Annotated in this window: 80 protein-coding genes and 1 pseudogene (2 of these 81 running past the window's edge); 34 read left to right on the forward strand and 47 right to left on the reverse strand. The window is 35.6% G+C overall.

Annotation, left to right across the window (positions count from 1 at the left end):
* The 3 genes from BC781_RS00445 to BC781_RS00455 form a co-directional block, all read left to right on the forward strand.
* Positions 1–109, forward strand: the final stretch of a protein-coding gene (locus tag BC781_RS00445) for an asparagine synthetase B (RefSeq protein WP_109615281.1). 1,151 nt of this gene lie to the left of the window's left edge; the window shows 109 of its 1,260 coding nt (coding positions 1,152–1,260); its start codon lies beyond the left edge, outside the window; its stop codon occupies positions 107–109.
* Between the two features lie 48 nt (positions 110–157).
* On the forward strand, positions 158–1,309 hold the full coding sequence (locus BC781_RS00450) for a flavin monoamine oxidase family protein (protein ID WP_109615282.1): 1,152 nt from the start codon (positions 158–160) through the stop codon (positions 1,307–1,309).
* A gap of 132 nt (positions 1,310–1,441) precedes the next feature.
* On the forward strand, positions 1,442–1,966 hold the full coding sequence (locus BC781_RS00455; RefSeq protein ID WP_109615283.1) for a GNAT family N-acetyltransferase: 525 nt from the start codon (positions 1,442–1,444) through the stop codon (positions 1,964–1,966).
* Here BC781_RS00455 and BC781_RS00460 read toward each other — a convergent pair.
* Positions 1,961–2,926, reverse strand: coding sequence for a helix-turn-helix domain-containing protein (locus BC781_RS00460; RefSeq protein WP_109615284.1), 966 nt, complete (start codon positions 2,924–2,926; stop codon positions 1,961–1,963). The genes BC781_RS00455 and BC781_RS00460 overlap by 6 nt on opposite strands.
* Before the next feature lie 173 nt (positions 2,927–3,099).
* Between BC781_RS00460 and BC781_RS00465 the strand changes: the two genes are divergently transcribed.
* Positions 3,100–4,524, forward strand: a complete 1,425-nt coding sequence (locus BC781_RS00465; protein WP_109615285.1) for a DUF1254 domain-containing protein — start codon at positions 3,100–3,102, stop codon at positions 4,522–4,524.
* Between the two features lie 128 nt (positions 4,525–4,652).
* Here the strand turns inward: BC781_RS00465 and BC781_RS00470 are convergent, their stop codons facing one another.
* Positions 4,653–7,592: a M1 family aminopeptidase gene (locus BC781_RS00470; RefSeq protein ID WP_109615286.1), complete on the reverse strand. Its 2,940-nt coding sequence runs from the start codon at positions 7,590–7,592 to the stop codon at positions 4,653–4,655.
* A 32-nt stretch (positions 7,593–7,624) separates the two neighbouring features.
* Positions 7,625–8,506, reverse strand: coding sequence for an AraC family transcriptional regulator (locus BC781_RS00475; RefSeq protein ID WP_109615287.1), 882 nt, complete (start codon positions 8,504–8,506; stop codon positions 7,625–7,627).
* 352 nt (positions 8,507–8,858) lie between these two features.
* Here BC781_RS00475 and BC781_RS00480 point away from each other — a divergent pair, with 352 nt between their 5' ends.
* From BC781_RS00480 to BC781_RS00505, 6 genes are all read left to right on the forward strand, one after another.
* Entirely contained in the window at positions 8,859–9,791 is a 933-nt protein-coding gene (locus BC781_RS00480; protein WP_109615288.1) for a dihydrodipicolinate synthase family protein, read from the forward strand.
* A complete protein-coding gene (locus BC781_RS00485; protein WP_109615289.1) occupies positions 9,792–11,309 on the forward strand; it encodes an aldehyde dehydrogenase (NADP(+)) in 1,518 nt (505 codons plus the stop codon). It abuts the gene before it with no gap.
* A gap of 6 nt (positions 11,310–11,315) precedes the next feature.
* Positions 11,316–12,278: an ornithine cyclodeaminase family protein gene (locus BC781_RS00490; protein WP_109615290.1), complete on the forward strand. Its 963-nt coding sequence runs from the start codon at positions 11,316–11,318 to the stop codon at positions 12,276–12,278.
* A gap of 7 nt (positions 12,279–12,285) precedes the next feature.
* Entirely contained in the window at positions 12,286–13,287 is a 1,002-nt protein-coding gene (locus BC781_RS00495; RefSeq protein ID WP_109615291.1) for a 4-hydroxyproline epimerase, read from the forward strand.
* 3 nt (positions 13,288–13,290) lie between these two features.
* On the forward strand, positions 13,291–14,535 hold the full coding sequence (locus BC781_RS00500; protein WP_109615292.1) for an NAD(P)/FAD-dependent oxidoreductase: 1,245 nt from the start codon (positions 13,291–13,293) through the stop codon (positions 14,533–14,535).
* Between the two features lie 218 nt (positions 14,536–14,753).
* Positions 14,754–15,809 carry a proline racemase family protein gene (locus BC781_RS00505; RefSeq protein ID WP_109615293.1) on the forward strand — a complete coding sequence of 352 codons (1,056 nt, stop codon included), beginning with the start codon at positions 14,754–14,756 and terminating at the stop codon, positions 15,807–15,809.
* A 93-nt stretch (positions 15,810–15,902) separates the two neighbouring features.
* Here BC781_RS00505 and BC781_RS00510 read toward each other — a convergent pair whose 3' ends face one another.
* Positions 15,903–16,157, reverse strand: coding sequence for an acyl-CoA-binding protein (locus BC781_RS00510; protein WP_317047219.1), 255 nt, complete (start codon positions 16,155–16,157; stop codon positions 15,903–15,905).
* Positions 16,158–16,326: 169 nt separating this feature from the next.
* On the opposite strand from BC781_RS00510, the gene BC781_RS00515 reads away from it, so the two are divergent.
* Entirely contained in the window at positions 16,327–17,256 is a 930-nt protein-coding gene (locus BC781_RS00515; RefSeq protein WP_158281356.1) for an endonuclease/exonuclease/phosphatase family protein, read from the forward strand.
* 3 nt (positions 17,257–17,259) lie between these two features.
* Here BC781_RS00515 and BC781_RS00520 read toward each other — a convergent pair whose 3' ends face one another.
* Positions 17,260–17,958 carry a LytR/AlgR family response regulator transcription factor gene (locus BC781_RS00520; protein ID WP_109615296.1) on the reverse strand — a complete coding sequence of 233 codons (699 nt, stop codon included), beginning with the start codon at positions 17,956–17,958 and terminating at the stop codon, positions 17,260–17,262.
* 1 nt (position 17,959) lies between these two features.
* A complete protein-coding gene (locus BC781_RS00525) occupies positions 17,960–19,015 on the reverse strand; it encodes a sensor histidine kinase (protein WP_109615297.1) in 1,056 nt (351 codons plus the stop codon).
* A gap of 236 nt (positions 19,016–19,251) precedes the next feature.
* On the opposite strand from BC781_RS00525, the gene BC781_RS00530 reads away from it, so the two are divergent.
* Positions 19,252–19,629, forward strand: a complete 378-nt coding sequence (locus BC781_RS00530; RefSeq protein ID WP_109615298.1) for a MotA/TolQ/ExbB proton channel family protein — start codon at positions 19,252–19,254, stop codon at positions 19,627–19,629.
* Between the two features lie 116 nt (positions 19,630–19,745).
* On the opposite strand, the gene gldA is transcribed toward BC781_RS00530, so the two are convergent.
* From gldA to BC781_RS00550, 4 genes are all read right to left on the reverse strand, one after another.
* Positions 19,746–20,657 carry a gliding motility-associated ABC transporter ATP-binding subunit GldA gene (gene gldA / locus BC781_RS00535; RefSeq protein WP_109615299.1) on the reverse strand — a complete coding sequence of 304 codons (912 nt, stop codon included), beginning with the start codon at positions 20,655–20,657 and terminating at the stop codon, positions 19,746–19,748.
* Positions 20,658–20,747: 90 nt separating this feature from the next.
* Positions 20,748–21,755, reverse strand: a complete 1,008-nt coding sequence (locus BC781_RS00540; RefSeq protein WP_109615300.1) for a 3-oxoacyl-ACP synthase III family protein — start codon at positions 21,753–21,755, stop codon at positions 20,748–20,750.
* A gap of 271 nt (positions 21,756–22,026) precedes the next feature.
* Positions 22,027–25,752: a sensor histidine kinase gene (locus BC781_RS00545; protein ID WP_109615301.1), complete on the reverse strand. Its 3,726-nt coding sequence runs from the start codon at positions 25,750–25,752 to the stop codon at positions 22,027–22,029.
* Between the two features lie 24 nt (positions 25,753–25,776).
* On the reverse strand, positions 25,777–27,156 hold the full coding sequence (locus BC781_RS00550; protein ID WP_109615302.1) for a M64 family metallopeptidase: 1,380 nt from the start codon (positions 27,154–27,156) through the stop codon (positions 25,777–25,779).
* A 385-nt stretch (positions 27,157–27,541) separates the two neighbouring features.
* On the opposite strand from BC781_RS00550, the gene BC781_RS00555 reads away from it, so the two are divergent.
* Together BC781_RS00555 and BC781_RS00560 are read left to right on the forward strand one after the other, a co-directional pair.
* On the forward strand, positions 27,542–29,656 hold the full coding sequence (locus tag BC781_RS00555) for a 7TM diverse intracellular signaling domain-containing protein (protein ID WP_109615303.1): 2,115 nt from the start codon (positions 27,542–27,544) through the stop codon (positions 29,654–29,656).
* A 106-nt stretch (positions 29,657–29,762) separates the two neighbouring features.
* Complete coding sequence (locus tag BC781_RS00560; protein ID WP_146201584.1) at positions 29,763–30,407, forward strand: hypothetical protein; 645 nt, start codon at positions 29,763–29,765, stop codon at positions 30,405–30,407.
* Positions 30,408–30,485: 78 nt separating this feature from the next.
* Here BC781_RS00560 and BC781_RS00565 read toward each other — a convergent pair whose 3' ends face one another.
* From BC781_RS00565 to BC781_RS00585, 5 genes are all read right to left on the reverse strand, one after another.
* Positions 30,486–32,819: a M1 family metallopeptidase gene (locus BC781_RS00565; RefSeq protein WP_211323655.1), complete on the reverse strand. Its 2,334-nt coding sequence runs from the start codon at positions 32,817–32,819 to the stop codon at positions 30,486–30,488.
* A gap of 97 nt (positions 32,820–32,916) precedes the next feature.
* Positions 32,917–35,247, reverse strand: a complete 2,331-nt coding sequence (locus BC781_RS00570) for a M1 family metallopeptidase (protein WP_109615305.1) — start codon at positions 35,245–35,247, stop codon at positions 32,917–32,919.
* Between the two features lie 343 nt (positions 35,248–35,590).
* Positions 35,591–37,387 carry a translational GTPase TypA gene (gene typA, locus BC781_RS00575; RefSeq protein ID WP_109615306.1) on the reverse strand — a complete coding sequence of 599 codons (1,797 nt, stop codon included), beginning with the start codon at positions 37,385–37,387 and terminating at the stop codon, positions 35,591–35,593.
* 377 nt (positions 37,388–37,764) lie between these two features.
* Positions 37,765–38,253, reverse strand: a complete 489-nt coding sequence (locus BC781_RS00580) for a Fur family transcriptional regulator (RefSeq protein ID WP_109615307.1) — start codon at positions 38,251–38,253, stop codon at positions 37,765–37,767.
* Positions 38,254–38,279: 26 nt separating this feature from the next.
* On the reverse strand, positions 38,280–38,714 hold the full coding sequence (locus BC781_RS00585) for a DUF3299 domain-containing protein (protein ID WP_109615308.1): 435 nt from the start codon (positions 38,712–38,714) through the stop codon (positions 38,280–38,282).
* Between the two features lie 233 nt (positions 38,715–38,947).
* Between BC781_RS00585 and BC781_RS00590 the strand changes: the two genes are divergently transcribed.
* The 3 genes from BC781_RS00590 to BC781_RS00600 all read left to right on the forward strand — a co-directional run bounded on the left by BC781_RS00590 (position 38,948) and on the right by BC781_RS00600 (position 41,416).
* Positions 38,948–39,427, forward strand: a complete 480-nt coding sequence (locus BC781_RS00590; RefSeq protein WP_109615309.1) for a low molecular weight protein-tyrosine-phosphatase — start codon at positions 38,948–38,950, stop codon at positions 39,425–39,427.
* A 146-nt stretch (positions 39,428–39,573) separates the two neighbouring features.
* Positions 39,574–40,863 carry a DUF2157 domain-containing protein gene (locus BC781_RS00595; protein WP_109615310.1) on the forward strand — a complete coding sequence of 430 codons (1,290 nt, stop codon included), beginning with the start codon at positions 39,574–39,576 and terminating at the stop codon, positions 40,861–40,863.
* Complete coding sequence (locus BC781_RS00600; protein ID WP_109615311.1) at positions 40,853–41,416, forward strand: GDYXXLXY domain-containing protein; 564 nt, start codon at positions 40,853–40,855, stop codon at positions 41,414–41,416. The genes BC781_RS00595 and BC781_RS00600 overlap by 11 nt, the downstream gene beginning before the upstream one ends.
* A gap of 319 nt (positions 41,417–41,735) precedes the next feature.
* Here the strand turns inward: BC781_RS00600 and BC781_RS00605 are convergent, their stop codons facing one another.
* The 4 genes from BC781_RS00605 to BC781_RS00620 all read right to left on the reverse strand — a co-directional run bounded on the left by BC781_RS00605 (position 41,736) and on the right by BC781_RS00620 (position 46,119).
* Positions 41,736–43,460, reverse strand: coding sequence for a SulP family inorganic anion transporter (locus BC781_RS00605; protein ID WP_109615312.1), 1,725 nt, complete (start codon positions 43,458–43,460; stop codon positions 41,736–41,738).
* Between the two features lie 159 nt (positions 43,461–43,619).
* Positions 43,620–44,042, reverse strand: coding sequence for a DUF6691 family protein (locus BC781_RS00610; RefSeq protein WP_109615313.1), 423 nt, complete (start codon positions 44,040–44,042; stop codon positions 43,620–43,622).
* A 24-nt stretch (positions 44,043–44,066) separates the two neighbouring features.
* A complete protein-coding gene (locus BC781_RS00615) occupies positions 44,067–44,624 on the reverse strand; it encodes a YeeE/YedE family protein (protein WP_109615314.1) in 558 nt (185 codons plus the stop codon).
* A gap of 88 nt (positions 44,625–44,712) precedes the next feature.
* The gene (locus tag BC781_RS00620) at positions 44,713–46,119 is read right to left on the reverse strand and encodes an MBL fold metallo-hydrolase (RefSeq protein WP_109615315.1); all 1,407 of its coding nucleotides are present in this window, start codon (positions 46,117–46,119) and stop codon (positions 44,713–44,715) included.
* Positions 46,120–46,429: 310 nt separating this feature from the next.
* Between BC781_RS00620 and BC781_RS00625 the strand changes: the two genes are divergently transcribed.
* The 3 genes from BC781_RS00625 (at position 46,430) to BC781_RS00635 (ending at position 55,843) form a co-directional block, all read left to right on the forward strand.
* Positions 46,430–51,976, forward strand: a complete 5,547-nt coding sequence (locus BC781_RS00625) for an Ig-like domain-containing alpha-2-macroglobulin family protein (protein ID WP_109615316.1) — start codon at positions 46,430–46,432, stop codon at positions 51,974–51,976.
* Positions 51,977–52,059: 83 nt separating this feature from the next.
* Positions 52,060–54,417, forward strand: a complete 2,358-nt coding sequence (gene pbpC, locus BC781_RS00630; RefSeq protein WP_109615317.1) for a penicillin-binding protein 1C — start codon at positions 52,060–52,062, stop codon at positions 54,415–54,417.
* Between the two features lie 97 nt (positions 54,418–54,514).
* On the forward strand, positions 54,515–55,843 hold the full coding sequence (locus BC781_RS00635) for a sensor histidine kinase (protein ID WP_109615318.1): 1,329 nt from the start codon (positions 54,515–54,517) through the stop codon (positions 55,841–55,843).
* Here BC781_RS00635 and BC781_RS00640 read toward each other — a convergent pair.
* Together BC781_RS00640 and BC781_RS00645 are read right to left on the reverse strand one after the other, a co-directional pair.
* Positions 55,840–56,991, reverse strand: a complete 1,152-nt coding sequence (locus tag BC781_RS00640) for a hypothetical protein (protein WP_109615319.1) — start codon at positions 56,989–56,991, stop codon at positions 55,840–55,842. The two genes, BC781_RS00635 and BC781_RS00640, sit on opposite strands and share 4 nt — an antisense overlap.
* 24 nt (positions 56,992–57,015) lie before the next feature.
* Positions 57,016–58,521 (reverse strand): hypothetical protein, encoded by a 1,506-nt coding sequence (locus BC781_RS00645; protein WP_146201585.1) that lies wholly within the window; start codon positions 58,519–58,521, stop codon positions 57,016–57,018.
* A gap of 269 nt (positions 58,522–58,790) precedes the next feature.
* Between BC781_RS00645 and BC781_RS00650 the strand changes: the two genes are divergently transcribed.
* Both BC781_RS00650 and BC781_RS00655 read left to right on the forward strand, forming a co-directional pair.
* Complete coding sequence (locus BC781_RS00650) at positions 58,791–59,546, forward strand: hypothetical protein (RefSeq protein ID WP_109615321.1); 756 nt, start codon at positions 58,791–58,793, stop codon at positions 59,544–59,546.
* A gap of 86 nt (positions 59,547–59,632) precedes the next feature.
* The gene (locus BC781_RS00655; RefSeq protein WP_109615322.1) at positions 59,633–63,169 is read left to right on the forward strand and encodes a DEAD/DEAH box helicase; all 3,537 of its coding nucleotides are present in this window, start codon (positions 59,633–59,635) and stop codon (positions 63,167–63,169) included.
* Between the two features lie 72 nt (positions 63,170–63,241).
* On the opposite strand, the gene BC781_RS00660 is transcribed toward BC781_RS00655, so the two are convergent.
* Together BC781_RS00660 and BC781_RS00665 are read right to left on the reverse strand one after the other, a co-directional pair.
* Positions 63,242–63,853, reverse strand: a complete 612-nt coding sequence (locus BC781_RS00660) for a porin family protein (RefSeq protein WP_109615323.1) — start codon at positions 63,851–63,853, stop codon at positions 63,242–63,244.
* Positions 63,854–63,881: 28 nt separating this feature from the next.
* On the reverse strand, positions 63,882–64,550 hold the full coding sequence (locus tag BC781_RS00665) for a DUF4136 domain-containing protein (protein ID WP_109615324.1): 669 nt from the start codon (positions 64,548–64,550) through the stop codon (positions 63,882–63,884).
* A gap of 375 nt (positions 64,551–64,925) precedes the next feature.
* Between BC781_RS00665 and mdh the strand changes: the two genes are divergently transcribed.
* Positions 64,926–65,852, forward strand: a complete 927-nt coding sequence (gene mdh / locus BC781_RS00670) for a malate dehydrogenase (protein ID WP_109615325.1) — start codon at positions 64,926–64,928, stop codon at positions 65,850–65,852.
* Positions 65,853–65,928: 76 nt separating this feature from the next.
* Here the strand turns inward: mdh and BC781_RS00675 are convergent, their stop codons facing one another.
* Complete coding sequence (locus tag BC781_RS00675) at positions 65,929–66,150, reverse strand: hypothetical protein (RefSeq protein ID WP_109615326.1); 222 nt, start codon at positions 66,148–66,150, stop codon at positions 65,929–65,931.
* A gap of 323 nt (positions 66,151–66,473) precedes the next feature.
* Between BC781_RS00675 and glgX the strand changes: the two genes are divergently transcribed.
* The 3 genes from glgX to BC781_RS00690 all read left to right on the forward strand — a co-directional run bounded on the left by glgX (position 66,474) and on the right by BC781_RS00690 (position 72,064).
* Positions 66,474–68,561 (forward strand): glycogen debranching protein GlgX, encoded by a 2,088-nt coding sequence (gene glgX / locus BC781_RS00680; RefSeq protein WP_109615327.1) that lies wholly within the window; start codon positions 66,474–66,476, stop codon positions 68,559–68,561.
* 183 nt (positions 68,562–68,744) lie between these two features.
* Positions 68,745–71,234, forward strand: a complete 2,490-nt coding sequence (locus BC781_RS00685; RefSeq protein WP_109615328.1) for an ATP-binding protein — start codon at positions 68,745–68,747, stop codon at positions 71,232–71,234.
* Entirely contained in the window at positions 71,234–72,064 is an 831-nt protein-coding gene (locus BC781_RS00690; RefSeq protein ID WP_109615329.1) for a response regulator, read from the forward strand. Before BC781_RS00685 ends, BC781_RS00690 begins: the two co-directional genes overlap by 1 nt.
* Before the next feature lie 914 nt (positions 72,065–72,978).
* On the opposite strand, the gene glpK is transcribed toward BC781_RS00690, so the two are convergent.
* Positions 72,979–74,493 (reverse strand): glycerol kinase GlpK, encoded by a 1,515-nt coding sequence (gene glpK, locus BC781_RS00695; protein ID WP_109615330.1) that lies wholly within the window; start codon positions 74,491–74,493, stop codon positions 72,979–72,981.
* 407 nt (positions 74,494–74,900) lie between these two features.
* Between glpK and carB the strand changes: the two genes are divergently transcribed.
* The 3 genes and pseudogenes from carB (at position 74,901) to BC781_RS00710 (ending at position 79,408) form a co-directional block, all read left to right on the forward strand.
* A complete protein-coding gene (carB, locus tag BC781_RS00700) occupies positions 74,901–77,711 on the forward strand; it encodes a carbamoyl-phosphate synthase large subunit (RefSeq protein WP_109615331.1) in 2,811 nt (936 codons plus the stop codon).
* 106 nt (positions 77,712–77,817) lie between these two features.
* Positions 77,818–79,002 (forward strand): annotated as a pseudogene (locus BC781_RS00705) (protoporphyrinogen/coproporphyrinogen oxidase); the annotation flags it as partial.
* A 25-nt stretch (positions 79,003–79,027) separates the two neighbouring features.
* Entirely contained in the window at positions 79,028–79,408 is a 381-nt protein-coding gene (locus BC781_RS00710; protein ID WP_109615333.1) for a RidA family protein, read from the forward strand.
* A gap of 39 nt (positions 79,409–79,447) precedes the next feature.
* Here the strand turns inward: BC781_RS00710 and BC781_RS00715 are convergent, their stop codons facing one another.
* The 4 genes from BC781_RS00715 to BC781_RS00730 all read right to left on the reverse strand — a co-directional run bounded on the left by BC781_RS00715 (position 79,448) and on the right by BC781_RS00730 (position 82,372).
* Complete coding sequence (locus BC781_RS00715) at positions 79,448–80,761, reverse strand: sensor histidine kinase (protein ID WP_109615334.1); 1,314 nt, start codon at positions 80,759–80,761, stop codon at positions 79,448–79,450.
* Positions 80,762–80,964: 203 nt separating this feature from the next.
* On the reverse strand, positions 80,965–81,369 hold the full coding sequence (locus tag BC781_RS00720; protein WP_109615335.1) for a DUF983 domain-containing protein: 405 nt from the start codon (positions 81,367–81,369) through the stop codon (positions 80,965–80,967).
* A gap of 25 nt (positions 81,370–81,394) precedes the next feature.
* On the reverse strand, positions 81,395–82,111 hold the full coding sequence (locus BC781_RS00725; RefSeq protein ID WP_109616551.1) for a cell division ATP-binding protein FtsE: 717 nt from the start codon (positions 82,109–82,111) through the stop codon (positions 81,395–81,397).
* 57 nt (positions 82,112–82,168) lie between these two features.
* Positions 82,169–82,372 carry a fructose-6-phosphate aldolase gene (locus BC781_RS00730; RefSeq protein ID WP_109615336.1) on the reverse strand — a complete coding sequence of 68 codons (204 nt, stop codon included), beginning with the start codon at positions 82,370–82,372 and terminating at the stop codon, positions 82,169–82,171.
* 141 nt (positions 82,373–82,513) lie between these two features.
* On the opposite strand from BC781_RS00730, the gene BC781_RS00735 reads away from it, so the two are divergent.
* Positions 82,514–82,843, forward strand: a complete 330-nt coding sequence (locus tag BC781_RS00735) for a hypothetical protein (RefSeq protein ID WP_109615337.1) — start codon at positions 82,514–82,516, stop codon at positions 82,841–82,843.
* Positions 82,844–82,890: 47 nt separating this feature from the next.
* Here the strand turns inward: BC781_RS00735 and BC781_RS00740 are convergent, their stop codons facing one another.
* The 5 genes from BC781_RS00740 to BC781_RS00760 all read right to left on the reverse strand — a co-directional run bounded on the left by BC781_RS00740 (position 82,891) and on the right by BC781_RS00760 (position 90,732).
* Positions 82,891–84,087 carry an AGE family epimerase/isomerase gene (locus tag BC781_RS00740; RefSeq protein WP_109615338.1) on the reverse strand — a complete coding sequence of 399 codons (1,197 nt, stop codon included), beginning with the start codon at positions 84,085–84,087 and terminating at the stop codon, positions 82,891–82,893.
* A 24-nt stretch (positions 84,088–84,111) separates the two neighbouring features.
* Positions 84,112–84,675, reverse strand: a complete 564-nt coding sequence (locus BC781_RS00745; protein WP_109615339.1) for an RNA polymerase sigma factor — start codon at positions 84,673–84,675, stop codon at positions 84,112–84,114.
* A 275-nt stretch (positions 84,676–84,950) separates the two neighbouring features.
* Positions 84,951–86,477 (reverse strand): DUF4127 family protein, encoded by a 1,527-nt coding sequence (locus tag BC781_RS00750; RefSeq protein ID WP_158281357.1) that lies wholly within the window; start codon positions 86,475–86,477, stop codon positions 84,951–84,953.
* A gap of 79 nt (positions 86,478–86,556) precedes the next feature.
* Complete coding sequence (locus BC781_RS00755) at positions 86,557–89,343, reverse strand: alpha-mannosidase (RefSeq protein ID WP_109615341.1); 2,787 nt, start codon at positions 89,341–89,343, stop codon at positions 86,557–86,559.
* Between the two features lie 12 nt (positions 89,344–89,355).
* Positions 89,356–90,732 carry an HAD family hydrolase gene (locus BC781_RS00760; RefSeq protein WP_109615342.1) on the reverse strand — a complete coding sequence of 459 codons (1,377 nt, stop codon included), beginning with the start codon at positions 90,730–90,732 and terminating at the stop codon, positions 89,356–89,358.
* Between the two features lie 501 nt (positions 90,733–91,233).
* Here BC781_RS00760 and BC781_RS00765 point away from each other — a divergent pair.
* The 3 genes from BC781_RS00765 to BC781_RS00775 all read left to right on the forward strand — a co-directional run bounded on the left by BC781_RS00765 (position 91,234) and on the right by BC781_RS00775 (position 93,198).
* Positions 91,234–91,842: a hypothetical protein gene (locus BC781_RS00765; RefSeq protein WP_146201586.1), complete on the forward strand. Its 609-nt coding sequence runs from the start codon at positions 91,234–91,236 to the stop codon at positions 91,840–91,842.
* A 94-nt stretch (positions 91,843–91,936) separates the two neighbouring features.
* Positions 91,937–92,788 carry an AraC family transcriptional regulator gene (locus BC781_RS00770; protein WP_109615344.1) on the forward strand — a complete coding sequence of 284 codons (852 nt, stop codon included), beginning with the start codon at positions 91,937–91,939 and terminating at the stop codon, positions 92,786–92,788.
* Positions 92,789–92,799: 11 nt separating this feature from the next.
* Positions 92,800–93,198, forward strand: a complete 399-nt coding sequence (locus tag BC781_RS00775; protein ID WP_109615345.1) for a hypothetical protein — start codon at positions 92,800–92,802, stop codon at positions 93,196–93,198.
* 33 nt (positions 93,199–93,231) lie between these two features.
* Here the strand turns inward: BC781_RS00775 and BC781_RS00780 are convergent, their stop codons facing one another.
* From BC781_RS00780 to BC781_RS00815, 8 genes are all read right to left on the reverse strand, one after another.
* Positions 93,232–94,683 carry a DUF5009 domain-containing protein gene (locus BC781_RS00780; RefSeq protein ID WP_109615346.1) on the reverse strand — a complete coding sequence of 484 codons (1,452 nt, stop codon included), beginning with the start codon at positions 94,681–94,683 and terminating at the stop codon, positions 93,232–93,234.
* Positions 94,670–95,863 (reverse strand): hypothetical protein, encoded by a 1,194-nt coding sequence (locus BC781_RS00785; RefSeq protein WP_109615347.1) that lies wholly within the window; start codon positions 95,861–95,863, stop codon positions 94,670–94,672. Before BC781_RS00785 ends, BC781_RS00780 begins: the two co-directional genes overlap by 14 nt.
* Before the next feature lie 87 nt (positions 95,864–95,950).
* A complete protein-coding gene (locus tag BC781_RS00790) occupies positions 95,951–97,447 on the reverse strand; it encodes a SusD/RagB family nutrient-binding outer membrane lipoprotein (protein WP_109615348.1) in 1,497 nt (498 codons plus the stop codon).
* A 13-nt stretch (positions 97,448–97,460) separates the two neighbouring features.
* Positions 97,461–100,685, reverse strand: coding sequence for a SusC/RagA family TonB-linked outer membrane protein (locus BC781_RS00795; RefSeq protein ID WP_109615349.1), 3,225 nt, complete (start codon positions 100,683–100,685; stop codon positions 97,461–97,463).
* A 211-nt stretch (positions 100,686–100,896) separates the two neighbouring features.
* A complete protein-coding gene (locus BC781_RS00800) occupies positions 100,897–102,204 on the reverse strand; it encodes an FAD-dependent oxidoreductase (protein WP_109615350.1) in 1,308 nt (435 codons plus the stop codon).
* A 33-nt stretch (positions 102,205–102,237) separates the two neighbouring features.
* Positions 102,238–102,942, reverse strand: a complete 705-nt coding sequence (locus BC781_RS00805; protein ID WP_109615351.1) for an FAD-dependent oxidoreductase — start codon at positions 102,940–102,942, stop codon at positions 102,238–102,240.
* A gap of 5 nt (positions 102,943–102,947) precedes the next feature.
* The gene (locus tag BC781_RS00810; RefSeq protein ID WP_109615352.1) at positions 102,948–105,188 is read right to left on the reverse strand and encodes a hydantoinase/oxoprolinase family protein; all 2,241 of its coding nucleotides are present in this window, start codon (positions 105,186–105,188) and stop codon (positions 102,948–102,950) included.
* Positions 105,189–105,215: 27 nt separating this feature from the next.
* Positions 105,216–106,691, reverse strand: a complete 1,476-nt coding sequence (locus BC781_RS00815) for a citrate transporter (RefSeq protein WP_109615353.1) — start codon at positions 106,689–106,691, stop codon at positions 105,216–105,218.
* Between the two features lie 335 nt (positions 106,692–107,026).
* On the opposite strand from BC781_RS00815, the gene BC781_RS00820 reads away from it, so the two are divergent.
* On the forward strand, positions 107,027–108,217 hold the full coding sequence (locus BC781_RS00820) for an MFS transporter (RefSeq protein ID WP_109615354.1): 1,191 nt from the start codon (positions 107,027–107,029) through the stop codon (positions 108,215–108,217).
* A 30-nt stretch (positions 108,218–108,247) separates the two neighbouring features.
* On the opposite strand, the gene BC781_RS00825 is transcribed toward BC781_RS00820, so the two are convergent.
* From BC781_RS00825 to BC781_RS00845, 5 genes are all read right to left on the reverse strand, one after another.
* Entirely contained in the window at positions 108,248–110,536 is a 2,289-nt protein-coding gene (locus BC781_RS00825; RefSeq protein WP_109615355.1) for a phosphodiester glycosidase family protein, read from the reverse strand.
* Positions 110,537–110,643: 107 nt separating this feature from the next.
* Positions 110,644–111,618, reverse strand: coding sequence for a phosphodiester glycosidase family protein (locus BC781_RS00830; RefSeq protein ID WP_109615356.1), 975 nt, complete (start codon positions 111,616–111,618; stop codon positions 110,644–110,646).
* 90 nt (positions 111,619–111,708) lie between these two features.
* On the reverse strand, positions 111,709–113,727 hold the full coding sequence (locus BC781_RS00835; protein WP_109615357.1) for a family 10 glycosylhydrolase: 2,019 nt from the start codon (positions 113,725–113,727) through the stop codon (positions 111,709–111,711).
* Positions 113,728–113,739: 12 nt separating this feature from the next.
* On the reverse strand, positions 113,740–114,903 hold the full coding sequence (locus BC781_RS00840) for a glycoside hydrolase family 10 protein (protein ID WP_109616552.1): 1,164 nt from the start codon (positions 114,901–114,903) through the stop codon (positions 113,740–113,742).
* A gap of 183 nt (positions 114,904–115,086) precedes the next feature.
* Positions 115,087–115,343, reverse strand: the 3' end of a protein-coding gene (locus BC781_RS00845) for a DUF4623 domain-containing protein (RefSeq protein ID WP_109615358.1). Its footprint extends 1,378 nt past the window's final position; 257 of the gene's 1,635 nt are visible here — the last part of the coding sequence; the start codon falls outside the window, past its right edge; it ends in the stop codon at positions 115,087–115,089.

Below are 115,343 nucleotides of genomic sequence, written 5' to 3' on the forward strand. Positions count from 1 at the left end.
AGGTGAAGAACCTACAGACTTAAACCTTCATCCAAACTCGCCTGGTTATCGTCTAATTCTGAACAACATATTATTCCCTGCGGCCAAGAAAAAGAAACAAAAAACCTGATTTGATGTCATCTAACATCAGTTATCATTTAGAGCCTTTGGAATAAATATGACACGAAAAGAGTTTATTAAAATCTGTGGAATACTTGGTTTAACACTCCCTTTTCAGTCTATATTTTCCAAAGGCTCTTCTCGTATCTCATCCCAAGAAGTAATCATCATAGGTGCTGGAGCTGCTGGCATGACTGCTGCTTATTTACTCAATCAAATGGGTATTTCATTCAAGATCCTTGAAGCAAAGCCAACTTATGGAGGTCGAATGAAAAAGCTTGAAGACTTCACCGATTTCCCACTTTCACTTGGCGCTGAATGGCTTAGCACGAATACAAATATCTTTGAAGAAATTATCAACAATCCTAAGGTTAAAATCGACATTGAAACAACTCGATACAATCCTTTGGAGAGTTCTTTAACATGGAAAAAAAGAAAGCTCAGATCAGGTATTATCGGATTTTTTAATGACAAAAAATTCGTCAATAGCTCTTGGCTCACTTTCTTCGAACAGTACATTCTCCCTTCAATTTCAGCCTATACACACTTCAATACAATTGTAAAGACTATCGATTATACTTCTGAAAAAATAAAAATCACAACAGATACAACTGAATACAATTGTGATAAAGTCATTGTAACAATCCCTGTTAAAATGATGCAGAACAGAAGTCTTGATTTCCTACCTCCTCTTCCAAAAGAACAACAGAAAGCTTTTGATACGGTCATGGTTTGGGATGGTTTGAAAGCCTTTATTGAGTTTTCGGAAAAATTCTACCCTGCCTTTACTGAATTCAAAATTAGACCTAAAAAATCGGGTCAAATAGCTTACTACGATGCTTCATATGGACAAAACACAGACAAACATATTTTAGGATTATTTGCGGTCGGAGAAGCTTCTAGCCCCTACCTAACAAAAAATAAAGAAGAGCTAACTCGCTATATTTTAAATGAATTGGATCAGATGTTTGAGCAGAAAGCTTCTTCTAATTTCATTAAAATAACAGTGCAGAATTGGACAAATGAAGCCTTTATAGAAGGAACTTATGTCTACGATTATGAAGATTACAGAAAAGTAGAAAAGCTAGGAGCTCCACTCGCTAATAAAGTATTCTTTGCTGGAGAAGCTTATACAAATGGTAACAATTGGGGCTTTGTACATACGGCTACACAATCAGCACAAGCCGCTGTTTTAAGAATGTTCACTTAATACTTATCCAAAAATAGAATAGTACTTTTTCGATCTCCTCTTTTTCCAATAAATTTGCACCGCAAAAACTTATAAAACCAAAAGCACGGCTATTACCATTGAAACTTCTATGGATAACAAGAAAACAAACAAATGACAACTCAAACTCATATCATCAGAAATGCCAAAGAAGAAGAATTCGCTACAATCGGAAAACTGATGGTAAATGTATATTCCAATCTTGAAGGATTCCCAAAAGCTGATGAACAGCCACAATATTATGAGATGCTCACTAACATCGGAGAAATTACAAAAAAGCCTTTTACTGAATTAATCGTAGCAGTTTCAAAAAAAGGAAAAGTTGATGGAGCTGTCGTTTATTTTAGTGATATGACAAGTTATGGCTCAGGAGGTTCGGCTACTCAAGAGAGAAATGCATCAGGATTCAGACTTTTAGCGGTATCAGAAAATGTTAGAGGTTTAGGTTTGGGTAAAAAGTTAAGTTTGGCATGTATTGAAAAAGCGAAGAATATCGGTCATCAAAAAGTAGTCATTCACTCTACAGAATACATGAAAAAAGCTTGGAGAATGTATGAAAATTTAGGCTTTGGACGAGCTGAAGATTTAGATTTCAAGCAAGAATCATTGCCTGTATTCGGATTTAGATTATTCCTATGAACGTAACTCATTTGGGCTATACCCAAAAAACTTTTTAAATGTAGTACTAAAGTGAGATAGACTACTAAAACCTAGATTTTCACCAATCTCATAGATGGACTTATCAGAATACTTTATCAATCTATTCGCCTCTTCCATTCGATGTTGATTAAAAAACTTTAGAATCGGCATCTGGTAAACAGCTTTAAATGTTCGGTGAAGTTTGGAAAGACTCATATTGTAATGCTCACTTAACGCTTTCAAATTTGGTTGAGAGCTAAAATCACTCAGAATATCCTCTTTCAACTTCAACATCAAATTCAAATCTTCGGCATGTACATTCGTTGCAAACAATTCATTCTCTTCTTTTTCTACCAAGAGTAAAATTCGTCCAATAATCTCATAAGCTCTCGCAAAAAATATAATTCTCCTTAAGTCTTCATTCATGGAAACCTTATAAGTTTCTCTAACCAAAGCCTCTATTTCTGGCGTCAATCGATAATACAAAAACCACTGGTCATGCTGTTGTAAAACCTCTTTGAGTTTATACGCTGTTTTTTCATTCCATTGGTGAAAATACGCATGAGGAAAACGAATAACCATCCATTGTAATCTTGTATTTATAGGGAAAGTTACTTCATAAGGTTGGGCTGCATTGTACATAAAAATCCCTTCAGAAGTATGTTCTCTATTTTTAAGATTTTTGATTTCACCATTAAAGCCAATCCTTATGGCTACGTACTTCTCACTTTTCGTTGGTTTATTTACAAGTCGTAGTTTCTTTTTCAAAAGTAAAGAAGTCACCCCTACAATCATTCCGTTTGGATAAGAGAATGAAACAACTTGATAGTCCCCATTCTGATCTAAAAATGCCAAAGATTCACCATCCCAATTCCCACCTTTCTCATGACTAATTTGATGAAAAAATGAAGCGGAATTATCATCTGAAACATTTATAAGAAATTCATTTTCATCTTCCATTACTTTCCTTTTATAAAATTCACACACAATCAAGTTGACAGAAATTCAAAACTGCTTGACATTTTTTCAAAACAATATTCTCAAGGAATCTCCCCTCCTTTGTAACAACGAAAAAATCAAAAGAAAACGCTTCTATAGAATTAGAATTTCGGATTCTTATTTAAACACTAACAATGATGAAAAAATCAAAAATAAACTTCACTCTTTACACCTTAATTGCCTTTCTGTTTTTAGGAAATCTATCTATTTCCTACGCTCAAAACAAATCAGTCTCATATTCAGAAAGAGAACAAGCTCAATATAATTACTCATACAGCTTAGGTGTACAAGCCGTAGTGTACGGATGGGCTCCTGTAATGATGGATGTCGCTAAAGTTCTTCAAACTTCTGTTGATCAGCCAATGAATAACGGTCAAGCTCCTATCAATGAATTTGGCCCTATTACTAGACTTTGGGATTATAGAGATCGATCATATACAACTCCTAATAATGATACATTCTACCTTCAAGGTTGGTGTGATTTGGAAGAGCAACCTATTGTCATTTTTGTTCCAGAAATCAAAAATCGTTATTGGATCATGCAAATTGTAGATATGTACACAGAATCGGTTGTCGATCTTTGTAATGCAACAATTGGCGAAGAAGGTGGCTATTTTGTGCTTGCTAAAAAAGGCTATACAGGAGATTTACCAGAGAATGTGCCTGTGTATTATTCTTCAACTAGATACATTTGGTTAGCGGGTCGATTGGGTGTTGAAAACGAAAAAGATTTGAAGATTGCTAGAGATTTACAAAAGCAATTTAGAATGATGCCTTTGAACCAATACCCTAATGGAGGAGTACAGCCTGAACCAAAAAATATTGAAGGTGCTCCAAAAGTAGAATTTCCTGCAGGACTAGATTGGTTTAAGCGACTAGATCAAGTTTTAGCTGAAAATCCAATGCCAGAAGATGTTGAACTTGTAGATAGTTTCAAACATATCGGAATTGGTGAAGGAAGTATTGATGGACTCAATGAAGTTCAAAAAGAGGCACTAAAGGCGGCATTTAATGATGGATTTCAAATAATTCTGGATGCTGCAAAAAATAGTAACACAGCTGTAAATGGTTGGAACTGGGAATTCAACGCAGGAATATACGGTACTGATTATCTTTCAAGAGCTGCAATCAATATGAATTCAATTGGCTTAAACTCTCCTGAAAGAGCAATGTACCCTAAAAGATACGTTGATGACCAAGGAATTCAGCTTAATGGTGAGAATACTTATGAAATCACGCTCCCTGCTCACATTCCTGTCAGAACTGAAGTTGGTGGTTTTTGGTCTGTCACTATGTATGATGCTAAAGATCGTTTCATGGTAGAAAATGAAATCGATAGATATAAAATAGGATCAATGACTGAAGGCTTAAAAAGAAATGATGATGGCTCTGTCACTATTATTATTTCGAATAAAAAGCCTAAAAATAAAAAGATGAGAGCAAACTGGCTACCAGCTCCTGCTGATGATTTCATGCTTCAATTCAGGTTATATGAACCAGAAGAAGTCATCTACAAAGGAGAATATGAACTACCTCAATTATACAAGATTGAAAAATAACTTCAGTGCAAACCAACAATTAATAAATGAAAAAGCCCTTCCATTGATTTGGAAGGGTTCTTTTCGTAAAAAAGGCATGACTTCAAATTCTGAAGCCACACCTAAGCATACATAAACCACGAAAGATTTTAAATTTCTTCTTCTTTTTCTAAACAGAGATCACCTAAAGCCTCCACTTTTACTCCTAACCAGTCTTTAAGTTGGCTATATATTCTAATCTGATCTTCAACTGAGAAATGTCTTATTCGGGTAGCGTGACTACCTTTTTTAAGTACCATTTTTAGTGCATTTGTTTTGTCCGAAGGATTCACAGCACAGGCTCCCCAAGTATCATATTCGCCATAGATATAAAGAATATTATCTCCTTTACTTTCTAAAAAGTCTACGACCTCTTTCATATAATTAGGATTATAGGTTAAATCCACATTTTGAGGTGCAAAAAAGGAATTTGTAGGCTTGTGTACGATCTCCAACAAATCAGCGACAGGAGTTGTATCAAAACCATAATAGCCCAATTCTTTCATATGCTGATAATAAGAAGGAAGTAACCTGTCAATCGTTATATCAGAATAAAAACTAATGCCTACAATCTGATTTAGATAATTAAACAGTTCTTTTGCAGGTGCATCTTTTGTTGGAATGTCTGATACGTTACCTCCCCATTGCCAATATGAAAATGGGAATTCTAAAACAGCATATTCTAACGCGACTTCCAGACCAACACTAAACTTCATTTCTTTCTTAGCTGCATATTGTTCTATTTCTTTTAAAACTTCTGTTCGGTTTTGTAGAACGGTTCGCTGAAATTCGGTGATTCGTTTTCTCGTTGTTTTTTCTCCAACTGTGTTGATGTGCTGATCGGTACGAGGATCTTCGACGCCCAAAATTATTGGAGCGACATAAGGTACAGCAACATCAACATCATTTGGATACTTACTTTTATAGATTAAGGTAGTTTCTCCACCTTTACTAACTCCTGAACTAATCCACTTTCCTGTATAGACATTTTTCAATTTTGAAACGATTCTATGGTAATCCTCTATTGCGAGATCATTGGTTAAATACTTCCAAGGAATACCTCCTTTCGGAACGGATTCTCCATAAAAACGATACTCCACCAATAGCTGATTTCCTTTCGTAATCTTACTGATTTCTCTAGGATAATTGTACAATTGGTAACCTTCGGTTTCAATCAAAATCGGTTTCTCAAAATCAACATGCCCCAAATACATTTTCTGTTCGAATGTTCCATTTTTAGGGTTCGAATGATCTAAAGGTTGTGGCAAATAAATCTCGTAATATTGTGTGAAATGAGCTTTGCGTTTTACTTCCTTCAATTTTGCTTTCGGGAATTGAGCTAAAAATGCTGCTCTTACTTTTTCCTTTTCACTTTGATCTGAAGCTTTATAAATCCAGTTTTCAGGGTCAACCAATACTTCCTTCACTCCTTTTTCTAAAGGAATTTTAACCTCTTCCAGTCCAACTTCAATTCGTTTTTTCTTCCCATCAATCACAACTTCTACGGGCATTGGAAAAGCTAACTTTTTTGGAGTATCCCATTGCAAAGTCAAATTCGACTCCGTCTGATTAATTACTAAATTGGGTAAATCTGGTTGACGTAAATACAACTCAAAATACCAATCTAGCTCCATGCCACTTTCCTCTTCCATGATTCGGATAAAGTCCGTTGAATTTACAAAGTGACATTGACTGCCATCTGTACTTCTTTCGGCTTCTTTGGTTGGATAAGCCAACTTCCTGATACCTTTCAACAAAGCTTCTTCTCCTACCAAATACCTCAAGGTATGCAAAACTAAAGCCCCTTTAGTATAAATATCGCCATCACTTTCTATATAGCATGGCCCAAAGAAATACTTCTCCAGTGTTGATTTTGACTCTAAAGGAGCTAGCGCCTGTTTGTTTCTAACCTTTGGTTTTAAAGTGGAGATATACTTGTGGTATGCAGGCATTCCACCCAATTCTTCAGCATACAATACCTGCATATAGATACAAAATCCTTCATGAATCCAGAAGTCTTTCCAATCACTCGCTGTCACCAAATTGCCCCACCATTCATGTCCTAATTCATGATGATGTAGGAAATCAAACCCGAATTCATTATTTGTGAAGTCTGCACCATAAGCAATTGCAGTTTGGTGTTCCATTCCTAAATGTGGTGTTTCCACAATTCCATATTTCTCCGAACGAAATGGGTAAGGACCTAAGACTTTTTCATAAAACTTCAAATGATCTTTAAACTGTGGAAATTGAGCCTTTGCTTGCTTTTTATGCTCTGGTAAAACCCACCAATTTAAAGGCATTTCTTCACCCAATACATTTGTATAATCGAGTTTCAAATGTTCGTATGGCGCGATGTTAAGAGCAATATTATAATTATTGATCGGAGAATTGACAATCCATTGGAATGTATTTGAATCACCACTTTTACTTACATTTTCCAAAACTCCATTTGAAACGACCTCTAAACCTTTTGGTACAGTAATATTCAAACGCACATGCTCGGCTTCATCTGAAGGATGGTCTTTACACGGAAACCACAAATCTGCACCATCAAACTGGCATGCTGTAGCGATCCAAGGTTTACCCTCTTCTGTTTCTTCCCACATAAAACCTCCGACCCAAGGCGGTCGAGGAGCAACTTTAGGCTTACCACTATAATAAACTCTGATTGCAAACTCTTCTTGAGGTTGAAAAGTGAAATGAGGCGTACAATAAAGTTTTAAGTCTTTGTGCTCAAAATCTATCGGTAAAAGCGCACCTTCTTTCTCCAAAACTACTTTCGAAACTTCAAAAGCAGAGTCTAAGTCCAAGACAATCTGATCAATTGGAGAAAGAACATCTGCTTGTATTCGTACACTCCCTCTGATTGCTTTTTGCTCTATTAAAATAGATAAATCTAAATCGTATTGACGAACATCATATGAAGCTTGAGCATAGGATAGCAGCCCTCCTGAATCTGTTGGCTTTACTCCCAAATAACGTTGTGCATTTATTTGAAAAGAAATTAAACAGAACAAGAGACTAAAAAGTATAGTCGTTTTTGTCATTGTATTAAATAGTTGATCTTAAAAATCGAAAATCAGATTTGAAGTGCGACCTTATGTTTTTGAATGTATTGAGTAGGGGTCAGACCCGTAAATTGCTTAAATTTTCTATTGAAGTTTGAAAGGTTACTAAAGCCTACATGATAGCATACTTCTGTTACAGTTCTATTCTCCTCTAATAATATTTTGCATGCCTGCCCTATTCTTACTTCATTTAGAAATGTGACATACGTTTTTTGAGTACGTTTTTTAAAATATCGACAGAAAGCATTTGGAGTCATATTTGACTTGTCAGCGATTTCTTGAAGACTTATTGGTCTATGATATTCTTCGATTGTAAACTTAAATATCTTATCCATTCGTTTACTTTCGACTTCATTCTCAAAACTCAGATTATTACTTGATGCCAAATACTCTATTTCTGTACACTCTGTCAGTTGATGAAGAATATCTAAAAGTGTAATGGTTTTCATCATACCATTCATCAGATACAACTCCTTGAGCTTTTTAGAGACTGATACTTTAATATCTTCATTCAAAATCCTGATTCCTCTTGAAGATCTGCGCATCAATTCCAAAAGACCATACATTTCTGGAAGCTGAAAAAACTCTTTACCGAAAGAATCTTTGTCAAAATAAACTGAAACAGCTTTGGCTTTCAATTCACTTTCTTCTTCATAATATCGAGAATCATTTCTGAAGACGTGAGGCATATTCTCTCCAATCACAAACAAATCACCCACTTTAAACTCACCTAAATAATCCCCGACAATCACGGTTCCTTCTCCCTCTTCTATAGACATCACTTGCCATTCTTTATGCTGATGCAAAGTATCATAAAGATGCTTACCTGAATCTTCTTGAACACGGAAAGACTCCTTAGTATTTTTCGGGACTTTAAATGGTAGTGGCTTCATAGTTATGGATGTTTTCGGGTAGAACTAAAAAACATTTAGAATCTGAATCAAGTCAGAAAAAATATAATTATCAAAAGATGGGTTAATATAGTATCAGCATTGGTTAAAATCAATATTAAAATACCTTCTAACAACTTCAATACCCAACAAACTCGAAAACAAACCCATTAACTTTCATTCACACCACAACCCTACCAATCAATCCTTTTTTACCCCAATAAAACCTTTAAAACTCATTTGCGGTGAATATAGTATCAAACAAAGCTAAAATGGTCGAAACTATTGATTTTCAAACCCACTACTTTTGCAACAGATCATTTAATAAATCTGATAACTCAAAAACCACACAGATATGAAATTAACCTGGAAAGGTGTATATCCTGCGGTAACAACTAAGTTTACCAATGAGGATACTTTAGATTTGGTAAACTTCTCTAAAAACATTGAAGCTCAAGTAAATGCTGGTGTAGATGGTATCATTCTAGGAGGAACGCTCGGAGAAGCAAGCACATTAGATACAAATGAAAAATCGCTATTAGTAAAGACAACAGTAGATCAGTTAGAAGGAAAGTTACCTGTTATTATAAACATTGCAGAAGCGTCTACCAGAGATGCGATCAAAGCGGCAGAACAAGCACAAAAAGATGGTGCTACTGGTTTAATGATGCTCCCGCCTATGCGCTATAAAGCAACAGACTTTGAAACTGTCACTTACTTTAAAGAAGTAGCTAGAAGCACTGATCTTCCGATTATGATCTACAATAACCCTGTAGATTACAAGATTGAGGTAACACTTGATATGTTTGATGCTTTATCTTCTGAATCAAATATTCAAGCGGTTAAAGAGTCTACTAGGGATATTTCAAATGTCACTCGTATGCAATCAGCTTTTGGTGAGCGTTACAAGGTACTCACAGGGGTTGATACGCTTGCGATGGAAAGTTTGGTTATGGGTGCTGACGGATGGGTTGCAGGACTTGTATGTGCTTTTCCAAGAGAAACCGTTGCCATCTTCAAACTCGTAAAAGCAGGGCTTATCAAAGAGGCGAGAGCAATCTATCAATGGTTCTTACCACTCTTAGAGTTGGATATTAATGCTCAATTGGTACAAAATATCAAACTAGCTGAAGTGGCAACAGGATTAGGTACTGAAAATGTAAGAGCACCTCGTCTTCCGCTACAAGGAGCTGAAAGAGAACGAGTGCTCCAAATCATTCAAGAAGGAATTGCTTCAAGACCAGAACTGCCTGATTACTTAAACCTTGAAAACCTTCAAACTGTATAAATGATGCTACAGGATACCCCGATAACAACAACTGCGCTTAAAGTTTCTCCTTCTTCAGAAGCCGAAATGATTCAAGCCGTAAAAGATGCTCAAGAAGCCTTTGGAATTCTTAAAGAAAAGACAAAAGAAGAGATTGCTGAATTTCTAGATACAATTGCCTATGAAATTTTAGCACTTGGTGATGATCTGATCGCTGTCGCAATGGAGGAATCTAATCTTCCCTCTGCTCGTCTGACAGCAGAAAGAGGTCGTACCATGAACCAACTCAAAATGTTTGCTTCTGTAGTACGAGAAGGAAGTTGGGTAGACGCTGTTATAGACCTACCCGATCCTAACCGAAGTCCTTTACCAAAGCCAGATCTGAGGAAAATGTCACGTCCTATTGGGCCAGTTGTAGTATTCGGAGCAAGTAATTTCCCTTTGGCTTTTTCAACGGCTGGGGGAGATACAGCATCTGCACTTGCATCGGGGAATCCTGTGATCGTGAAAGCACACGAAGGTCATTTGAAAACAGATCAATTGGTTTCAAAAGCGATTGAGCGTGCCATCGAAAAATGTGATTTCCCAAAAGGAACATTCACTTCTTTGGTAGGAAAAGATTTTTCACTTGCTCAATCGCTTATCATGCAAGATGAAGTGAAAGCTGTAGCTTTTACAGGTTCATATTTCGGAGGAAAAGCCATTTATGATATGGTACAGAAAAGAACAGAACCTATTCCTGTTTTTGCAGAAATGGGAAGTACGAACCCTGTTCTTCTTCTTCCAAAAGAACTTGAAATAAATGCTCAATCTTGGGCTGAAAAACTAGCTCAATCCATCAATCTTGGAGCAGGACAATTCTGTACAAATCCTGGTTTGATATTAGCTGTTCAAACTCCAGTTGTTGAACAGTTTCTTGAAAGTTTAGAAGCAGAATTCAAGAAAAACATTCCAAATACAATGCTTAATGAAAAAATCAGCAAGCATTATACCAAAGGGCGGGAAGCTCTTTTGAGCAATGAGGAAGTTGAGCTGATTACAGATTCTGATCAGTCTGCAACTGAACTACAAGGACAACCTTCTCTAGCAAAAGTTGATGGGAAATCTTTTGTAAATAATAAAGCTTTAAAAGAGGAAGTCTTTGGCCCGTTATCACTCATTGTTCTTTGTGAAAACGAAGAAGAACTCAAAGAAGTAATCAATAGCTTGGAAGGTCAATTGACTGCTACAATTATTGGGACTGAAGAAGATATTAAGATAAACACTGATGCTATAATACTACTCGAAAGCAGAGTCGGTCGCCTCATTTTTAATGGTGTTCCTACAGGTGTAGAAGTCGGGTATGCTATGCAACATGGCGGACCATTCCCTTCCACTACTGATTCAAGATTTACCTCTGTAGGAATGGATGCCCTCAAAAGATTTGTACGACCAGTTTGCTACCAAGATAGTCCAGAAGCTTTTCTACCTAAAGCTTTGCAATTGAGTAATCCGCTAAACATTTGGCAAAAGGTAGATGGTAAACTGAAAAAAAACTAACACAACATGCTTCAAGTAGACAAAGGTGACGTATTACATACTTTGAATTTCCCATCCTTGATCGAAAGCCTTGAGAAAGCTTTCGGTCGGGGGGAAATCAGAGTGCCTCAAAGACACCATCATGAATATGTGGGAAATTTGGGAAAGAATACTTCTACTCTTCTACTCATGCCTGCATGGGAAGAGGGAGGATATTTAGGAGTCAAATTAGTAACGGTTTCTCCTGATAATCACGAATTCGATTTACCCTCTATCCAAGGTGTTTATTTGCTAATGGATGCAAAAACAGGAATTCCATTGGCTAGTATAGATGCTCCGAGTCTGACTGCAAGACGAACTGCCGCAGCTTCAGCTCTTGCCTCAAAACTTCTTTCTCGTAAAGATTCATCCTCTTTACTCATGATTGGCACTGGCAGTTTAGCGCCAGAATTGATCAGAGCACATCGTACTGTACGATCGATAGAGAACGTATTTATTTGGGGTAGAAGAATTGAAAAAGCTGAATCTGTCAAGCAAGAACTAGCAGCGGAAGGAATAGAAGTAAATGTAGTTTCAGATTATATCGAATACTTAAACAAAGTAGATATCATTAGCTGTGCTACATTAAGTAAAACACCTTTAGTCTTTGGAAAACATTTGAAAGAAGGTCAGCATATCGATCTAGTTGGAGCTTATAAGCCCGACATGAGAGAAGCTGATGATGCTTTAATAAAAAGTGTCAAACTCTTCGTGGATAGTAAAACGACTGCGGTAAAAGAAACCGGCGATTTATTTATCCCGATGCAAGAAGGAAGTATAACATTTGATCACATAATAGACGACCTCTTTGGCCTGTGCAGTACTGGAAAAACAGGGCGAACAAATGACCAACAAATCACATGTTTCAAGTCGGTTGGTCACGCGCTCGAAGATCTTGTTGCTGCACGATTGGTCAAAGAAAACCTCGAACCTGAAACCACTTTTAAATAACTAACGAATGAGTAAAAAAACATTTTTTTGTATAGACGCACATACCTGTGGTAACCCAGTTCGCGTAGTTGCAGGAGGTGGTCCCTTATTGGAAGGGGCCACTATGAGTGAAAAAAGACAACATTTTCTCAAAGAATTTGATTGGATCAGAAAAGGCTTAATGTTCGAACCACGAGGTCATGATATGATGTCGGGAAGTATTCTTTACCCTCCTTCTGACCCTAAAAATGACATGGGAGTTCTCTTTATTGAAACGAGTGGTTGCTTGCCTATGTGTGGTCATGGAACAATCGGGACTGTTACTGTTGCTATTGAAGAAGGATTAATCATTCCTAAAACAGAAGGAGTCCTAAACCTTGAAACACCCGCAGGATTAGTCAGAGTTGTCTACACACAAGAAGACAATAAGGTCACTTCTGTTCGTCTCACCAATATTCCATCTTACCTTGAAGCAAATGACTTAAGTATTGATTGTGAAGAATTAGGAACACTCAAATTAGATGTTGCTTACGGAGGAAATTTCTATGCAATTGTGGATCCACAAGAGAATTTTAGAGGTATAGAAAACTACACTGCAGATCAGCTTATTGGTTGGAGTCGAGAAATAAGGACAAAACTCAATGAGAAATACGTTTTTGTTCATCCTGAAAATGATACCATCAAAGGACTTAGCCATTTACTCTGGACAGGCTCCACACTTTCTGAAGATGCAACCGCTCGAAATGCCGTTTTCTACGGAGATAAAGCCATTGACCGATCGCCTTGCGGAACAGGAACTTCAGCTCGTATGGCACAATGGTACACCCAAGGTAAACTTTCGCCCAACGAAGAATTTGTCCATGAAAGTATTATTGGTTCAAAGTTCATCGGAAGAATAGAAGAAGAAACCATCTTGGCAGGAAGAAAGGCTATTGTACCAAGCATTGAAGGTTGGGCAAGAGTAACAGGCTATAACAATATTATTTTGGATACAGACGATCCGTATGTAGAAGGATTTCAAGTCATTTAAGAAATGGAAAAAGTAGTAATTATCGGAGGCGGAATTATCGGTCTTTCTTCCGCTTATTATTTGTTGAAAGAAGGCTACGATGTAACCCTTATTGACAAAAAAGATTTTAAAGATGGAGCCTCACAAGTAAATGCGGGATTGATAGTCCCTAGTCATATCGTGCCTCTTTCAGCTCCCGGAATGATCGAAAAAGGAATCAAATGGATGTTTGACTCATCAAGTCCATTTTACCTAAAACCTCGTCTCAATCTTCCACTCATGAAATGGGGATACCGCTTCTACCGATCTGCTACCAAAGAACATGTTTCCAAATGTGTTCCCATTCTTAGAGACTTCAATGTATTCAGTAAAGAACTTTATCAGTCTTTAGCATCCGAATTAGAATTCCAGTTGCATGGCAAAGGGCTTCTAATGCTCTATCGTGATGCTGAGACTGAAAAAGAAGAAATAGAAACGGCTCATCTTGCCAATAAATCAGGCGTAAAAGCAGAAATTTTAAGTGCTCAAGAAGTTCATAACTTGCAAGGAGGTTTAATTGAAGACATCAGAGGTGGCGTGTATTTCCCAGGAGATGCCCACCTAAATCCTTCTCAAGTGATTCAATCACTCTATCAAGCCATTCTAAAACTTGGAGGTAGAGTTGTATCAAAAGAAACTGTTCAAAAAATTGAATGGGATAGCAAAGGAATCAGAAGAGTAGAAGGAAAAAGTGGTGCGTTTTACAAAGCTGATAAATTCCTTTTTGCTACAGGAAATTGGCTTCCTGAGCTTACTAAACAACTTGGATTCTCTCCATTGATGCAAGCAGGAAAAGGCTATAGCATTACTAAAAATCAAATGGAAGACAAACTGCAAATTCCATGTATTCTAGCCGACGAAAGTGTTGCGATGACTCCAATAGGTGATCAGATGAGAGTAGCAGGAACAATGGAAATCAACGGTGCAAATGAACGCATTAGTAAAAAAAGAGTTCAAGGCATCTGTTCTGCAGTAGAAAAATATTTCCCAAACTATAAAATGGAATTACCTTCTAGTGAAAACATTCAATGGGGATTCAGACCATGTACACCAGACGGACTTCCATATTTAGGAAAGTTGAAATCGCATCAGAATGTTTTTATTTCCGCAGGTCATGCTATGATGGGAATGAGCTTAGGCCCTGCCAGTGGAAAACTTTTAGCAGAATTGATTTCGGGAAAAGAATTGAGTTTATCCATAGATGCTTTCAACCCTAATCGATTTGACTAATACTTGAATACTAGGAAAACGGGTAATCCTATCCTTAGAATTTGCGAAGCTATCTAAGGATTTATCTATGAAAGCAAGAGTCTGAAGACTCTAATTTCCATTTCTTAATTCGAAGATGCTGCACTCGCTCACTTCGTTAATTCTTCGAATAGAATACCCATAATCATTTGCCCTAGTACTGAAGCTCTTTCTTCAATCTGACTTTTACCAAACACAAGATGAATAACACCATACAAAACCGCCTTAATACGACTTTAGAAATCCCAGAAAACTTTCTTCAGATCGAGACCATAGATATGCACACTGGCGGAGAACCACTAAGAGTAATTCTGAATGGCTTCCCTGAATTGAAAGGGAATTCGGTACTCGAATACCGAAAAGATGCCATGAACAATTACGATCACCTTCGTAAAGCATTGATGTGGGAACCTAGAGGACATACCGATATGTATGGTTGTATTCTTGTACCCCCAAACTCAGAAGAAGCAGATTTTGGAATTTTATTCATTCACAACGAGGGCTATTCTACCATGTGTGGACATGCCATTATTGCCATTACAAAGTTAGCCATTCAAATGGGTTGGAAAGAGAAAAGCTACCCAACTACCGAATTTCAGATTGATGCTCCTTGTGGCAGAATTCACTCTTTTGCTCAGCTAGATGAAAATGGAAAAGTCATCGATATCTCGTTTCACTGTGTGCCTAGTTATTTGGTCGCTCAAGATCTAGAAATCACCCTACCTGAAATTGGTACGATAAAATATGATTTGGCTTTTGGAGGTGCATACTATGCTTACTTAGATGCTAAACAAGTTGGTTTAGGCCTAATTCCAGAAAACAATAGAAAGCTTATTGAACTTGGTATACAGATCAAAAAGGAAGTGAATCGGACTCAAGATATAAACCATCCTTTTGAAGAAGATTTGAGTTTTTTGTATGGTACTATTTTCATTGATGAGGCCAAAGATAAAAACAATCACAGCAGAAATGTCTGTGTATTTGCCGATGGAGAAGTTGATCGGTCACCAACTGGGAGTGGTGTTTCTGGGAGAATCGCTATTCATGAAGCGAAAAAAGAAATAAGTGATGAGGAAATCATCAAAATAGAAAGTATTACAGGGAGTGTATTTTCAGGAAAAGTACATCAGAAAATAACTTTCGGTGAATATCGTGCTGTTATTCCCGAAGTCAGTGGCTCGGCTTACATTACTGGTAAGCATACCTTTCTTATTGACCCAGAAGATCCATTTAGAGATGGATTCTTTCTAAGATAGTGTTTATTTGGTTTAGTGATAGAATTCACCCTTCATGTAAAAAGTAGCTCCATTTTGGAGCTTTCTTTTTTTCAACACGAAGGGTGATTGTTTTTATTGATTAGCTAATTCATTCACTAAGTCAACGTACTGTTGCATAGCTGCTTCAGAAGAAGTTCCTTCCAACTTTTTCCAAGCATCCCATTTTGCCATAGCTTTAAAGTCAAAACCCATTGGTCTTTCTGTCTGAATATCCCCTTCTGTTGCTTGCTTAAAAAGAGAATATAAACTCAAAAGTTGATCATTGGAAGGCATTTTAGTCAATTCCTTAGACTTCTTTACCGCTAATTCAAATGCTTCTTGAGACATAATATCTATTTTAGTTAGTTAGTAATAGTTAAACATGTGTTTATATACTATACACCTGTACAGTATAGCCTCTAATATAATGAATAGACATTCATTTTCTATGCAAAATTCAATTAAATGTATCACATACGTTTGCTCAAAAAGAAGTTTGAAGGAATTTCAACTTTATATGCTTGCGTTTGCGTTTTTTATATGTTCAAGTTGTGATCTAAATCAGAATGGAGAGTCACAAGATGTCACGGTAATTTCTTGGAATGCAAAAGAGCTTTTTGACATGAAAGGCCTCAAAAAGCGATTACCCAACTTTAGAGAATTAATTGGGGACCAGAAACCTGATATTATTCTACTTCAAGAGTTTACATCCATAGAACAAGTAGAGGCTCTTGCTGAAGCACTTAAGTTAGAAAATTGGTCTTTGAGTTGTTCAGACTTCAATATGAAAGATCACAATCGTTTTAACTCTTTCGAAGTAGCGATACTCAGTAGGTTCCCCCTATCTAATGTAACGGAATACGATCCATACCCTGAGAGAAGAAAGCGTAAAAATTATCCTTTTGAAAAACCACTTGAGGTACAAGATAAATCTTATGAAAAAATACGAACATCAAGAGGCTTTTTAGTTGCTGAAATAGAAGAGTTAAAACTGATGATCGGTATTGTCCACCTAAAATCTTCTATCGGAAAGGAAGGTGAACTAGATTACAGAAATGCGCAAAAAAGAGAATTCGTTACAATCGCTCTCACTGAGACACTAAATACTTTATCCAATAACAAAACAGATGATTGGCATATCTTGATTGGTGGAGATTTTAATGTTGGGCATTCTGATAAAGTAAAAAATGGGAAAGATCTTTTTGATGATGTAAACGATGGCTATGATGATACGCATGCAATACTTACCGAACCTTTAATTGGAGATATTAAATTCACAAATGCCCTAGCTAAATTCAATACAACAACCTATCCGAGTTATAAAGGTTCTCCAATAGATAATCTATATGTAAATGAAGGGACAAAATTCAAGTCTTCTGAAATCATAAAAAACGCTTATGGTTCTGATCATTACCCTGTAAAAGTAGTCCTTGAACTTCAACCTTAGCTATTAATTCTTCTCAAAAACCTGAATCACTGCTTCTCTAAAGCTTTTACTGACAGGAAGCATCTCGTTTTCTATTTCTACAAATTCTCTATTCAGAGCAATAACATGATCCATATTCACGATAAAAGAACGATGTATTCGTAAGAATTGTGAAGGCAAACGTTCTTCCATATTCCCTATAGTTTCTTTGGTTTTTAGGGTATTTCCATCCTTGAGATGAACGATCAAATAATCCGCTTGACTCTCTATATAAGTCACAAATTTGAAGTCCGTTTTATAATGCTTTCGATCTGATCTGATAAAAAGATAATCTTCTTTCAATTGTTGAACTTCTTTCGCTTGAGGATTAAAAGCCTCAAACTTCTGCAATGCCAATTTAAATCGATCAATAGAAACGGGTTTTAAAAGATAATCAACCACGTTCAAATCATAGCCCTCAATCGCATAATCTCTATGTGCAGAAATAATGATAACTTTCGGTGGTTGAGCCAATGAACGAAGAAAATCTAAACCTGAAATTTCTGGCATTTCAATATCTAAGAAAATGAGATCAACTTCATGTTTCATTACCTCAGCAAATCCACTTTTAGCATCTGAAGCCTCTCCTATCACTTCATATCCGTCTACTTGTGAAAGGAAATTCTTTGTGATTCTCCTAGAAATAGGTTCATCATCGATCACTAATACTTTATATACTCCCATATTATAATTCTATTTGAAGTTCTATCTGATACATTTCCTCTGTTTCTCTAATTTCCAACGAATGCCTTTCTGGGTAACACAACGCTAAACGTTTTCTCAAATTGACTAGACCTGTTCCCTTATTCGTATTTTCTTTCACTTCTTGTGGTTTACTATTTACTACCAAAAATGAAAAAGTTGAAATTGAGAAGTCAGTTTTAATCTTTAGAAAAGCTTGTTCACTTGTAGACTTGATCCCGTGTTTAAATGCATTTTCCACCATAGGAAAAAGTAGGAATGGTATGATCTGAATATCTAATTTTTCATCTCCGAAATTCAAGTCCAACTCCAAGCGATCGTCAAAACGAAGCCGTTCCAAATCTATATACTGATTCAAAACTTCTACCTCTTTTGATAATGCTACCTTCCCCTCTTTAGACTGATAAACCAAATAATCTAAGAGACCACTCAATTGTAATAAAATATGTGGTAACTCATCTGATTTCTCAATCGCTAATCCATAAATATTATTGAGTGTATTAAATAAAAAATGCGGATGAATCTGATCTTTTAGTGTATTTAATTCTAACTCTTTTAATTGTAACTCGATCTCCAACTTCTCTTTTTCCAACTGATGAATCTGATCTTTTTTCTTCTGATTTTCCTTTACATAATTTAGGCTAGAGTACATTGTTGCTATAAAGATTTGAACAAACCAAAGTACCGAAACATCATTTATGATTGGATTCATTTTATTATATTCTAAGTCCGCTAACAAAATGAAAAATATGAGAATGATCACGATCTGTACAAAACTACTGACAACAATTGCATAGAATAAGTATAAGCCAAATCGCCAATACCTTCTCTCAATGAGATATTTCTGAATCAATACAACATTTAGATAATAGGTAAATGCAATTGTGAAAGGCAACCATACAATACAAAAGACAAAAGTGTTGAAGTAGTCTTGGTGAAAATGTCCTAAAAATAGACAAATGATAATGAGCATACTCCCCCAAAAACTCAGCTCAAAGAGCATTCTACTAGCTATTGTCTTTTTGATAAATTGATTCATACTTCAAAATTTATAAAAATATACTTCCCAACTACCAAGTATCGATTAAATCCACGTTTTTGTCGAAATAAAGTTGAAAAGAAGCGACTTCAAGTCTTCATATCAAAATAATCATATCTTAGAGAAATGAAAGAGCTATTCTTCGACAGATTTCGTGCATTTATCGATCATCAATAAATATGGAAAACTAGCCTACTAAGTTTGAAGTAATTCATCAACTTAAACCTTTTATAACTATGCAATGGTTTTTAAACTTCTATTCAAACGGCGGTAGCCTATTTATGACATTTGTAACTATTCCTGGAGTGCTGATGCTTGTCTGTGCAGTATTCAAGGCCTTAAAAATGTCTAACAAGTTTGCTCCTATTCAAAAATCAGAAAAGCTGATTAAAGAGTTGTCTTTACTTGCTCTAATGATGGGGATTTTTGGACAACTAATCGGTCTTTATGGAGCATTTGAAGCTATCGAAGCTGCTGGAGGAGTCTCAATGAGTTTGTTGGCAGCAGGATTAAAAATCTCCTCACATACTACTTTGTATGGCTTTTTGTACTTTGTACTGGGCAGAATTGCTTTAGTATATTTTGCCTACACAGACAGTATTGAAGAAAAGTAAAAATGAAAAATCGACAATCACTTCCTTGATTGTCGATTTTCTTTTTGTGCTAAAAAGATTGACAGCATAATAGAAATCAGCAAACTTCATTCAGAACACAACCTTTTATTAGCCCATTATTTTGTGAGTTCGTGGAAAGCTTCTTCCAATGAAATTTTCTCTTTTCTCATTTCAAGAATAATAATCCCTTTCTCTACAGCCTTCTGGAAAATGGCTACACGCACATCTTCACCTTCTTGCTCAGCAAAATCCAAAATGTATTTGTGATCTTCTAGTTTATGGATTTCTTCCAATGATGGTAGTTCATGGAAATATTCTCCTGTAGGAGCTGTAGCAAACTCTAAATGGATTTGAGTATACTGCTTTCCTAAATATTGCAATTCATCAACTCCTTGATCAGCAACCATATTTCCCTTATTCAAGATGATTACGCGCTGACAGAGTGCTTGAACCTCTTGCATGATATGTGTAGAAAGCATTACTGTTTTCTCTTGACTTACCTCCTTAATTATATTGCGGACTTCAGTCAATTGATTAGGATCTAGACCTGTGGTTGGTTCATCTAAAATCAGTACTTCGGGGTCATGAATGAGTGTTTGAGCAAGACCTACACGCTGACGATAACCTTTAGAAAGTGTTCCAATTTTCTTATTCTGCTCACGTTCTAGACCTACTAAAGATACCATTTCAGATACTTTAGCCTTTCTATTTTTCACCTTATACATACTTGCCATATACCTGAGATATTCATGGACATACATATCAAGGTATAAAGGGTTATGTTCTGGAAGATAGCCAATTTTTTGTCTTACCTCTATCGGATTTTTCACAACATCCAATCCACAAACCTCAATTGAACCAGAAGTTGGAGGAATGAAACAGGTAGCTATTTTCATTGTCGTAGATTTACCAGCACCGTTTGGCCCTAGAAAACCCAAGATTTCACCTTTCTTTGCTTCAAATGAAATATCGTTTACAGCTATCTGCTCTCCGTATTTTTTAGTAAGATTTTTGACTCTAATTCCCATTACAATCCTTCAATTAGTGTATAAAGAAAATGGCAGAAGACCATTCAATCTTCTGCCAAATTTATAGTATTTTACTGAATTGTTCGATGTTTACCAACGAATCAATGCACTTGCCCAAGTAAATCCACTACCAAAAGCAGCTAAACACAATAGATCACCTTCTTTTACTCTGCCTTCTTTGTAAGCATTGTAAAGTGCCATTGGAATAGAAGCGGCAGTTGTATTACCATATTTAGTAATAGTATTTACTACTTTCTCATTCGGGAAGCCCATCTTTTTCTGGATGAACTGTGTGATACGCATGTTTGCTTGGTGAGGAACTAATAGGTCAATATCCTCTGGTGAAAGGTTATTTGTTTTCAATGCCTCCCAGATTACTTCTTGGAATCTTACTACAGCATTTTTGAATACAAACTGACCGTCCATTACAGGCCATGCCGAACCACCTGGTTCAAACATTTCAGCGTTATATTTTGGATCTTCACTTGCACTAGGATCAATTACAGCTAATTTCTCAGCAAACTCTCCTTCACTGTGCATATGTGTCGATAAAATTCCTTTTCCTTGTTCTTCTGTAGCAGTCAATACAGCCGCACCTGCTCCATCACCAAATAGAACCGTTACATGACGACCGTGATCAGAGAAATCCAAACCTGTAGAGTGAATCTCTGCTCCCACTACAAGAACATTTTTGTACATTCCTGTTTTGATATATTGGTCAGCAATTGAAAGACCATATACAAAACCAGAACATTGCGCTCTAACATCGATAGCAGCTACATTACGAAAACCTAGTTCTCTTTGCAACAAAACTCCCGAACCAGGAAAAACATAGTCAGGACTCAAAGTTGCATACACAATTAGATCTATATCTTCTGGAGTCATTCCTGCCATGTCCAAAGCCTCTTGTGAAGCTCTAGCCCCCATGATATAGTTTCTCTCTCCTTTTTCATTTATATCAGCATATCTTCTCTGCTTGATACCACTTCTTTCTTGAATCCACTCATCAGAGGTATTCACAAGCTTAGAGAGATCATCGTTAGTTACTACGTTTTCAGGTTCATATATACCTAAGCCAACGATCTTAGAACTTTTCATATCCTATCTATTCAAATATATCAAATGTAAAAAATCCACTAAATATAAGAGGATTATAAGACTATTTAAAGAATTATTAGACTCATCTAGAAGTTCCATTGCTAGAAAACAAGTATTTACTCATTGTTATTCGCGTAAATACTCATGTCATTAACATTGAAAACATTAATCAACAGTTATAGTAAACTACTGATAATAAAAAAAATAAACATTGGATAAAGTTTAAATCCTACACTTCTAAAAAAGTCTGAATTCTGTATTTGTTAAAAGATTATGAAACAATGAGATTTTCATTTAGTAAAGGAAGCTCCACAAAGAAACTTGTACCTACTCCAACCTCTGTTTCAAACCAAATATTACCATTCAGGTGCTCAATTCCACGTTTTGAAATAGCAAGACCAATACCCGAACCATACTCTTTTGTTGTAAAGTTGGGAACAAATATTTTTTGTTGATGCTCTTGCTCAATTCCTCTTCCATTATCTTTTACTTCTACCCTCACTTGATGCGCTTCTGTCACACGCATTTCAACATATATTTTTGGTCGTGTACCTTGTTCTACGGCTTGTATTCCATTGAGAATAATATTCGTGAAAATCCTACCAAGTAATTTCCCATCTCCAATCACCCAAATTTTTTCTTCTGGGATTTCAAAATGAATATCTGCTTCTTCTTTAGAACGATGAAGTGCCATTACTTGCTTAAGGACAACCGTAATATCAATTTTTTCTTCTTTGGGAATTGGCATTTGAGCAAAAGATGAGAATGAAGTAGCAATGTCACTCAAAGTATCTACCTGAGTAAGCAACATGTTATACATTCTATTTACTCTCGGATTTTCTTCCTTTTGAGTTCTTTGAAGTTGCTGTATAGCCAATCGCATTGGGGTCAACGGATTCTTAATCTCATGCGCTACTTGTCTTGCAATTTCACGCCAAGCACTTTCTTTTTGAGATCGAGCTAGAGCTACTTTACTTTGCTCAAGATTTACCAACATGCGGTTATATTCATTGATAAGCAAACCAAATTCATCATTCGTATGATAATCGATAGGCTCATTTTTCTCACTCAAAGAAATCTTTTTAATCTTCTGAGTAATCAGCTCTAGAGGTGACACCAAAGATCTAAACATTAAATATGAGAACGGAATCAATGATAAAAATATAAGTGTTAGGAGTTTACTAATTATCGCTAAAACACTTAAAACCGTCTGATTCAATCTGAATTCTGATCTAAAAAATGGCATACTTACAATCCCTATCACATTTCCTGTAGATGCAGATCGAATAGAAGCAAAAGCAGTATTGTAATTCAGGTTACCAATAGATTCAGATAAAAGTACTTTAGATTGTTTTAACTCTATTATTGAAGAATATGCTTTAGGATTTATGTAATCTGAAAGCATAAATGCATCCAACAGATAAGGGTGACTAGCCTCAATAAATCTTCCTTTAGTATCATATAAATAAATATCAGAGCCAAGAATCCCTGCTAGAAGTTGAAGTTCTGTTCTAAGTTCGGACTCTGTCACTTCCCTATCCACATAACCATCCATCTTATCAGCAATACTTCTACTAATATCTTTTGCCTTGTCTTTATAGACCGCTTTCATTTCTTCATTCATCCGATTGGATAGCACTGTAAGCACCACCCCTCCTATAATGATCATAGGGATGAAAAAAGCCAAATCTAAATAAAGCTGGATTTTTGTGATAAAATTTGTCGTATACTGTTCTCCCTTCGTACTGATATTAAAAGCTAATAGCTTTGAAATAAAAATCACGAGTGAGAATAAAAACAAGAATGAAAAACTAGATAGGAAGTCATCAAAAGAATATACTTGAGATGAAATGATTACCATGTTTCCATTTTGCTCTGGTAAACGATAATGAAGGTAACCATCAAGAGTTACACTCCTTCTCATCCAATCCGAATGCTCTTTAAAAGCAAAGTTCTTTATAAAATCTTTTGTATAAGTGAAATCTCCTTGGCTATAAACGAGGTTATCCGCTTGAAATACGGCATAAGAATATTCATGTCCTGAGTCGAAATATTTTTCTTCAACATTCATGGCTGCGAGTCCTGAATTGTTGTTTCTCCCGACCATATTTAGCTCCATCAATAAATATCCAATCCGATTGCCCGATTCATCATCAACTCTCACATTCATGACATATCTTCGTATCCCATTCGCTAAGTCATTTTTGTAATAGATATTATTAAAATGAGTTACGGCATCTGATTCTATCAAGGGTTTAAGCATCGAACGTAAACTCATATTGGAGTTTAATGGAACACCTTTTTCATCAAAGAAATAATAAAGCACATCATACTGATTAAAGTATTGACGCAGTTTACGGTATCTAGAATTTGATTCTAGCTCGTTACGAACCTTTTCAATGTTCCTAAAATTCTTCTTAATGATCTTGTTTGCCTCTATCTCCTCTTTCAATCCGATAAGGTAATTCATCTCATACGGATTTCTATTCACTAGCGAATAAGCAAAACTTTCCTTCTTCTGAATATTTTCTTTGTCTACATACCAATAATTTGCATTTGCGCCAATTAAGGCACACACCATCGCACACAAACAGATATAGACCAAAGATTTTAAGTGATCTCTGTAAATGTTTTGAGGGAAGTTGAATAATACAGAAGCTAGAACATAAACAGCATTTGCACTGAATAGGATTAAGGTTAATTCCCCATCTCTCCAATGGAAAGTAAAGAACATAAAACTCACAATCAGTATAACAGAGCTAATCAAATAAAAGCCATTTAAAAGCTTATTGAGTAGCTTACTGACTGTATGCGTAATGAAGAAATAAATTCTGGCAAAGATCGCAAAGAGCAACATCAATTGCAGTGTTACATAATCAAAGCTTATCCCATGAAGCAGGTCAAGACTTGAATCTGACAACTGAAATGATATTTTCAGAATTTGAGTAAATGCGTAGGTAAATAGGAATGTAGATAAAACTAGTCCCCCTGATACAATGATTTTAGAAATATAAGAGAGCTGTAGTACACCTCTGATATTTATAAAGTAATTGAAGTTTCTGAATAAAAAGTAAAAATATACAGAACAACAGATGACACTAATGATCAACTCTTGTAATGAACTATAAAATACCTGCCCCCAGAACAAAGAATAGATTGAATCTATTTTCCCACTTCCTAACCTGAAACTAATCCATAGGAAAGCAAACCTCATCAATACTGTAAAGAAAGTAAGAAGGAAAAAAGTAAGAAGTGTTTTACGTTGTTCTAATAACACATTCATGTGTATGGATACACTCACTGTACCATAACAGAATGCAATAATCATAAAAAAGTATACCAGCCATACATTTTCATAATACACATCATAAGAGTCACCTTTTTCAAGAGAAAACATATACTTATGATGAGCATTATAAATTGGTAAACCAGCAGACTGATCTATTGTAAGTGAAATATTTCTAGACTCTGGAAATATATCCGAGTTTAAATATTCTTCAATAAATGATACATCTACCTTGGGGTCAATCTCTAAAGGAATTACAGCTACAAACTGGAAGTCATTGTTGAATAAGGTAAGTGCCGATTTTTTTACAAAATAAATAACCTTCTGATACGAGATACACTTTTCTGTATAATAGCCTTTAATTGCACTATATGGCAATGAATAAGGGTTTACATTATTATTCCAAAAGACTAAATTTTGATTTTTATATATATAAAGCGCAGAATTATTGTCTCTTAAAAGGTCATTAAATCGAATTACTTCATCTTTCTTAATCTGTTCCTTTAAGTGGTTCAGATCATATTCTACCTTAGATGAAGCCTGTTTAAGATTGTCTTCAACTCTATCTGCATAATTTCTTAAGTCAGATGAGTAAAAGAAGAAAAACTGTAAACTTATTGAAATAATGAACGCGACAATAGAAATCAAAAATGAGTGATTTCTCTTTTTGATTCTGTCTTTTATATAAAATGGATAGAAAAGCATCCTCATAGAAGGAACATCTAAATGAAAAAATTATTTTTCACTGTAATAATCTAGTATTTTATTTAAGTGATGCACACAAACTTTACAAAAACCCACATCGTTTTGTGTATGCATGATACAATCTACTTGAGGCCTATATATTTTTTCAGAAAGGTAGCCGCCTCCTTCAAAGGCTCCTACTTTGTCATAATATAAACTTGATTGTAAAAGTAATTGCTTCTTCTCCCCTTTTTCATCCATATAATCAAGTATTTCAAGAGTTGAAAGCACAGATGGCATTGGTGGATAATTCTCTTCAAAAGTATCGAACTCAGCCTTTTTCCATGGTGTCGGAATCGGCGTATCTTCGTCCACTAAAGCAGCCCATTTCAAAGTATCAGAGAGTAATGCTGTTAGATTTGGTTCCCATGGTTCTACTTTAGGTGGCTCAATTTCATACGCAACAGAAGAAGTGTAATACTCATCTCCCAATCCTGCCAAGCTATGTCCAAGTTCATGAACAAACACATAATCTGAAAGCTTATTATCTGAGGTTACCGTTGCCCAAAGATTATATAATCCTGCTCCACCATATTTTTTTTCATTGGCGACAATAATCAAAGCATCATACGGAACATGTGCTATTGCCTCTCGAATCTTTTTGTTGGAATATGTCAGAACATAACGATCTGAACCAAGACTATTGAAATGAAGATCGAAAGCTGAATTTACTTGTTCTTTTGCTCTAGGATTTGAAATACCAGATTCTACACTCTGAATTCCTAAAGCTCGAATATTAATATCTTCTTTTCGAGATTTGAAAGGCTCCTCCTTAAATAAGGCTGAAGACATTCTATTTGCATCTTCAAAAAACTTATACAAATCTTCTTCCTGATAACCTTCCGATAAAATTAGAATATCAAGCTTTTTATCTGCATTACCCGAAATATGGATATCCTTTAAAAGCCCCTTTTCATAAACATTTTCTCTATTCACCCTCCAATGTTTCGGATCAAGGTCAAATGAAGTGAGTGTTTCAAAATTATTCAGTGAATCTCGTTTCTGAATTAAAACCTTTACAGATTCCTTTGGTTCAGGAAATCGAAACGACTCATGAAATGCACGTTGCATAAGGCTAGCTTCTGCTGTGGTTTGCCACTCTCCAAAAATACCATTTATCCCTTGAGAGAAGATAAGGCTAGAATCTTTCTTATGAATCAATTGAATTCTATAAGTTCCTAGATTAAGATCGTTTGTAAGATTAGTTCTCGTTCCTGCCCATTCTTTTTCAATACGGAATTCATCTAAAGCCACCCACTCCGTGTTACGATCTCCTCCGTGCATCACATCCATTCTACAGGTTTGTCCCGTAAAAAGATCGTTGAAAGGTAAAATTATTTGCAGTAAGAACGTTAAAATACTTAAATACATAAGCGTATATTTTTCTCCCTTATACAATTCTCAAATTGTAAGCCATATTCTAAGCTAAAGTGTAAAGTAAGGGATTTATGTTTATCGATATCTAGCAAAAATACAATACTTACCTCTAATATTCTAGCTTATTAACTATTGGCACATCTCATTTTACTATTTATGCTATTTTGATTTTATGTAACATTGTTAATTCATTATAAATGAAAACAATACACAAAGGCCTACATCAAACATGTTACACTCAAAACCAATAATAATTTAATATTAAAAACTATATAACTAAATAAAGTTTATTTAATATTTAAAGTGTAAATTCATGAATATTTTCATCTACTATTGCATAATTAGGACATTCTAATAGAGATTTTTTATACCTCAAATTATGAAATTATTTTTGCTAAAAACTTTTACTATACTACAGATAATCTTCTTTAGTGGACTTTCAACATTTGCACAATCATCACAATACATTCAGTCTAAGGAAGGGAATAATGTTATAGATTTATATTGGAAAGATAGCCAAAAGCCCTTAGGGAAAGATTACAAGCTAAGCTCTGGCTCAACTTATGAGATTAGCTCACAATTAATAAATACAACAGAAAATGAAGAATGGGTTTTACTTTTAGAGTCTCCTAACAAGAAGCTATACAACCCCTCTTATTTAGAGGCAGTTGTAAGAGACTCAAGCAATCAAGTCACTTATTCTACTGGTTACTCAGGTTATTATAGATCACATAAAGATAGAGATATTGCATTATTGGATAAGGGAGTCATAATTAAACTACCTCAAAATGTTATTTCAAATCTTACGATTAGTATCAAGAATGAAAATGGTGCATCTCTTACCCCAAGGTTCACAATTTCACCAAAAGATAAATGGCTCAATGAGTTTAAAGAATATGAGTCTTCGAGAAATATATTTCATGGTTTAGTTCAAGGTCTACTTCTATTTGTAGCACTTTATAACTTTATCTTGGCACTCTTTACAAGAGATAAAACATATCTTTATTACGCGCTTACAGCATTTTTTGCCTCTATATACTTCCTTTATAGATCACATTTACTACACGATTATTTAATTACATCAAACCCTACACTCATTAGGTTTGTATGGCCTACATCAGTACTTGCTCCATTAGCTCACATAATGTTTATCAGATATTTTGTGGAAATGGAAAAAAGAATGCCTCTGTGGGATAAAGTACTTAAAGTTGTATCGGCTATTGGATTAGCTACTTTTATCATTGAAGAAGCGATCATGCTTTTCTTAAAAGATGAAGAGTTAGTTAACCTAATTAATACGAATGCTTTTATAGGGCTTATTTTAGTAGCAATCGTAACGATTTTCTATATACTATTCAGTAAGAATACGCTCGCTTATTTCCTTTCATTCTCGACTTCTTGGTTACTATTTGGATCCTTGATTGCCGCAACTACTCATAATTATGATATGATTATTTATGGCTTCGTGATTGAAATGTTTATTCTTTCACTTGGTTTAGGTTATAGACAACAACAGATTCAATTAGAAAGAAGATTGGCTCAGGAAGAACTCATTAACCAACTTCAGAAAAATGAAGAATTACAAGAGAAGGTAAATAAAGAATTAGCAGACAAAGTACTTGAACGTACAATGGATATTGAGCAACAGAAAGAGGAAATTCTAGCTCAGTCTAAACACTTGGAAGAAGCGAACCTTGAGATTGCACAGCAGCATAGTCTACTGAAACAAGCTAATGTTAAAATTACCGACAGTATAAATTATGCGAAGCGTATTCAATCGGCAATGCTTCCTACTCAAAAGCAGATTCAGAAAATTTTCAATGAAAATGTGCTTTTCTTTAGACCTAAAGATATCGTAAGTGGAGACTTTTATTGGACGCTTGAACAAGACAACAAGAAGTTTGTCGCTGTAGTAGACTGTACAGGGCATGGTGTTCCTGGTGCTTTAATGTCTGTAATCGGATATAACTTACTGAGTCGTATTGTAAAAGATAGAAAGATCACCGATCCTTCAGAAATTTTATACAAAATGGATGAAGGAATTAGAGATGCCCTAAAACAAGAGCAAACCGATGTCAAAGATGGTATGGATATGGCAATCTGTGTGATTGATGAGGATCATAACGAACTACATTTCTGTGGGGCTAGAAATGGTCTTCTTTACTTTAAAAACAATGAAATCCACGAACTTAAAGGAATTAGAAGATCAATCGGTGGATACCTTGGTTATAATGTTCACCATTTTGAGACCTCTACCGTTTCTCTTGAGAAAGATATGACATTCTATATGTTCTCAGATGGTTATCAAGATCAGTTTGGTGGGGATGAGAAGTTCAAATTCACGATGAAACGATTTAAAAAGCTTCTTCACGAAAACTATCAGGCTCCAATGGACAATCAGCAATTCATCCTAAAAAATACACTAGAAGATTGGATGGATAAAGGAAATGAAGATCAGATTGATGATATTTTGGTCTTAGGTTTTAGACTTTAGTCCTTAGATATAGGTTAAAATAACAAGGTGTAAAATCACAAGAAACAGTAGTTCATTAACTAACTTCTCTTGAGATTTACACCTTTTTTTAGATATCTACATTATTATGAAGAAATACATTTGGTATGCGAGCTACGGTTCAAATATGTCTGTGGATAGGTTTAATTGCTATATAAAAGGAGGAATTCCACAGGGAACGAACCGATATTTTGAAGGCTGTAGAGATAAATCTTTCCCCATTGCGCAATCAAGTCTCATCATAAATAGAGAGTTGTTTTTTGCTAAAGAATCTAATACATGGAATAAAGGAGGTGTTTGTTTTCTTTCCAATCAGTTGAGTGATGAGCAAACAACCAAATGTTTTATGTATCTAATTACCGAAGAGCAATTTATAGATGTTGTAAATCAAGAGAATGAAAACCTCATCCTTCAAGATTTCGATTTTGAAGCTTGTATGAATACTGGAAGTACAATCATAGAAAATAACCTTTGGTATGACAAAATACTTCTTCTAGGGTATCAAGATGAGAAACCAATTTTCACATTTACAAATCAGAACAGTTTAACATCGGAGATAAATAAACCTTCGTTGTCCTACTTAAACGTTATTATACACGGATTAGTCACATCTCTAAAAATGGCTCCAAAAGACATTGTTGACTATTTACAACCTAAAAAAGGGATTACAGGAATGATCTCTGAAAGTGAAATAATGGATATGGCTATCACTTTTGAGAATAGTAGCCTATAACAGACTTAATGTTTAGTCATAAAAAAATCCCTTAAACTTAAACGTCTAAGGGATTTTTCATTTTAGGGTTTGAGTATATTATTTACTCTCTTTTTTTTTAGCCTTTTGCATTGGATTTCCTCCTCCGCTTTGACCTCTACCCATTTTATTTTCTTTAAATACTTCAAACTTGCTCTTTTGCTCTTTACGAGGGAAAACATTGTTTTCAGTATCTGCATCTGCTGTTTCCAAGTATGGATCAAGTGAGAATTCAGCTACTGCTTTTGTAGTAGAGAATACTTTCGTTACCACTTCATCACCCATTTTCCAGATTTCCGCTGGAATTCGTCTAACTTCTGAAGAACCATCTTCGTAATTAAACTGAATAATCAAAGGCATTACAAGACCTCCAACATTTTTGAAAGATACTTCATAGAAATACTTCTTAGAGTAAAGAATCTCTTTTTCATCTTTACCTAAACCTTTTTTATATGATTCATAAGAAGCTTTAGCATCAGCTGTCACATCTAATTCGTCATAAGTATTGTAGAAATCTTCAAGATAAGGACGCTTTTTCACACGCGTCACCAAACCAGACTTCTTATTATTCATGTCTGTAATATTTGGAATTGCATCTCTTTTCTCTTTCTTTTTCGCCAATTCTTTCTCAGGATTCTTTGTGTCAACCTCAACCATTTTTACATTCTCAATTGAGATATCTACATAATCAGTAGTATAGAACCAACCTCTCCAGAACCAATCCAAATCTACACCAGAAGCATCTTCCATTGTACGGAAGAAATCAGCTGGCTTAGGGTGTTTGAATGCCCAACGCGTAGCATATTCTTTGAATGCATAATCAAAAAGTTCTCGACCCATTACTGTTTCTCTCAAAACTGTAAGTGCCATCGCAGGTTTCACGTAAGCATTCATTCCAAACTGAGGAATAGACTCAGAGTTTGTCATGATAGGCATCGTTCTACCATTCTCTCCTTTCATATAAGAGATCAACCAAGGCTTGTACATAGATGTATATGAAGGAAAACCTTCTTCCCATTCTTTCAAAGTAACATCTTCCATAAATGAGTTTAGACCTTCATCCATCCATGTCCACTGACGCTCATCTGAGTTTATAATCATTGGGAAGTAGTTGTGACCTACTTCATGAACAATAACTGAGATCATTCCTACTTTAGTACGCTCAGAGTATGTTCCATCTTTTTCTGTACGACCGTAGTTGAAACAAATCATAGGATATTCCATACCATTGTCAGCTTCAACAGAAATCGCTACTGGGTATGGATAAGGAATTGTGTATTTTGAGTAAGTGTTCAATGTATGAGCAATTACTTCAGTCGAGTATTTACTATAAAGAGCGTATGCCTCTTTTGGGTAATAAGACATAGCCATTACAGTTTTACCCATATTTTTCACACCCATTGCATCCCAGATATACTTACGAGAAGAACCAAAAGCAAAGTCTCTAACATTTGTAGCTTTGTATACCCACGTTTTAGTACCTTGAGCCTTTTCTTTTTCATTCTCTTCTGCTTCTTCTTTCGTCACAATCATTACTGGACGCTTAGCAGTTTTTGCTTTTTGGAATCGCTTCAACTGAGTTGGTGTCAGAACAGCTGATGGATTTTGCAACTCACCTGTAGAAGCTACAATATGATCTGATGGTACAGTGATACTTACATTATAGTTACCAAAAGTAAGAGCAAACTCACCACTTCCTAAGAATTGTTTGTGTTGCCACCCGTTCACATCATCATAAACAGCCATACGAGGGAACCACTGTGTGATCGTATACAAGTCATTTCCATCTTCAGGGAAATGCTCATAACCTCCACGACCATCCATCAATTTTCTATCATTGATATTGTAATACCAATCAATTGAGAAAGAAACTCTTTTACCAGACTTCAAAGCATATGGCAAATCGATTCTCATCATTGTTTTACTGATGGTATATGGTAATTTCTTCCCTTTCGCATCATTTACAGAAAGGATTTTATGTCCACCATCATAGTCAGGAAAACCTTCAAGTTTCTTGAATGCATTCACTGACATTTTTTCTCTCATTTTAGTCTGATTGATCTTGTGCGAGTCAGAATCCTTTGCTCTCACATTCTGATCCAACTGAACCCACAAATAAGTTAGTTCATCAGGTGAATTGTTATAATATGTAATTGTTTCAGAACCGCTCAAACGACGAAGAGTTTCATCAACTTCAGCTTTAATTACATAATCAGCACGTTGTTGCCAATAGGCATGACCTGGGGCTCCAGCACCTGTGCGGTACTCATTAGGAGTAGGTAGTTTTTCGTCTAGCTGCTTAAACTTAGAATTGTTGTAGTTTTCTTGCGCCAATGCAAAAAATGGCATCGAGAAAACCAAAGCCATCAAGGCTCCAAATCGAGACAATCGCATTAGTATAATATTTATAGTTGTTGTGTCAATATAAAAGAAAGCTCTCCTACGCAGAATTGTGCAGGAGAGTACTTTCAAAATCTATAAGAAACGTTTCTTATTGACCGTTTGCTTTTGCCTTTTGAGCTTTTTGCATTGGGTTAGGTCTACTGCCATATTTTTGACGTTTGTAAACCTCGAAACGACTCATTTCTTCTTTACGTGGGAAGTTGTTGTTGTATGTATCCGTATCCGCAGTTTCCAAGAATGGATCCAATACAAAGTCATTTACTTCTTTTGAAGTAACGAATACTTTAGTAACTACTTCATCACCCATTTTCCAGATTTCAGCAGGAATTCTTCTTACTTCAGAAGTACCATCTGTGTAGTTGAATTGGATAATTAATGGCATCACCAATCCACCAACATTTTTAAATGACATTTCATAGTAGAATTTACCCGATGAAATTAATGCTGATTCCTCATCACCAATTGAAGAAGTATATCTTTCGAAGTTACCTTTAGCTTCTGCCGTAACCTCATACTCTTCATAAGTATTGTAGAAGTCATTCAAGTAAGGACGTCTTTCTACACGAGTTTGAAGTTTTTCTTCCTTGTTATGCTGGTCTGTGATATTTGGTACAGCATCTCTCTGAGCAATCAATTTTGGATATTCTACTTCAGGATTTTTAGTATCAATATCTACTTGTTTTACACCTTCAATAGAAATATCTACGTGGTCAGTAGTATAGAACCAACCTCTCCAGAACCAATCCAAATCTACACCAGAAGCATCTTCCATTGTACGGAAGAAGTCAGCTGGTTGAGGGTGTTTGAATGCCCAACGTCTTGCATATTCTTTAAATGCATAGTCAAACAACTCTCTACCCATTACAGTCTCTCTCAAGATGTTCAATGCTGTAGCAGGCTTTCCATAAGCATTGTTACCAAACTGCTTAATTGACTCTGAGTTAGTCATAATTGGAACAATGTTCGATTTGTCTCCTTTCATGTAAGGAACAATCTTAGCTGCTGGTCCACGACGGTGAGGATAGTTAGGCTCCCACTCTTGCTCTGCCAAGAATTGAACAAATGTATTCAAACCTTCATCCATCCAAGTCCACTGACGCTCATCTGAGTTGATGATCATTGGGAAGAAGTTATGACCTACTTCATGGATAATTACACCAAGCATCCCGTATTTGATACGCTCTGAGTAAGTTCCATCTTTTTCAGTACGTCCGTAGTTGAAACAGATCATTGGATACTCCATACCGTTTGAAGCCTCAACAGAGATTGCAACTGGGTACGGATAAGGAATTGTATATTTTGAATATACTTCAAGTGTGTGAGCTACTGCTTCAGTAGAATATTTTGCATAAAGACCGTAAGCTTCTTTTGGAAAGTAAGACATTGCCATTACTTTCTTACCTTCGATGTCTACACCCATTGCGTCCCAAATGTATTTACGAGAAGAACCCCAAGCGAAGTCTCTCACATTCTTAGCATGGTAAACCCAAGTTTTCTTACCATTTTTTTTATTTTGCTCTTTTTCGATTGCTTCCTCTTTAGTTACAATCTGAACAGGCTTATCAGCTGTTTTTGACTGATTCCAACGCTTCAATTGAGTTGAAGACAATACTGAAGAAGGATTTTGTAATTCACCAGTAGAAGCTACAATATGATCTGAAGGAACTGTAATGCTTACTTTATAATCCCCGAATGGAAGTGCAAATTCACCTCTACCCAAGAATTGTTTGTGTTGCCATCCGTTCACATCATCATAAACAGCCATACGAGGGAACCACTGAGTTAAAGTGAAAAGGTGATTTCCATCCTCTTCAAAATACTCAAATCCACCACGACCGCCCATAAGCAATCTATCGTTGATGTTGTTTGTCCACTCAATTTGAAGTGAAGTACGTTTTTTAGAAGCCAAAGGTCTAGACAATTCCACACGCATCATCGTTTTATTGATCGTGTATTTCAAAGCCTTACCACTTGCATCTTTTACGGAAAGAATTTTGTGTCCACCATCATACTCTGGATAGCCCTCAATTCTTGCAATTTGAGCTGGACTCATTTTCTCTTTCATTGTTGATTGAGAAATTTTGTAAGTATCTGAGTCTTTAGCTCTCATGTTTTGATCCAACTGTACCCAAAGGTAAGTCAATTGGTCTGGTGAGTTGTTTGTGTAAGTGATGGTTTCTTTACCTTTGATACTCTGTGTATCCTCATCTAGCTCAACATTAATCACATAATCAGCTTTTTGTTGCCAATATTGGTGACCAGGAGCTCCAGAACCCGTACGGTAAGTATTAGGTGTTGGTAACTTTTCGTCGAGTTGTTTAAACTTGGAGTTGTTGTAATTTTCTTGAGCATAAGAATTCACCTGAAATCCAATCAAGCAAACCGCCATTGCCAAGCGATAAAAAGTTTTAAATCTCATATGTAATTAATTGTTGAAGTGTAATAGCATTAGCATGGAGGAACAGGAGTTGTTTATCAACTGATGAATTGGTTTATAGATAATCCAACCTCCAACTAGTTGTTATTAATTTGACAAGTCTCTAATTTACCTTTATTTGTGAATATATTGAAATTTTTCAATAAAAAATAAGAACTCAAAAAGGGTGGTATTTGTTTAGTTTCGGCAACAATACATAAACAAAAATAATATTCTGCATTTAGGTTTGTTTACATACTTTTACAAATTAGCATATTCATAAAAAAAGAGGTTATCACTTATAAAATAAGTAATAACCTCTTTATTATTTTTTGAAAGATTAGAATTAAGCTTTTTCAGCTTTCTTTCTTTCGTTCTCATTCAAAATGATTTTACGCATACGAATTGTATTTGGAGTTACCTCTACGTATTCATCTTTCTGAATATATTCCATACACTCTTCTAGAGAGAATTGTTTCTTAGGAGCAATTTTCACTGCTGCATCTGAAGACTGCGTACGCATGTTCGTAAGTTTCTTACCTTTCTGTACGTTTACAGTGATATCAGACATACGGTTATGCTCACCAATTACCTGACCTGCATATAAATCTTCTCCTGGATCAACGAAGAATACACCACGATCTTGTAATTTATCCAAAGAGTAAGGAGTAGCTGGTCCTTGCTCACCTGAGATGATTGAACCATTCACACGGCCTTGGATATCACCTTTGTAAGGAGCGTATTCCAAGAAACGGTGTGTCATAATTGCCTCACCTTGAGTAGCAGTCAACATATTGTTTCTCAAACCGATCAAACCTCTTGAAGGAATCTCGAATTCAAGATGTTGCATATCTCCTTTTGGCTCCATAATCTTCAACTCACCTTTTTTCTGAGTTGCCAATTCGATTACTTTACCTGCTGAGTTTTCTGGTACGTCAACTACAAGAAGCTCGACTGGCTCACATCTTTGTCCGTCAATTTCTTTGAAGATTACTTGAGGTTGTCCTACCTGAAGCTCATAACCTTCACGACGCATTGTTTCGATCAATACAGCCAAGTGAAGGATACCACGACCAAATACCAAGAATTTATCTTCTGTATCAGTCGATTGAACTCTCATTGCAAGGTTTTTCTCCAACTCATTGTAAAGACGGTCTCTCAAGTGACGAGAAGTAACGAATTTACCTTCTTTACCAAAGAATGGTGAGTTGTTAATTGTGAAAAGCATACTCATTGTAGGCTCATCAATTGCAATACGCTCTAGCGGATCTGGATTATCGAAAGATGTGATTGTATCACCAATTTCGAAATCTTCAACACCTGTAATCGCACAAATATCTCCACAACGAGCCTCTTCTACTTTACGCTTACCAAGACCTTCGAATGTGTGCACTTCTTTGATTCTAGCTCTTTTTACTGAACCATCGCTTTTCACGATACCAAGACTAGCACCTTCTTTGATCACACCTCTAGCTACACGACCAATTGCGATACGACCTGTAAACTTAGAGTAATCCAAAGACGTGATTTGCATTTGAGGATCACCTTCGATAAATGGTGTTGGAGGAACGATCTTCAAGATATCATCCAACAATGGACGGATACTGTCAGTTGGGTTCTTCCAGTCATGCCCCATCCAACCTTGCTTAGAAGAACCATAAAGTGTTGGGAATTCCAACTGCTCTTCATCTGCATCAAGGTTAAACATCAAGTCGAAGATTTCGTCATGTACTTCATCAGGACGACAGTTTGGTTTGTCCACTTTGTTGATCACAACAATTGGCTTCAAACCAAGACTCAAGGCTTTACCCAAAACGAAACGAGTTTGAGGCATACAACCTTCAAAAGCATCCACCAAAAGGATTACACCGTCGGCCATTTTCAATACACGCTCTACTTCACCACCGAAATCGGCGTGACCTGGAGTATCAATGATGTTAATTTTAACATCGTTATAAGTTACTGAGACGTTTTTAGAAAGAATAGTAATTCCTCTTTCTCTTTCCAAGTCATTATTATCCAAGATAAGTTCTCCTGTTTCTTGGTTGGCTCTGAAAAGTTCAGCCTCGTGTAAAATCTTGTCTACCAGGGTAGTTTTACCGTGGTCAACGTGAGCAATAATTGCAATATTCCTTATTTCCATTGTCATGTTTTTCAAACAAACCGCGCAAAGATATCAAAATAAAAACAAAAAGTGGTATCAATAGATTTGTTAGTAGCTATATTATTCAAAGTTCTATTTTACACTTATTCAAGGCATTCCAATTTTAGAGCTAAAAAATATCATTACTTTAACCAAAGAGTATTAATATTATCTAAGCTGAAATCAATGTTTAGCCACGTTTAAAAACATACATTAAAAAATAGATTATTTTAATGTTAGGCATGAACTAAATAGGCATAAAGAAATATATAAAAGGAAGTTTACGCTTTCGTTAAAATTATTTAAAATAAAAAAAGAGCTCTTTCAATTTAGGTTGAAAGAGCTCTTTTCTAATATTTATATCCCTAAACTGAGTACTATTCAGCAGGCTTAACTTCTTTTTTTTGTTTGCCTTCACACTCTTCATTATTACATTTCCCATAAAAATGTAAAGAGTGATCTTCGATTGTAAAGTCATAAAACTCCTCTACCATCTGCTTAATTTTCTCAACTCTTGGATCACAGAATTCGAGAATTTTGTTGCATTCACGGCAAATTAGATGATCATGTTGTTTAAAACCGTAAGATTTTTCATACAAGGCCAAATTTTTACCGAACTGATGTTTTGTAATAAGCCCACATTCCAAAAGTAAATCTAAGGTATTATAAACCGTAGCCCTACTCACTCTGTAGTTCTTATTTTTCATATTGATGTAAAGTGATTCTACATCAAAATGACCACCTCTGTTATAGATTTCCTCCATAATTGCAAAACGCTCAGGAGTCTTTCTAAGACTGTGTTCTTCAAGATACTTAATGAAGATTTGTTTTATTTCTTCAAACCTATTTTCAGCTTCTGTAGACATATATCTGTTCGATTCAATATTCAGTATTAGGGTAAAATAACAGCATCCTCGATTTGATAAATCAAACCCTCACTGCTTCGGTTAATCTTGAAAGTCCCTTTGAAGGTCACTTTCTCAAGATCATACTTTTCTTTTTTCTGCGGAAAAACGGCCACAACAGATTCTATACCTGCACCACCACAAAAAAAACATGAACTCATAGGATACAATGAAAGTATCAACGAGCCATCTTCAGTATTTAGCGGAAGTAAAAAGCCATTCAATTCAACTTCTTCTCCAGCTAAAGCTTTTACATCTTTTGTAAAGATAGGTACTTCCAAGTCACTTTTATAAGTAGAACTATAGACATATTCCCAATCTAATTTCAAAAGCTTTTTCCACAATTCTTCATTGTTATCCACTTTTGCTATTCCATCAATTTGGAATAATAAAAGAAGAAAGATAAGGCTCTTTTTTAACATACTCCCTATATAATACAGTTTGTGTACCTCTAAATTAGAGGATTGTACAAATTTAAAAAAAAATTATAGGATTATCACCTCTTGGCATTCACTAGAAGTCCTTCTTATGACTTTTTTAAATCATATTAAATAGTATTCTATTTTGTTTTTTTTCCTCAATCCATTTAAAAGTTCTCTTGTATCCTGTATTTTTGTGCTATACTTTTTTATTAACAATAGACTAAATTTGTCAGATGGTAAAAGTCTTATTTGTGTGTCTTGGCAACATCTGCCGATCACCACTTGCAGAGGGAATTTTTAAAAGAATGATTTCTAGAGCGGGCTTGGAAGAAAAAATTGAAGTAGCCTCTGCTGGAACCGCAAACTACCATGTGGGAGAACTCCCTGACCCGAATATGAGAAGAACAGCCTCAGCACATGGCCTGGAGCTTACATCAATAGGACAACAATTGGCTGAAGGTCACTTTAGCGAATATGATTACATCATCCCAATGGATAAAAGTAATCTAAGAAATGTCTTGGATGCTCAACCTAAAGGTACTAAACCTGAAATCTTGTTGCTTCGCAATTTTGACAACAAAAAATCGGGTGCAGATGTATTTGATCCTTACGGTATGAACGATGATGGTTTTGAAAAATGTTACAAAATCATTGAAGAAAGCTGTCAGAACCTAATGGCCTACCTCATTGTAGAACATAAGTTGAAAGGTTAATTCCTTTTTTATAGAAAAGAAGAAAGTCATTCCTACTTATTGGAATGACTTTTTTTATTTTCAAATTTGGATTAATATGTTAGACTAAACTTCCTACTCAAACTAACATATTTTGAAATTCACTTTTTCACTGAATCACTTTTTATATGCAGATAAAAAAAGATATACCCGAGTTATTGGAAGCTGGGGTTATTAATGAAGAAACAGCAACTAGAATTATAGATTACTATAAGACCAGAGAAAAACCTGCTGAAAATAGAATGCTTGTTGTTTTTGGTATAATCGGAGCTTTACTTGTTGGACTCGGAATTATTCTGATCATTGCACACAATTGGGATAATTTGTCTAAACTGACAAAATCAATTATTGCATTCACTCCTTTATTGATCGCTCAAATTCTTTGTGGCTATACAATATTGAAGAAGAAGGATAACAAAGCTTGGACTGAGACCTGTTCTACGCTTCTATTTTTTGCAGTTGGAGCTGCCATCTCAATGATATCTCAGATTTATCATATTGAAGGTGATCTTGACAGTTTTATTCTTTCATGGATGCTTCTTTGTTTCCCTTTGATCTATGTTATGCCATCATCTGTAGTATCTCTATTCACCTTAATAGGCATCACATACTACGGTGCGAGTACAGGTTATTCCAGACACTGGGTAGAAAGCTACTGGTATTATGTTATACTCATCGGGATACTCCCTCATTATTATTTACTTTATAAAAAATCTCCTTTAGGAAACTTTACAGCTTTTCATCATTGGTTAATTCCAATTTCATTTATCTGGATCATTCCGTCTTTAGGCAAAGCATATGATGGAATATTTTTCCCAATTATCTTAATCAGTATTTTAAGTACTTATTTAAGCATAGGTTATTCAGATTATTTCAAACTTCAATCCTTGAAAAGAAATGGCTATCGAGTTTTGGGTTATTTCGGGAGTTTGATTTTTCTATTTTCTTTTAGTTTTCAAGATGAATGGAACAGAATTAGAAATAATTCCAGCTCAATATCTTCGCTTGCAGATTCAATAGATTTTTATCTAGCCTTGTTCACTTTTGGACTAGCAACTCTCCTATTCATTCTGAGAATTAGAACCGTAGGATGGAAAAATATTCAAGTTATAGAATTCGTCTTTATCATGTTTAGTATTCTATTCTGTTTTACTTTCAATGGTATTTGGCATATGCAATGGATTGTCAGTATCATTATTCTAACCATTGGGATATCTACTATAAAAAGAGGGCAAAGTGAGTCGCAACTTAGTACGCTTAATCTCGGGTTAATCATACTCTCATTGCTTATTTTTTGTAGGTTTATCGATACAGAAATGAGCTTTGTACTCAGAGGAATTCTTTTTGTGAGTATTGGTGTAGGTTTCTTTATGGGAAATTATTGGTTAATCAAAAAGAGAAAAAGACATGAAAAATAGAACATATATATTCCTCATTTTTCTTCTCGTAGCTCTGATTCAACTATACGCACCTGCGAGTATGATTTTTAGTTCAGAACGTATTTTGTCTGAAGGGGAAACGATCAAACTTAAACTCAGACCTATTGATCCTACCGATCCTTTCAGAGGAAAGTACATTATTCTGAATTATGAAGATAGAACTTTAGAATCAGACTCTGTTTCTGAGTACACCTCAGAGAAGAACGTTTACCTAACTTTTAAACAAGATTCGCTAGGGTATTCTGTTCCATTTCAGTTACATCATGAACTACCTAATAATCAAGCGGCACTTAAAGTTAATGTATATACTTATTCTTCTGTAAATGAAAAAGAAGAAGTACAAATCAACTACCCTCATGACCGTTTCTATATGGAAGAATCTAAAGCAAAACCTGCTGAAGATCTTGTCAGAAAAGTATTACAAGAGGATCAGAAAGATTGTTATGTACTTCTGAAAGTATTGGATGGAGAGGGCGTTATTGAAAACGTTTATATTGGTGACTTACCATTAACTTCAGCATTAGAAGAATAAGATAGCCTGAAGTATGAGTATATTCTTTTAGTCTTTGATTGTTAATTGTATTAATTAGAGGATATAGTCGTTCTTTTTGGGAATGAGGTCTTCATTTTTAGTCTTGATACAAAAAACGAAGCAAAAAAATCAAGCCTCATAAAAATCGGTCAACCCACATCCAACCCTTCTCCGCTTTTGAGGCTAGCTCCCCGCTTAAGAGAACATTTTTAGATGTTCATGATTTTATCCCAACCCATAACTTACGACAAAATATAAAATGAAAGCTAGAGTCAAGATTAGACCCTAGCTTTCATTTTCTTTAATATTATTTTTAATACTAATTGACTTCCGTCTGCAGTACTATTTCTTTCTGACTTCCTTTTTCCTTACATGTCAAATACTGAATCGCTTTATGAAGGTCTAAGAAGAAATTATCCTCTCCTATTTTTTCTATCAATTGATTTTGTTTCAGAATATCTCGAACAGGTCCTACCACATCTGCTAAAACAAGTTCTATTTTTTGTTCCTGTAAAGTATCAATCAATTCCTTCAAACCGATCAGAGCTGAAGCATCTATATTACTGATTGGACTTGCATCTATAAGTACCTTCTGAATCTGAGGATTATATTCTATTTCTCTGCTTATATAATCCTTGAAATATTGGATATTCACAAAAGTTAGTGGTGCATCCATTCTCAAAATCAAATATTCATTCCACTTTTCTAAATCACGGAAACGTTTGATATTTCTAAAATCATGATGTCCTTTTACTCGTCCTAACTTCGCAATATGCGGATAGGCTTGACGGTACAAAAGAATTAAGATGGAAAGAACTATCCCCGATACAATTCCTGGTACCATACTAAAATTCAAAGTAATCATGAAAGTAGAAAACAGGAGTACAAACTCAATTTTATTCGTTTTCCATAATTCTTTTGCATAAGCTATATCTATCAAACTAGAAATAGCAACCATGATGACAGAGGCTAAAATAGCTTTGGGTAAAAAGTAAAATAGTGGTGTTAGAAACAGCAAAGTAAGCCCTACCAATATTGCACTTACAATAGATGCTAAGGGAGTATTCGCCCCTCCTTGATAGTTTACTGCTGACCTTGAAAAACCACCTGTAACTGGGTAAGACTGGAATAATGAACCTATTACATTTGCCATTCCTAAAGCTATCAACTCTTGATTAGGTCTCACTTTATGATCTTTCTTCTTAGCTTCTATTGCTTTTGAAACTGAGAATGATTCCATAAATGCTACAATCGAAATTGTTAATGCTAGAGGTATAACTTCTCCCAATTGACCTAATGAAAAATCGGGTAATATAAACGATGGCAATCCATCAGGAATGTCTTTTACGATACTCACACCCTTTGCCTCTAAACCCAAAAAGTAAACTGCAAGTGTTCCAAAAATCACAGCCACTAATGCCGCAGGTATAGAAGCACTTATACGTTTTACAGATTTGATAATAACGATTCCAAACACACCTATCACTAGTGTCAGAATGTGCGTACCTCCTATATTCTGAATTGCAGAATACAAGATTTCAAATACGTTGTTACTTTTCTCAAGACTAATTCCTAACAGGTGCTTTAGTTGATTTAAACCTATAATCAATGCCGCCGCTGAGGTAAAACCACTAATAACAGGCTTTGCCAAAAGGTTTGTAATAAAACCCATTCTGACTACTCCTAAACCCCACTGAAACAACCCCATAAAGAAACTTAAAAGTATCGCAAAGCTTATATAAGCCGCCGTTCCTTCGGTTGCTAAAACGGAAACCCCTGCCGCAACTAAGAGCGAGTCCATAGCCACAGGAGCAACAGACAACTTACGTGAAGTACCAAGTAGTGCATAAATTAACTGAGGGACAATTGAAGCATATAAACCATAAACAGGAGGCAATCCTGCAATCATTGCATAAGCCATACCCTGTGGAATGAGCATAATTCCGACAGTAATTCCTGCAGAAATATCCCCACTCAGATATTCTTTTTTATAGCCTCCCAACCATTCCAAAATTGGAAAGCTTCTTGATAATTTCTTGTTCATCGCAAAATTTTGATAGTTAGAGAAGAGAGAAGTTGGCGTTAATAAATAGTGTGCTCGTGAGATATAAAGTGAGCGATAATAAATCGGTCTAAAGCCGAATACAAGCTTAATTTATAGAGGACACCTCGAAAAAATGTCCTCTATTTTTCATTGGTAATTTTAGTGAGGTAGTTTGTCTCTGACTAAGCCATAAACGAAAGTTCCTACACTGGCACTGATAATCACTACAGCTAAAGGAAAAACACCCTGCCCTAGCAACACAAACATAGGACCTGGACAAGCTCCTGTCATAGCCCAACCCAATCCGAAAATTGTACCACCAAGTATATAACGAGATACAGATTTTGCCTTAGGAACGATTACTATCGGTTCGCCATGAATGTCTTTCAACTTGAAACGTTTTATAGCTCCGACCAACAAAACTCCAAGTCCTACAGCCGACCCAATGATACCATACATATGAAATGACTCGAAACGAAACATTTCTTGAATTCGGAACCATGACACCGCTTCTGATTTGGTCATGATTATACCGAATAAAATCCCTACTAGAATGAAGCGAAAGCCTACAGATTTATTCATTGTTATTTTAGTCTAGTTTGTCGTTTACAAGATGAAAGGTAAAATAAGGTGAGTCATGACAAGACCTCCAATAAAGAATCCGACTACCGCTATTAATGACGGTAACTGAAGGTTTGATAGCCCCGAAATTGCGTGACCAGAAGTACATCCGCCAGCGTATCTAGAACCAAATCCTACAAAGAAGCCTCCTATGATTAGAAAAGCCATTCCTTTCAAACTCATCATACTTTCCAGACTAAATAATTCTTGAGGCAATAAACCCATATCTGTAGTTGAAAGTCTTAGTTCAGAAAAATACTGAACCGTATTCTCATTCAGTTGTGGAGTGATATCTCCATTCAAATAATTAGAGGCTATAAACCCTCCAATCATAGCTCCAAGAACGAATAGTAAATTCCATAATTGGTTTTTCCATTCAAACCTAAAGAAATCAACTTTTTTTCCTGCTCCACAAGCAGAACATAAAACTCTCAAATTGGAAGAAACACCAAACGTTTTCCCTCCAAATAGTAACATTGCCATCACAAGCGTGATTAATGGCCCAGACACATACCATGGCCATTGTTGTGAAAGTACCTCCATAAAATGTTGTTAGTAATTAGTATACCCTATTATTAAAAAAATGATTTAGACAGAGATAGTTTGACACCATCTCCGCCTATCTATAGTCCTACAAAGTTGAAGGACACACATAGTTAGTTAATGCAATATCAGTTTCTTTTATTTTCCCGAAACCACCTTTTACATCTACCAGATTTTTATAACCTGCTTTACGTAAAATAGAGCTAGCGATCATAGAACGATAACCTCCAGCACAATGTACATAATAAGTTGTATCTTTATCTAAATCTGATAAATGTTTATTGATATAATCTAGTGGAAAATTCTCTACACCCTCTACATGCTGAGACAAGTATTCATTCGGATTTCTAACATCCAATACTTTTATTCCCGTTTTGTAAGCTTGAGCGAACTCATCAGCATCTATAGACGGAATAATATATGCTGCATTTCCGCTTTTTGTCCAAGCATCGAAACCACCTTTCAAATATCCAACAGGGTTATCGTACCCTACTCTTGCTAATCGAGTCACAGCTTCTTCCTCTCGTCCTTCATCAGTGACTAATAAAATTGGTGTATTCAAATCTGAGATCAGAGCACCAACCCAAACAGCAAACTTCCCGTCCAAACCAATATTGATTGAGTTCGGGATAAAGCCTTTGTTAAAAGTCTGAGGAGCACGTGTATCAAGAATCAAGACTCTTTTCTCGAAAGACTTAATCACAAACTCTTCAACAGAAAGAGCTTTCATTCCTTGTGCGAGTACATCATCAAAAGACACATAACCAGACTTATTCATCATGGCATTTTTTGCGAAGTATTGAGGGGGAGGAAGAATTCCAGAAGTCACTTCTTTGATAAATTGTTCTTTAGTAAGGTCTTGAAGTGCATAGTTGGTCTTTTTCTGATTCCCTAATGTATCAGAAGTGTCTTTACTCATATTTTTTCCACACGCAGAGCCTGCTCCATGTCCTGGGTAAACTATAATATCATCTGCCAATGGCATTAATTTATTATAGATTGATTCGTACAAATAGCCTGCTAAATCTTCTCGGCTTAAATCAGATTTTATAGCTAAATCAGGTCGACCTACATCACCTAAGAAAAGCGTATCACCTGTAAATAGCGCCTCATCTTTCCCTGCTGCATTTCTTAAAAGGAAAGTACTCGACTCCATTGTATGCCCTGGAGTGTGTAGTAAAACTAAACTATAAGCTCCAATTTTGAACTCTTCCAAGTCAGTACCTACATAAATATCATAATCAGTTTTGGCTGTTGGTCCAAACACAATTTGAGCACCTGTTTTCTTTGCTAAATCAAGGTGCCCTGATACAAAATCAGCATGAAAGTGTGTTTCAAAGATATACTTAATCTTCGCTCCTCTCTTTTCTGCCAGTTCAACATATTGATCAGTTTCTCTCAATGGGTCAATTACAGCTGCTTCACCATTAAATTCAATATAATATGCTCCTTGTGCTAAACAGCCTGTATATAATTGTTCGATAAGCTCTGCCATAGTTCAAATATTTTAGGTAATGAATGAGTTTTGAGTTTAAGCTGACTATGATTTTAGCAGCTTCCTCATTTAATTTCTTTTACAAATATCTGAATGCTTCACGAGATTGTCTGTAACAAATATTACACAACAAAAATCTAGATGATTTTTCTCTTTATTTTAGCACTTTTAATAGAAGGCATCTCGCTTCTAAGGCTTCGTTAGACTTCAAAAAGTGATAACACTTCTTTATATTTAATAAATACCTTTGATAATCTTTTTAAGAGGAATACAAACAATTATCTTTAGCTATCAACCATTTAAAATACCAATGAATCGCTTTTTAATATTTGTTTTTTCACTCACATTTTTTTTAGCATTTACTGCTTGTGAGAAAAAACCAGCTAATCAAAAAGATAACTTTAGCAGTCCTAAAAGTCTTTTTGTAGACCACATCAGTTCTCATACTGGAGGAATTGTTTCGATAGGGTCAGACATTCGATTGAAGTTCACAAAGAATGTAAGTGACAGTATCAAAAGTCTTCCGGTGGACAACGTAATCAGTGTTAAACCAAGTATAAAAGGAAAAACCGTTTGGGAAGATAACCGCACACTTGTTTTCACTCCAAATAGCAATTTGACGAGTAATAACCAGTATGAGGTGACTGCCAAATTGAAATCAATCATTCCAGATATTGATGCTGATAAAGAGAATTTCAAGTTTACATTCAAAACACTTCAGCAAAATTATTCTTATCAGATTGATGGATTGAAAGTCTATGATGAGAATGATTTGAGTAAAGTAAAGCTTGAAGGTACGCTAGAAACTGCTGATATCACTTCTTTAGAAAAAGTAAAACAAGTGCTAAAAGCAGAACAAGATGGAAATAATCTTAGTATCAATTGGGAAATTGGTAGTAAAACAAATTCATACAAGTTTACTGTAAGTAATGTAGTCAGAGGTCAAGATGATTCTGAAGTTAATCTAGCTTTTACAGGAAAATCTATTGGAGTAGAACACAACTCAGACATGGATGTAGAAGTACTAGCATTAGATACTTTTAAAGTCACATCCACCAAAATAGTAAGAGGTAAACAGAATTACATTTCTGTATTATTTACAGACCCTCTTAACATTCGTCAGAACTTAGAAGGCTTGGTTACACTTTCAAGCTCTAACTCAAAACCAAGATTGGTGATCAATTTAAATGAACTGAAAGTTTACCCTACCAAAACGATGGGAGCTTCTGATGTTCTGAAGATTTTTAAAGGGATTGAAAATACAGCTGGTTATAAGCTAAAAGAAGATCACAAAGTCAAACTTCAATTTGCACAGATTAAACCTTCTGTCAAATTGCTTAACGATGATAAAAAGGCGATTCTTCCAAACTCTAAAGGACTCGTTTTACCATTTGAAGCTGTAGGTTTGAGAGCTGTAGATGTTACTGTTATCCGAGTTTTCGAGAATAATATGTTACAATATCTTCAATCCAATTCGTTGGGTGGTTCTTACCAACTAAAAAGAGTGGCAAGACCTGTTGTAAGAAAAACAATACCTTTGAATACGACAGGCGTAAATGACCTGAACTCTTGGAATAGATATACGCTCAATTTGGAAGAAGTTCTGACAGCAGAGCAAGGTGCACTATATCAAATTGAGATCGGATTTAGAAAATCTCAGTCTTTATATTTCTGCTCTGAAGATCAAAATATAACAAGCCTATCAACTGACGATGATGACTGGGAAGCAGAGCCTGAATCTTCTTATTGGGATAATGCAGAATATTATTACAACCCAAATTATAGATGGCAAGACAGAGATAACCCTTGTAGTGACTCTTACTACGGACGTAGAAGAAGTGTAAGTAAAATGCTTTTTGCATCTGACTTAGGGATCATCGCAAAAAGAAGAGATGGCGGCAAAATGTCTGTTTTTGTTACTAACCTCATAAACACAGTACCGACTGCTGGTGTAGAAGTTGAAATCTATGATTATCAACAACAATTAATCAATAGAGGAACGACAGATAGCGAAGGAAAAGTAGTCATAGAATTGACAAACAAGCCATTTGTAGTTGTTGCTAAAAAAGATAATCAAACTGGCTATCTGAAAGTAGATGACGGGTCGGCACTTTCATTGAGTAATTTTGATATCAGCGGTACACAAGTTCAAAAAGGATTAAAAGGATTTATCTACGGAGAAAGAGGTGTTTGGAGACCTGCAGACCCAATTCATTTAGGATTCATGCTTGAGGATATGGAAAGAACTCTTCCGGAGAACCACCCTGTAGCTATGGAGCTTTACAATCCGAGTAATCAATTGGTGTACAGAAAAACAAGTGATGCTTCTGTAGATCATTTATATCGTTTTGACTTCGAAACGGATGAAGATGCTCCAACAGGAAACTGGAGAGCCGTCGCAAAAGTAGGTGGAGCAAACTTCTCAAAGACTGTAAAAATAGAGACCATTAAACCTAACCGTTTAAAGATTGACCTCAAATTCCCGAAAAAGACTTTTACAGCAAACGACCGCAATATTTCTGGAGATTTGAATGTAAGATGGCTAAGCGGTGCAAAAGCGAATAATCTCAAAGCTGAATATGAACTACTGCTTCGTCCGATGACAACCAAATTCAAAAACTATCCAAATGTTAGTTTTGATGATGAATCAAAAAGCTTCACCAGCAACCGTGAAATGGTTTTTGAAGGAAGAGTAGATGCAGAAGGAAATGCAAAAGTAAACATCAATTTAGGGAAAGCTACAAAAGCACCTGGAGCTTTGATGGTGAGTTTATACGGAAAAGTATATGAAGAAGGAGGCGAATTCAGTATTGGAAACAGTTCAATCCCGTTCTATCCATATAAAAGCTTTGTAGGAGTTAAAGCTCCTGAAGGAGACCGTAGAGGTATTTTATTGACCGATAAAGATCATCAAGTACGAATTGTCAGTGTAGATGCTGATGGTAATCCTGTTGACCGTACCAACGTAAAAGTTGAGTTGTACAAACTCGATTGGAAATGGTGGTGGGATAATTCTTATGACAATATCAGCAATTACCTTTCAAGATCTTATAAAACACCTGTTTCAAAAGGAACCGTAAATACCAATAATGGTGAAGGAACTTGGAGACTTAGAGTGAACCATCCTCAATGGGGACGTTATTATTTGAAAGTTGAAGACCCTGTCTCGGGGCATTCTGCTGGACAAGTCGTTTATATCGATTGGCCAGGTTGGGCAGGAAAAGGCAAACGAGGTGGACTAGATGGCGCTTCAATGCTTGACTTTGGTATTGAAAAGGAAGAATATAAGGTCGGTGATCAAATTGTACTTTCAATCCCTTCAACCAAAGGAAATAGAATCTTAGTCAGCTTAGAAACTGGAAGTGAGCAATTGCAAACATTCTGGGTAGAAACTGAAGAAGGAAATACTTCAATTTCTTTTGAAGCAACTCCGGATATGTCTCCAAATATCTACGCTCACCTCACCATGATTCAGCCTCATGAACAGAAAAAAAATGACCTTCCTATACGTTTGTATGGCGTACAGTCTATTAAAGTAGTAGATAGTCAGACGCTTTTACAGCCTGAGATTAAGATGCCTTCTGAACTTCGTCCTGAGCAAAACTATACGATTGAAGTTTCAGAAAAAACAGGAAAACCAATGGCTTATACTTTAGCCATTGTAGACGAAGGACTTTTAGATATTACCAATTTCAAAACGCCTCAACCTTGGGATTCTTTCTACTCAAGAGAAGCTCTAGGCATCAAAACTTGGGATGTTTATGATGATGTAATGGGTGCTTTTACTGGTAAAATTGACCATCTACTCGCTATTGGTGGTGATGAAGAATTGAATCCTAAAGACCAGAATGAAACCAACCGATTTAAACCTGTAGTCGAGTTTTTAGGTCCTTTCAAACTGGAAGCTGGAGATAAAAAGGTTCATAAAATCAAAATGCCGCAATACATTGGTAGCGTCAAAACTATGGTTATTGCATCTGGAAATGGTGCTTATGGTAGTAAACATGTTACGACTCCTGTAAAACAACCGCTCATGATTTCAGCAACTTTGCCAAGAGTAGCTGGACCAGGAGAAAGCATGAAACTTCCTGTCAATGTTTTTGCACTTGAAGATGGCATCAAAGATGTGCAATTAAGTATTGAAACAAGCGGAACACTAAAACCTACTGCTTCTAAAAGTCAAACCGTAACTTTCAGCGCAGCCGGTGACAAAGTTGTTTACTTTGATCTGAAAGCCGATGAGCTAATCGGTGAAGGAAAAGTAAAAGTAACAGCCAATAGTGGTTCGTTGAATGCTTCTTATGACATTGCGCTGAAAGTCATTCCTCGAAATCCAAGCATGACACTTGTCGATGATAAGGTACTTGCAAGCAATGAGTCTTGGTCTTACGATTATCTGCCTTTGGGAATGAAAGGAGAAAACGCTGCATTTGTAGAACTTAGTACACTTCCATCTTTAAATATAGAACAACGTTTAGGCTACCTTATCAGATACCCTCATGGATGTGTAGAGCAAACAACTTCTGCTGTTTTTGCGCAGCTTTATCTCAATAAACTCTTGACGCTATCAAAAGAAGATCAAGCTAAAGTACAGACTAATGTTGAAGCGGGTATCAGCCGATTAAAAACATTCCAAGTCAGTACAGGCGGATTCTCTTATTGGCCAGGCAATGACTATGCAAATAATTGGGGAACAAACTATGCTGGACATTTCCTTATAGAAGCGAAAAAAGCAGGTTATGCCGTTCCAGAAAGTCTGATTTCTAAATGGGTAAGTTTCCAGACTAATCAAGCCGAAAATTGGTCATCGACGAGTACGGACAACAACAATGATGTGATTCAAGCATACCGTTTATACACTCTTGCTTTAGCAGATCAAGCCGCTTTGGGTGCGATGAACAGAATGAAAGAAGAAAGTGGTTTGAGTCATACTGCAAAATGGCGTTTAGCTTTAGCTTATGCTGTCGCAGGATATATTGACCAAGCTCAACTACTTATTGAAGGCATGGATGAGTTGACGGCTTCAACTTCCGAGATGAACTATAGCTATACTTACGGCTCTGCCATTAGAGATAAAGCCATGATTTTGGAAACACTCACTGAGCTAGGTCAACAAGAGCGTGCTTTTGAAGTACTCATGAAAATCGCTGAAAAGATGGCTGACCAAAACCAGTGGATGAGTACACAAACAACAGCTTACAGTTTTATTGCAATCGCAAAATATGCATCTCAAACGGAATTGGAAAGTGATACAAATGTTCGTGTTGCTATCGGAAATAATGAAAAAGACTTTAGTGGTAAAGATTATGTTTATCAAGCTACTGTAGAGAAAGCAGAAGATAAAGCCAAAATGGAAATCACAAACCATGGTAGTGCTCCTGTATTTGCAAGAGTTATTCGCTCTGGGATTCCATTGACAGGTGAAGAAACTTCTTCTAAGAAAAACCTAGAAATGTCAATCACTTATGAAGACCTGAAAGGAAATGAAGTGAACGTTGCAAGACTTCCTCAAGGCACAAACTTTAAAGCGATTGTAAGTGTGAAAAACCCAGGTTTGAAAGGTAAATATTCTGACATGTCACTGACACAGATTTTCCCTTCAGGTTGGGAAATCATCAATACAAGACTTGACGGTTCTATGGAACAAAGTGCTGCAGATTATATGGATATCAGAGATGATAGAGTAATGCATTACTTTGACTTAAACCCTAATCAAAGTCTTGAATTTGAAGTTTTACTGAATGCTTCCTATCAAGGGAAATATTATCTACCAGCTGTCGAATCTGCTGCTATGTACGATAATAGTATTTATGCAACTCAAGCAGGAGAATGGGTAGAAATTATAGCTGAAAAATAATTTTTATATTTATCCTAAATTTCAAAGACGCTCTTTTATTAGAGCGTCTTTACTTTTTCTGAAGCATACTTGCAAACAACTAAATGAACAAAGCAATCACTCACATACTTCAACATAAAATCAAAATAGGAATCAGCCTTTTACTAATCGGCTTCTTTTACCTAATTCCTTTACCCAAACCTCTTTTCAACGCTCCTTATGTTACTACTTTAGAATCTACAGAAGGAGAACTTCTCAGCGCCATGATCGCCGATGATCAGCAATGGAGATTTCCTGAATCAGACTCGATGCCTTATAAATTTGAAAATGCCATTCGTCTTTTCGAAGATGAATACTTTTACTATCACTTTGGAGTAAATCCTATCTCCATAATGAGGGCTATATCCCAAAATATTTCTCAAGGAAGAATTGTAAGTGGGGGAAGTACAATTTCGATGCAAACCATTAGAATGGCATTTGGAAATCAAGAACGTACTTACGGACAAAAGCTGATTGAGTTATTTTCAGCCTTAAAACTTGAAGCTTATTACAGTAAAACTGAAATTCTTCAAGCCTATGCTGACCACGCTCCTTTTGGTGGAAACATTGTTGGATTAAAAGCTGCTTCTTATAGGTATTTCGGAAGACCAGCCCATAAACTTTCATGGGCAGAAAGTGCAATGTTGGCTATTTTACCGAATAATCCCTCATCTATTTTCCCTGGAAAAAATCAAGAAAAACTAAAAGCCAAAAGAGATCGATTACTTCTTAAAATTCATGAAAATGGGTTTCTAACCAAAGATGAATTGTATTTAGCCCAACAAGAAAAACTACCCAACTCACTGAAACCTTTACCCAATTCGGCTTATCACCTTTTACATAGAGCGATTTCCGAAGGACATAAAGGAGAAAATATTAAAAGTACACTCCAATCAAAGTTGCAAAAGGAAGTAGATAGAAAGCTAAATCGATATGCTCGAAGAATGCGCTACAATCAAATTCATAATGCAGCAGCCATTGTTTTGGATACCGAAACTGGAAATACTCTAGCCTATGTAGGAAATGCAAAAGGAAATGGAGATCACGGACAACATGTAGATATCATTACAGCCCAACGTTCACCTGGTAGCCTTCTGAAGCCAATACTCTATGCCGCAGCATTAGACGAAGGCTTGATTATGCCTAAGCAATTACTCCCCGATAAGCCACTATTTTATAAAGGTTTCACCCCAAAAAACTTTGATAAAAAATATAGAGGTGTCGTTCCTGCTGATGATGCATTAGTAAGCAGTTTGAACGTTCCTTTTGTCCATCTACTGTTAGAATACGGTTATGAAAAATTTCATCAGAAGCTTCAAAATATCGGGTTTAAGAGTTTCCACCAACCTGCATATCATTATGGCCTTTCTATGATTTTGGGAGGTGGTGAAACTTCACTTTGGGAAATTACTTCTGTGTATTCAAGTATGGTAAGAGCCTTGAATAACTATACCGAGAGACCGCTAAGAAAAGGGTATTCTAAAGAGGACTATCACTCAAATTATTACATACCAAGGTCTAACAATGAAGTTCAAAAACTAGAATCAGATGGTTTTCTACGAGCACCTTCTATTCGATATACTTTAGATGCTATGCAAAGAGTAGAACGCCCCGACCAAGAAGCTGGTTGGCAATATTATGGTTCTTCTAAAAATATTGCTTGGAAAACAGGGACAAGCTACGGCCATAGAGATGCATGGGCTATTGGCATAAATGGAAAATATCTTGTGGGCGTATGGATTGGAAATGCAGATGGAGAAGGAAGACCAGGACTTACAGGGGTTAGTGCTGCTGCACCCTTAATGTTTGATCTTTTCACATTGGTTGATGGCTCACTAAAACTCGATCAATATTTTGGGGAAGAAAAACAAGTTTGTTCACAAAGTGGCATGTTAGCCAACAAAAACTGTCAAGAAACTCATACCCTTTTATTGGATGATTACATGACAAAAGGGAATACCTGTACCTATCATAAAGTACTGCACCTAAATCAGGAAGAAACGCACCAAGTAAATAGCAGTTGTTATAATTTGTCTGAGATGAAAAACAAAAAGTGGTTTGTTCTTCCTCCTGTTGAAGCTTGGTATTATCAGAAATTCAAACCGAATTATCAAAGCGTTCCGCCTTACTTAGCCAACTGTGAGCAAACTGAAAGTAAGACTTACTTTGATTTGATTTACCCAAGTTCTTTCCGAAAAGTCCATATTCCATTAGATCAAGAAGGACAACTAGGTCAAGTCATCTTTGAAGCTGCACATGAAGATGTTCAAACTCAAGTTTATTGGCATTTGGATAACACCTATTTGGGAGTAACCAAAGCCACACATCAAATGGGAATACAAGCTGAAAAAGGAATTCATTTATTGACATTAGTCGATGAAATGGGAAATGAAATCAGACAAAAGTTTGAAGTAGTTGATTAAATCTAATGAAATTCAACTACTTCAAACATTAAACATTGAGATGGAGAAAGTATTATCTAGATTCTGAGTTAATACAAGATTTAACTTTCTCTATTCTATGAAAGCACTTGACCAAATCAGAAAATACATATCAGGAGATGCAAAAACGATAGAAGAAAGAACCTTACTTTTTTCCTTATTTTTTGGTGGAATTATATCTAGCTTTTTCTCACTTCTATATTTTGTTAAAGCAATTGATCTAATGCATGCATTTTATGTATACTTAATCAGCATCTGCTTCTTAACACTTTTCTATTACTTTAAAATCAAAAAGAACTTTGTAGTTACACTGATCATCTTTTCATTTTTTGAGATATTCATGGCTGTTTTTGATTGGTATAAATACGGAGGTGTGGACAATGATAATATTGCACTCATTTTCGCAATGATGATCGTTAACCTAAGTATCATACCTCATAAATTTCATAAATGGGTCTTTACATGCATTCTAACCCTCATACTTACTTTAAACTTCCTAGAATCATTTTTACAGCTTGATTTCCAGTCAAGAGTTTATCATAAGCATGTCAAAATACATCAAATTGTATTATGTATGATAGCAGCTGCTGTTGTCTTAATCAAATTCAAATCAGATTATCAAAAAACTAGACTAGAGTTAATTGAAAGTAAAATTGAATTGCAAAAATCACTTCAAAAAGAAAAGGAATTAAATCATATGAAATCAGAATTTATTTCTATGGTCTCTCACCAATTCAGAACTCCATTAACTTCTATCTATAGCTCTTCAGAATTGATCAACTTAACCGCAAATCATTACCTTCCTAACGACCAAAAAGAAAAAGCAGCAAAGCAATTTGATCGAATATATTCATCAGTGAACCAACTCAATTCAATGATGGAAAGATTACTTCTGTTTGGGCAAATGGAAGCTAATAAAATGACTTTAAACAAAGAATGGAGTAATATTGAAGAATTAACTTTAAAAGTAGTTCGCAGCTTCTACCTTAACTTCCCTTCAGAGCAGTTACCTCAAGTCAGAACACTAGGTGAAAAAAGAGAAGTATTCGTTGATCAGAACCTAATTGAACAAATACTTTTAAATCTCATATCAAACGCTCACAAATACAGTTCTTCAGATAGCCCGCCTGAAGTACTAATTCATTTTGCACGAGAGACTTTCTCCATAAAAGTTAGAGACTTTGGAATAGGTATTCCTAAAGATGATTTACCATATCTTTTTCAAGCTTTTCACCGAGCTAAAAATGCAAAAGAGATAAAAGGGACAGGAATAGGGCTAACCTTCGTAAAGAAATTTGTAGAACTTCACGAAGGTTCAGTAAAAGTAACTAGCAAAGAAAATATTGGCTCTACTTTTAAAATATTATTCCCCTATTCTTCCCAAGAAAATAAACCTTCGTTGGCTTAAGGGCGTTTTCCTATGCCTGTCACAAATTGTATATAAACATTAGTCGGATTTACTTCTGTCCGCTTGAAATCCTCCCAATAATAATTCAACCTTATTTTTGTATGAGGAGAAATATTATACCCAATACTATTGGCAAAGACTTGAGCATAGTTAGCATCTTTATTCAATCTTTGATCTTGAACTAAAAGAGAATAAGAAGACCTCAATACAAATCTTTTCCAGAGAAGAATATCTACATTTTGTTGTGTATTCACAGTTTTATAGATCTCATTTATCTCGCTATTTTCACCATAAGTAATCATACTTGAAAACTTAAAGCGTTCTTCAAACTTGTAGCTAAAGTCAGCTCCTCCTCTCCAAATATCCGCGGTTGTACCACTATTAATTTTACTATTTATCTTTCCAACACCTCCTATCAAACCAAATTCATATTTCAGATAAGATTGAGTTCCCAGTCGCCCAAAACCTAACCAAGTATTTCGATACTCTACATCCTCAAACCTAACAACAGGATCTGCATGTTGTACTCTATTCTTCACTAGATTTTCGCACGTAACCAAAGGTTGATTTAATAAACCGCCTGAAGTAAATGAAAATTCTAACTGCATTTTTTGTGAAATAGGAGACTTAAGAAACAGTCCTAAATCTCTTGAAAATCCTAGGTCACTACTCACTAAATTGGGAGCAAAATTGATGATAGGATCAATACTCGGATTATGCCCATAAGGAATTGCCGTCTGACCAATTGTAATAGTTGTTCTATCCCATTTAGTGTTGAACTTCATCCATAAGTCTACTGCCTGAAAATATAAACTACCTTCACTTTCCCCTTGGTCATTTCTTCTTTTATCAAATGCTAAAGAAAATCGTGCTTTAGAAGAAGCTAATGCAAAAGCTCTTGTATATCCTTTTTGAAGTATTCTTCTATTTTTTGCAAAGTATTGCAATGCCAACTGAGATCTTGGCCCAACACTAGAAAAGTCCCAATATTCACCAAATTGATTTTGATGATATCCTCCATGTAAATTCAGTTGTCCATAAAAAAAGCGAGTTTGTTGCTTCTCCAACTTAATAGAAGACTGTGCTTTTACTCCTAATGAAAGGAATAAAAACAGTGCTAAAAGCGATGATACCACTTTTAATTTCATAGTGAAAAGAGGTTAAAGTTAGGTTTAGTAATTATAAAGTCTTTTTCTGATTCTGATTTGTTCTCTGATATGCCTTGGTAATTTCACTTTTGCCATCCAAACGGGCATAATTCGCTCATAAGAAAGAACATAGACATCAAGAATATCATGTTCTAAAGATTCGTAGCTTAAATAAATCTTTTCAACTGCTTTGTATTGATTATTTACCCACTTCCCTGTTTTCTTATCTGTCATCAATACATATTGTTTCTTCTCGTTTGAAATCAATTCTGGATCGTAAGAAATTGTATTTTGAACAGGGTTATGCCTTCTACTTTTGGGGTAAGTATTAATTCCAAAAAGTAACCCATACAATTTTTGCTCATTGATTAAGGCTAAATCTACATTCCCTATGGTTATTTCATAAGGACTCCATTCTCCAGTCAATTTCAATTGGACATAACCTTCAGAACCTTTTACATCAATCACATCTATTTTCACATCATCCATGTGTTTCATCCAAGAGAAATCACAGATTTTGGGAGTAGTCTCGTCATAAAAACCTCGATCTTTAAACTGTGCTAATTTCACGGTATCATTTAGAATACTTGCATAAGTTTCTTCAGCATACTTTTGTCCGCTGACGATCAAGCCAAACTCATTTTTATAAAACTCCTCAACATCCAAAGGCTCTAGCTTTTTCTCTGACTGATGCCCAACTTCAATGATTTTTGTTTTTAGAGGATAACGAATAGGGTTTCGTAATTTCTCAAAATCGATAAGAACATTTTCTTCTGAAAAGTTTGAAAGACTATCATACCCCATGTCAAGATCAACTTTTTGATTTGGGTTCTTAAGCTGAAATAATACTTTGTAGAGTTCTTGATTCATGTAAAACCATGAATGAGCTAAAATTCGATTTTGATTCAAGTTTATACCTTGCTTCAATCGATCCGAAAAATCTGAATAATCTTCATAAGTTAGTGCAAACTCCCACTTCCCTCCTTTCAAACAATTATTAGTCACACTACATCGGTAAGCACCATTACAAAGTGTATGCTCCTCTCCTGTGGACATACAAAAATCAAATTCATCATGTTCGGAACGAAAAGTTAAACCAAAGCGATTGAATTCCTCCAGCAGTAACTCTGGGTATTGCATTTTGTCTTTAGCATCAATTTTTGGAATCAACTTCAGAAGATCGACTTTGGGAATTAGGACTTGATTGTTTTTTTGATCTGAAAAGATAAGATCAACCAATACTTTACCTCTTGGCATTTTCTCTGCCAGCTTCAATTCGACAGAAGTAAATCGTAACTCCTGTTTATCTTTGGAATATTCTGGAGCTTTTTCACCAATGTCATACTTGTAGTCATAACCTGGACTGAGTGCTTCCAGTTTTAGAATTGAATTTGGATGTTTTTTGAATACTTCAAAAACAGAAGTTGGAGGTAAAAATTGTTCTTCTTTGGGCTTACTCCATTGAAATGAGTAGCAACCGCCCATTAAGAAAATTAATAGGGTATAAAACAGGTTAGTTCTAGCTTTCATGTTTGTTAGTTAATTACTTGTACTTCTACAGTGATAATTTCCTAAGCTTCCTAAAAGTTTCTGCAACTTATTTTATTCCAATTCCTTTCTATTTTTCTATAATCCTAATTGATGAACCAATAACAATTTCTCTTTTGACTCAGCTTTAGTCATTATTGCATAAAAATAAGTTTAAAATCAGATCAGCATCCTAATCTTCCCATTTAAGACAATAGTTTCCGTTCTTAAAAATGCTGTATTTCATTTCTTGATGTATCATCTTTTACTCCATGTTAGATACCTTTTTTGTTTTACTGTTTTCTGCTTTATCAAGTACAGGCTCATCGGAGTCTATTATTTTGAGTCAGAAAACGAAAACATTAATTCGTCAGGAAATTGAAGACAAGCAAACGAAAAAAGAAGTGGTTCAACTGCTCAACTACTACAAATGGCAACACAAAAAATTAAGAAAATTAGAGCAAAAAGAAGAATTAAAATTCATTCGACTTCTTCGAAAAAATCATCATGATTCCGATGAATTTTCGGCTTTAATTAATCGGTATTTTTTAATTCGTCAGCTCAGACAAGAACTCAGAGTTACTTACGCCATAAAAGTCAAGAATAAAATTTCTGACAATGAATGGGCGAGTCTTCAAATAAAAGGAACTGATTTTTTAGCAAAACAATATGACATCAATCAAAATATAAAAAATAGGCTACTAAGAAGAAATAAGAAAATTGATGAAAAAATTGAGAGGGTAGCTTTTGAACCTCATCGGCAACATCAAATCGATGCGATCATCAATGAAATAAATATTGCAGAACTTAATACCTGGGCTGCTTTTAGTCTTCTGACAGAAAGAGATCAAAAAATCATTTTCAATAAATACTCTAGTTATCAAGATTACAAAACAATTATGGATAACGCCAATCAGAATCTTCACCAACTGCTAATCAATTATGTAGATGGACATTTTCAACTTTTAGAAATCACATCTGAAAATGAATGGCAAAAAATCCAACGAATTATTCGCTTCACTTACTAGAAATTTGAGAAAGCTTTGAATATAAATTCTACATCATTTAGCGAGAATTTAATACTTTTACTTTTTATCAATCTTTTTACATTTACATGACTCGTCAAACTTTTGGTAAAACGTGGTGGGGAGAAAAGTGGCTGCAAGCTCTTCACAATATCGATTTTGATAATCGCTTAGAAAGAGGGAGAAATTATGCCAACAAAGGAGCTGTAACTCAGCTATCAATTACAACTGGTAAGATTTCAGCCGAAGTTCAAGGGTCTTTTGGTAAAACTTACGATGTAGAAATAAATGTTCCTGTTTGGGCTAAATCTGAACAAGAATTTATTGTCCGTCAACTTCAAGAAAAAAATGAATTCTACATTGCCCTGCTCAACCACCAATTACCCACTCAACTGCTAGACTTTCTTAACCAAAATGACCTTCAACTTTTTCCAAAAGAATGGTCAGACTTCAAAATGTCATGTACTTGTCCAGATTGGGCTGTACCTTGTAAACACCTTGCTGCTGTGATTTACAAGATTTCAGAAGAAATAGATCGTAACCCATTAATTATACTAAGTTTGAAAGGAATTGAAATTTCAGAATTTGTGGCAGAAGAAAGCTCTTTTGCAACGAGTTCTAAGCAAGAAAAAATACTTTCTATAAATGACCTCATTTCCTCCAATGAAGAGGATGAAAAAATAGTTGATAAACCCCAAGAAACTACTCAAAAACTCGATTTCTCTAATATTTCTGAAGTCGAGGAAAAGCTCTTGACTTTACTGAGTGAGAAACCTCTTTTCTACTCAAAAGATTTTAAAATCATCCTAAAAAAGTCATTAAATGCTACGCACAGACTTGCAAAGGAGATTAAAAAAGAAGTTGAACAAAACAACGATTTTATACCCGAAATCATCAAGGCTGACGAAGGTTATATTTGTTTGGATGAAGATGCGCAATTTAAAGCCTTTCTGCTTCACTCCAACCAAGAAATGGAGATGGCTCCGAACCAAGTCTTTAACCCAAGAGGAGTTTTTGAATATTTACTTCAAATTCCTGAAGATACGATTGGCAGGTACAATCAGCATATTCAAGCAATGCATTACACAGCACAGTTTACGCTAAAACTGATGCTTGAAAAAGCAATTGTTCCTCAACTGATCAAAACAGAATACGGCTACACCGTCCGTTGGGTTCCTGTTCTCTTAGAGCAAAGAATCAAGAAAAATATTGATGCGCTAACTTCTATGGCACCTAAAAACCTCCTTCTTATTCAAAAAGAAGAAGGTCTAATTCCGTGTAAGCATTCCGAACAGATTCTACACCTTATCAGTATTTGGATCAGTGATGTTGTTCAAGAAGCTTGCTATTCGATTGGAGGAAGTCAAGTGACTGACTCAGATGAAAAAGTGCTAAGACTTTTCTTTAGTGAAGAGATTGTAAAATTCAGAAAAGAATGGGATAAAGAAATTCCGAATGCAGTTCACCTATGGCTGCAAAAGATGTTTATCTCTAACCAAACGATTGTTCCTGTTTTTGTTTTTGCGGAGCGAGAAGATTTGACATTCTCTCTTAAATTGAAAATAAAAGATCAGAAAAAAGGAAAATCAATTGAACTTTCCAAATACCTCAATGAGCAAGAAAATGCACATAAGAAATTGGAGGTACTGAAAGACTTACACATACTTACTGAGTATTTTCCATCTCTTGAAAAACTTATTTCAGACCCGAAAAGTGTTGTTACTTTTGATCTTTTGGAATTTGAAGATATCCTATTCAAAATTCTTCCGATTATCGAACTCCTAGGAATTGAGGTGATTCTTCCTAAATCGATGCAAAAGTTGATTAAGCCTCAACTTTCACTCGAAGTGAAAAGGAATGAAAATGAGCGAGGAAAAGCTCAATTAAGCCTTTCGAGTATGCTAGATTTTGATTGGAAAATCGCGTTGGGTGATGCTCAAATCAGTGAAGATGAGTTTAAACAACTGATCAGAAATAAAAGTGGGCTCTTGAGATTCAAAAACTTTTATGTTCACTTAGAAGCTGAGCAACTCAATAAGCTTCTAAGGCAGCTTGAAAAACCTCCTAAGGTTTCAAGTAATGAATTGTTGCAGACTGCACTTTCGGAACAGTACGAAGGAACACCGATCAAATTCACTACAGAAATTCAAGAGATCATCACAGAGTTTACTAAAAACTATGATGTAGAATCTCCTAACGGTTTGAAAGCAACTTTGAGAGCCTATCAGCAAAATGGCTATTCATGGTTGTATAAAAATGCAAGACTTGGAATGGGTTCAATTCTAGCCGATGATATGGGGCTAGGAAAAACACTACAGACAATTGCGACACTTCTAAAATTTAAAGAAGATGGACTCTTAGATAAAAAGAAAGCGATAGTAGTTGTTCCAACAAGTTTACTTACAAACTGGGGGAAAGAGATTATCAAATTTGCTCCCAATCTGGAATTCCATATTTATCATGGGTCTAGTAGAAAACTGAATAAAGAATTTGATGTACTTATCACGACTTATGGTGTGATGCGTACAGACTTGGAAAAACTCCAGAAGATAAAATGGTTTGTACAGGTTATTGATGAAGCTCAGAACGTGAAAAATGTTTCTGCAGCCCAATCAAAAGCTACAAAATCGCTCAGATCAGATATTAAGATAGCTCTGAGTGGTACTCCTGTCGAGAACAGATTATCTGAATATTGGAGTATTATGGACTTTGTCAATAAAGGCTATCTCGGTACTTCAAGAAAGTTTTCAGATAAATTCGCTAAGCCAATACAGAATGATCACGATCAGAATAAATTGAGCATTTTCAAAAAGATTACAGCTCCATTTATTCTCAGAAGATTAAAATCGGACAAGAGTATTATCCAAGATCTACCAGAGAAAATCGAACAGGATATCTTCTGTCATTTGGAAAAAGAACAAGCTAGTCTTTATCAGAAAACGGTAGATGATACCATCAAATCTATCAATAAAGCGAAAGACGATAAAGACAAAAGAAAAGGATTAGTGCTAAAATTGATTATGTCTCTCAAACAGATTTGTAATCACCCTAATCAATTCTTGAAACAGAAGAATAACGAAATTGAGGCTTCTGGTAAAAGCAAAATGCTACTCAGCATTCTTGATAAAGCATTTGAAAGCAATGAAAAAGTATTGATTTTCACCCAATACAAAGAAATGGGGAATATGCTTCAAGAATGGATAGATCAGCGTTATTATACTCAATCATTATTCCTTCATGGCGGATGTAGCCGAAAGCAAAGAGATGAAATGGTTGATCAATTCCAGCAAAATCCGCATTGCAAGATTTTTATCCTCTCATTAAAAGCGGGAGGTACGGGCTTGAACCTAACTAAAGCTCAACATGTCATTCATTATGATTTGTGGTGGAATCCTGCCGTAGAATCTCAAGCTACAGATCGAGCTTATCGTATCGGTCAGCAAAATAATGTACTTGTTCACCGACTGATCTGTACGGGTACTTTTGAAGAGAAAATTGATGCGATGATTAAGAGTAAAAAAGAACTCGCCAACATGACTGTTTCGACAGGAGAACAATGGATTGGCGATCTGAAAGATGATGAGCTGAAAGAGTTAGTGAGTATCTCGGAAGATATTTCATATTAGCCGATTGCAAATGAAAAAGCCTAACAACTACAAAGAGTTGTTAGGCTTTTTTGTTTATGTTCAAATCTAGGATTACAGTGTAAATGCAAAACCAAAATTAAAGGACATAAATGATTGAGCATCCATAGAGCCTGCTCCTACTGAATAATTATATTTTGCTGCTGTTAGAATTCCTACATTAGGACTTAAAGGGACAAAAACACCTATCTCAGGGCGCATTGCAAATAACCATTTGTTGTCATAGAATGTTACTGAACCAACATCTTGAGACAATTCAACATAATTTATTCCTAGTCCAAGACCTACAAAAGGCCTGATACCTCCACTTTCACCAAGGTAATAATGTGAAGTAAGCATCAATGGTCTCATTTCCCCATAACGGAACTCCTTACCCCCAATTGTGATATCTTGTCCATTATCACCTTTGATATTGTAATATGAATATCCTGGAACATCTTCATAGAAATTTGTCCAACTCATATCCAAACCAATAGAGACTTTATCATTCAAGAAATGACGGTACTCTATACCGAAGCCATTGTATGCAGAATTATCAATAAACGAACGTGTATGCCCTAAAGGAGTACCGATCTGATAATTAAATGAGATAATATTGTCTTGTGCAAATACAGCCGTAGAAAGACTGATCATTACAAATGTAAATATATACTTAAGTGATTTCATTTTCTTCTAAGTTTTGATCAGTTAATAATTAGTTACTCACGCTTTCTGTTCCTAAATAAGGAGACTGCATAAATGCATTCTGAATTGTGCTTTCAATTCTAGAAGTAGATGGACTTCCGTACAACAATCCTCTGATTGCAGCTGACCATACGGCAGGTATTTTATCCTCCTCATACTGAGCAGGTCTATTATCAAACATATCAATAATCACAGTACCTGATTCATAGCTGTAGTATGAATAAATTGGGTAAGGATACCAAGGTCCCCAAATAGGTCCAAAACCAGGATACCAACCTGGGTACCATCCCCAATATCCCCACCAGTTATTGAAGTAACTTTCGTGTAAAGTTTTATACGTATATGGAGTCAAAACTAATTCAGGGCTATCCGTTGAGTCTACCTGCGTATAACCGATTTTATCCATTTCATCCTTAATTGTTTCAAGGATAACTGAGGCATATTTTTCATCTACTGGCTCAGAATAATCTTCACCGTCTTCATCTACATCGAAGAATAAAACTTCACTCGGTAATGAATATGTTTTTCTTTCTGAATAATCATACTCAGAATCATAGAATGTAATTACAGTATCTAAATCTGAGACATATTTAGTATCGTTCTCACAAGATGTAAGTGTCAATGTTGCTAACATTGAAATCAAAAAGTATTTGATTAGGTCTAGTCTTTTTGTTTCCATTTTATTAATGTTTTAATCTAAGGAGTAATATTTTTTGTGTATTAGTACCAAGACTCATTAGGCTAATTAAATGAATTCTGATTGTTTGAGTCGGTCACTTTAAAAGACCCTAGCTTCAAAAAAAAAGATGAAATGAGCTCTTCAATTTCTTGTGAATAAGTTTAAACAACTTTTGTAGTCATATATTCCTCTATCATCGAGGGATAACTTTAATCTCTATCAGAATTGACTCAGGTCATTTAAGACCTAATAGTTGATCATTGCTAATGATATATTTAATTTTTCCATTATTTGAATTTTGTTATACAACATTCCGACTTTATATTTGCTCACGATACTATTAAACATCATTACTAAACACGTAAAGAATTAATCATGAAAGTAACAGTTGTAGGTGCTGGTAACGTAGGCGCAAGTGTAGCAGAATACGTAGCAATGAAAGATATTGCTAACGAAGTAGTTTTGTTAGATATCAAAGAAGGATTCGCAGAAGGTAAAGCAATGGACTTGAACCAATGTGCGACTTTGAACGGTTTCAACACTCGCATTGTGGGTTCTACTAATGACTATTCTAAAACAGCAGGATCAAAAGTAGTGGTTATCACATCAGGTATTCCAAGAAAGCCTGGTATGACTAGAGAGGAGCTTATCGGTACAAACGCTGGTATCGTAAAAACTGTAACTGAAAATATCATTAAGTATTCTCCAGATGCTATTTTGGTAGTTATCTCAAACCCTATGGATACAATGACTTACCTTTCAGCTAAGTCAAGCGGTCTTCCAAAGAACCGTATCATTGGTATGGGTGGTGCTCTTGATAGTGCTAGATTCAGATACAGATTGGCTGAAGCTTTAGAGTGTAACCCTAATGATGTACAAGGTGTAGTAATTGGTGGTCACGGTGATACTACTATGATCCCTCTTACAAGATTGGCTACATATAACTCTACTCCAGTTTCAAATTACTTGTCAGAAGAGAAATTGGAAGAAGTAGCTAAAGCTACAATGGTAGGTGGTGCTACACTTACAGGTCTTCTTGGTACTTCTGCTTGGTATGCACCAGGTGCTGCAGGAGCTGCTGTAGTTGAGTCGATCATCAGAGACCAAAAGAGATTGATTTCTTGTTCAGTTTATCTTGAAGGTGAGTACGGACAAGAAGATATCTGTGTTGGTGTTCCTGTAATCATCGGTAAAGATGGATGGGAAGAAGTAATCGATTACAAATTGAACGATGATGAGAAAGCGAAATTTGAAGCTAGCTGTGAGGCTGTTCGTAAAATGAACAATGCACTTGAGCTATAATCAATAAGCTTTTATAAATATTAAACGCCTCAATGATTCATTTCATTGAGGCGTTTTTTATTATATCAAAATAAAATTAAACTGCAGCACGAATGCTAGTCGTTTTTTGAGACTTCAAAGTAACACTTGGCTTATGTACTTTTTTCAACATCAGAAACGCCCAAACACCAAACCCTACAACACCGAATATTCCTGCTAATACATAAATCAAATCAAGTGTAAAAAGTCCACTGTCAACCAACATTGAAAAAAGAAAAATAAATAAAATCGAAAGTAATTTAATTTCACTAGTCTTCATAAGCATGTTTGTTACACGACTTTCTGTAATTATTCAATAATTAAAAGCTTGAATATAGAGGAAAGTCTCTTTTTTCATTTGGATAAATATTCTTGCAAAGCAAGAGACAACTCATTTCTTGAAAAGGTTTGAATGATTCAAAGATTTTAAGAGTCGTTAGAGAGTTTTTATCCTTTTTAAAAGATTATTTAGAGACTAATGAAAAAGATATTCTTAAAATACCTAAGAACTAAAAAAGTATTCGAGATTAAACATGAAATATTAAACATTTCACTTTAATTTCAGCAATTCTATAATTAGCAACGAACAAAGATCATTTAAAAATGATACCAGATAACCATATAAAAAAAGGAAGAAGTTACCCTATTGGAGCAACGGTAGAGGATGGTGGTGTAAACTTCTGTATCTTTTCTCAAAATGCTCACTTTGTAGAATTACTACTTTTTGACAGCCCCGAAAGTCAAAAGCCGAGTCAAGTAATCCTGTTAGACCCTACTGAAAATAAGACTTTTTATTATTGGCACATATTCGTTGAAGGAATCGGACATGGACAAGCATATGCTTACAGAATGTATGGCCCTTATCAGCCAGAAAAAGGATTATATTTTGACAGTTCAAAAGTCTTAATTGACCCTTATGCAAAATATATTCATCCTGGCCCCAATTACTCTAGGAAAGCAGCTCAAAGACCCGGGAATAATTCTCCGTATTCAATGAGAAGTGTTGTCGTTGATAATTCTCAATATGACTGGGAAGGAGACCTACCATGTACTCATGATTACAAGAAAATGGTCATCTACGAAATGCATGTAGGAGGTTTCACAAAAAGTCCTAGCTCTGGTATTGAAGATTCAAAAAAAGGGACATACGCTGGCGTAATTGAAAAAATCCCATACCTCAAAGAACTTGGTGTAACTACAGTTGAACTACTGCCAGTCTTTCAATTTGATAAATTTGATGCCCCACAAGGACGTATCAATTTCTGGGGATATAGCCCGATTAACTTCTTTGCACCTCATCAAGAATATGCTAGAGAGGGGAAAAACCCTGTAGATGAATTTAGAGATATGGTCAAAGCCTTACACAAAGCTGGTATTGAAGTTATCTTAGATGTTGTCTATAATCATACTGCTGAAGTACATGAAAGCGGACCTACACTAAACTTCAGAGGTATTGAAAATAATGCATACTATATGACCGACAATCAGAATAATTATACTTATAAAAACTATTCTGGTTGTGGAAACACCCTAAATGCAAATCATTCTATCGTTCGAAGAATGATCGTAGACTCATTGAAATATTGGGTAACAGAAATGCATGTGGATGGATTCCGTTTTGATCTTGCCTCTGTACTTTCAAGAGATGAAGATGGTGTTCCGCTTAAAAATCCTCCAATACTCTGGGCTATTGAATCAAATCCTGTTTTGGCAGGAGCAAAAATGATTGCTGAAGCTTGGGATGCTGCAGGACTTTATCAAGTAGGTAATTTCATTGGAGATAAGTTTGCCGAATGGAATGGAAAATACAGAGATGTAATGAGAAGGTTTGTGAAGGGAGATGAATTCATTATTCATGACTTCATGGACTGTATAGCTGGTAGTAAAAGAGTTTTCGAACAAAGTATTATCAATAATACTGAAAAGAGAAATCCAAATAGAAGTATCAACTTCATTACTTGTCATGATGGATTCACACTAAATGACCTCGTTTCTTATAATTATAAGCACAATGAACATAATGGTGAAGATAACAGAGATGGTAGTAATGACAATTTGAGTTGGAATTGTGGCGTTGAAGGTCATACTGAGAATTCTGACATCAACCATTTGAGAGATAAGCAGGTAAAGAATTTTATGACTTTACTTTTCCTTTCTCAAGGAACTCCAATGATCTTGATGGGCGATGAAATTAGAAGAACCAAAGGTGGCAATAACAATACATATTGTCATGATAACGAACTCAATTGGTTTGATTGGAATGAGGTTGAAAAAAATAGAGGACTTTTTGAGTTCACTAAAAAGCTTATAAAAGCCAACTTAACTTTCAGAGTTTTCCAAAAAGAAGAATTTTGGGATGAACACTCCCTAACTCACCCACCAACCATTTCATGGCACGGTGTAGATTTTGACAATCCTGACTTAGGAGATAGATCTCATGCTATTGCTTACATGCTTACTGATCAAGAAGCTGGTGAACAAATTTATGTAATGGTAAACAGTTATTGGGAAGCCTTAGAGTTTGAAATGCCGTTATGTACGCTTGATGATAACTCCAAAACTTTCCATAGAGTAATCGATACAGATCTTCCATCTCCAAGAGATATTTTACCTTTAGATGAAGCTAAAGAAATCAAGGAAGAAAGCTATATAGTTGCACCTCGTTCGATTGCAGTTTTCATAGCATTATAGATTCTCAGTAATCGCAAAAAAAGCTCTAGTTCACATCTGTAGAACTAGAGCCTTTCTTTTTTAATGGAATATTGACATTTTGACTAACCAAAATACTTAATCCAAAACGATAACGTTATCTAGAGGATTACTCTTAAACTATAGCAATGACTATACTCAAATTTATACCCCAAATTAACATTAATGAACTCGATTAGACGCTCAATTTTATTACTTATATACTCTATTTTACCAATATTATTTTTACCAACTGCAAATGCTCATAATTTTGATATAGATAGCTTACAACAATCATTAACTGAATATGAAGTAAGCGATACCACATACATACTCACACTAACAAGGTTAGCGAAACAATACCGTAGAATACAACTCGACTCCGCTGAAGCTTATGCTCATAAAGCTTACACTTTAGCCGAAGAACATGACTATACATACGGCAAAGCTGAAGCAATATTTACACTCGGTACAATACGTTTAAGACAAAATAGATGGGATGATTGCAGAAATACGCTTGAAGTAGCAATCAAGCTTTTCCAAGAGCTTAACAGACCACTCGACATTGGCTCATGTATGGCTAATATGGCTGTTACGTATGAAAAAGAGGGATTGAACAAAAAGTGTATGAGTATATACAAACAAATTCAGCCCTTATATGAGCAAGCAGATGATAAATACAGGCTAGGCATTCTTTACTACAACATGGCTGTAAACTTTGAGCATCAGTCCATGTTTGATTCCTCAACCGTTTATTTTTACAAGTCCTTAAAAGTTTGCGAAGAAATAGATGATAAAGATGGTATGGCTTGGGCATATAAATCTATTTCACAAACATACAGCAAACAAAATAACCTTGAAAAGGCTTTGTTTTATGTAAAAAAGGCCTTAGAAGTTAGAGAAGAATTAGAGGATAATTATGGACTAGGACAGGTTTACCTCACTTACGGGCAAGTTTACAGTGATGCTCATAAGTATGATTCTGCTTTAGTCTTTATGGATAAAGCCGTTAAATTATATCGAAATGGGAAATTTAACCGTTCTGAGGCTTTAGCACTTCAACATACAGGTGAAATCTATGAAGAATTAGAACTCTTTGATAAAGCTCTCGAATTATACTATTCAGCCAAAGAAATTTTTGATTTTATACAGGAGAAAAATGAAACTGCAATCATTTTACATAAGCTAGCCGATATCTATTATAAAACTCAAAAGTACGAACTAGCTGACAGTTTGCTTCATAAGTCACTTATTCTTGCACAACAGAATGGACAAGCTAGTATTGTTCAAACAAACTATAAAACCCTCTATCAGTTAGATTCTATTCGAGGGGATTACTTATCTTCTTTTAATCACTATAAAGCTTTCAGTCAAATTAATGATAGTATAAATTCTGTCAAGAAGGATAAACAATTAAAGGAACTCCAAATCAAGTACGAGACTGAAAAGAAAGAAGAAGAGTTAGTAGAAAAGAACAAGGAAATAGAAATTGCAAATACCAAATTTTGGATTTCCATCATTGGAATTTTTATAATTTTACTTTTTACGGCAGTAATTCTGAGAGCTCATTTCAGAGAACGACAAGCCAAAAAACTTCTTAAACAGCGTAAGGAAGAAATCTTTAGACAAAAAGAAGAAATAGAGGTTCAGGCTGAAGAATTAAAAATCACAAATGAGCACTTGAAAGAGCTTGATGAATTGAAAGAGGCTTTATCTGCAATGTTAATTCATGACCTGAAAAACCCTCTTAATTCAATTATAGGTCTAACCAATGAAGCTCAATTTTCTTCATCTGTACGCCCTCAACTAAATCAAGCAGGTAAGTCCATGTTGAATATTGTCATGAACCTTCTTGAGCTACAAAAACTTGAAACGGCGAGTACTGAACTGAAAATAGAAAAAGTCAACCTCAGAAATCTATTCTTGGATGCATATCAAGAAGTAAGTCTCTTGATTAGTGAGAAACAAATACAAATCAATTGCAGCTTTAATGAAGATGTAATCGTTAAAGCTGATCGAGAATTGATTTTTAGAGTATTTATAAACTTACTTACCAATGCTATAAAATATACAGAGCAAAATGGTGAGATAAACATTCAACATTCTGAGTGTACACGTGATCGAAAAGATAATATCAGAAGAGTTCGTATCAGTATCATAGATAATGGTATCGGAATTCCTAAAGATCAACAAGCTTATATCTTTGATAAATACAGATCATACAAGGAGAAAAAGCTAGGTAAGACAAAATCTACAGGTTTAGGCTTGGCTTTCTGCAAATTAGCAATTGAAGCTCATGAAGAAATGATTGGTGTTGAATCAACAGAAGGCGAAGGTGCTTCATTTTTCTTTTCTCTGCCTTGCGGAAAAGAGATCAATGAAAATGTCTGCTATACAGATTCAGACCTTGATGAAGAAATAGAAACTATAAAAATAACATCTCAAATTACCTTCTCATTTACCGAAGAAGAAAAAGCGATTCTTTCACCTGTATGTGAAGCTTTGAGCAACCATGAGGTTTTTGAAGTAAGCGCTGTGAAAGGAATTTTAAATTCTGTACACCATAAATCAAATGACAATATAAAAGCATGGATAAATGAAGTTGAAAACACTCTTTATTCTTGCAACACCTCTCTTTATGAATCCCTAATTAACATAAACGTCACTACCAACTAATGACATCATTCACTATACTAATTGTTGACGACATTACTAGTAATATACAGACACTAGTAAAGTTTTTAGAAGAAGCTGACCAGGGTTACGAAATTATGAGCGCGATCAGTGGTCAGATGGCTTTAGAAATTATAAAGAAAAAAACACCAGACTTAATTATAACAGACTGGGAAATGCCTCAAATGGATGGACTTGAACTGATTAAAGTTTTAAAGGAATGTCCGATTGGCATGAATATACCATGCATTATGGTTACTGGAATGCGTACTACCGCAGAAGATTTACAAGTTGCGTTTAATCATGGCGCTGTAGACTTCATCCGAAAACCAGTAAATAAGTTGGAACTTTGGGCTAGGGTTAATTCCATTTTACAATTAAAGAAAGCACAGAAAGAACTTGAAGAGCAAAAGAACAGACAACTTAGTATGAAAACACTTCAAGTTTTTCAAAAGAATCAATTTTTGGGCGAGATAGACGAACGTCTAAATAATTATATCCTCAATCTTGATCCCAAATTACGCCCTGAAGGTAAAAGCATCTTAAAAGAAATTCAGCGACAAATCAATACTGATTCAGAATGGGAAAACTTTAAACTTCACTTTGAATCTGTTCATCCAAACTTTTTCCATTTCCTCCAAAGTCACGATTACAACCTTACGCCTAAAGATTTAAGATGGTGTGCATATATCAGAATTGGATTATCAACTAAAGATATTGCAAACCTTTTAAACATTGACTACGCAGGAGCAAGAGTCAGTAAGACTAGATTGAAGAAAAAATTACAACTCTCAGCAGAAGATGATCTAAATACCTTCCTATTGAGAATCTAAAATTCGCCCTAAAAACTTACTTCATTAACGAAGTAAGTTTTTTCTTTTTATACTCCAAATACCCTCTAAAACCATTGAAAAACCAATATTTCAGCTTCAAAATCGACTAATTTCACCAATGCTAACGCTTTGCTAACACCTGTTTTTTTGTAGTTGAAAGAAATTCCGCGAAGTTTGAACTGTCAATCAATAACAACATTGACGCTTTTAATCCAAAGGCTAAATATTTTCATGTTCAGACGGGATGTGAAAAGTAATAGAAACTAAAATATGATTTCAACCCAAATAAAATAGAAACATATTTTGTGAGTTTAACGACTCGACTAACTATTACTAATTTGAAATACATTGGAGTTTCTTTCTACTCGTTCTAAGAGATGTTGGCATAAACTCAAAGAACTTAGAAAGTCAGTAATCTAAATAATTACTATTTTCTCATTGCTATATTCATTTCAAAGTCGGCATACTTTGATAACATCAAAACTCAATCTGAATTAATAGCAATTAAACTAATTAGCTACGTCTACTATAATACTCCAATGTCATTTCAACCATTTAAAATAGTTTGAAGTGATTTAAGAATTAACTGAGAAGGTCTTTCCTTCTCAGGTCTAATTCTAAGTCCAAATCCATTATCAATCTTCAAAAAATTGAGTAGATACTTTATCGGAGGTAAAGTTCACATAGCGAAAATAAATAATAGGTAAAATGAGATATCGAAAAGCCTTCCCTTTGGGAAGGTCTTTTTTCCTTTTAAAAAGACATTTAATGAATTGGTATTAGAATCTATTAGACTTTCAACCAGCTAATGTTAGAATATAGATCATCATAAAATGCAATAATTAGTATATACCCTATCTCTTTCATCGGAGATAAAAAAAGGTATAGAAGCTTCTTCTATACCTTTATCTATTTTAAGTCACATTTACGTGTTTTGATTCTACCCAAGACTTTGATCTATCAACAGCTTTTTTCCATTCCCCAACATTTTTTAGAGCCTTAGAGGCAAATAATTTGGCTTGAAAAACACGGTCTTCTTGCCATTGCTCATGTAATTCATTCAACGACTTCCAAAAACCAACAGCCAAACCTGCAAAATAAGCAGCACCCAAAGCAGTTGTTTCTAGTGTTTTTGGTCTTACTACTTTACACCTAGAAATATCAGCTTGATACTGCATCAATACATTATTTGCAACAGCCCCTCCGTCAACTCGAAGTTCTCGAGTAATTAGCCCTGTATCTGCTTCAATGGCTTTTAATACGTCATTTACTTGATAGTTTATTCCTTCAAGTGCAGCTCTTACAATATGTCCTCTGTTCGTTCCTCTTGTAATTCCGATCAATGTTCCTCTTGCAAACTGATCCCAATGTGGCGCTCCTAAACCAGTCAAAGCAGGAACAAAATATACTCCTCCATTATCCGAAACGGTCAGTGCTACTTCTTCACTTTCTGCAGCAGATCGTAAAATACCTAATCCATCTCGAAGCCATTGGATCGCAGCTCCTCCTACAAAAATACTTCCTTCTAAGGCATAATTTATTTTACCATTACATGACCAAGCAATGGTTGTCAATAAATCATTTTTAGAAGTCTTAGGAGTTTCCCCTGTATTCATCACCAAGAAACATCCTGTTCCATAAGTGTTTTTAGCCATTCCTTCTTTAGTACACAATTGACCAAACAATGCTGCTTGTTGATCACCTGCAATTCCTGTGATAGGAATTTCCGTAGAGATTTCATCTGTTGTAGTATCTCCAAAATGTTCAGAACATGATTTTACTTCGGGCAAAATATGATAGGGAACATCAAACAGGTCTAACAATTCAGAGTCCCATTCCAGAGTATGAATATTATATAGCATGGTTCTACTGGCATTTGTCACATCGGTTGCATGGACTTTTCCTTCTGTAAACTTCCATACTAGCCAACTATCCACCGTCCCAAAACACAACTCCCCTTTTTGAGCTCTTTCTCTAGCTCCTTTTACATGATCTAAAATCCATTTAATTTTCGTGGCAGAAAAATAGGCATCGATCAAGAGACCTGTTTTGTTTTGAACTCTAGGACTATAACCACTATCCTTATAAAAGTCACATATCTCTGCCGTTCTCCGATCTTGCCATACAATAGCATTGTATATTGGTTCTCCTGTATTTCTATCCCAAATAATTGTCGTTTCACGTTGATTTGTAATTCCCATAGCTGCAATATCAGCCGCATTGATATTGGTCGAACTCACAATCTTTTCCGCCATTTTCACTTGAGAACTCCATATTTCATTGGCATCATGTTCAACCCAGCCCGGTTTAGGGTAATATTGAGTAAACTCCTCTTGCGCTAATTCTATAATTTCTCCTTTCTTATCAAATAAGATAGCCCTCGAACTAGTTGTCCCTTGATCTAGAGCTAAGATATATTTCTTCTCCATAAATACTTGATCTTAGTGTATTGGATACAATTAATATAATGATAATGAAAAAGTAAATAGATCTCTTTGTCTCAAAAAAATATTGTGCTATTGATAAGTGTCAGTAATACGTGATTATTCCAGAAAAAAATGAGCTTTTTTTTAGATTAAAATCGTTCAATTATGGTGAATAATATGACTTTTTTAAAAAATAAATAAAAACAGGATTTCGAGTTCTTTCTAACTCTATAAATCCCTAAATAGCAATTGTATACAAACTAAATCGAGATGTAAGCCTCATTAAAAAATCACAATTTATTCACTCTTTCTTTAAGTAAATGTAAAAGTATTCTTAGATATAATTAAGAAAAGTGAATCAGATGATATAACTTTGCATCTCAGGATACATACAGATTTAGATTAAGAAGATGCCTAGAAAAAAACACATTAATTCTGTCCTGATTATTGGAAGCGGACCAATCATTATTGGTCAAGCATGTGAGTTTGATTATTCCGGTTCTCAAGCCTCTCGCTCACTAAGAGAAGAAGGAATTGAAGTTACATTGATCAATAGCAACCCTGCTACGATCATGACCGATGAAGTAACCGCTGACAATGTTTACCTCCTCCCTCTTGAAAAAGAATCTATCATTCAAATCTTGGAAAATCATAAGATCGACGCAGTCCTTCCTACTATGGGTGGGCAAACTGCATTGAACCTTGCGATTGACTGTGATAAAGATGGAATCTGGGAAGAATTCGGAGTAGAGATTATCGGGGTAGATATCGATGCGATCAATACGACTGAAGACAGAGAGCTTTTCCGCGAGAAAATGCTAGAGCTTGATGTAAACGTTTGTAAGGGTAGAACAGCCAAATCATTCTTAGAGGGTAAAGAAATCGCTCAAGAAATTGGTTTCCCATTAGTAATTCGTCCTTCGTTTACGTTGGGTGGTTACGGTGGTGGTTTCGTAAACTCTGCAGAGGAGTTCGATACACTACTTACACGCGGTCTTCACGCCTCTCCAGTCCATGAAGTTCTTCTAGAACAAAGTATTCTAGGTTGGAAAGAATATGAGTTGGAGCTTCTACGTGACAACAATGGTAACGTAATTATCATCTGTTCGATCGAGAACTTTGACCCAATGGGAGTTCACACTGGTGACTCTATCACTGTTGCTCCAGCCCAAACACTTCCTGATACCGTGTATCAAGAAATGAGAAACCTTGCCATCAAAATGATGAATGGTATTGGTGAGTTTGCTGGTGGATGTAACGTTCAATTCTCAGTAAATCCTGATACAGATGAAATCATCGCGATTGAGATTAACCCTCGTGTATCTCGTTCATCTGCTCTTGCTTCAAAAGCTACAGGATACCCAATTGCAAAAATCGCTGCTAAACTAGCGATTGGTTACAATTTGGATGAATTGAAAAATGCAATCACAGGAACTACTTCAGCTTACTTCGAGCCTGCTCTTGATTACGTTATCGTAAAAATCCCTCGTTGGAACTTCGATAAATTCAAAGGTGCAGATACAAAACTTGGTCTACAGATGAAAGCTGTAGGTGAGGTTATGGGTATCGGACGTAACTTCCAAGAAGCTCTTCAAAAAGCTTGTCAGTCCCTAGAAATCAAACGTAACGGTTTGGGTGCTGATGGCAAAGAGCTTACGGATAGAGAAGTTATTCTTGACAAATTAGCTAATCCTAGTGACGACCGTCTGTTTGCTCTTTATGATGCCTTGAAATTGGGTATCTCATTGAGAACAGTATGGGAAGTTACTAAAATTGATAAATGGTTCTTGAACCAAATCTTGGACTTCATCTTATTGGAGAAAAGGATTGCTGAATACAAATTGGAAGACATTCCAAGAGCATTATTCATGGAAGCAAAACAAAAAGGTTATGCTGACAGACAAATTGCTCACTTGGTAAACCGTCTTGAAAGTGATGTATTCAAACGTCGTCATGAGCTAAACATTAAGCGTGTTTGGAAAGTGGTAGATACTTGTGCAGCAGAATTTGAAGCTCAAACGCCATTCTACTATTCAACTTTTGAAGACGAAAACGAATCTGTAAGCACTGACAACAAGAAAATTGTTGTTCTTGGTGCAGGTCCTAACCGTATCGGTCAAGGTATTGAGTTTGACTACTGTTGTGTACACGGGGTATTGGCAGCAAAAGAAGAAGGTTATGAGACAATCATGATCAACTGTAACCCTGAGACAGTTTCTACTGACTTTGATATCTCTGACAAACTATACTTCGAACCAGTATTCTGGGAACATATCTATGATATCATCCTCCACGAAAAACCTGAAGGTGTAATCGTTCAGTTGGGTGGACAAACTGCTTTGAAACTTGCTGAAAAATTGGATCGCTTTGGCGTGAAAATCATCGGTACTAGTTACCAAGCGCTTGACCTTGCTGAAGATAGAGGTAGCTTCTCAACATTGTTAAAAGACAATAACATTCCTTATCCTAAATTTGACACAGTAGAGTCTGCAGACGAAGCATTAGAAAAATGCCAAGACCTAGGATTCCCACTTCTTGTTCGTCCATCTTACGTATTGGGTGGTCAGAAAATGAAGATTGTGATCAACGAAGAGGAATTGGAAAACCATGTTGTTGAAACTTTGAGAGACATCCCTGGTAACAAAATTCTTCTTGACCACTACCTAGACGGTGCTATCGAAGCTGAAGCAGATGCAATTTGTGATGGTGAAAACGTTCACATCATCGGTGTAATGCAGCACATCGAGCCTGCAGGTATCCACTCTGGTGACTCTTACGCACTACTTCCTCCATACAACTTGGGTGACTTGATCATCGAGCAAATTGAGGAGTATACGAAGAAGATTGCAATTGCCTTGAAAACACAAGGTTTGATCAATATTCAGTTCGCTATCAAAGATGACAAAGTATACATCATTGAGGCTAACCCAAGAGCATCTCGTACTGTACCATTCATCTGTAAAGCTTACAAAGAGCCTTACGTGAACTACGCTACAAAAGTGATGTTGGGTAAAAAAGTAACTGAATTTGATTTCAATCCAACGAAAGAAGGATATGCAATCAAAATTCCAGTATTCTCATTCCACAAATTCCCTAACGTAAATAAGGAATTAGGCCCTGAGATGAAATCTACTGGAGAAGGCATCTACTTCATCAAAGATTTGAAGGATAAATACTTCAAGAAAATCTATGCTGAAAGAAACATGTACTTGAGCCGTTAATTACGCTCAATTTTCAGATAAATACATTCAAAAACTCCTGCTAGTAATAGCAGGAGTTTTTTTGTTTTTGTACTATTGCATATAAAAATAAAATGATCTTGTAAAGCTTATGGTATTTGATTCGATTGTAATTGGTGGAGGTATTTCTGGTTTAACAGCAGCTCATTTTTTAGCTGAAAAAGGATTGAAAGTTGCAATCTTAGAAAAATCGGAACGATTAGGAGGATGTATTCATACTTTCCAAAAAGATAATTATTGGATTGAGCTAGGTGCGCATACCTGTTATAATTCTTACAAATACCTTACTCAGATTCTTGAATCAAAAAATGCCAAAGACAAAGCCCTAAACAGAACTAAAGCGTCTTATAAAGTATTTAAATCGGATGGTAAATTAGTTTCTATTCCGTCCCAACTCAATTTTCTTCAATTACTAGGTAATCTTCCTAAAATCTTTAGTCTAAAGAAAGAAGGTTTAACCGTAGAACAGTACTACTCCAAAATATTAGGGAAAGGGAATTACGATAAGGTTTTATCGAAGTTTTTTGGTGCTGTAAGTTGCCAAGAGGCAGGGGATTTTCCTGCTGATATGTTGCTAAAAAGAAGAAAAGAAAGAAATAAAGAATTCCCTAAAAGCTATACTTTTGAGCATGGATTAAATGATCTGATTCATATCATTTCTAATCATCCAAATATCTCGACATTCCTAAGTACTGACATTTTAAGTCTAAGTAAAGAAGGTGAAAAATATTCAGTTCAAACTAATACAAATACTTTTGAGACTGAAAAAATCACTTTTGCTACTCCTCCAAATATTACATCAACTCTTATTAAAACTATTCAACCAAAGCTATCTGAGCTTACTTCAAAAATTGGTTTCAGTAAGTTGTGTTCAGCAGGAATTATAGTTAAAAAAGAGAATGTAAACCTTGAAAAACTTGCTGGTATAGTTCCAGAAAGTGAATCATTTTTCTCGGTAGTAACAAGAGATGTAATGCCCGATGATATGTATAGAGGTTTCTCAATTCACTTTAAGAATCCAGATATTACTGAGGCAAAAATCAAAGCAACAATCAAAAAAGTAATAGGTGTGGATGAAAAGGATTTTGAAAGTTTTCAATATACCATTCACCAATTACCATCACTTTCTTTAGGTCATCAAGAATTGATCGAAGGTATAAATAAAGAGCTTGAAGGTAGGAATATTTCTATTACAGGAAACTACTTCTATGGCTTATCAATAGAAGACTGTGTACAAAGATCATTCGAAGAATCAGAAAGAATAACTCAATAATTTTTAATCATACTTTTTAAAACACATGAAAAAAATCATCAATAGTCCAAAAGCACCTGCTCCTATCGGACCATATAGCCAAGCTGTTTTAGTAGAAGATAAAACACTTTATGCTTCTGGTCAGATTGCTATTAATCAAGAAACAGGACATTTAGTTACAGATAGTATTACAGCTCAAACAAACCAAGTCATGAAAAATATTGGCTATGTGTTGGAAGAAGCTGGAATGGATTATTCAAACATCGTAAAGTGTTCAATCTTTGTGAAAGACATGAATGAATTTGCGACAATTAATGAGGCATACGGAGCGTTTTTCTCAGAAAACCCTCCAGCAAGAGAGACTGTAGAAGTCGCAAGACTCCCTAAAGATGTTGGAGTAGAAATCTCTTTTATAGCCATAAAGTAATCTAAAAAGAGCTTTCTAAATAAATAGAAAGCTCTTTTTTTATTTTTGAATAACTAATTCTTCAACAATTGGAACTTCTTTATATCTAGGAAACGATAGAAAAAAGGTAGTCCCCAATCCATATTCACTTTCCAACCAAATCTTACCTTTATTCTTTTCCATAAACTCCTTACACAAGACCAATCCAAAACCTGAGCCTTTTTCATCTCTAGTCCCCTTTGTAGTAAATTTCTGATCTATTTTAAAGATTCTGTCTTGGTATTCCTTGGCTATTCCGACTCCATTATCTTGAATTGCAAGTAATATTTGATCATCTTTTGCATATGAATAGATGAATACTTCTCCATTTTCAGGAGTGAATTTTAAGGCATTTGAAAGTAAGTTTCGAATGACCGTTTTTACAGAGTCCTTGTCAACCCAAACTAGATTTTCTTTACTAAGCTGTAAACTTAGTTGAATTTTCTTATTACGAAAACTACTGTCTAATAATTCAATATTGTCATAGACTATCCGATTCAAGAAGTTTTTTTGAGGCCTGAAAGGAAATTCTCCAGAATGTGAGCGAGTCCACGACATCAAATCCTCTAACATTTTGTATACCGAATTAGTAGACTCATGAATATCATCTGCGATCATCGTGATTTCTGAGTTACTAAATCTATTTGAATGTTCTGACAAGAGTTTTGAGAAAGAAGACAGCGTGTTGAGAGGTCCTTTTACATCATGAGCGATAATTGAAAAGAACTTATTTTTAGTATTGTTCAACTCGTCAAGTTTATCAATTTTCTCTTCCAAAAACTCGATTTCTTCTTTTTTATGAAAATAAGGAGTATCAGCTTGATGCCCCCAACTCATAAATGTATAGAAATGCTTTGTAGATCTTGATGAGTTTTTGCCTACACAAAAATAGAACTGTTCATTCGGATTCTTTAAACTTTGCAGGGGCAAGTATATAAGTTCTTTAGTTTGTATGTATTCTTTCCAATTTTGTATCGTATGATCTTCAATTGAAAACAAATCTTCAATTTTACTTCCTTCAAGCTCCTTAAAGCTTAATCCTAGTCGTTCACTTAATAGTGGGTTTGCAAAGGTAATTTCGCCCTCTTCATTGGTTGATAAAACATAAGATGACTTTTCAACAGAATGAAATAGCCAAAAAATTGAATGTTTACCAAAAGCCTGTTTATATGAGATTTTTAACCAATCCCTGATAAGTAGAAATATATATTGTTTGGAAAGAAATCTCTTCGATAAGAAAACAGAAAGCCACCAAAACATAGCGACAATTACTCCTCCAATGAAAATCCCCAAGTATAAAGGATATTCATTGAAAATTGGCTCGTTATAGTGCATTATTGTATACCGTATTAGAATAGAAATATTACATTATCTAATTTCTTGAAGATATACTAATTAATACAATAATGTATGCTCTATGTTATTGTCAGTCAGAATTTTATTAGAGAAGTACAAATCAAAAGAATATTATTATAATATTAACAAGACTCAAAAGCTTTATTAACTTATCTATACTTCCCTAACATTACATTAATGAATTATTCTTCTTTCTTTCCTTTATAATCAATTCCACCCACTAAATGAAGGTAGATTGATCTAGACATTCGAAAAGTGAAAGGGAATGGAATAATGATAGCTGGGAAAATAACCGCAAAGTATACCCAAAATTCTTTTGGCTGAATCACCAAATGAAGCAATAAAAACAAACTCAAAAAGATTGCGGTATTGATACCGTAGCTCACATACATTGCACCATAATAAAAACCTACTTCTGGGTGATAAGTAGTATTACAATTTGGACACTTATCATGCATAGCACTAAACTTATGAGGCTTATTAAGTAATGAATACTTAAAAAGATTTCCCTCACGACAAGCAGGACATTTCATTTCAATCATTGCCTCTACTTTTGAACGTTCTTTTGTTTTAGTTTGATTAGCCAATGCGGTAGTTCTTTAAGTTTTACTGTTAGTTATTTTTTTGTAAGAGCATCCTTTCTATGATTTGCCCCTTTGAGATATCTTTAATTCCATGCTCTTCACAGTATAACACTCTTGATGGATGGAATTTTAAAAAGCTATGTTGATGAGTTGCCATTAGAACAGCTGTACCAGATTGATTGATTTTGACAAACAAATTGAGAATATCTCTGGCGACTGTTGGATCTAAATTTCCTGTAGGTTCGTCGGCCAAAATAATTTCAGGATCGTTTATCAAGGCTCTAGCTATGGCTAAACGTTGCTGCTCTCCTCCCGACAATTGATGAGGCATTTTATTTAATGTACCCGACAAACCAACCTGTTCTAAAAGAGAATTTACTTTTTCCAACATTTGGCTTTCCTTCTTCCAGCCTGTTGCCCTCATCACAAAGAAAAGATTCTCTTTTACAGTACGATCTGTCAATAATTCAAAGTCTTGAAAAATGATACCTAGTTTTCTTCTCAAATATGGAACCTCCTTTCTTTTTATTTTATGAATAGCATAATCCACAACTTTTATACTACCCTTTTTGAATGGTAAATCAGCATACAAAGTTCTCAAGATTGAAGATTTTCCACTTCCCGTTTTACCAATGAGGTATACAAACTCATTTTGAGCAATATCAAAAGAGATATCTTTCATTACTTCGTGAGCGGTCTCATCGTGGTAGATTGTGGCAGAACGTACGCTAATTACTGGCTCCATTTTGAAAAATTTACTTTTGAGAGAACATAAAAACTGTTCTCTCATCTATTAGATAATTTATAATTCTAGTTTTTGAATCTTTCCGAAAGGCAAAGACACGATTAACTCTTGCAAAGCCTCTTCTTTTCCTTCAAGTCCGTACTTTTCTAACTTCTTCAAAGGTCTGTCAGCTCTAAAATAAGCAACTAAAGCAAAGTTATCATCTCTGAATTGAACATAATCCGGTATCTTTGCTTTTCCTTTTACTTTGATAATATACATAAGTGGTTTACTTAACTTTTATAGTTTGACCAATTTCTAAATTTTGGACAACGCTAACAATAGATCTTGTATGTTTACAAAGCTAAAACAATCCATAAATTGTTCAAAAAGTAAGCGTATTATTACATAGAAGTCAAGAAAATGAAGAAACTTAGTTTGAAGTTAGATGCAAATTCCTTTTTATTTCTAAAGTTCTTATTATTTAAGCTTGTCACTTATTATCAGCATCGTATGCCTTCCAATGTGACTGATCAACTACTTATAGAGCTCTACCAACAAAAATTTAATTTGCATGTGGTGGATGACAAAAAAGTATTTAGAATGCAACTGAATCGATCTGTCGCTTTAGCTCTATTTGATTATTTAGAAAATATCCCTTTACATGGGACAGAGGCCACTCAAAGAGATGTAATCTTCAATCAGATAGAAATATACTTACAGAATACTTCTTTTGTTTATGTAAAAGAATAAAGGGATACATTTCTGCATCCCTTCATTTTTTATTCAATCTTGAAAATCTACTGTAACTGTAGATTTTTTTCTTCTATTTTCTCAAAAATCTGCCAACATTCCATCATTGCTCTTGGCACATGATAGCAACCTTTCCACTTACTCCCCTTCAATGATTGGTAAGCTTCTCCTCTTCTATTCAAATAACCAAACCATTCACCAAATTCAGGATCATGGAAATGTGACCAAGCATAATTGTGTACTTTTTCATACCAATCCCAACAACGCTGATCTTCGGTATGTAAGAATCCTTTAGATAAAGCAATTAGTGTTTCTAAATGCACCCACCAAAGCTTTTGATCCCATTCTAGTTGGAGTGGAGGTCTACCTTCGGCATCCATAAAGTAGAAAATACCACCAAATTCTTTATCCCAACTATATTCTAAAGTAGATATTACTACATCAACTGCCTTTTGCATCAAAGCCGAATCGCTTTTTTTGGCAGCAATATCCATGATAAACCACATTGCTTCAATCCCATGCCCAGGATTTAGTAAGCGTCCATCATAACAATCTGCTTTACTTCCATCAGGCAAAACATTTTCATAAACAATTCCCTTCTCTTCATCTAGGAATACATTCATAACTTCATCGACTACCTGATCGACAAGTTCATTCACTTTCTCATCTTCCAAAACACCCTCAAAAAGAAGAGCCATATTTGAAAGAATCATTGGCAATGCAAAGTTTTTCAATGGTCTAGTGCCATCTACAATTTTATTATAACTCCCTTTAGGATTTGCTTGACGTTTTAATATGTTCTCAAAAGTTCTTTTTGCAATAGCTAAGGCTTCTTCATCACCTGTCATTACTGCATATTCCTTGAATCCGATAGCTGCAAAACAATCTGAAAAAATATTATAGGGCTGAACAAGAGGTTTACCCTCTCTATTCAATGAAAAATACCAATTTCCATAGGCATCCATTCCATGTTTTTTCAAAAACTCATAACCAACTGTAGCTGCTTCCTTCCACTCTTCCTTCGCTTCAACGGTATTGTACATTCGAGAGAACATCCATAGCTCTCTGTTCTGCAACCACATAAACTTATCTGTATCGTAGACAGTACCATCTCTGTCCAAACAGCTAAAGTAACCTCCAAACTCTTGGTCTATAGAATTCTCTAACCAAAAGGGCATCACATTGTCTAACAAAGTTGCTTTATAAAGCTCTTTGTATTCTGTAATTTTAGTCAAGTCTTTCATCTTCAATAATTGTCTTTTGTATTGCTAGAACAAGACAGTGTGTTTTCGGAGCGAGGAGATTGATCTGTGAATTAGGTTTCTCAAGGATTGATATTTCATGCCTGTGATCTGGGCAATTTCCTCATAACTTTTTTCTTCAAAAAACTTTAGATGAATGACTTCTCGCTGTCTTGCACTTAGACTTGCTAAGGCATCGTTTACTTGTCTAGTTTTATAGCTCTCTTCTTCGTCCAAGATCATATTTTCTTCCATAGAAGATGATGACCACTGATTGACTTCAGCTTCAGACTGAAAGCTATCTAAGTTTGTTTGTTTCTCCTGTGAAGAGACGCTTCTAATTAGGTTATTCCTTAAAGCTCTGAATAGGTAACTATCTAAAGATTGAATCTTATCAAAATTAGATCTGTTTTCCCATAATTTAGAGAACAGTTCTTGAATAATGTCTTTTACAAGAGACTCATCATGAGCAATTTTAACTCCATAAGCCATCAAAGATGGGTAATAAAATTTGAAAACTTGCTCAAAAGCTTCCTCACTTCCATTTTGGAAACTCTCCATTAACTCCTCTTTGCTTTGTAGATGCCTCATGTTTTTAGAAAAAAATATTGGACTCTCAATTCAGTTAAAATAGATCACAAACTTGAATTGTTCGTGGGATTAGTAATGCTTGTTATTAAGTGTAAAATTACCTATTAATCGAATATAGACAAAGTGATAAATGTCATTAAATACAATTATTAAGATTTTAAAAAACATTGTAATAACAAGTTGTATAACATTCTAAATTTAAACATCACTGAATTCAGTGATATGTAAATTTCCCTTATTCAAAATTCACTTCACCTCGCTCGTTCAAACACCTATTAAATTTTATAATTCAAGTCTAAATCTAAACCTATTTCAAACATTCTGTTCCAAGGTGTATATACTCCTAATTGCTCTATTTCGACCTCTTTGAAAGAATAAAGTATATTTTTAGCCCATTCTTCTCTCAATCTTCTTTCCATCTCTTGATGGATTTCTTTATCCTTTCCATTGAAAATATAGTAAGATGTATCAATTGTAGGTAGATAATTTTTTACCATGTCCATTCTGATAACTCCCTGATATATCCAATCTTCCAAAAGATGATACACCTTGTTATAAGTAAGCTCTTCTTTCAAGTCTGAAGTATAACCTAAAATAGAAGTTGCTAAAACTGTACCTGTTGTATTACAGTTTGTGTTCCAAGATGCATAAGCAATTAAGTCGTCAAATGCTCGTGCTTCGTCAAGCATATGTACTAGTTCTGTTTCTCCACCATTGGCAAAGGCTACATCTGCTACAGCTACCTTATACCCTCTTTTCTGGAAGTTTTTAATTTTATCGACAAAGAATCTCAAATTTCTAAAAGAAGAATACGTCACATCTTTCTCATCTTGATCCCAAGACTCCATCATCACCTTCCCTGCCGTATTCACTGCAAGGATAAAACTTGCCTCTTTCGGATCATCTACCCATAAAGCTCCTGAAGCAAGAATATGTGCCTTTAAAGATTCTGCAAGTGGACGATCTTCATACATTGGAATGATTTGCTCTGAGTTCACAGAACTAAACATTACATATACCTTCGGACGACATGGTTTTGCTTCCACGAAAGCTCTTGCAAGTAAAGTACAACCAACTTCATCTGCACCTGGGTACATATGTACTTTTGATTGCAATCGATTCCCGATGATATGTTTAATTACTTTCTTTTGATCAATGGCAGTAAAACCATAAGGAGCCGAATCATCTTGAGGAATAGACAAGAATTCGATTGTTCCTTCTTTTACCAAATCCACCACAGCTACATTTACAACTACATTCTTCTCTCTACGTTGACTGTAATCTGCCAAATGTGCTTCTGGTAACTTCTCAGTGATTGAATCCAACTCTGATTGTTCCTCTCCGCTTAATCCCTCTCTTTCTTTCTTGTCATTGAACCAAGCCCACTTGAAGATTGCTTCTCCAAAATCTGCATAATAATCTGGTTCTTCCTCGCTACTATCGTAATGAGGTGTCCTCATGATCAGATTTGAAGCATAGATATTCAGTTTAGGATTACGCTCCTTTAAAATTTTCAGACGATTAAGTCTTTCAAGAAGTGTGTCTACTGAATCTTGATGTAAACGTGAAGGTAGTAATCCTCCATAAACCAACATTTCAACTGAAACAATCGCAATATCGGCTTCAGTTGCATGATCAAAAATCCAATCCCAAAGGAGTTCAATATCTGCTGACTCTTTCTTCTTATTTAGAAGAGACTTAGGAGGAGCTATAAAATTCACCTCTTTTTGCAAAGCTCCAATCATCTTTGGATACTCATAGTTGCAAGGTCTCTCATCAAGGGGGATATATAATATGTTCATCTTATTCTTTCTCATTAATGGTGAAATGAAAAAAGAGGCAAAAACAAACAGTCATTGCCTCTAATAGCGATCTTGCTACCTAAAAATGAAGTTTAATACTTTCAATTCTTTTTGGTGCAATTGTCAATTCAATCGTGTTCTCGTGTACTACTACTAAACCTTCTTTGTATATTTCTTCCAAAGTAATCAACTCTGCTCGCTCAATTGACTTTGCAAAAGTGACTGTGGTCTGCTGTTCAACCATAGTCGGATTGTATACTCTCAATACTTTTGCATTTTCAATAGGATTCTCTGCTCCTTTGAATGCCGAGAAGACTACATTTTTATTTTCAATATTCAAGAATGAAACTTCAGTACCTAGCTCACCTTCAAGTTCTCCTGTTTGTACCAAACGAAGTGTATTATTGAAGTTTAGCGCTTCTTGGTATACATTAGCTTCTTCTGTTCCCCAATTTCCTGTGTGCGGATAGAATGCCATGCGGAAGTTTTGTTTCCCAAGGCATTGTGCTCCTTTTTCATGTGTATAATCTTGCTCAGCAGCAGGATTGATGATAAACTCAAACGAACGAATTAGCGTGATTGCCAATGTTTTTTGCTCGTCTTGAAGTACTTCATATTCTTTCAAACCATCTACCAATAGCGCTACACCATTCTTATCATCTGCAACATCTACGAATTGGTGCATTGGGAAATCGTACATTGGTTGTTCTACCCAATCGCTCGTATCAGGACGCTCCAACGAACGTTTTACGACATCAAATTGTCCTTCTCCGTAAGAGAATGCGTTGTCTCCTACTTGTGTAGGGAACATGATACGTAAACGGTGACTTTCTACACGGTTATCTACTTCTAAGTTGAATTCTAGGTTTTTAGAACCTTTGTTCAATGTTGCTTTCAACACAATAGCACACTCCGTAGTATTCCCGTTTAGTGCTTTACGGTCTGCAAGGTTGTTGTAAAGATCTAGGTTAAATGCAATCTCTACTGTTGAAGACAACGCACCGTTTTCAATGATACTGATTGAAGGTTTTGCATTTAAGCTTGTTACAAATGGCTCTGTTGGTGTATTTACCCAAGCATGACCTGCTTCACCTTCATCGTAGATATAACCTACTTCTTTGTACTGAACACCATTTGTTTTTGAATGAATGTTGAAAGATCCGTTTTCGTTTACTTCTACTTTCAAGAATTCGTTTTCAAGAACTGGTCTTTGCTCCAATACTGCAAGTGGTGCATTTTCTGCTACTGCTTCTTCAGTTGGTTTCAAGCGGAATACTTTCACACCATGCGCTGGCACATTCTGAAGATGGACATAGGCTTTGTAACGTTGCATATCGAAGAACATTGGACGGTTTGTCATTTCTTCCACAACAAGTTGCTTTCCTTCTTCTTTGATAAGCTGATATTCTACTTTACTCCCCTCTGCATCTACCAATTCAAAGCCTTTTTGAGCAAACTCTTTTGGCATATCCAAATAAGCTTCTACTACTTCCGAACGTGAAGTTGAGTTCGGGTTGATTGCCGAAATGAATACTTTTGCTTCATCTTCAGCCATCTGATCCGTAAATACTTTAGTGCTCAATTGTGGCAAAGTATATTTCATTGCTCTCTCAAAAACACCTCTCGAAATCTCGATAGCCTCTTTGTAACGGTGCATCATATCTTCGTGGATGGCATCTAACGAACATCCACCGATAGAATCGTGCGCTGCGTTTTGTAAGATTTTCTCCCAAGCAATATCCAAGTAAAGATCTCTTGTATCCTTACCTAATAGACCTGCAAAATGATTGAATTGCTCTGCATAGAACTGTGTCCAACGTTCTGCATCAAAGTTCTTTTGTTTCAGATACATTCTTGCAGAAGTAGTGTAACCATACATGTTACCACTTCTAGGATTGGCTTGTGCCGAACGACGCTCACCTGTTACAAGGTTCAGTTCGTCTTCTTTTACTGATTTTGCAATAGCTTCTGCATACTCAAGTAATGTAGAATGACGAACGTCTAAGCCTGTTTGTGCTTTAATATCTTTGATCAGTTGGCCTGTTTGTCCGTTAGGGCCTGAAGAGTCATGACCTTCCATCCAAATTTTGTGTGGTGTTGTAAAGTCATTGTCTTGCTCTTCTCTCAAACGGTTTACCCAATACTCAATATTTTCTGGGAAGTATTCATTTCTTTTTTTGATGAAGAAATAATCTTCCTCTTGTTGTTCTTTATCTGCAAAATGGAAAGCCGAACCACCTTTAGACCATTTGTACTCTACGTTCCAAGGATCTTCATTATGGATTGCATTTCTGTAAATGTAGAAATAGAAGTTGTAACGTGGCATGGTCGAAAATCTCGAACTTACCATTTTAGTACCGTCAGCACCTTCCCACATAAACTCTGACTTTGGCGCTTCCAAAGCATTTACACCACGATAGAACATGATTAACTCAATACGGAAATCATTATAGATTTGTGGCAATTGAGAAATTTGTCCCCAAGAGAATGGTGAATATCCAATTTTAGATACTCCACCAAATTCTTTACAGATTTTGTGCCCTAAAAGTAGGTTGCGAACATGGTTCTCTCCTCCTACTTGGAATTCATCTGGCAAGATGTACCAAGGACCAATCAACAATCTATTTTCACGAACTAACTGAACAATACGTTCTTTATTGTAAGGCTTTACTTCCAAGTAGTCCCTCAAGACAATCGACTGACTATCCAGATGGTATGCTCTATAATCTGGGTCTGATTCCAAAATATCTAATGCTTCATCTATCATTTCGACAAGCATCTGACGATTTCTTTGGAATGGAAATCTCCACTCTCTATCCCAGTGTGTATTTGAAATTACGTGATAAACGTTTTTATTCTTTTCCATGATTTCCTCCCTTTAGACTGTAGCTGTAGTTTGTTGTGTAAATAAGTTGTGTTTTAGTAAAGCTTCTGGTACTCCACCTTTACAGATGTGAGAAGCTGCCTCCATATTATGCCCTAAAGACTGAGCAAATGGAACAGCAATACAAAGTCCAATTCCTGCCGCTCTGATCGCAACCATCCCACTTTGACTATCTTCAAAACCTGCTACTTTATCAAAATCTTCGGGAGCAATCCCCAACTGATAAAGTGCAATACTGTATAAGTCTCTATGTGGTTTTAATCTGATCTCGTGAGTAAGAGAAGCAGTCACGAAGCTTTCATAGATATTTCTGTAATCAGAGAATTTCTCGATCAAGAAGTCCTTTTTCTCTGTAGGCAATTCACTTGCTTGCAGTTGCTTTTGTACTACTGCAAAGACTTCTTTGATCACAATCTCTGCCTCATAAAAGATTGAAGATGTTACGAGACCTACCTTAGCAGGAGTTTTTTCAAAAGAAAGACTTAATTCAACCAACTGCGCTGTCAACTCTTCTACAGAAGAATGCTCAAACTTTTCTCCACTTTTGTTCTCATAATTCTCAATGAGTGTTGGTACTAGGTATTTTATATCCTCACCTAACCAACCTCTAAGCATTGGAAGCAATATGCCGATTCCTTCCATTGGTTCAATTAGGTGTTTATCACCACCGCTTTCCCCAAAAACTTCCAACTGTACTTGCTGTCCCTTTCCTTCAGATATCAGACGAAGGATTTCATGATACTTCTGATAGTAAATATCAACAGCTACAGCTACCAAACTACTCTTGGAATCTAGTTTGAAATCGGCTTTACAGTCCTCTTCAAAATGGGCTAAATAGCCCATATCAAGCTGATCTGCTTCTTCCATTTTTGCTAAGTATGTATGCGATAGTATCTTTCCTGCAATCCCTGTTTTTGCAAGATTGATTTTAACTTCTTCTTTTCGGTTTTCATCCTTACCTAAAGTAAGCGTCCAAATAGCTGCATAGATAAAGCTCTTATAAATTTCCTCTTCTCGAATTGAAGATTCATACGTATCTATTAAATATTCGACATGCTTCGTTGTACTATTCCCAATGATATGCGGAAAATCAACAACATGATCTAAGCCTTCCCACTCTTCCTTTGTCATTCTAGCCGAAAGCTTTCTCACCATATATTCCAATGAATACAAGCACAACTCTTCTGTTGTTGTGGTTGTACCATCCATATCCATCACCACAGCCTTCAACATATCTACTCCATGTTCTGCTTTTGGAGCAAGCGGATACAATTCGAAAGGAGGAAAAACAAATTCAGGATTCTGAACCTTTGCGTATTGTTCAGACAACTCCATTACCAATCCAGAAGCACGTTCTCTATTTATGATCATTTCTACAAGTTCTTTTGTTGCTTTAAACTATTCGCCAATCATAAACTAGAGTACTAGCTGTGTATTTTGTACCCTTTTAAAGAATGAGAATCTTAGAAAACATTGAAAAGAAGGAAAGAAAATCAGTATCATTTAATTCGAGAGTACTAAGAACTTCCTTAAATAGAAAAAGATAAGTATGTACTCCTTAAGGAGAGAATAGGAATAGACAGATTTCATGCTAAAGCTTTTGAATTCTTTATTGGGAATTTATACTTAAAAGAATAGTTTGAAGAAAACCCAACCGACAAGAATTCAATAATGCTACTTTCCACCAAACTCTTAACATATTTATTCTTTGTCTTATGTATTTTTTCAACTCAATTGCTCAGAGCACAGAAAACACCGAAGGAAATCGCACAAGATTTAGCAAACCCTATTACTTCGCAAATCAATTTACCGTTTCAAAACAGTTCTGACTTTGATATTGGTAGTTTACGAGGAAGCCGAAACTCCTTTTTTATGCAACCCACCATACCATTTAACTTTAATGATAATCTTTCTCTAATTCTACGACTTACCGTTCCACTTTTGGCACAATACAATATTACAGGTTCAGCTGAAAAAGAAATTGGCCTAAGTGACATCGTTTCTACTTTTTTATTAAGGCCTACTTCTGACAAAGCTAAACTACAATGGGCTGTCGGTTCAGTGATGATTTTTCCTTCAGGAACAGACCCTAAAATCAGCTCTGAAAAATTCAGTATAGGCCCTACTGCGGCTATTATTAAAAGAACTAATGGATTAACTATTGGGGCTTTAGCTTATCAAATTTGGAGTGTAGCAGGTGAGCGATCTAGAGCTGATATCAATCGTTTTTTTCTTTTCCCATTTCTGATTTACAACTGGAAAACTGGTTCTGGATTTAGGGTTAATATGGAATACACAAGAAACTGGGATTCCAAAAATTCTTTTTTTTGGGTTACTCCATTTCTTACCGCACTTACCATCATCGGAAAACGCAAACTTCAAATTGGTATTGGCCCACGCTTTAACTTAGTTGCACCTAATGGAAGTAGAGCTAATTGGGGAATTCGATCATCAATTACATTATTGCCAAAAAATAGATAGAGAATGTCTTATTATTTGGCTAAATAAAATGTATCCATAAAGATTTTTATAAATTTAAGATCAACTTTTATGGATGATCAGACTTCTTTAGGCTATGCAAGATTTCAAAAGACAACATTTCGAACTATTGGGAAAAGAGGTACTCGGTAGAGCTTCTTTCATTCCGCCTTTCAAAGCTAATGCTCCACTAGAAAATGAAGCCCGATTTGTCTGCATTGTAAATGGAAAATCTAAACTTTACATTCCAAACAATCAGTACAATTTTGAAAGCTCTGATTGCTTTATCATGAAATGTGACAACTTTGTAAATCATTGGTTTGAGAATGAAGACGGAAGTCGTTCAGAAGCGATTATTTTTCAACTTTACCCCGAAGTCATCAAGGCTATTTTTGGAGAAGAAATGAAAAGTATTTTTTCTTCTAAAAAGAAAATGACGACAAATTCTGTTGAAAGAGTCTCATCAAATTTGATTCTCAATAACTTCCTGACAAGTCTTCACGCGTATTTCGATCATCCAGAACAAATCAATGATGATTTTATAAAGCTTAAAATTAGAGAACTTATTATCATCTTGATTAACTCTGATAAAAGTGGAGATATAAAATCGATGCTTAATGGGTTGTTTGACACCAATGCCTACGATTTTCAAGAAATTATTCATACCCATTTGTATGATGATTTAAGTGTGGAAGATTTAGCCTTTTTTGCAGGCTTGAGTCTTTCTACTTTCAAAAGAAAATTCAAAACGGTGTTTGGTACAAGTCCAAATCAGTACATCAAAGCCAAACGACTCACTAGAGCACAACACTTACTTCAAACTACAGAAGAGAGAATTTCAGATATTGCTTATGACTGTGGGTTCAACGATACAGGGTATTTCTCCAAACTTTTTAAAACAGAGTTTAATCAATCCCCTTCTGAATACAGAAAACTAAGTATTTTATAAAAAAGACAGCGATGGAAAGAAGAGATTTTTTGAAAGATAAAATAGAACAAGTAGGTAGAGTACTCGGTAAAATGATTGCCAATTTCATGGGAGCTAAATCCCAAGGAAATACAGCCCAAGGAATTGAAATTTCGAATCAATACCTACAAACAGAATTAGATATTGATATCGATCAGATTTTGAAACTCGAAAAAGAAGATTTGAAAAGTTATTTGACGGAAAGAAATCTAACTGCAGAACATCTTGAAACCTTAGTTTCCTATTTGATCGAATTGGGTGATTATCATCAAGATCAACAATATTATCAGAAAGCGATTATTCTAAATGAAATAGCTGATGAAATTTCAAATACACTTTCCTTAATGCGTATGGGAGTGACAGAACAGATAAAAATGAAAATGAATCAATAAACTTAAAAGCTCATTGATTCATTTTCTTTATTTCTAGCTTTTCATAAACCACTTCTTTTTCACAAAGAATATCGTTACAAGTCCTACAAGGGAGGTAATAATCACTCCTCTCATTACGCCAATCCAAGCACCATATTCCTTTAATGAATCAAGGTAAGGTAATGCTCCGATCAAGCCTAAAATTGGTACGACTATAAAAGCTGCTCCTACATAAGCAACCATCGGGTTTTGTCCTATTTGAATAAGTGGTAAAAAGAATCTTTCCTTATTCATCTTTTGAATGATTTCAGAAAGTACAATCAAACTGACGATAGCTAAACCTGTAGTCAGAAAATAATAAGACATGGTTGGAGAGTCTTTTTTTATTCCTCCTTCAAAAGCTTCGAAACTCACACCTAAAAGTATCCAATAAACAGTCCATTGATACATTTTATAATGAAATCGTTGAAGGGCATCCTTCGGGTTTCTGAATAACCAATATCCTCCAGTACACCATAAAACATTTAGCAGAGCAGATAGCTCTAATGCTCTCATTTTATAGCCAACCAGATTCAAGACAATCAATGAACACCCCCATATCACTACAACATAAGATTGATTACTTTTTCCTGTATTTGTTTGTTCTAGTTTACTCTCCTTCACCCATGTTCTGATCAAATCTCCTACAATTGTCCCAGGTATAATGATGTATAGGTATTGTAAGTAGTAAAAAGTATAAAACCATGAAGCAGGAGTCAATCTCCATAATTCATAATTCCAACTTTCTTCAACTCCTTGTGTCAATCTGAAAGCCAATAAAAAAGCCATCAAGCCTAAACGAAGCAATTGATTTTCTTTAGTTAATAAATAAATTAATCCACCGGCCCAAGCCATATTAGCTAAAACAATAATGATGATATCAGATTTCCCGATACTAAAAGTCTGTTCATATAAATTAGGTACAAAATAAAGTGCTAGGATTGCTCCAGCCCACGAAAAGTAATTGAGGTATCTGTTTTGCTTTTCTGATAACTGTGGAAATTTCACAAAGACAGGTAAGACCAATACAAACGCGAATAAAGAAATTAACCATGTTTGTGTATCTGGTGAAGATTGTAAAGCCCATGGTTTAAAATGTTGGATATAAATAGCAAAGAAAGCTAATAAACCAGCCCTTTTGACTAACTGTAGTACAATTTTCCACTTGGCTTGTCCTTGCTCAATTTTCTTAGCCATAGCGAGTGGGATTGCTGCTCCCATTGCAAAAAGGAAGAATGGAAATACTAAATCTACCCACGTTATTCCAGGAATATTTGGCGTAAACTTAAAATCGGGAGGGCCAACTTGTGCATGATACATCCAAGAGGGAAGTTGTACATCATGAGGTATCATTCCTGAAAAAACCATCGCCAAAATCGCTACTCCTCTCAGAGCATCTAAAGCTAGTGCTCTAGGACTCTTTTGTGCTTGAATTGCTCTTGCATTCGAATAATCAGATTTCCTCATAACCTTCAATGTTTAGAATCAATACATAACCTAACTCACCTTCCTGTTTATTAAAATCATTGATCAACTCAAGTTGAGTACTTTCCTGTACTTCTCCTGTCTGATCGTCCCAAAGTTCTTTGGCTGTCATACAACCCAATGAAGGCGTAAGCGGATAAAAATCTTTCCCTTTAAAAAAGCTCGGGTTGATAGTTGAACCATGAATGATCATTTCTGATCTACCACATTTCCCTGCCCAATAACTTTCGTATAAGGAAGCTTCGTGTTTAAATTCGTCACCCAGAAGAGATGCGTAAACTTCTTCAGACCATTCTTTACTGTGAGAATTTGGTACAAAGTTCTCAACTCCAGATTCATAAGGTACTGCAGATATTAAGGTTGGTGAAGGACCTATAAAAACATTGTCACTTTTATCTGTTCCTAATATTTTCATCAGACCTGTTGGCGTATTTCCATTGGTTAAAACTGAAGGGGCATTTGTAGCTGATCTTCCCAAATACGAATACGTTTTTACATCATTACCTTCAGATAAGAATTCACCATCCTTTTTCTGAATATATGCCTTACCTACTTTCTCACGGTTTTTGTCAAGGCACATAATAATGTTCTTTTTCCCTTTTAGTGCTGGAATTTCTAAAAGTCTATCTAAATCTTGAAAACTAAAGCTTGATTGTCTTTTCTCCGACTGCGATTGAAAGTACTGGTAGTAAAGCGACGTATCCTTACTTAAATAATTCTGGTATTGCTCTTCCTTTTGTAAAATATTAAGTAAAAGGACTCTGTGTTTCTCACCTTTCTCTATAGCTAACAGTGGAGCAATTTCTGCCAAAAATTCAGTAGGATAAACTCCTTTGATACATAACAATAATTGGTACCTATCCCAATAACTTAAAGATTCGTATTCATTAATTGCGGTTCTAATAATCTGAGCTGACTTCTCATTCTTTTGGTGAAAAGCATAGATTCCCCACATAGCACCGCTAAACTTTTCGGCATTATAACTATACCTCAAAGAATCAAAGATTATTTCCTTGTCTAACTTTTGCTGAAATGCGATTCGTTCAGATTCAATTACCCTTGCAGAGCTCTGACTAAGAACCTTTTCTTCTTTACTTGAATCTTGAATACAAGAACTTGTTATCGTTAAAATTCCTAACGTAATTAAAAAATTCACTTTCATATCATGGAATATTTACAATTGAAAAAAAGGGAAAAGAAAGTCAAAAAACTTCCTAATCCCCTCCATTTAACCATAATCAATATCTATCTAATTCACATCCCACCACATACGAGTGTATTGAGTATCTCCACCCATACGATTTACAGCCTCTTGATAATTATTTGAGTTATAATTTATCTCCGCTGTTGGATAAGGAATTCTGCGTGGCATAGTTTCATTACCAGGGAAGTTGAACACTGGAGCAATTGGTTCTGGGAAACCAGTTCTTCTCATATCGCACCAAGCTTGTACTTCGTTTGTGAATAATGCTACCCACTTTTGAGTCATAATTTGCTCTAAAGCATTCGCAGAATTGAATTGTATATTTTGATGTGCTTTGAACGTATCAATAGCCGCTTGGTCAGTTACTTCAAACTGTTCCATTGAAGCATCAATACCTGCTAAATAATATTCAGATGCACTACCTGCTACCCATCCTTTTAATGCTGCTTCAGCCAATAAGAAATTAACTTCTGAAGCACTGATCAAATGAAATGCTACTTCTTCTGCCTGAGAATTGAATGCTGGACCAATGTTACAGAAGTTTGGTTTGTAATGATCATCATAACCCAAGTTTAGGTCTGCAATACTTTGTCCGTTATCCAAACCTACAAATTCACCATCAATGTTTGGCTCAAGGTAGCGTGGTAAACGAGGGTCTGTAGTACCGTCTTCAAATTTCATATTGTCAACAAGAAGTGTACTTCCTCTAACCTCATTCCATACATAAACAAAACCTAGGGGGTTCTTTGTATCATGAGTTACTGCATTCTCAGCTGTTTCAGCCATAATTTTCACATTGTCTACATTTCTTAAAATCAATTGATCTAAAGAAATTTCAGATATGATGTTTTGAGCTACCGCTGGTTCTACATTACTCATACGCATAGCCAATCTCAATTTTAGTGAATTGGCAAACTGAATCCATTGTTGTATATTTCCTTCAAAAAGTACATCTGCTGTACCAAAAGTAGGATAGCCCAACGCTTGGTTTTCTTCGATTTGGACAATCGATTCATTAAGCTCTTTAAAGAAGTCCGTATAGATGTCTTCCTGTTTATCAAACTTAGGAAGGTTCATTTCGATAGCTTCAGAATATGGAATATCACCATACAAATCAGTCATTGTCGAATACATATACACATTCCAGATTCTTGTACAAGCCAATTGTATTGGGTTGACCCTATCTGAAGTTTCCAATATCTTTTTAGCTTGATAATTCAAGTTCAATGGAGCAAAATATTTTTTTGCATAGTAATAATCCCAGATTCCATTTCCTGGTGAAGGCTCGAAAATGTCACCAGAAAAAGCAGGTTGAATATTCGCCCAGTGTTGTGACCAATAACCTGTTGAAGTCTGATTTACCAATTGATAAATTCTATAACTCATCCCTGAACCTGTCACTAAAGATCTAGTGAAAAGTGGTCCTGGTTCCATCGTATTTGCACCAGTTTTAGGATCGTTTATGTCTTCAAAATTATCAGTACATGCTCCAAACAGTAATACCGTTAAAAGAAGCACTAAATATTTATTCAATGTTTTCATGACTTATCACTGTTTAAAACTCTACTTTAAGATTGAATCCGTAACTAGCTGTCTCAGGGAAAGCAAATATTTCGATACCTCCAGCATTGTTTGTTGCTACTGTCGAGTTAGGCGAAACATTTGGTACATTGCTATACAAATAGAATAAGTTTTGACCTACTGCCGAAAATGTTACATTTCTGAATGGCGTGCTTTCCAACATTTTATTTGGGAAAGTATAGCCCAAAGAAACTTGTTGTAATCTTAAGTAAGAAGCATCATAAACATAAGCTTCAGTAATGTTGCTCAATCTATCATAATATAGTTGAGGATCAACGTAAGCCTCTACTGCTTGCCCTTCTTGGTTTACACCTGTAACTTTCATACCTCCAGTTGGTGTCCAGCTGTTTGAAGGAACATTTGCTTGTGCTCTTAGTGCTTCAGATTCGTACCAGCCATCTCTTCCATCTACAGAAGTAGCTAAAGTACCTCTCTGATTTCCGACTAGGTTAGTGTATGAGAACATGTCATAACCAAACTTACCATCAATCGCTACATTTAGAGAGAATTGCTTGTAACGGAAGCTATTATTAATACCTAAAATCCATTTTGGAACAGAGTTACCAATAGTTACTTGCTCATTCATTGCACCATCTTCTGTAAGCTGATACATAGGAAGGTTTTGCTCATCAAGCATAATTGTACCATTTTCGTCTCTCATATAGGCAGTACCAACAATTTGACCAAGAGGTTGACCTGCTTGATGCTGAATCATAGCTCCTCCTGCTGCAAATGAATTCAACACTGGAACTCCTTCTGTTAATTCTAATACCTCTGACCAGTTTCTACTGGCATTTACATTCATCTGCCAAGTAAAATCATTTGTTCTTACAATATCCGTATTTAGAGCAATCTCAAGTCCTTGGTTCATCACTAAACCTGCATTTGTCAGACCTGTATTATACCCTGAAGATGGAGGTAGTGGTGCATAAAAAATCTGATTATCAGTACTCGTTTGATAATAGGCTACATCCAAGATAATTCGATCATCAAAGAAGTGTGTTTCTAGACCAAAGTCAATTGATCTTGCTCTTTCTGGCTGTAGTTCATATAATGGTTTTGAAGAAGGAATTCCTCCATAAGGTAAACCATAGTACTGATTAGGATTTGTAGCAAATGAATAGAAGATGCTATGTGGGCCTAAGTCATTTCCAACTTCAGCATAAGAAGCTCTAACTTTCATCATATTAACCGCTTCAGGTAAATTAACTGCCTCTGAAATAATCCAGCTTAAATCCACTGAAGGGTAATAAAAACTCCAATAACCTGGTGCCAATGCTGAAGTCCAATCATTTCTCATATTAAAGTTCAAGAACAATTGGTCTTTGTAATCGAAGGTCAATGTTCCAAACAATGATTGCATCGTTTTCTCAGTAATTGATTGACTTGTGATTACATTATTAAAGTTTTGAAGAATATAACCCAAGTTCGGATCAACAATTCCAGACTGACTCGAAGAAGCATATCCGTTACTTTTGTTATAACGTAAGTTACCACCCGCCATGAAACTGAATCCGAAATCACCGAAAGATTTCAAACCACTTAAGAATGCATCATAGTTAACTTCACTAAAGTTTGACTTAGAGTAATTGATTGTCGCTAACCCTGCAGGTTTATATAGTGTTTGATCTGCAGTATGACGCTCTCTTTCATCCATTGTATAATCTATACTAGCTCTAGTTTTTAAAGAGAAATTATCTAATGGTACACCAACTAATAATTTCTTAATATCTAAGTCTAGCTCTGTAAAAGCAATAATTCTATTTCTTACATCTTGGTTAGTATTTTCATTTACCGCCCAATAAGGGTTCTGCATTAAAGGATTTGATGCAAAAGGAAATGAACCCGTTCCTGCCCATACTGGATAACCACCTTCCATTCTGTAGTTTGTATTATACATTACAGGAAGACCACTATTGGTTTGATACACTTGAAGTTGATCCAATGAAACTGATCTTGGCATTTGAGATAAAGTATACATTGGGTTATCAGGTGAACCACCTAAGTTTGGTCTGTTGAACACATCTTGATTGATGATATTCACTTTAGAATCCATTGTCAGATAATCCGTCAATTTAGAAGTCGCTCTCAAGTTCAATGACAATCTTTCTAACTCAGCATTTGGCATAATACCTTGATTTTTCATGTGAGTAGCAGAGAAATACACGGTATTATTTTCTCCTGATTTACTTACAGAAACAGTATTATTAAATGTTGATCCTGTTCTAAAGAAATCTCCTACAGGATTTTCATTGTTTGTCATCAAAGTTTGTGTCTCACCCAAAAAGTTAGTCACTTGTTGTCCTGTCATTTTAGGACCCCAACCATTTACACTTGTCGCCAAATATTTACCACCAGAACCTTGTGCATATTGATTTTGGAACTCCGGAACTACATTTGGTCTTTCCCAAGTATAGTTAGCATTGTAAGTAACTTTTAATTGATCATTCTTTGATCCTTTTTTAGTCGTAATCATTACAACACCATTCAAACCTCTTGACCCGTACAATGCTGCTGCAGCACCACCTTTCAAGACGTTGATAGATTCAATGTCTTCAGCGTTAATATTATTTATGTTAGAACCATAATCGAAACCACCAAAAGCACCTGCTCCAGAACCACCAGAGTTTTCCATTGGTACTCCATCAATTACAATTAAAGCTTCATTACTACTCGATAATGAATTGGCTCCTCTTATTCGAATAGAAGTAGATCCTGCTGCACCTGAACCCGATGTAGAAACATCCATACCTGCAATTTTACCAGATAAAGCCGAGAATGGTGAAGCTGCTGCTACTGTTGTTATCTCTTCTCCTCCTACTTGTTGCATGGCATAACCAACCGCTTTTTTATCACGTTTGATACCCAAAGCTGTCACTACCACTTCCTCCAATTGCTCTGCATCTTCTGTCATCACAATATCAAAATGAGATTGTGTCCCTACTTCTACAACTTCACTTTTATAACCTATATAACTAAATTCTAGGGTTGTAGCTCCTTCATCAAGTTCTAATTTAAAGTTACCATCAAAGTCCGTAATTGTACCATGTGAGGAATCTTTGATCTTCACATTCACCCCTATTAGAAGTTGGTTGTTTTGGTCTTTGACCGTTCCCGTAACAACCCGGGATTGTGCCCATAAAGGAAGTGCTGTCACAAACAGTAACAATACTGCCAATAATTTGGATATCTTATTCATGTGAATCGGATGGTTTAGTATTAGTATTAAAATCTATCTATCCTTCTAATTAAAAGGACATAGTCCACGAAAAATATCATCTATCTGTAATGAAGAGTGCTTCATACACTTTATGTACTCAAAGTTTTTTTAGATTTTTTTTAATAAAAAAGACACCCCATCAGAGTGCCTTTTTCATTATTCTTAAGTGTGTATAATTTCATCACTACAATTAGATGTTGTAACTAACTTCTTCTTGAATTTTGGTAATCGATATATCTCTCAAATTTTTAGTTTCTATGGCTGATAAAGCCGCCGCTGTACCACAAGCTTCACCTGTAGCACAAGCCGTTGGCATAATTCGCAACGCACTATGTCCTTCTCTTGTAGATGAAATACATCTTCCTGCAACCATTACATTTTCCACTTCAGATACGAGTAACGATCTGAAAGGAACATCGTAATAATGACCTTCAGGTAAATCTTCCATTCTACTTTCTTCGTCCTCTTGCCCGTGAATATCTATTCCATAGCAGCCTCTTGCTATTTTGTCTTCAAACTTTGTTCCACCAGCAATGTCATCTCCTGTCACTTCATAATCACCCAAAGCTCTTCTTGTTTCTCGAACACCAACTTGCACCGCTGTTTCTAGTAAGTATGCATTTTCAAATCCTTCGACCTCGTCTTGAAGCATTCTGCAAATTGCATCTACTTGCTCTCGTCCTATAACTTCTGCTTTAGTTAGGTCATCAGCATTACTAGCATCTAGTCCTAAAATATTGGAACAGTTAAATGAGCCTTCGCCGTCTTCTGGTAGTGTTGTAAAGAAAACATATTCCAAACCTTTCGGTAATTTCCCTTGCTGAATACCTTTTTTGACATGTGCTGTCCAACCAGCAATAGAAGCTATTTTACCTTCTTCATAAACAAAATCGTTCCATGCTAAAAAGTCTTGTGGATTTTGTTTTGCCCACTCAAATGCTTTTTTCATGTCAATTCCTGCCATTCGGAAGAAAAGTGTCATGGCTTGTGTTTTACCTGTCTTTTCATCTCCTTTTACCCAAGGTAGATTTCCAAGATAAAGTAATTGAGCATCACCAGTCGTATCAATAAATGTATTTGCTTCAATTCTTTGAACCAAACCATCCACTAATACATCTATTGATTGAAGTCTTTTATTTTCAACTTCTACGGTAAGCGGTTCTGCATGAAGTAAAATATCTACATTCGCCTCTTCCAACAATTCCAAGGTTGCAATTCTGAAGTTCGCTGCATAAAAACCATTATCGATCATTCCTCCTTGAGAAATCATGCGATCTTCAATGTCTTGAAAAACACCTTTCACTAATTGGTCACCATCAATATCGTGCTTCATGAAAGGTGATACCATACCAGCTGTTGACATTCCTCCCACAAAACCATAACGTTCGATTAAAAGCGTTTTCACACCCATTCGACCTGCCTTCACTGCGGCTCCAATTCCTGCAATACCAGCACCAGCAACCACTACATCATACGATTTCTTTTCTATTTCTGTCATGATAATTCTCTGTTTAATCTCAAAAAGAAATATTTAGATAATCTTTTGAGAAGCTGTTGGGGCTAATTGTATTCTTTTATTCTCTTTGTTAAGTTGTTTTGTTAGCTCAGTCATCACATGATGAGCTTTAACCTCTGCTTCAGAAAGTGTATTTGCTTCAAAATTCAAATCTATCCACACTCTTCCATCATTCAACTCTTTAGACTTCAACACTTTTGCTGTTTGTAAATCATAAGAGTTTAATCCTCCTGTAAGAATTGGGTGAATAGAGTAAGATAATACCTTTTGATACTCACCATTTACTTTTTCTAAATCTTTGGTTTCAGAAGTATCAACCAATTTCTTTCCTTCAATTGTTCTTTTTCCATCTTTGGTCATAACGGAAATCTTCACACCACCTTCTTCCATTTCAATATTGAATGGAGACGCATGAAAAAGTAAAGAGATATTGGAGTGTTGAAGTTTTTTAAGAAGGAATGATTTTACTGTTTCAGGGTTGAAAAAGATGTCTTCTTCACTTTCAAATAAAACTGCCCCTCTTTCTTTTTTCATTTCATCAACTAAAGCTAATTCTGCTTCTGAAATATCTTTCAAAGTGAGAAGTGCAAAGTTTTCTGTCATGCTTCCTCCGCAAAAACCATATTGGTTAATCACTAAAACTGATTCACCAAGATTAGCTTTTTCTAAGGCTAGGGCTACTCCATTCAGAGTAGCCTTATTTATAATTATGTCGTACATTATGTCTATTTTTTTACTTGAGCGATCACTACCGCACTATCACTACCTGCCAACTTTGTCGTTTCCAATTCTAGAAGTGTCATGATTTGAGACTCTTGAATTAGCCCCGTCAAATCCACGATTTTACCGCCAATCAGAACATAAATATCTGGCACAAGTCCTCCTGCATCACCAAATGCCGTAAGTGTTTGGAGCATATTGATTAGCTCAGTACGTACCTCATTGACTTTACAGCCTTTAACTGCACAATCTTTTAATTGTAGTCTGATTGTACCTTCTTGATCTACTACACGTAAGAATGTCTTTTCTGATTTACTAAGACCAAAGAATCGAGATTCTTTTTTGGTATATCCCATTGCAAAAAGACTTTCAGAACGACCGAAGCTTTCTACCAAAGATGGATCTACTTTCAAAGAATGTCCACAAATTTCTTTCAGCTCTTGATCTGTTTTACAGTCCACTTGAACATCTTTTGTACGAAGTTCACTAGCACCCATAGCTATCGCAATAATTTTCTTATTCTTATTGTCAACTTCTATGCTTACCTCTACGGTTTCTGATGCTGCTCCCATCGCAATGACAGATGCTAAAGCTTCTTGACGAACTTCTACAATATCTTGATCTGTAGGATTTATTACATTTCGCTCAACGGTATCTCTAATCATTCCTAGAGCGGCTCCAATTGCTGAAATTACTTCTGCATTTTTCGCAATGGAATGAGGTACATCCATGTATTTCCCTGTGTATGGAACAATTGCTGAAGCTCCTCCACCTCCGCCAACAAATTGAATCATTTGGCTATCCAATTTATACTCACGGCTCAATTGGTGAATAACTGGTTTTAGTTTACTTGCTGAAATATTTAGAATGTCTTCTGCTACTTTTTCAGGTTCTTGACCTAAAGCTTTAGCCAAAGAATTCATTCCTTTATTTAAGGATTTCATATTTGCACCACCATGCCCTACTTCATTTACAAGCCCCATGTAATATGAAGCTCCTGTAGGAGTCATGGTATAGGCATCTTTATCTGGGCTATCTGTTTTTACAATTTTCAGATAGTTATCAGGGTCGCCTTCTTTTGGCTGTGTTTTATGTAACTCAATTTGGTCAAAATCATCTGAATTACAGAACGCCGTATAATTCAAGCCTGCAATATGTGCCGAACGAGGTCCCACATCTGTGATTCTCTCTCCGTCAAATCTTGGAACAGAACCTCCTCCAATACCTAGCGTTCTTACATCTAGTGTTTGAAGGTAAAGTCTTTGACCACCAATCTGAGCCGATTTTACTTGAGGTTTTCCATTTTTAATTACTGAAATATCAGATGATGTTCCGCCTACTTCAATGAAAATACCATCTGAAATACGAGCGTACATAAGAGCTGCGGCAACACCTGCTGCTGGCCCCGACAGCATGGTTAAGATCGGACGACGTCTCATTTCATTGATATCCATGATACCTCCATCAGAACGCATAACCATTAACGGTACTTTCATTCCAGCTTTTCGGATTGATGCTTCTGTCATGTTTGCTGTTTCCAACATTTTTGGCATCATGGAAGCATTGATCACAGCTGTTCTTGTACGAACTCTTAGACCATACAATTTTGAAATATTACTTGCAGCCGTTGCCATAAATCCCATTTCCTCAGCAACTTTCACTACAAGTTGCTCATTTTTAGGATTGTCAACACCAAATGCCTCTGAAGCAACAATTACGTCAACTCCTTTTTCATCTAGTTCTTCAATGACCTCACGAATCTGATTTTCGGTAGGCTCATGTTTTGTATCTATAAAAGCAAATTCAGTTCTCAGAAACTTACCTGGCGCAAGCTGAATTTTCTTTAAGTTTGTTTCACTTTTAGCTCTTCTCCCTTCTAAGCCTGTACCCATACCGATGATACCCACTTTAGCCACATCTCCTTCTAGAAGCGCATTTGTAGCTTGAGTAGTTGAATGGGCGATAAGAACAACTTCATCCGGATGAATTCCTGTTAGGTCAAGCAATTGGTACATTGAATCTACTACACCTTTTGCTACTCCCTCTCTCGCTGTATGAGTTGTTGGCACACATGCTTTTCCTACCACTTCTAGTTGTGCTATATCAATAGCCACTGCGTGTGTAAAAGTACCACCAACATCAATACCTATTTTTATTTTTCGAGTTCCTTTTTCTTGAGCCAACAAGCCTTGTTCGCCTTCACGCTCAATATCCTTTATCAATTTATCTATCGATTTGTCAGTCATTTCCAAATGCCATTTTGAGGTGAAAAATTAGTAAAACATGCCTGCGGCTACAATCAGTCCAAAGAAGCTTAACACCCAAGCATAGGCCAAAGTATTCCAAAGTACTTTTTGTACATCTACTTTCATTTCGTTTGCCAACCAAACATTCTGGATGTTGGTAGGGTCTGAAATACCTTGCACTTGACCTGTTGCCATTAAAACTCCCATGACAGCACCACCTGACATTCCACTAGCCATCAAGATAGCAGCCAAACCGTATCCCATACCCCAAATATTAAGAGGACCTCTATAAAGTGCTAATGGTGCTGCGATTGTGAAAATCACTACATAAGCCCAAGGACTTGATGGTATAATCTGTGCAATGAGTGGTTTCAGTAAGTTAATCACTGGCCATCCTGCTTTATATTGTTCCAACTCTATACCAGGTCCGATGATCGCAATCAGAAGCATACCAATCCCGAACATTAGGATTACAGCTGGCATTACTACGCTTGCCCCTTCAAAGGATGCTTGTATAAATTGGTTTAATGCTCCTTTCTTAAAAGTCGATAAGAATGTATAAATCAGACCTACCACAAAAGAAGCGATAAAATCCATATTAAAGACTAAGATCAATAACAGTGGGATAATTGGTGAAAAGACTGAAATCCAATGTGGTTCTTTGATCTTTTCATTTTTACCAGTTACTATTCTGATCGCTGCAGCTGTAAACAAACCTATTACACCGATTGCAGTCGTATATTTTAAAGCTAACCCTATGTACGTTGTTACAGCATCAACATTTTCTCTTACCGCTTCTGTTGCGAAGTTATCGTAACCATATTTAATACCTAAGATTACCAATGCTCCAACAACACATCTTATCACTATATTTTTAATATTCAGATTATGTCCATCTCTGTATAGTTGGAGAGTGATATATATAATACCTATCAATAATCCCATCGTAAACATTACCAAGGCAAATGGTCTCACATCATCAATAGTCAGTCCCATTACATTAATATAAACTGCCCAGTTTGTCACGTTTAATGCTCCACCTATACTTACTCCTATCAAGAATATCCCAACTGAAGTCATGGCTCCTACACCCACAGATGACAAGATAGGCAACACAATTGTAGCTACCATAATAATAGCTCCTAGACCACCTAGTGTAGTGAAAAGTAATACAATCAAAAGCATCATAATCACTGAAATCACCCAAGGATTATCTCCACTCAACTCCGCTCCTTTCTTAATAAATGTCTCCGCTACTTTCGTCTTCTGCAACAGGATACTTAACATTCCTCCAAATATGGCGACAACAATCGCTTCTCCAAGCTTGGTTGCGCCCATTCCAATCACATATTTTATTGTATCATCTAACGTTACCCCTCCTATCAGTGCAATCAAAATTGCCATTACAGGCAATGCAATTAGGGCTGGCAACACTCTCTTGAACATTAAAAAAGACATTACTAGAAAAACTCCAAGTAAAGCCGTTACCTGTATTACTTCCATAACCACTCCAATTGATTTATATACCTTGTTTCTTTTTCCTTACACCTTTAAGAGTGGAAAAGGTGTTCTTTGTACCCATAATCTTTTAGAAGCCTTAAAAAATAATTCTAGAGAAAGTCATAAATCATTATTCGCTAAAAAATCAGTCTTTGGTTTCTATCAAATTAATCTTTCTTTTAACTAAAAAATCAGCTTTAAAGAGCTGCCTTATCTGACTAAGATTCAATAGCTAAAATAATTCTTTCTTTATTATACAACATCTTTAGATAAGAATAAAGAAGTTTCATTTAAAACAACGTCACAAAACACTATTACGTCTATCTAGTTTGATATTTATGCTTCAAAAAAAGATTTTACTTCCCACAATAGTTTTTGCTCAATTCTGTGGAACCTCTCTTTGGTTTGCAGGGAATAGTGTAATCGAAGATTTATCTCGTACATTTCATCTACAACAGGAAGATATTGGTCATTTAACATCCGCTGTTCAGCTTGGCTTTATCGTAGGAACATTGATTTTTGCACTTTTGAGTATTGCAGATCGTTTTCATGCCAGTAAAGTCTTTTTTTTCTGTGCTCTTGTAGGTTCAATTTTCAACTTGGGAATCACTCTAGAACAAAATACATTGAGTAGCATTCTTGCTTTAAGATTTGCTAGTGGATTTTTCTTAGCTGGAATATACCCTGTGGGAATGAAAATAGCAGCCGATCATTATCAAAAAGGCTTGGGGAAGTCATTAGGCTTTTTAGTTGGAGCATTGGTTCTTGGAACGGCTTTTCCTCATTTACTTAAAAGTATTCCATATCAAATTGATTGGACTTATATTTTTATCACAACTTCTACCTTAGCCTCTTTAGGTGGCTTATTAATATTTCTTCTTGTTCCTGAAGGTCCATTTAAGAAAAAGGGCAGTTCACTTCAACTATCTGCATTTCTGACGGTATTCAAAGAAAATGATTTTAGGGCTGCTGCCTTTGGTTATTTTGGACATATGTGGGAACTCTATACTTTCTGGGCTTTTGTTCCTTTTATCTTAAAATACTATGCTAAAATCCACAATACTCAAACATTGAATATCTCGTTGCTATCGTTTTTGATCATAGGAATTGGTGGAATAGCATGTATTTTGGGTGGTTATATTTCTTCGAGCTTAGGAACAAAAAAAACTGCATTTTTAGCTCTTCTACTATCTTGTACTTGTTGTTTCAGTCTTCCATTTATGATCCAAACCGAAACAGAATTCATATTCTTAACTTTTCTTTTTATCTGGGGAATGGTTGTGATCGCAGATTCTCCTTTATTTTCAACTTTAGTCGCTCAAACAGCAGATCAATCTTTAAAAGGAACAGCATTGACAATTGTGAATTGCATTGGGTTTACAATTACAATTTTCAGCATTCAACTCACTAGTCACCTTTGGGAAAATACCAACTCGATTTTTATTTTTTCACTGTTGGGTATAGGTCCAATTTTGGGATTAATAGCTTTAGGTTTAAAGTCAAATTCTCAAAAAAGCCTCACTCCTTAATTTACACTGGAGTGAGACCTATCACTTCAATTATTTCTTTATTATTTTCTTCACTGCTTCACCTTTTTCAGAAGAGACTTTCAACAGAAATACACCCTTTGATAGCTTTCCTAAATCTAACTTCATATTGGTCGAAGGCTTTGTATTTACGAAATCGAGTAGCTGTTTTCCATTGATGTCATAAACTATCGCTTGAAGTAGTTTTATATTTTTTGAGCTAACAGTAAGTTCATCCTCAAATGGAATTGGGAAAACTTTTAAATCATCTCCTAATGACGAATCACTTCCCAACACAATTAAATTTCCTGTAACATTTAACGTTAAAATAGCTTCAGAGGAATAATTAGCGTCATCAAACATTTCAAAACTAAACTTAGACACCGCTTCAGTTTCATTCAATGAAAATAAAAAACTGTACTGTTCCTCTAAAGAAGTTCCATCAAACTTAACCTCATCGTAAACCAATTCAGAACCATCAACTTCTCTCTTCACGACTAAAGAATCTACCTCTCTAGTAGCTGAAGCTGATCTTAATGTAAGATCAATTGAAAAATCACTAAAGTTTGGATGATCTTTCGTTATTTCAGTTTTATTATTTTCAGTAAACTTAATTGAAGGCTCAGAATTTCTTGCAGTCAACAGATAACTACCCTCAGAAACAACACCTAAATTATCAGTCACTACTACATGGATATATTCTTTTTTATTGTTGGCTGCTTTTACGACATACTCAAAAGGAACTTGAGCCTCAAACCCTTCAATACTTTGGGTCAAGATATGTGAACTTGAAGTATAACCTTCTCTCTGTGCATAAATTGTTAGTTCAGAAAGACTTATCCCTGAATTCTGACTACTCACTGAGACTGTATTTTCTACTTTCTCATCAGTCGCGAAAATCCCACCTGTTTTACCACCTTCAAAACTAATATCTAACTTACTTTCACCAACTACTACAAGTTTAATGGCATCAACCACAACATATTTTCCTTCTTCATTTTCAGAGGAAGAAATAACTAGGTTATCATTACTTCCTAAATCTACTGTTCCCAAAAAGTGAAACCCTACTTCTTTATCTTCTGATTGGTTTACTTGAAAAGAAATAGGCTCTAAATTTTCACCTCTATTAACGACATAATCTACTTTAGTTGCATTCATCTCATCAGAATCAAACCATGCGTATATTTCGTACTTTCTAGAATCAATTCCATTGAAAGAATATGTAACTAAAGATTCTGAATCAGCTGGCAACAATCTAGAAGCAGAACTTCCATAAGAAGTATGAGTTTCAGATTCAATTACTCCTGTATCTGCGTTTTCTTGATATACTTCCTCGTTTTCAGTATCCAAGACCTTAGGAGCTTTTGTGATCATGAGTACAGTTGGCACAGGTCTCTCTTTTCCATCAGATGGTTTATTCAATACTTGACCATTTACCACCATTGCAGAAGAACCTCCTCCATCAAGATTCATCACATCCACACAGCCTAAATCCATCATAAGTTTTGCAACTTCTACTAGAGGTAAACCTCTACTATGTGTCTGACGTCCATCAACCACCATACATATCAAGTGATTATCTTCTGTATAACCAATTACGGTTCTTGGTGTATCTTTTGAATCTGTGATATCGCTATAAAAAACTTCAGGATCATAATTCTCTATCAGAATACCATCTTTTACCAATACAGGTCCTCCACCTACTGCCATATGAGGTTCCCACATTTTTCCATTTTCAGGAAAACTTGCTGAAGGAATTTCTAAAGGAGCAACTGCAGTGCTATTCGGGGCAGGCTGCGGATAAAAGTATGTTTCTGACCTAGAAGTAGTATTATAAACCCATCCTAATTCCACTTCTCCATTTTCCATAAAACCAATAGCCCCTCTTGTTGGATAATAAGTTCCCAGATCTCTTCCAAGAGCTCTAATATTATCTGCTAACACTTCTCCATTATTCACCAATAAACTATAAGATGAATTTCCACCAAAGTATCCCGCATTAATAGCCATGTATGCATCATCACCTAATTCTGCCATATGCTGACTAGGGTATTTTGCTTCATCACCCAAAACCGTTCTGATCGCTATTTCATCACTGTTCAGATCTGTAATCGTATAAAAACCAGAAAAAGATTTTTCCTGCTGACTCTCATTATAAATCGTAGTTTCGCATTCAAAAACTTTCATAGCAGAAGGCAACTCACCTTCAATATCTATCTTCTCCGTCCAGACTATATTCGACAAATCATAGCCTTGTGAAAAGGCATTGGTCAATTGAAAAAATAGACCAAGGAAAAATGTAGAGCGTAAAATCTTGTTCATTGTATCATTGGTTAAAATTACTGTATTAAGAAAGGTGATAGCAACTAAGCTGTCATCTATTATGATCTTTATAAAAAGGTGTGTTTCTACTTATGATGACTCTATTTTTATTCAAAAATAGGTTGAGTAATCATTAATACGGAAGGTACTGCTCTTTCATTTCCATCAGATGGTTTATTCAATACTCGTCCATTTACAACCATAGCTGATGAACCACCCCCATCTAAGTTTAAGACATCAGTACAACCTAAACTTTTCATTAACCTAGCAACTTCAATTAATGGCAAACCACGGCTATGTGCTTGACGACCATCAACGACCATACAGATTAGCTTGTTATCTGGAGTGTAGCCAATTGCAGTTCTTGGAGTATCTTTTGATTCTGTGATGTCAGTATAAAAAACTTCAGGAGCATAATTTTCAATTACTTCTCCATCCTTAACTAAAATAGGCCCTCCACCTACAGCCATCTTGGGTTTCCATATTCTCCCGTTTTCTGGAAATTCTTTAGTAGGTGGTATTAATGGCTTTTCAGAAATTGAATTAGGTGCAGGTTGAGGGTAAATGTAAACTTCTTCTTTAGGAGTTATACTATAAATCCAACCGATCTCGACCGATCCATTTTCCATAAACCCAATTGCCCCTCTTGTCGGATGATAAACTCCTGTTTCATGCACAGACTCTAAGGTATTATCCGTCAAAATATGTCCATCATTAACGAGTAAACTCACTGATGAATTACGTCCAAAATAACCCGCATTGATGGTCATATATACTGCATCACCTAACTCTGCCGCATACTGACTAGGATATTTAGGTTTATCGCCTAAAATAGTCCGAACCTTTACTTCATCACTTCCTAGATCAATGAGGGTATATACTGCTGAAAAAGATTTCTCTTCTTTACGCTCATTATAAATCGTAGTTTCGCATTCAAAAACTTTGATCGCAGAAGGTAATTCGCCTTCAATGTCCACCTTCTCTGTCCAAGCAATATTAGACAAATCATAACCTTGTGAAAAGGCATTGGTCAATTGAAAAAATAGACCAAGGAAAAATGTAGAGCGTAAAATCTTATTCATTGTATCATTGGTTAAAATTAAAAGCTTAAAGTAGAAAAGCCCCCGAAGGGGCTATTCATTTGGACTTGCGCAAACTCTTTTGCATATTTTTTATAAAGGGAAATTTGCACGTTTAGGATACAGTGCATGGAATACTTTTGATTTAGAAGCTAGAGCTTCATAATAAAAATGTACTTCTCCTTCTAACCCTTTACTTCTATTGAATTTTATACAATCTGCTAAATACTTATCTGTTGGAATATATGAACCTGCTGCAATCAAAATACCAGGAGAGAATTGTTCTTTTTTGAGCGTTCCCATGTACTCCATTTGTTGACCGACTAAGTATGTATAAGCACTTAGACCATATTCTTCGTATCTGTAACATTGAGGGGAAATATGATCTACTACTCCTGCATTTATCCATTCAGGCCAATCTTGCATATAATTCACTTTTGAGAATGTATATACGCTAGGTGAGAACATTACTAGACAATTTGGATCTGCTGCCTTTACTGCATCATGAAGTGAAACTGCATAGTCTGTCATCTTATCAGATCTCCATTGAGTAAAGTTACTTTCCTGCTCTTCATTAGGTACATCTCGACCTGTTTCCTCCTTGTATAATGCTTTGGTATAAGGATCATGTCCGGCTGTATTTGGCTGTGCTGGTAGACGGTCATCTCCTTGAATACCATCTACATCATACTTTTCAACAACCTCTACGATCAGATCATTAATAAACTTCTGAACCTCTGGTTTATAACCATTGAACCAATAGAAGCTATTTTTATGTGCAACGTCTCCATCTTTATCCATCGAGAACCAGTCAGGTTTAAAGTTATAAACCCAATCACCACCTTCTGTATATGGTTTTGTATTTACGGCTCCATATCTGTAGGCAAAACCATATTCAAACCAAGCGACAACTTTCAAACCTTTTGCATGGGCTTTATCAATTACAATTTGCAGAGGATCAAAACCATTGTCTTCTGTTTCACCATAGAATTGAGTTGGTAAAGCACCACCTCTCCAATCATCACCATAATGAGCTTGACCTTCAGCGTAGAAGTTTTTTAATACTTCAGAAGGATGCAACGTCATAAACTTATTATAAGTCACTACATAAATGGTATTGAAACCCAAATCATCCACACGATTAACCATCTCGTCAATCATTTTTTCAGATACTAATGCATTACTTGCCACATTGGTTACCCAAACTCCTCTTACTGCATCTGGGTTTTGTGCTTCAATGTTCACCGACAGTTTATAAGTCTGAACCTCTCCCGTTTGAGCCGTAACATTTATTTCTTTTGTTTGTAGTAAATCAAAATCATCAGGATCAATATCCAAAGTTGCCAAGTCAGAATATTCCACTTCGACTTTTAAGTGATTTAAATCAAAGTATTCTGATTCATCGATCCCATGAGGAAGACTGATTACCAATTCATTGCTTTTAATTTCAGCATCTGCAAATAATTCAGGGATGGAAAGAGATGATAATGTATTTTCTGAACTTCCTTCTTCCCAATCCACGACTACAGAATAAGTATTTACATCGCCATTTGCGGCTGTCACAGTGTAGACTACCGGTTCTGAGAAATCTTGTGCTACACCTGATTCTGGAGAGATAACAGCATTTTCTCCATAACTAATTTCTGGAACAAGCTCTGAACGATCAGTACCATAAGGCAATATGAAATAAATCGTATTATCATCTTTGATTTCCCCTTGTATTTCTAGTGAAGGAAAACCAAAAGAATAGATATTATTTTTAACTTCTTCTACATAAACAGTGTACAAGTTTAATGCTCCATTCTCAGCACTTACTGAATAAATTGCTGGGTTTTTGAAGTTATTTTCTTGACCTGAAGCAGGATCTACACTTGCTTTAGGAGAAACTTCTATTGTAGGAGATAACTTTCCTTTGTCTGTTCCTTCAGGTACATATAATCGGATTGCAGCCTCTTCTTGATCTATTTGTCCTTCAGCTTTGTAGTCATCAAAAACAAAAGATAATATTTCATTCTCACTCAATAACTCTTCTTCTTTTTCACAAGAGATCAAGGTTGAAAAAGCTAGAGAGATTACTGCTGTATACTTAAATATCTGTTTTAGTCTTTTCATCTGCTCAAAAATTTATTGTATTGCAGCTGGAAATACTGCAGTTTCCTTATATGCTTCTTTGATTTCGTCTTCAAACTTCTTTACACCTTCATAGAAAAAGTGTACTTCACCTTTCAAGCCTAGCTCTCTGTTTGCCTCTATCATTTGGGTAAATAATTCACTTGAAGGATACTCTTCTCCCACCTTAATTAAAATTCCAGGGAATAATTTATGACGGTGTTGAGGAAGAATATATTGAACTGTAGACGCTAAAGTACTTTTATAATTCTCAATATCTCTACGATAAACCTGAGGACAAATTAAATCTACATAACCTTCGTTTATCCAAGTTGGCCAATCTTGAAGATATTCTTCTTTTGCCCAAGGAAATACTGAAGGAGCCATAGAAACTATACAATTCGGATCTTTTGCTTTCACTTCTTTATAAAGTCTTCTCATATAGTCATTGAGCTTCTCAGCTCTCCAATTCACCCATTCAAAATCTTTGTAATATTTTGGAGGCTCTTGCCCAGCATGCTCTTTTTTGTATTGCTCAATAACGGCTGGATTATACCCTCCACTCGAAGGCATTGCAGGTAAACGGTCATCTCCTTGGATACCATCTACATCATATTTTTCAACTACTTCAAGAATCAAAGAAGTCAAGAAATCTTGCACTTCCACATCTAATGCATTCATCCAGTCAAAATTATTTTTATTGACTAGTTTTCCTTCATTGTTTAAAGAAGCCCAATGAGGTTTCTTTTCAATGAATACACCACCATTTTTATTGTATGATGAAGAGAAGCCAAACTCAAACCAAGCGAATACTTTAATATTCTTCCTGTGAGCTTCTTCAATGAGTTCTTTTAAAGGATCACGTCCTGTATTTTCGGGGTCTAAAATAGGGTCAATTTCTACTCCTGTGAAATTCTTCATAATTTCACTTCTGTATGTAGTCATTGCTTTGTTCAGTGTTACTACAAAAATGGTGTTAATACCTAACTCATCACATTTTTCAACAGCATCGATCACTTTCTGTTTAGAATAAAGTGCATCACTTGCCACATTAGTAAGCCATACTCCTCTTACTGCTTCTATCTTTTTCGCTTGATCGTTTTGTAGAGTGTTACAACCAAAAATATTTAGCACTAACACAGCCAAAACAAACTTCAGAATACTACTTTTTACTTCCATAAATTGACCAATATTAAAATCCACCAACTCTTTCTTTGATAAATGAGTATGTGAAGTGTTTTTTGTACTCTTCTATTGATTAAAATTTAGAATTGAGTCCGATGGAAAATAAAAAAGGGTTTGTAAAGTCAGACTTTACAAACCCTCTATATTATACAATGAAAATCGTTTTCGACCTAAAGCCTAGCGAGTAAGCTCTACAGTTACGATTCCACTTGCAGTACCTAATGCTGTAATTAATACTTTATCTTCTTTTACTACTACAGAAGTACTACCAGCAATGTTACCATTAGCAATTTGATCACCTAATTGGTGCTCAAATACCAATTTACCTTCACCTGGATTAACTGTATCTTCAGCAGTAATTGCGTTGAATGCTTCAACAGGATCTCCTGTTACATCAAAGATTTGAAGCATCTGTCTCTTGTCTCCACCATCTT

It is taken from the genome of Sediminitomix flava (genome assembly GCF_003149185.1).
GTDB lineage: Bacteria > Bacteroidota > Bacteroidia > Cytophagales > Flammeovirgaceae > Sediminitomix > Sediminitomix flava.

Excerpts from the sequence above, each read along its gene's own strand:
- BC781_RS00585 (WP_109615308.1), bottom strand. The coding sequence starts at position 38,714 with ATGTTAAAAAAGAGCCTTATCTTTCTTCTTTTATTATTCCAAATTGAT.
- BC781_RS00755 (WP_109615341.1), bottom strand. The coding sequence starts at position 89,343 with ATGGAAAAGAATAAAAACGTTTATCACGTAATTTCAAATACACACTGG.
- BC781_RS00745 (WP_109615339.1), bottom strand. The coding sequence starts at position 84,675 with ATGAGGCATCTACAAAGCAAAGAGGAGTTAATGGAGAGTTTCCAAAAT.
- BC781_RS00550 (WP_109615302.1), bottom strand. The coding sequence starts at position 27,156 with ATGTATTTAAGTATTTTAACGTTCTTACTGCAAATAATTTTACCTTTC.
- BC781_RS00525 (WP_109615297.1), bottom strand. The coding sequence starts at position 19,015 with ATGAATCAATTTATCAAAAAGACAATAGCTAGTAGAATGCTCTTTGAG.
- BC781_RS00450 (WP_109615282.1), top strand. The coding sequence starts at position 158 with ATGACACGAAAAGAGTTTATTAAAATCTGTGGAATACTTGGTTTAACA.
- BC781_RS00815 (WP_109615353.1), bottom strand. The coding sequence starts at position 106,691 with ATGGAAGTAATACAGGTAACGGCTTTACTTGGAGTTTTTCTAGTAATG.
- BC781_RS00655 (WP_109615322.1), top strand. The coding sequence starts at position 59,633 with ATGACTCGTCAAACTTTTGGTAAAACGTGGTGGGGAGAAAAGTGGCTG.
- BC781_RS00840 (WP_109616552.1), bottom strand. The coding sequence starts at position 114,903 with ATGGAAGTAAAAAGTAGTATTCTGAAGTTTGTTTTGGCTGTGTTAGTG.
- BC781_RS00800 (WP_109615350.1), bottom strand. The coding sequence starts at position 102,204 with ATGACAGAAATAGAAAAGAAATCGTATGATGTAGTGGTTGCTGGTGCT.
- BC781_RS00810 (WP_109615352.1), bottom strand. The coding sequence starts at position 105,188 with ATGACTGACAAATCGATAGATAAATTGATAAAGGATATTGAGCGTGAA.
- BC781_RS00625 (WP_109615316.1), top strand. The coding sequence starts at position 46,430 with ATGAATCGCTTTTTAATATTTGTTTTTTCACTCACATTTTTTTTAGCA.
- BC781_RS00600 (WP_109615311.1), top strand. The coding sequence starts at position 40,853 with ATGAAAAATAGAACATATATATTCCTCATTTTTCTTCTCGTAGCTCTG.
- BC781_RS00495 (WP_109615291.1), top strand. The coding sequence starts at position 12,286 with ATGAGTAAAAAAACATTTTTTTGTATAGACGCACATACCTGTGGTAAC.
- BC781_RS00560 (WP_146201584.1), top strand. The coding sequence starts at position 29,763 with ATGAAGAAATACATTTGGTATGCGAGCTACGGTTCAAATATGTCTGTG.
- carB (WP_109615331.1), top strand. The coding sequence starts at position 74,901 with ATGCCTAGAAAAAAACACATTAATTCTGTCCTGATTATTGGAAGCGGA.
- BC781_RS00750 (WP_158281357.1), bottom strand. The coding sequence starts at position 86,477 with ATGAACATATTATATATCCCCCTTGATGAGAGACCTTGCAACTATGAG.
- BC781_RS00615 (WP_109615314.1), bottom strand. The coding sequence starts at position 44,624 with ATGGAGGTACTTTCACAACAATGGCCATGGTATGTGTCTGGGCCATTA.
- BC781_RS00590 (WP_109615309.1), top strand. The coding sequence starts at position 38,948 with ATGGTAAAAGTCTTATTTGTGTGTCTTGGCAACATCTGCCGATCACCA.
- BC781_RS00650 (WP_109615321.1), top strand. The coding sequence starts at position 58,791 with ATGTTAGATACCTTTTTTGTTTTACTGTTTTCTGCTTTATCAAGTACA.
- BC781_RS00635 (WP_109615318.1), top strand. The coding sequence starts at position 54,515 with ATGAAAGCACTTGACCAAATCAGAAAATACATATCAGGAGATGCAAAA.
- BC781_RS00780 (WP_109615346.1), bottom strand. The coding sequence starts at position 94,683 with ATGAGGAAATCTGATTATTCGAATGCAAGAGCAATTCAAGCACAAAAG.
- BC781_RS00620 (WP_109615315.1), bottom strand. The coding sequence starts at position 46,119 with ATGGCAGAGCTTATCGAACAATTATATACAGGCTGTTTAGCACAAGGA.
- BC781_RS00710 (WP_109615333.1), top strand. The coding sequence starts at position 79,028 with ATGAAAAAAATCATCAATAGTCCAAAAGCACCTGCTCCTATCGGACCA.
- BC781_RS00725 (WP_109616551.1), bottom strand. The coding sequence starts at position 82,111 with ATGGAGCCAGTAATTAGCGTACGTTCTGCCACAATCTACCACGATGAG.
- BC781_RS00665 (WP_109615324.1), bottom strand. The coding sequence starts at position 64,550 with ATGGAAACAAAAAGACTAGACCTAATCAAATACTTTTTGATTTCAATG.
- BC781_RS00685 (WP_109615328.1), top strand. The coding sequence starts at position 68,745 with ATGAACTCGATTAGACGCTCAATTTTATTACTTATATACTCTATTTTA.
- BC781_RS00735 (WP_109615337.1), top strand. The coding sequence starts at position 82,514 with ATGAAGAAACTTAGTTTGAAGTTAGATGCAAATTCCTTTTTATTTCTA.
- mdh (WP_109615325.1), top strand. The coding sequence starts at position 64,926 with ATGAAAGTAACAGTTGTAGGTGCTGGTAACGTAGGCGCAAGTGTAGCA.
- BC781_RS00610 (WP_109615313.1), bottom strand. The coding sequence starts at position 44,042 with ATGAATAAATCTGTAGGCTTTCGCTTCATTCTAGTAGGGATTTTATTC.
- BC781_RS00830 (WP_109615356.1), bottom strand. The coding sequence starts at position 111,618 with ATGAATAAGATTTTACGCTCTACATTTTTCCTTGGTCTATTTTTTCAA.
- BC781_RS00660 (WP_109615323.1), bottom strand. The coding sequence starts at position 63,853 with ATGAAATCACTTAAGTATATATTTACATTTGTAATGATCAGTCTTTCT.
- BC781_RS00785 (WP_109615347.1), bottom strand. The coding sequence starts at position 95,863 with ATGAAAGTGAATTTTTTAATTACGTTAGGAATTTTAACGATAACAAGT.
- BC781_RS00460 (WP_109615284.1), bottom strand. The coding sequence starts at position 2,926 with ATGGAAGATGAAAATGAATTTCTTATAAATGTTTCAGATGATAATTCC.
- BC781_RS00470 (WP_109615286.1), bottom strand. The coding sequence starts at position 7,592 with ATGACAAAAACGACTATACTTTTTAGTCTCTTGTTCTGTTTAATTTCT.
- BC781_RS00675 (WP_109615326.1), bottom strand. The coding sequence starts at position 66,150 with ATGAAGACTAGTGAAATTAAATTACTTTCGATTTTATTTATTTTTCTT.
- gldA (WP_109615299.1), bottom strand. The coding sequence starts at position 20,657 with ATGGGAATTAGAGTCAAAAATCTTACTAAAAAATACGGAGAGCAGATA.
- BC781_RS00595 (WP_109615310.1), top strand. The coding sequence starts at position 39,574 with ATGCAGATAAAAAAAGATATACCCGAGTTATTGGAAGCTGGGGTTATT.
- BC781_RS00740 (WP_109615338.1), bottom strand. The coding sequence starts at position 84,087 with ATGAAAGACTTGACTAAAATTACAGAATACAAAGAGCTTTATAAAGCA.
- BC781_RS00835 (WP_109615357.1), bottom strand. The coding sequence starts at position 113,727 with ATGAAAAGACTAAAACAGATATTTAAGTATACAGCAGTAATCTCTCTA.
- BC781_RS00775 (WP_109615345.1), top strand. The coding sequence starts at position 92,800 with ATGGAAAGAAGAGATTTTTTGAAAGATAAAATAGAACAAGTAGGTAGA.
- BC781_RS00690 (WP_109615329.1), top strand. The coding sequence starts at position 71,234 with ATGACATCATTCACTATACTAATTGTTGACGACATTACTAGTAATATA.
- BC781_RS00465 (WP_109615285.1), top strand. The coding sequence starts at position 3,100 with ATGATGAAAAAATCAAAAATAAACTTCACTCTTTACACCTTAATTGCC.
- BC781_RS00565 (WP_211323655.1), bottom strand. The coding sequence starts at position 32,819 with ATGCGATTGTCTCGATTTGGAGCCTTGATGGCTTTGGTTTTCTCGATG.
- BC781_RS00795 (WP_109615349.1), bottom strand. The coding sequence starts at position 100,685 with ATGAATAAGATATCCAAATTATTGGCAGTATTGTTACTGTTTGTGACA.
- BC781_RS00580 (WP_109615307.1), bottom strand. The coding sequence starts at position 38,253 with ATGTCTACAGAAGCTGAAAATAGGTTTGAAGAAATAAAACAAATCTTC.
- glpK (WP_109615330.1), bottom strand. The coding sequence starts at position 74,493 with ATGGAGAAGAAATATATCTTAGCTCTAGATCAAGGGACAACTAGTTCG.
- BC781_RS00645 (WP_146201585.1), bottom strand. The coding sequence starts at position 58,521 with ATGAAAGCTAGAACTAACCTGTTTTATACCCTATTAATTTTCTTAATG.
- BC781_RS00485 (WP_109615289.1), top strand. The coding sequence starts at position 9,792 with ATGATGCTACAGGATACCCCGATAACAACAACTGCGCTTAAAGTTTCT.
- BC781_RS00515 (WP_158281356.1), top strand. The coding sequence starts at position 16,327 with ATGCTTGCGTTTGCGTTTTTTATATGTTCAAGTTGTGATCTAAATCAG.
- BC781_RS00825 (WP_109615355.1), bottom strand. The coding sequence starts at position 110,536 with ATGAACAAGATTTTACGCTCTACATTTTTCCTTGGTCTATTTTTTCAA.
- BC781_RS00545 (WP_109615301.1), bottom strand. The coding sequence starts at position 25,752 with ATGAGGATGCTTTTCTATCCATTTTATATAAAAGACAGAATCAAAAAG.
- BC781_RS00510 (WP_317047219.1), bottom strand. The coding sequence starts at position 16,157 with ATGTCTCAAGAAGCATTTGAATTAGCGGTAAAGAAGTCTAAGGAATTG.
- glgX (WP_109615327.1), top strand. The coding sequence starts at position 66,474 with ATGATACCAGATAACCATATAAAAAAAGGAAGAAGTTACCCTATTGGA.
- BC781_RS00530 (WP_109615298.1), top strand. The coding sequence starts at position 19,252 with ATGCAATGGTTTTTAAACTTCTATTCAAACGGCGGTAGCCTATTTATG.
- BC781_RS00570 (WP_109615305.1), bottom strand. The coding sequence starts at position 35,247 with ATGAGATTTAAAACTTTTTATCGCTTGGCAATGGCGGTTTGCTTGATT.
- BC781_RS00715 (WP_109615334.1), bottom strand. The coding sequence starts at position 80,761 with ATGCACTATAACGAGCCAATTTTCAATGAATATCCTTTATACTTGGGG.
- BC781_RS00605 (WP_109615312.1), bottom strand. The coding sequence starts at position 43,460 with ATGAACAAGAAATTATCAAGAAGCTTTCCAATTTTGGAATGGTTGGGA.
- BC781_RS00770 (WP_109615344.1), top strand. The coding sequence starts at position 91,937 with ATGCAAGATTTCAAAAGACAACATTTCGAACTATTGGGAAAAGAGGTA.
- BC781_RS00555 (WP_109615303.1), top strand. The coding sequence starts at position 27,542 with ATGAAATTATTTTTGCTAAAAACTTTTACTATACTACAGATAATCTTC.
- typA (WP_109615306.1), bottom strand. The coding sequence starts at position 37,387 with ATGGAAATAAGGAATATTGCAATTATTGCTCACGTTGACCACGGTAAA.
- BC781_RS00500 (WP_109615292.1), top strand. The coding sequence starts at position 13,291 with ATGGAAAAAGTAGTAATTATCGGAGGCGGAATTATCGGTCTTTCTTCC.
- BC781_RS00505 (WP_109615293.1), top strand. The coding sequence starts at position 14,754 with ATGAATAACACCATACAAAACCGCCTTAATACGACTTTAGAAATCCCA.
- BC781_RS00730 (WP_109615336.1), bottom strand. The coding sequence starts at position 82,372 with ATGTATATTATCAAAGTAAAAGGAAAAGCAAAGATACCGGATTATGTT.
- BC781_RS00820 (WP_109615354.1), top strand. The coding sequence starts at position 107,027 with ATGCTTCAAAAAAAGATTTTACTTCCCACAATAGTTTTTGCTCAATTC.
- BC781_RS00540 (WP_109615300.1), bottom strand. The coding sequence starts at position 21,755 with ATGAAAAGTTCTAAGATCGTTGGCTTAGGTATATATGAACCTGAAAAC.
- BC781_RS00520 (WP_109615296.1), bottom strand. The coding sequence starts at position 17,958 with ATGGGAGTATATAAAGTATTAGTGATCGATGATGAACCTATTTCTAGG.
- BC781_RS00640 (WP_109615319.1), bottom strand. The coding sequence starts at position 56,991 with ATGAAATTAAAAGTGGTATCATCGCTTTTAGCACTGTTTTTATTCCTT.
- BC781_RS00760 (WP_109615342.1), bottom strand. The coding sequence starts at position 90,732 with ATGATCATAAATAGAGAACGTGCTTCTGGATTGGTAATGGAGTTGTCT.
- BC781_RS00490 (WP_109615290.1), top strand. The coding sequence starts at position 11,316 with ATGCTTCAAGTAGACAAAGGTGACGTATTACATACTTTGAATTTCCCA.
- BC781_RS00805 (WP_109615351.1), bottom strand. The coding sequence starts at position 102,942 with ATGTACGACATAATTATAAATAAGGCTACTCTGAATGGAGTAGCCCTA.
- BC781_RS00455 (WP_109615283.1), top strand. The coding sequence starts at position 1,442 with ATGACAACTCAAACTCATATCATCAGAAATGCCAAAGAAGAAGAATTC.
- BC781_RS00765 (WP_146201586.1), top strand. The coding sequence starts at position 91,234 with ATGCAACCCACCATACCATTTAACTTTAATGATAATCTTTCTCTAATT.
- BC781_RS00790 (WP_109615348.1), bottom strand. The coding sequence starts at position 97,447 with ATGAAAACATTGAATAAATATTTAGTGCTTCTTTTAACGGTATTACTG.
- BC781_RS00475 (WP_109615287.1), bottom strand. The coding sequence starts at position 8,506 with ATGAAGCCACTACCATTTAAAGTCCCGAAAAATACTAAGGAGTCTTTC.
- pbpC (WP_109615317.1), top strand. The coding sequence starts at position 52,060 with ATGAACAAAGCAATCACTCACATACTTCAACATAAAATCAAAATAGGA.
- BC781_RS00480 (WP_109615288.1), top strand. The coding sequence starts at position 8,859 with ATGAAATTAACCTGGAAAGGTGTATATCCTGCGGTAACAACTAAGTTT.